Raw genomic sequence first — 89232 nt, forward strand, 5'->3', positions numbered from 1 at the left:
GTTTCTGGATGACGATGGCAACATGACCGGGTCCCTTGTGGTGATTGAAGCGGCCAACCGGGATGAAGCGCTTGCGATCTCCGAGGAAGACCCGTACGCAAAAGCCGGTTTGTTTGAGAGCGTTGAAATCCGGCCCTGGAATTGGGTCGTGAAAAACCCGGAGAATGCATAAGTGCAGTACTGGTTGATCAAATCCGAACCGGACAAGTGGTCTTGGGAGCAGCAAAAAGCCAAGGGCGATGCCGGTGAACAATGGGACGGCATTCGCAATTATCAGGCGCGCAACAACATGCGGGCCATGGAGATTGGCGATAAAGCCTTCTTCTATCACTCCAATATCGGCAAGGAAGTCGTCGGTGTTGTTGAGGTCTGCAGCGAGATCCATCCAGACACCACAACGGATGATCCACGTTGGGAATGCGTGGACTTCAAGGCCGTGTGCGACATGCCGAACCCGGTGACACTGGCACAGGTAAAGGCGGAGCCGCGTTTGGAAAAAATGTCCCTGGTGACCTCCATGCGTCTGTCGGTTCAGCCCGTCACGGAAGAGGAATGGAAGATCGTCTGCGAAATGGGCGGACTGTCCAAGCCAGCCTGATCCGACACCCGGTTTTTGGAAACGCTTTTGGCCCGAATTACCGATCCTGAAAAGTTTATCCGGGAAGAAACCCGGATAAGGCCCGTGCCGCATGCGGAAGAGATCTCTCTTCATGTTGCAGATGAGGCGATGGATCTGTGGCAAAAAACGGAGGAGGAGCTGGGCGAGCTTGGTCTGGCTCCGCCCTTTTGGGCGTTTGCCTGGGCCGGCGGCCAGGGGCTGGCCCGGTATGTTCTCGATCACCCTGAATTGGTGCGTGACAAGCGGGTTTTGGACTTCGCCTGCGGGTCTGGTCTTGTTGCCATTGCGGCAAAAATGGCAGGTGCCGACTCTTGTCAGGGGGTCGACATTGACCCATTTGCCATCGCGGCATCCCGGATTAACGCGGACTTGAATGGCGTCGTTGCTACGTTCGCCGAGGGAGATATCACCCGGTCTTCTGTTCCGGATGTTGAGGTCGTGTTTTGCGGGGACGTGTTTTACGACCGGCACATGGCCGATCAGGTTATGACATTCTTGGACGCGCTGATTGAGGCCGAAATCGAGGTTTATGTCGGTGATCCGGGCCGGTCTTATCTGCCGAAGGAACGGCTCAAGGAACTGGCCGAATACCAAGTGCCTGTTGTCGGTCAGTTGGAGGATAACGAAATAAAGAATACGCGCGTCTACAAGGTGGCGGAAAAACAATCCTGACGTCCGGTTCGAGTACGGACATCCTTGCCAAACCGTTCGCATGTGTGACATTTTCCACCAACTGACAGTCCCTTCCGTTTTGGCCGCACATCATGCGCTGACGCGGACACCCCTTCAAAACTGAAGTTTTTCAAGGAGTTCTTCATGCCCATCGTAAATCGCCTCGCAGATCTGGCTGATGAGATCACAGCGTGGCGCCGCGACTTTCACGAAAATCCGGAAATCCTCTACGAAACGGTCCGCACGTCCGGCAAGGTTGCCGAGCTCTTGGAAAGCTTCGGTCTGGATGAAGTCGTCACTGGCATCGGCAAAACCGGTGTTGTCGGCGTGATCAAGGGCAAGAATGGCGGTGCTGGCAAGACGATCGGACTGCGCGCAGACATGGATGCACTTCCGATCGAGGAAATCACCGGAAAACCCTACGCGTCGAAAGTCCCGGGCAAGATGCATGCGTGCGGCCATGATGGCCACACCGCGATGCTTCTGGGCGCTGCAAAGTATCTCTCAGAAACCCGTAACTTCGACGGCACCGTTGTCGTGATCTTTCAGCCGGCCGAAGAAGGCGGCGCCGGAGCAAAAGCCATGATCGATGATGGTCTGATGACCCGTTGGCCGATCGATGAAGTTTACGGCATGCACAATTTCCCGGGTATGCCGGTTGGCGAGTTCGCGATCCGCAAAGGACCGATCATGGCCGCGACCGATGAGTTCCGAATCGTCATCACCGGGCGGGGTGGTCACGCGGCCAAGCCGCATGAAACCATCGATCCGATCGTAACCGGCACGAACATGGTCAATGCCCTGCAGACGATTGCGAGCCGGAATGCCAACCCACTGGATTCTATCGTTGTATCGGTTACCGTCTTCAACGGCGGGAATGCGTTTAACGTTATCCCTCAGGAAGTCACCTTGCGCGGTACCGTTCGGACCTTGAGCCCACAGATGCGGGATTTGGCAGAAGAGCGCATGAATAAGATCGTGACCTCTGTTGCTGATGCATTTGGTGCCACCGCTGAGCTCACGTTCCTGCGCGGCTATCCGGTTACGGCCAATCACGATGAGCAGACCGACTTTGCAGCTGGCATTGCCGAGACCATCGCCGGAGAAGGCAAGGTCAACCGGTCGATTGACCCGATGATGGGCGGTGAAGACTTCTCCTTCATGCTGGAAGAACGTCCGGGTGCTTTCATCTTTGCAGGCAACGGTGACAGCGCCGGGCTGCACCATCCGGCTTATGATTTCAATGACGAACTCATCCCAGTTGGTTGTTCCTATTGGGTCAAACTGGTTGAAACGGCAATGCCGCGCGCAGCCTGATCATATGTGCTAGAAAACGCCGGAGTTACTCCGGCGTTTTCATTTCGGGTTCCTGCCGTGTCTTTTCTATCTTCCCGTCTGCCGATCATCCCAACTTATGTGCTTGTTGGTGCCATTGTCGGTGTTCTTGTTATTCATCCGCTCAATCTGGTGGTGGTTTGGTGGGAACTGGCGCGTTTTTCAGAAACGGCGCCCCTGCTCATCGAGTTTTTGAACGCCCGTTTGTGGTTTGTGCTTCTGCCGCGTCATTGGGACGTCGCAGTTGCCTACACACTCGTTGGTGCCATCGTGGGTCTGGCCTTCGGTGTTTTCACCCGCAACTATCTGCGGGCCAGTGAGGCCTACAAATCCCTGCGCGAAGAACAAATTGCGCTTGTTCCGCAACTGATTGCGCAGGGTGAGACTGATCGGGTCGAGTTCAAATCATCGCTGCGGTGGGACGTTCAGGAAAACAGGATCAATCGCGGACTAGAAAAGGTGATTGCGAAAACAATCGCCGGGTTCTTCAACGCCAAAGGCGGGCATCTGATTGTTGGTGTCGATGACGACGGCAAACCGCTTGGCCTTGCCAAAGACCTTGCCACCCTGCGGAGCCCCGATCACGATGCCTTTGAGCGAACTGTCAATGATATCGTTTCGAAGAACCTTGGGGGTGATTTATGTCCCTATATTCATACGGTTTTTTCTAGTGTTGGCGGGGAAGATGTTGCGATGATCATCATCCGGCCGGCACCGCGCGCTGTGTACCTCGAAGAAGGCAAATCATCGATCTTCTACGTGCGCAGTGGCAATTCCACGCGCCAGCTCGATGTTCGCGAGGCGCTTAATTACGCAAACACACGATGGTCGTGACAGCGTGAGCCCGGTTGACTTCCTCGTTCCTCAAGACCTGTCGGGTCTGGCAACGCTGCTGCTGGTTGCTTGCAGCTTCCTCACATCTGCTTTGACGGCAGCCGTCGGTTTGGGCGGGGGCATTGCTTTGATTGCGATCATGGCGCTGATCATGCCGCTGAATGCCCTGGTTCCCGTGCACGGCGTTGTCCAATTCGGCTCCAATGCGGGCCGGGCGATGGTCCAGATCAAACATGTCGATTGGCTAATAGCTGTTTGGTTCGCAATTGGAGCTGCGGCAGGGGCGGCGCTGGGAGGCTCCATCGCGGTTCAGTTGCCGGCTGCTATCTTGAAAGCAGGGATCGCCCTGTTTGTCGTTTGGGTGGTTTGGGGCAGACCGCCGAAATTGGGCGGTATGAAAAAACGGGCCATGGCCGGCGCCGGTTTTGCGTCGACGTTCCTGTCCATGTTTTTCGGAGCCGCCGGGCCGATTGGCGGATCGGTGCTGTCTACGCTCGGTCTCACCCGCCATCAATTCGTTGCAAATCAAGCGGTTACGGCCATGATGATGCATGTCTTCAAGATTGCTGCTTTCGGCCTTCTGGGATTTGCATTTGCGCCCTGGCTGGGTCTTATCATAGCGATGATCGCTAGCGGATTTCTTGGAACACTTGCAGGTAGCCAACTGCTTGGGCGGATGAATGAGCAGGCATTCAAAAAGGGATTCCGATGGGTGATGACGGCCCTTGCATTGAACCTGATGCTTCAGGCGTTGGGTGTGTTTTGACGGCGTCTTGAGCCGGCGCGGCGACAATAGAATTGATGGCCTCACGATAAAAATTAACGGCGAGGAAACATCACGTTTCAAAAAACGCACCAGCTTCGAAACTCAAACCGGATAGTGTCAATTTTAACAATCTCAACATATTGGATTGAAACGGTTTTTTGTTGCCGTAACCAATTGATAACCAACAAGTAATTTCGCCGTCTAAGTTACACACATTGGCTGCGCGCCACAGATAAGCTTCAACCGTCAACACCTTGAAAAACAAGGCTTACTTCATGACGGCACAACCGGCGTTCGTCCCATTGCTGAATGGATTTCCAAGTACGCATGCTTTCCTTGAAAGCGCGGAAACGCTCCTCGATTACGCGTTTCAGCCCATAGTTGATGCGCATTCCGGCGACGGATATGGATTTGAAGCGTTGCTGCGCAATGTGGGGCAACTTGGATTTCAAACGCCTTGTGATGTCTTTGATTTCGCAGCAGATGCCGGTGTTTTGGTCGAGTTGGAATGTCTTTTAAGGAAAAAGGCGATCCGTAAGTTTGTCGCAATGCCCAATCGCGGCAAGACCAAACTGTTCCTGAACGTCGATGCCCGCCTGTTGGACGTCGACGGCTTCTTGTTCGACGAGACCCGGCTTCTGCTGGACGAGGGGGATCTGTCCGCCGCGCAGATTATCCTGGAGGTCAGCGAAACAGGGGACGTTAATGAGACGTGCCGGCTGAACGAGTTCACCAAACGCGGGCGCGAACTCGGGTTCGGTTTTGCAATCGACGATTATGGCCGCGGATACGCGCAGCTGAAATCCTTGTATGAGGTTGAGCCTGATATTTTGAAAGTGGACCGGTTTTTCATCCAGTCAATCAACACCGACTCCCGCAAGCGTTTGATGGTGAAAACCGTCGTAGATATCGCCCATGTTCTTGGTATGCGCGTGGTCGCAGAAGGTGTTGAGACCACGCAGGAACTCGCGGTCTGCAAGGCAATCGGCTGCGACTTGATCCAGGGGTATCTGGTGTCGCGGCCGTTCCAGGATCTGGAAGAAGCGGAAATCCGTTATCCGGTTGTGGCCACAGCTGTGAAACGCACGCCAATGATGCCGCGGGACGATGCTGATCTGGTGGCCCGTGAAATCCGGCCGCTGGTGCCGCTTCAGGACAATGCCCGGATGGAGGAAGTCCTTAATCTGTTGCGGGCTGGCCGTGCTAATCCTTTCATTCCGGTGATCAATTCGAGCGGCGAACCCCGTGGTCTGATCCGGGAAAAGGATATCAAAACGTTCGTCTATATGCCGTTCGGTCGGGATCTTCTGCTCAACCCGGTGATGAGCAACAGCCTGGCGGCGTTTACGCACCGGTGCCCGGTGGCCAACGTCAATACGCCGCTTGATCAGCTCGTTGCGATGGTCGCGGATGAAGATGATGAGGCCGGCGGCATTATCATCACGAAAAACGGCAAATACAGCGGCTTCCTGACAACAACATCCTTGCTGAAAATCTCAAATGAAGTCCGGATGCGGGCAGCGGAAAACCAGAACCCGTTGACCAAAATGCCCGGCAACGCGCTGATCATTCAATATGTCCAAAACGATGCCCAAAGTCCGGACATAGAGCGGTCATTTTGCTATCTCGATTTCGATAACTTCAAGCCGTTCAATGATGCCTATGGCTTCACGCTTGGAGACCGGGCACTGCTGTTGTTCTCCGAATTGATGAAGCGCATGGCAACCAGTGAGAACGTGTTTGCCGGCCATATTGGCGGGGACGACTTTTTCATTGGCGCCCGCGGGCGGACGTCGGAAGAAATGCGGCGGATGGTCTATGATCTGCAAGAGGAATTCCGCCATCAGGCAGAGAGCCTCTATGATCCGGCGGACCGGCTTCAGGGGTACATTGAGGCGTCTGACCGCCACGGTATTTCAAGGAAGTTTCCGCTTCTGCGCTGTTCGGCAGCCATTTTGCACCTGCCGGTCGGCCTGAGTGTCGATCGCAAGGACATCCTGGGCCGCCAGATCGCAAGCTTGAAAAGTGAAGCGAAGGGCAATCCGGTTGGCATTGCCGAAGCAACGCTCGGACAACTTTTCCAGCAGCCCGTGCACTGAGGCCTGCTTTTAACTTACGCAGCGCGCTTGACCTTTCCGTAGGCGTTGCTTGAGTTCTTTGCAACATCCCGTGCCTTGCCAGAAAGCGGCAGGCGCGGTAACCCAACGCCATCTGTTTCTATAATCTGCGGGATGGTACGCCAAATGGGCTCTCAAAACTTGCTGCTTTTGCCGGGTGACGGCATCGGCCCGGAAATCATGGTCGAAGTGAAAAAGGTCATTGCCTGGTTTAACGCCAAAGGCGGTATGGCTTTTGAAACCGACGAAGGTCTTGTGGGCGGGTCCGCCTATGATGCGCATGGGCGATCCATTTCCGAAGAAGACATGGCGAAAGCCATGGCGGCTGATGCTGTGATTTTCGGTGCGGTGGGCGGTCCGAAGTGGGACAATGTGGCCTACGAAGTTCGCCCGGAAGCCGGCCTTCTGCGCCTTCGCAAGGACATGGAGCTGTTCGCCAACCTGCGGCCGGCGATCTGTTATCCGGCACTTGCCGATGCCTCCTCGCTCAAGAAGGACGTGATCGAGGGCCTCGACATCCTGATCGTTCGGGAACTGACTGGCGGTGTCTATTTCGGGGAGCCAAAGGAAATCACCGATCTCGGCAACGGCCAGAAACGCGGTGTCGATACGCAGGTGTATGACACCTACGAAATCGAGCGGATTTCCAAGGTCGCATTCGAGCTGGCACGCACCCGGAACAACAAAGTCACGTCCATGGAAAAGCGGAACGTGATGAAGTCCGGCGTTCTCTGGAACGAAGTCGTGACGCAAACACACAAGAACGGCTTTGAAGACGTTACTCTGGAGCACATGCTGGCGGACGCCGGTGGCATGCAGCTTGTGCGCTGGCCGAAGCAGTTCGACGTGATCGTCACCGACAACCTGTTCGGCGATATGCTGTCAGACGTTGCCGCTATGCTGACCGGGTCCTTGGGCATGCTGCCGTCCGCCTCGCTCGGTGCGCCAGATGCTAAGACCGGCAAGCGCAAGGCGCTTTATGAGCCGGTCCACGGCTCTGCTCCGGACATTGCCGGCACGGGTGCGGCCAACCCGATTGCGATGATCGCATCCTTCGGAATGGCTCTGCGCTACTCCTTTGAGGAAGTTGCAGCGGCTGATCTTCTGGACAAGGCCATCGCAAACGCTTTGGACAAAGGCCTGCGCACCAAAGACATCGCAGCTGAAGGCGAAGCCACTGTGTCGACCGTTGAAATGGGCGATGCCATCGTCGCCGAACTGGACGCTCTTAAGGGCTAAGCAAATCCTTGTTTGCACCCAAGGCCGTCACCGGGTATCCCGGTGGCGGCTTTTCCTTTATTTGACCTGAGACTGTTATGATCGAAGATAAAATCGCTCCGTTTCTCGGTACCTGGATCCTTGATTCTGAGGCCAGCGAATTCGAGCAAGGCGATCCGCCCAAAAGTGCGACGCTGAAGATTGAAGACAATTTCGGCATGGCGGTTTTCACCATGAACCAGGTTTCAGCTGATGGAGATGTCACCAACGACAGCTTTGAAGCCGTTCCCGATGGGCCCGAAGTCAAGCTCGGGAAAAGCGGTTTGGTCGATGCCATGCGGCTGGTCTTTGCAAATGACCGCAATCTTGTGTCCGAGGCCCGGCGCGGAGGCCTCACCATCATGAAGGCGGAGCGCGAACTCTCCGAAGATGGGCGTACGCTGACAGTGACACAAACGGTCCACCTCGTCGACGTCGCCAGCTTTACAAACGTATCGGTTTACCGCCGCGCGCAGTAGTTTATGGGAAGCGAATTCGGTGGTCGCTGACTGCAGCTCAGCGCCAAGAGGTTTTTAGGGCAATTTCAAGCTACCCGAATTTATATCGACCTCCCTGACCTCTTTCTGATGCGGCCTTAGAGAAATATGCGGAGGTTGCATAAATTTTGAGAAATGCAACCACAGATTTAATAATGTATTAACCGTACTCACCAACCCTCACGTGTAATTAGGGAGGGTTCCATGTGGGATCGTTTGTCTATTCGTTTTAAGATTCCAGCTGCGATACTGGGCTTTGCACTGGCCGTTGGCGCGGGCATTAGCCTCAGCAGTTATTTTTCTGCATCCAGCGAAATTCAAAAGCTGACAAAGAGCCGGTTGGAAGCGATTGCAACCAACCGTGTCAGCGAGCTGTCAGACTATTTGCACACCATCGAAGCAGATCTGAAGCTCGTGAGTACGCTCCCGTTCGCGCACGATGCTCTGTCAGCCTTTGATAGTGCCTGGCAAGAGATTGGAGGGGATCATACAGAGATCCTGAAGGCTGCCTATATACGCGACAATCCACATCCGCTTGGAGAAAAACATCTCCTTGATACCGCTGGCGGCGAAACCGCCTATGACGCGGCTCACGCGGAGTTTCATCCCTGGTTTCGGGAATTTCTGCTCGAACGCGGCTACTACGATGTTTTCCTGTTCAACCCGGACGGCGACCTGATCTACACGGTCTTCAAGGAAGAAGACTATGCGACCAATTTCAAGGTGGGTGGTCCGTGGTCTGATACGGATCTCGGGCGAGCGTTTCGTGCGGCAAATGATGGTCCTGCGGATGCGATCCACTTCTTTGACTTTGCGCCCTACGGACCGAGCCATGGTGCACCGGCCAGTTTCGTCTCGATGCCGATGATCGAAGATGGCGAGAGAGCGGGCGTTCTCGTCTTCCAAATGCCGATCGACCGGATCAATCAACTGATGAACCGGTCTGCCGGATTGGGGGACAGCGGCGAAACGCTGATTGTCGGGTTGAACGGGTTCCTGCGGAACAATTCCAGGTTCACGGATGAGAACGACATACTTCAAACCCAATTCCAAACCGAAGCGTCTGATGCGGCCTTGAATGGCCAGACGAAAGTCATGATCGGTCCGACGCACCGGGATGGGCGTTTCATTCAAGTCGGCAAGTCTTTTGAGTACCAAGGTGTGACATGGGCGGTTTTGGCAATGCAGCCCGAAGCCGAAGCAATGACGCCATTAACCGACCTCAAGTTCTGGATGGGGATTGCGGGTGTTGTCTTGTTCGTCCTTGCCGGAGTGGGCGGATATCTGCTGGCATTGACCTTCACCCGCCCGCTTGGACAACTGATCGGCAATATTCGAGACCTGATCAACGGACGTCTCGACACCGTGATCGAAAATGATGACCGGGCTGACGAGCTCGGAGACATGAAACGGGCGATGAAGGTGTTTCGGGACAATGCCCTTGAGGTCAAGCGAGGCGAGGCTGCGGCGCAGGAACGCCGTGCGCAGGAAGACGTGCGTAGATCCGAGATGGACAGGCTGGTCAATCGTTTCAAAACTCAGATCTCTGAAATCCAGTCGCAGCTGTCGAAGCAAACGGACGTGATGAGTGCGACGTCGGAAAAACTGGTGGGGATCGCGGAGGCATCTTCAGACTCCGCTGATGGAGCGCTCGCAGCGGCGCGGTTGTCTGACGACAGCGTTCAGTCGTCCGCGTCCGCTGCCGAGGAACTCAGGATTTCCATTCAGGAGATCAATCAACACACAACCCGCGCATTAAGCATCACTCGTGGGGCGGCCGAGACGGCAAAATCAACGGATACCGATGTTAAGGAGCTCGCCGGGACGGCGGAAAAGATCGGCGATGTCATCAATATGATCCGGGATATTGCAGAGCAAACCAACCTTCTTGCGTTAAACGCGACGATAGAAGCCGCGCGTGCTGGTGAGGCCGGGAAAGGTTTTGCCGTTGTGGCGGCTGAGGTGAAAGAACTGTCGACGCAGACCGCAAAGGCAACCGACGAGATTTCATCTCAGGTCGCGGCCGTTCAATCGTCCACCAACCGTGCGGTAGAGGCAATCCAGTCCATCGGACAGCATATGGATACGGTTGAAGAGGTGACCGCGGGAATTGCCTCTGCTGTCGAGGAGCAAGGCGCTGCAACAGGTGAAATCAGCGAGGCGATGGCGCGCGCGGCCCAAAGCAGCCGCAGCGCAACTGAGAACGTCAATGTCCTGCAAAATGCCATTACGGAAACGCGCGGCAGTTCCAATGAAGTCGAAGAACTCAGCCGAGTTTTGGCGGATGTGAGCAGTTCCCTGAGCAGGGCGGTCGATGACTTTTTGAACAGCGACATCTGGGAAAACGATCAGGACAAGGCTGCCTGATCCAGGCAGACCGCAGCAGGTTACGGCGAACTGCTTTGGATGCTTGCAGATGCAGCGTTGGAAATGACAGTTGCCCGTGATAGCGGTGCGAGCCCCGTTCCCGAAGGATAGCGTCTTCATGAAACAGTTTATCAGCGCCGTGTCACTCCTCGTACCGGACTATGACGAAGGGTTGGAATTTTACGGCAACGTGCTCGGTTTCCAGCTGATTGAAGACACGGAGTTGGAGCCGGGCAAGCGCTGGGTCCTGGTTGCCCCTCCTGGAAGCACGGAAACGCGGCTTCTCCTTGCCAAGGTAGATGGGCCGGAGCAGCAGGCAGCCATCGGCAACCAGACCGGCGGGCGGGTGTTCATGTTTCTAACGACCGATGACTTCGATCGGGATTACGCCGCTATGTCGGAGAAGGGGGGCCAGTTTCTGGAGGCCCCGCGGCGCGAACCTTATGGCACAGTGGCGGTGTTTCAGGATCCGTTTGGAAACAAATGGGATCTGATCCAGCCTGCGTGAAACCGGGACACCTAGCCTGCCTGCATTGAGGCAATTGCCCGGCGCATGAATTCCAGAAACTGCGCAATCTCTTCTTCTGTGAAATCGTCCAGCGCAACGGCGTTTTGCGCCATGGCGGCACCGATGGCATCGTCCTTGAGCGCCCGCGCCTTGGGCGTGAGATGGATCCGCTGAACCCGGCCGTCCTCGTCACACGGTTTGCGTATCACGAGACCATCACGCTCCATTCTGGACAAAGTGTTGGCAAGGGTTGCCTGCTCAATGTCGAGCGCGGCGACCAGGTCTTTCTGCGTCTGGCCTTCCTTCTGCCACAGCGCGACAAGTGCCGGGAATTGGCCGGTTGCTAACCCGAGGGGTTTGATCCGCCGTTGAAGGCCGGACGCAAACAGGCGCGCCATATGATTTGCCAGATATCCGGCTGAAGAATTTTTTTCGAATGCCATGTCTTGCATATACGATACATAGCATACTATATAAATAAATATAGCTTGCTATTTAATGGAGATTGCAAATGCTCAGTAAACGAACCACCCGGACTCTCGCGATTGCTGCATCGGCCCTGTCAGTTTCCGCTCAAACGCCAGCGCAGGAGTTGTCACCCAAAGAACCGGTTACGCTCATAAATGCGTTTGAAGTGCCGGCGGACCAGGTTGAGACAACGATTGAAGGCTGGAAATCTGCGCGCGCTTTTCTGGAAACCCAGCCGGGCTACATCGAAACCCAGCTTCACAGATCAATCATGCCGAAAGCGAGGTTCCAGCTTGTGAATGTTGCAAGGTGGGAGAGTGCCAATGACTATGCCGCGGCAATCCAAAAATACCGTGAGAGCGGCGCTGCGGGTGCGCTCAAGGGGACTGTGTTTCATGCAGCACTCTACGTGCCGATCGAACAGGAGGATGGGTCGTGATGGTTGGAGCCGTTTCGAAAACCCGAACCCTTCACTGGTTGATTGCTGTGTTCGTGGCGTTGGCGCTTGCGACGGGCTACATGGCGCAGCAGATACCATCCATGAGCGGTGAGTTCCTAAGGATCCATCTCGCGGTTGGTTTGCTCGCCGGATTGTTGTCCTTGGTGCGTTTAGCCGTCTGGCTGGTTGCAGGAGGACAGGCTTCGACGATTGGGCATCAATCAAAAGGGATACATTGGGCGGCCAAGATGGTTCTCGGCTTTCTGCGCGTTCTGCCCGTGATTCTTCTGGTGAGCGGGGTGGGCATATTGGTTTTGACAGGCGCTGCGCCCGAGATCCTGAGCGGCAACACTCCCGACCCGGACCTTCTAGCCCAGGCTCCGCCGCAATCTTTGCATCATCGAGCGGCCTTCGCACTTTTCGTCTTGATGACAGCTCATATCGCTGCAGCCATTTGGCATATGCTGGCCGAAAAAGGCTGGAAACTGCAAAAAGAGCCTCAAAGCACAAACTCATGAAGATCAGGCTGCCGAAAAGGGCAGCCTTTTCATGTTGATGTGTCTTGCAGTGCTAAGCGTCTCAAAAAAAGTCAGTTTCTGATTTCAGCGGCCTGGCCATGAGGGTGTTCAAAGCTTCGTCAATCGTCATGTCTTCACTGACCATCCGGGCGACGGTGTCACAAATGGGCACCTCGATCTCATGCTTTTGAGCCAATTTGACCGCGACTTGCGCCGAGTATGCCCCTTCAGCCAGCTTGCCGCCGGCGGCGATCAGCTCCGAGGCCATAAAGCCTTCACCGAGTCGCATTCCAAATGAGAAATTGCGCGACTGAGTAGAGGAGCAGGTCAGTACAAGGTCACCCAGACCGGACAGGCCTGTCAGAGTTTCGCCTTGTGCCCCCATCGCGCTGCCAAGCCTGTTCAGTTCCGCAAATCCGCGTGCCGTCAATGCTGCTTGCGCACTGGCGCCAAGTTTTCTACCAGCCACTGCGCCACAAGCGATGGCAAGGACGTTCTTGAGCGCGCCGCCAATTTGTGTTCCGAGGACATCGATCGAGGCATAGGGACGGAAGCAGGGCGATTGCAGCGCTTCGCAAAGGCTCAAAGCTGTTTTTGCCGTGTGTGCGGCAACGGTAACTGCTGTCGGGAGGCCCTTAGCGACATCGTCAGCAAAACTCGGTCCGGACAAGACCCCGGGTTCTATGCCTGGTAGCTCTTCCTTCATCACCTGCGACAAAAGCTTGCCGGTGGTCTGCTCGATGCCCTTTGCACATAATACAACAGGTCCGCGCACAGCGCCGGTCTCTTTGAGAGCGCTCAGGATGGCTCGGGTAGATTGTGCCGGTGTCACAAGCAGAATCGCATCTGCATCGGCGGCATCTTTCAAAGACGAGGTTGCATTCAGATCTTCATCGAACGTGATCCCCGGCAGATATTTCGTGTTCTGCTGCTTGCTCCGGACTTCAGAGACTGTTGCAGGATCCCGCGCCCAGAGGCGCACGGTAGTTCCAGCCCGAGCCGCAGTTAAAGCGAGCGCGGTGCCCCAGGCGCCGCCGCCGATGACACCGATCGACTTAACGGCCCCCATTGATCTGCCCTTCCATGCGCGACCGTAGTGTTTCAAGCTGCGCTCCAAACCCTTCAAAATAACGGGTCTCGGGCGGCGCTTCGTCTGAGAACAAATCGACCCAGAACAGGCGGAACCGGATTGGTGCTCCACCCGCGCTTGGCGTCATTTCAAAATGTTCCCATTCGTCAGCGGGCTTTTCCGGAATCGTGCCGTGAAAATGCCGTCTGCGATGAAGGCCATCGAGAATACCGGGCACATTGTCGATGAAGTGATCCTGGTCGGCGAACGATTCGAGGGCGATATCCAAGGTTAGTCCGGTCTCCTCGGAAAATTCGCGTATTGCCCCTTGAAGATAACTTTCGCCTGGATCGAGCGTGCCGCCGGGCACCTGAAGATCCGGCCGCGGATTGTCGGCTTCTTCGAACACTAAAAGCTCCGGTCCGCAGGTCAGATAGACATAGGCTTTGTGAAAGGTTTTCATCAGGGGTTCCGCTGCGCGCTGTGGTGCCTGCTTCGTATCAGTCCCGCTCGGGCAGAAAAAGACCAAGTTGCATATCTGCCTGATTTGATTGTCTAAAGCCGTCTCCAGGACGAACTTTAAGTTAAAAAATTATTGTAAAACAATAAAAAATGATTGAGTTCAAGATTCGGATCAACTATCAGAACTCCCGCGGCAGGGGTCTTTCGACCCAATTTATTGCTTATCGGAGCCCCCACTGATGAATTTTGGTACTCTTTTCCCACGCCTTTCCGTGACTGCAGTCTTGGTTGTTGGTCTGACGGCCTGCGGTCAAACCGGTTCGAATTACCGGCCGATCGTCGACGGTCCGATTGGGTATACCTACGAAAAGGATCTCGGAGATTGTAAAGCTCTTGCCGAACAGCGGCGTCTCTTCAATGACGAAACCAAGATGGCTGCTTTGGCTGGTGCAGCAATCGGCGGGGTGCTGGGAGCTGTGGAAGACGACGATGGCAAAAACGCTGCCGGGAACGCGGTGGCCGGGGCCTTGGCCGGAGGGGCGATCGGGGCTGGCGGCGGTGCTCTCAACGCGCATGGCGAACGCAAACAGATCGTCATGAACTGCATGCGTGGACGTGGGCACCGGGTTGTCGGTTAACTCCGGGGCCGGTGTGACCGGCTCCCATTTCAACCTGTTTTTTTGCCGAAGAACGGTTGGCAAAGATTGATTGTCAAAGTGATTCCTAACCGGAGATTAACCAGTCTGACCTATCGCTGTTATGTCGAAAACCGCAGCGGCGTTGGTCATGGAACACATCGAAATTGCAGTCGCGACCCTTTTTCGGTCTATCGTGGCGATCGGCGTTCCCAGCGAGCGCATTTTTGTCCTCTATGTTTTCAGTACCCTGGCGATCGTCTATGTCGTATATCGCTTCCGCAAACCCACCGTTGCGTTTCTCAAATTCTGTTTCCCAAAAGACATCTATCTGCACCCGTCTGCAAAGCAGGATTATCTCTATTACTTCTGGATGGCATTGCTGAAGGGTGTTCTCGTTGCTGTTCCCTTGGCTTGGCTTGGAACGAGCATCCATGGGATTTGGGTTGAACCTGCAACGCTGCAAGCGGGCGAAGCAGCGGACCATAGTTTTTGGTCCATTCTTGCCTTTTCCTTTCTGCTCCTGCTGGCCTTCGATTTTGCAGTATTTTTCACGCACTACCTGCAGCACAAGGTCCCGATCCTTTGGGAGTTCCACAAGGTTCATCACTCTGCAGAGGTGTTGACGCCGCTTACAGTTTTCCGGATGTCGCCCGTTGATCTAATCGTTACGGGTGCAGCAGTGGTTATCTGCGAAGCGGGCGCCCGTGCGCTCTGGTTGATGTTTATCGGGCCCGCGCCTGACATCTTCGCAATTCTTGGAATCAACGTAGGGATCTTTCTTTTCTACCTGTTCGGCTACAACTTGCGCCATTCGCACATCTGGCTGTCGTATCCCGCCTGGTTGAGCAGTCATTTGGTCAGCCCGGCCATGCACCAGATCCACCACAGCAGTGAAGTCCGGCATTGGGACAAGAACATGGGGCTGGTCTTCTCCTGGTGGGACTGGCTGTTCGGGACGCTTTATATTCCGAGAGAAAAAGAGACCTTCAAATTCGGAATTGACGGGCATGAGGCCAATCCTTTTCACGCCTCCCACGAGATGTTGTGGAAGCCGTTCATTTGGGCCTGGCGGCGGGTAAGCAGACGAGTGAAACAAGTCTTCTCGGTCATAACAGCTTGCCTCTTGTGCCTTCTCGGACCAACGCAGGACAGTGTGGCTGATGAGAGCTACAGCCCGCCCTCTTTGCATCTTGAGGACCTAACCTGGACCGAGGTCAGGAAAGCTCTGGACGCGGGCTATACGCACGTGATCGTTCCTTCCGGTGGAACTGAGCAAAACGGTCCCCACATGGTGCTTGGGAAGCACAACATCGTAGTTAGGTACACCTCTGGTGCATTGGCATCACAGCTTGGCAAGACGCTGGTTGCCCCTGTTGTGACCTATGTCCCGGAAGGAGATATCGACCCGCCGACAGGGCATATGCGGTTTCCGGGGACCTTGACGATATCGGAAGAGACCTTTGAAGACATCTTGGTGAGTACCGCGCAGAGCCTGCTCCAACACGGGTTCTCAAGGGTCTACTTCATAGGTGACAGCGGTAGCACCCAGCGGGGTCAGAAGGCTGCGGCGGACCGGATGCGCGGTGGTTGGTGGTCGTCCGCCCCGGCCCAGGTGTTTCAGATCAGCGATTACTATTTTGCCGAGGCAAATGGGCAAATCACTGAGCTTCAAGAACAAGGGTTCAGCTTGGAGCAGATCGGGACGCATGCTGGCATAAGGGATACATCCGAAGTGATGGCACTCAAAGTCGATGGCGTTCGCGCTCTCAGCAACGCTGTTACCGGCAAGTTGAATGCAACTGGCGAAACAGGTGTCATCGGAGAACCGTCCCTCGCCAGCGCGGACATCGGTCGGGTCATGCTCGATTTGAAGGTACAGGCCGCCCTCGCGCAGATCCGTGCCTTGCCGGAACCCGGTCTCTAAGGACGTTTAGACTTTTGCGCCTTTTTTTCCGGCTCCCAGGACACCGGCGTTGGATTGATCGAGTGGCCAGCGCGGACGGGGCGGCAGCTTCATGTCATCCACGGGGCCTTCCAGTAGACGTTCTATTCCGGCCCACGCAATCATGGCTGCATTGTCCGTGCACAGCGCCATGGGGGGCGCAATGAAACGGGCGCCAGCCTCGTCAGCAGCGGAGAGCAGGCTGCTGCGGATTTCCTGATTGGCAGCAACGCCACCTGCCACGACGATGCTCGGTATTGTCTCCGGATAACGTGCCCGGAAGAGTTCCAAAGCCGATTTCGTGCGCGCAGCAAGTACGTCTGCGACCGCGCGCTGGAAGGCTGCGCATAAGTCCGCAACAGTCTGATCATCGACCGGTTCCAGCTTTTTTGCCTGCGTGCGAAGAGCGGTTTTTAAGCCGGCAAACGACATATCCAAACCGGGCCGGTCAAGCAGCGGACGCGGCAGTTTGAAACGGGTCACGTCCCCCTTTTTCGCCATTTTTTCAACATGCGGGCCGCCGGGATAGGGCAGGCCGAGAAGTTTTGCGGTCTTGTCGAACGCTTCACCAATCGCATCGTCAATGGTCGTTCCGAGGCGTTCATAATCGCCAACCCCGCGCACGAGCAAAAACTGACTGTGCCCGCCAGAAACAAGAAGTAGCAGAAACGGAAAGTCCAGATCATCGGTCAGGCGCGCAGTGAGCGCATGGCCTTCCAGATGATTCACTCCAATAAGAGGCTTGCCGGCGGCCATGGCAATTGCCTTGGCAGTCATGAAGCCCACGATTACACCGCCAATGAGTCCGGGGCCGGCCGTTGCGGCGACAGCATCAATATCATCCCAGGAACATTTTGATTTCTGGAGCGCTTCGGCAACAATTTTGTCCAGGATCTCGATATGCGCCCTGGCCGCAATTTCCGGCACCACGCCGCCGAATTCCGTATGTTCGTCGAGCTGCGACCGGATAACATTTGATAGAATGTTTTTGTCGAGCGGTCCGCGCACGACGGCAGCTGCGGTTTCATCGCAACTTGTTTCAATGCCCAGAACTGTTAATCGGGTGTCCGCTCGATTTTCATTGACGAAGGTCATTGGTCTTGCCGCAGTTATTTGTGCTAGGTCATATACCAGAAAGAACGAACAGACCCGGCGCGTCTTTAGCCGGGCGTAGCATTTGGACGGTAAACCTTGCAATCAAATCCTTTGCGCATCGGAACACGGGGCAGCGCGCTGGCTCTGGCTCAAGCCCATGAAACCCGCGCCCGGCTGATGGCTGCCCATGACCTTCCAGAGGACGCCTTCGAAATCGTGGTGATCAAGACCTCCGGAGACCAGATCCAGGACCGGCCCTTGTCGGAAGTCGGCGGGAAAGGCCTGTTCACCAAGGAAATTGAGGAGGCCATGCTGGATGGGCGTATTGATCTGGCCGTGCACTCGTCCAAGGACATGCCGACCGTTCTGCCGGACGGTTTGGCTCTGACTGCCTTCCTGCCGCGTGAAGATGTTCGGGATGCATTTTTGTCTCCCAAAGCCAAAACCCTGATGGATTTGCCGCATGGCGCAGTGGTCGGTTCCAGCTCGCTGCGCCGCCAGGCGATGATCAAACGCCTTCGCCCCGATATTGATGTGGTGATGTACCGCGGCAACTTGCAGACCCGTTTGCGCAAGCTCGCAGAGGGCGAAGTGGACGCGACACTGCTGGCCTATGCGGGCTTGCGCCGCCTTGGCCTTGAAGGGGAGGTGACCAGCCTTCTCAAAACCGAGGATTTTCTGCCGGCTGTCGGCCAGGGCGCGATCTGCATCGAAAGCCGTGAAGGCGACGAACGAACGCTTGAAATGCTGCAGGCAATCCATGATCGGGAGACCCAAATCCGTCTTGATGCAGAACGCGCGTTCCTTGCGATTCTGGATGGATCCTGCAGAACCCCGATTGGCGGTCTGGCCCTGTTGAACGGCGACGAGTTGACCTTGACAGGCACAGTTTTGAAACCGGACGGCTCCGAGGTTCATGATGAGGTGCGTTCCGGCCGCGCAGCTGATGCTGTTCAAATCGGCCAGGCCGCTGGTGAAGCCTTGAAAGCCAAGATGGGGCCCGGGTTCCTCTCGAGCCACTGAGCCGATGCGTTTCCTTGTGACCCGTCCGCAACCTGACTGCAAGAGAACTGCCGATCGGTTGCGGGCCTTGGGACATGAGGCAGACGAAATGCCCCTGCTGCAGTTTTGCCCCTGTCCGCCGCCAAGTTTTGATCTTGCCGGTGTTGACGCTTTAGCGCTCACCAGCCGCCGGGCTGTTGATGCGATCACTCATCACGCACAGCTGACACAATTGACGTCTCTGCCTACCTTCACGGTTGGAGACAAAACCGCCGCAGCCTGTCGGGCGGCGGGTTTTGACGACGTTCGCTCCGCTGATTCCGATGTGGCGGGTCTGGCCAACCTGATCTTGTCGTCAGCTGGATCTGACTTGCGCAAGGTCCTTTATCTGTCCGCAGAACAGCGATCCGGCGATCTCGGGGGGCTTCTGGAAAAGGGTGGCTTCACTTGTCAGACCCTTCCCGTTTACCGAATGGAGCCTGTTCCGGAGCTGCCAAAGACTGTCTTTCCAGGGCTGACAAATGAAGACTATGACGGTGTTTTGGTGTTTTCGCGCCGCACTGGCGAAATCCTCGCGAGGCTCCTCACCGCCAATTTGCCAGAACACATTTTTTCCAAATTGCCGGTCTACGCAATTTCCGGCCAAGCAGCAGCAGGTCTCCAGGGCTTTAATGACGTTCATATCGCCAGCGCGCCGCGTGAAGATGCGCTCTTCGATCTGTTGTTAGCAGAGTGTTAACCCGAACCGGGGGAGTCGTTGTTTTGCAACGCGCAAGACTCTTTGCCGCGGTGCTACCGCTTTGCAAAGAGACGTGTATAGTTAAGATCTTGGGACTGGCTGGGTGCGGGAGAGAGATAGATGGCAAGTGACAACAAAACTCCTGGCGGAACATCATCATCCGATGGCAAAGGATCCGGTTCATCCGCAAAATCGGGAAGCTCCGCCTCCAGTTCTGGGTCGTCCGGATCGAAGCGTCCTGTCACAATTGATCTGAAGCCGCAGAAGGTGAGCGATAAATCACCGTCTTCGACAGCATCCGGGACATCCGGATCGTCCAAGCCCGCCGAGTCGAAAACGTCCCCAACGACAAGTTCCTCAACATCTTCAATGCGTCCGTCGAGCGCCGCGTCATCTGCGACTTCGTCTTCGTCGACCGCTTCCAAGCCCGCTGGTTCGGCCGCAAGTAGCGCGTCCTCTCCGTCCGCTTCGAAGCCAACGACACCGGGTACGGACGCTGGAAAGAGCAGTTCGAGCAGCACATCGGCAAGTGCGGCAACAAGCAAACCGTCTTCCAGTTCCAGTAGTTCGGCGCAGAAACCAACATCCGGATCTGCAAGTTTCTCCAATCCGCCCGCAGCTCAGGAAAGCAGCGGCGTTGGCGCGTTCGGTGTTCTGATCGCCGCGGTGATCGGCGGCGTCCTGGTGCTCGGCGGAGGCTTTGGTCTCTATCAGGCCGGCATCGTCAAGCTGACACCTGAGCAGGATCAGGAGATGTCTCGCGCGCTGACCGCAGCAGAACGGAAAATCTCTGATCTGGAAAGTCAGCTGAGCGCGCTTGGAACGACTGTCTCGGGACAAGACGTCAGCGGAGCTCTTTCGGATTTGGAGAGCAAAGTCGCTGCCGTGGAGCAGTCTTTGGCAGAAGCTGCACAGTCTGGTGGAGCTGATGTGTCTGGTGCCGTCGATGCGTTGAAGCAGGACTTTGATGCCTTGAAAGCCGATCTGGCTTCCGGTTCTGCGACGTCTGCAGACGGAACGCCTGTAAATCTGGCGCCGCTGGAAACCCGGCTGAGCAGCCTGGAAGATACGGTGAAAGCCGCAGCACCCGTCGATCTCGCCCCAATCGAGTCCCGACTTGCCGAACTGGAAGGCGGCACAACGGCTGCATCGTCAGAGACGGAAAAACTGTCTGGTTCCGTGACGGACCTTGAAGGTCAGGTCAAAGGTTTTGAGACGCAGCTGACCGAGCTTCAGACGCGTTTGCAGAACACCGAGGCAACAGCAAAAGCTGCGCAAACGGCGGTGTCGACCTCAGATGTGTCCTTGAAGACCCTTGCGGACAGTCAGGCGCGTGCCACGGAAACGCTTTCGAGCCTCTCGGCAGACATTCAGTCCGTCGGTGCTGCCAACAATGCGGCGCTAGAAGACTTGCGGGCCGAACTCGACAGTTTGTCCAAGAGACTGGCACAAGTTGAATCAACCATGGGTGATGCAACAGCGCGGGAAACCGCGGCACGAGCCTTGTCTGTGTCGGCATTGAAGTCGGCGGTGGATTCGGGCCGTCCTTATGAGACAGAGCTTGCAGCTGTCAAAGCAGGCCTCCCGGCAGATATGGACCTGTCCGCGCTTGAAGCACACGCAAAGACCGGTGTGGAGCCAGTGTCTGTCCTGATCGCGCAGTTCCCGAATGTTGCGCGCAGCGTCTACCAGACCTTTGCCGAGCCGGATGAATCCGGTGACGTCCTCCAAAGTTTCCTGGCAAGTGCCCGGTCACTGGTGGCAGTGCGCGGGCCGGGCAAAGCAGACGGCACTGGGCCGGATGCGGTCTTGCGGCGGATGGAAAATGCTGTCTCCAAGGGAGATTTGAGCGCGGCGCTTGCGGCCTCCAAGGATCTGCCGCAAGCGGGTCAGGACGCAGCGGCGGACTGGACAAACCGGGCAGAGGCACGGGTTGAAGTTGATGCGCTGACGGACAAGGCGTCTCAGGAAGTTCTGAGCGCGCTTGCGAAAAACGACAGCTGAGCCGGCGGCCGTTCAACGGCCGGCCGGAATTGAGTTTATTCTGCCGGGATGGTCCGGCGCACTTTGGGAGCGACACCGATGATCCGCGTCCTCATCTTTTTCGCCATGCTGTTTTTGGCTGCCCTCGGGTTTGCCTGGATGGCGGATTTGCCTGGAACGATATCGGTCAGCTGGAACGGCTATGTCTGGGAACAGCCGCCTGTGGTGGTTGCCCTGGTGGTGGGCCTTGTTCTCGTCGCGTTTCTTGTCGTTGTCGGCGTTATCCGCACGATCCTGAAGTCGCCGCAAATCGCTGGCCGTTTCTTCAAGCAGCGCCGGAAGGACAAAGGCTACACGGCCTTGTCGCAAGGGTTGATTGCACTTGGCACGGGCAATGCCAAAATGGCACGCCGCTACGGACTTGATGCAGACAAGCTGCTGAACGAAGAGCCGGCGACAAAACTCCTTCTTGCGCAAACGGCGCAGCTTGCCGGCAAGGACGGCGAAGCGCGGCAGCGGTTTGAAGCCATGCTGGACGATCCCAATACAAAGACGCTCGGGTTGCATGGTCTGTTTGTCGAGGCCGAACGCCAGAAGGAGCCGGTTGCCGCGCGCCATTATGCGGAAGAGGCTGCGAAATCCGCGCCGGGTCTTGAGTGGGCCGGAAAGGCCGTTCTCGGATATCAGGCTGTTGCCCATCATTGGGATGAGGCGCTGAAAACTCTTGAGCGGAACTACACGTCCAAACTCCTGGATAAAAAGGCCTATCGCCGTCAGCGTGCAGTCATCCTCACCGCGCTTGCCCACAAACTGGAAGACAACGATCCGGACCGGGCCTTCTCGCTGGCAAAAGAAGCGCACGGCTTGGCACTGGACTTGGTTCCGGCCGCTGTCATCACATCTCGGCTGGCGACCCGCCGTGGCGATATCCGTAAGGCGTCGAAAGTGATCGAAGCGACTTGGCGGTTGTCGCCGCACCCGGAGTTGGCCGAAACCTATTCCCATGTGCGCACGGGCGATTCAGCTGTTGACAGGCTGAAGCGTGCCAAAAGCCTTGCGGCGCAACGCGCCAACACCGCAGAAGGGGCCATCGCGATCGCCAAGGCTGCATTGGAAGCGCGCGAATTTGAAGAGGCCCGCACACAGCTGAAGAAAGTGCTGCAATCCGAGCCGACCCGTGCGGCCTTCATCCTGATGGCCGAAGTGGAAGAGGCAGAGACCGGCGACAAGGGCCGGGTCCGCGATTGGCTTGCACGGGCGGTCAAGGCGCCGCTCGACAAGGTCTGGATCGCCGACGGCGTGGTGTCTTCTGAATGGCAGGCCGTGTCGCCTGTGACCGGGAAGCTGGATGCGTTCCAATGGTCCTCGCCGGGCAGCCTCAACGAGGAAGATGGTGTTCTGTTGGAAGACAGCCTGTTTGAGGCCCCTGTTCTGCCTGCGGCTGCACCAGCCCAGGCACCTGTTGCAGAGCCTGTCGAGCCGGCGGCGACCGCACCTTCGCAAACCAAAGAGGCGTCCGATGAAAAACCGGAAGAGGATACCGAAGCCAAGGTCGTTGAATTGAAGGCCGAGCCTCAAAGTGAGGAGCCGTCAAAAACGACCAAGGAGGCGGAGCCTGCACCAAACGCTAAGTCCGACGTAAAAGCGACTGCTGCTCCGGTTAAAAAGGAAGGCTATGAGGGGACAACGGACGATGTGAAATTCGCTCCGGCCCTCAAGGACTTGCCGGACGGTCCAACAGCTTCAACTCTGTCTGATAAGGCTTCCGCTCCCGCGGCACCTGAAAAAGATGCCGGTGCAGAGAAAGCCAAAACAGATGAGGCTGAAAAGGTTGTTTCAGACGCCACACCAGACAAACAGGCCGCTGAACCTGCGTCCGGGGTTAATGGCACATCTGAGGACAGCAAGTCTGATGAGAAAAAGGCCAAAGACGAGGACTTAGATCGTCCGATTGAATTTCCTCTCTCGCGCATGCCGGATGATCCGGGCACAGATGATGACGAGGACGCGGACGACAAGAAGAAAGGTTCCCGCCCCCGGTTCTTTAACTAGGCTGGGGAGGGAAGCTTCAATCCGGAAAGTACTGATGACCTGAACGTGTGGTCATCATTTCCTGGACCCGGAAAAGCCCTTGCATCCGGATCGAAGCTCCGGTAATTAGCGGCCCACTCGGGCAGCGACAGTTTTTGAGGACTGCCTTTGAGATCGTCTCTTGGAGTTGTTCAAGAGCCAAGCCGCTGTAGCTCAGTTGGTAGAGCACGTCATTCGTAATGATGGGGTCGTAGGTTCGAGTCCTATCAGCGGCACCACCTTCTCTTATTGCGCTATCGGCCTTCGGCCTACTTGAGCGCTTTCCTAGAACGCTTTTCTCATTTGCACCACTTCTTCAATGGTTATGACAAACTATGAAGAGCGCAGCACCGCGATCAGCGGTCGGCGGCGCATATGAATGCGCCACCACTTGGGCAGTATCCTGACAGCTCAGCGGTAACTCGATGAGTAGAATGTCAGTTCATTCGTGCACGGGTTGGCATCGCTCTGGATGGAGCCATCCGGTTTGACGATCAATTCGATCAAGTTGCTGGTGATCGCCCGGTAGTAGCGGGTGCCGTCTCCATCAAAGGCCGTCAAATGCCATATGACGTAGGCTTTGCCGTTTTCCTTCGGCGTAATCTCGCAAACCGCCAAAGGTGCTGCCGCTTTGACCTTGGAAATGGCATCGTCAGCATGCGCGGCTGCACAAAAGCCGATCGCAAATGCCGCAGCAGCAAAAACGCTCATCCGCGCTGACAGTTGGCTTATCATCCAGTTATCTCCTGAAGTGTTCTCATAAGAGGCTACGCCTCACTCTATGCGGCTCCCTCAGCAGAGTACAGGCTGAGATGATGCCTCGGGGACTGGGTGGTGTTGATGCCACGGGTAATCGGCAGTTAGTTTCCAAAAAGGGAAATCAATTCCAACATTATGTCATTTTACATTACCAAGTGAATTAGTAAAAACTGAATTCGGGAGGAGACATGTCTCCTGTTTAATGGTGGGATAGGCTTCAATAGGGTGAAAATTTGTGTGCCAGCGGCACCTTGCACCCGATAAGCTTGGGCAACCAACAGCGCGAATGAGGCGCGGCCACAGCCGGACTGGTCTATTTCTTGTATTTCCGGCGTAGGAGGAGGAACGATCATGGATTTCAAGGCGGTTTTCGGCGCAGCCCTGTTGGCGCTCGGCGCAACATCAGTGCAGGCTGCAGATCACGAATTCAAGCTGCACCACTTCCTGGGCGAAAAAGCCCCGGCACACTCCAAGATGCTGGTGCCCTGGGCCAAGCAGGTGGAGGAGAATTCCGGCGGCAAGGTCTCCATCGAGATCTATCCGGCGATGACTTTGGGCGGCCGTCCGCCGGAGCTGATCAACCAGGTTCGCGACGGTGTTGTGGACCTTGTCTGGACGGTCAACGGCTATACACCCGGCCTGTTCCCGAGGTCTGAAGTCTTTGAGCTGCCGGGGGTCCACAAGAACGATACCGCAGCGACCAATCTGGCGCTTAAGGAACTCTTCGAGAGTGATCTGAAAGACGACTACAAGGGCGTTGAGGTCATGTTCCTCCATGTGCATGCCGGTCAGGGCATTCATATGCGCGACACGGAAGTGCGGTCAGTCGCAGACCTCAAGGACAAGAAAATCCGGATCCCGACACGCACGGGCGCCTGGGTGATTGAAGCGCTTGGCGCGTCCCCGGTTGCAATGCCGGTGCCGGAACTTCCACCTGCACTGCAGAAGGGTGTGATTGACGGGGCTATGATCCCTTGGGAGATCATTCCGCCGCTGAAGATCCAGGAGCAGACCAATTACCAGATCGAAGGTGCGGACAAGGAACGCTTTGGCACGACGGTGTTCCAGGTGTCCATGAACAAGGACCGCTGGGACAGCTTGCCGGAAGATGTCCAGAAAGCTTTCCGCGATGCATCGGATGCTGCCTGGTCGAAGGAAGTTGGCGATATCTGGGCTGGTGCAGATGATTTTGGCATTGGGCTCGCGGTGAAGGCCGGCAACACGCACATTACCTTGACGCCAGAAGAAACCGCGGAGTTCAACACCGCGCTGGAACCGGTTGTTGGCCGCTGGGTCGAGGAAGTCTCTAGCAAAGGCATCGACGGGTCCGCTTTGGTGGACAAGGCCCGCGCCGCCGTCGCGAACAACGCGTCCAACTGATGCCGACAGATCAACAAACAGGCAATTCCGGGTTCACCGGGATTGCCAGCTGGGTCATCACGGTGTGGGCTCTCCTCGGCGGCGGTGTTCTGTTGGCCGTCGTTGCGGTGAACATGATGTCCATCATCGGATCCATGTTCGGTAAGCCTTTCCCCGGTGACTTTGAACTGACGGAAATGGGCGTCGCGATCGCAGTGTTTGCGTTCCTGCCTTATTGCCAGCTGACAGGCGCCAATGTGTCAGCGGATATTTTCACAGCTGGAGCCTCGAAGCGGTTGATCGCGTTTTTCACACTGCTGGGCTCGCTGGTTGCGCTTGGGTTTGCGTCTCTGCTGATCTGGCGCATGTTCCACGGCATGCTCGACCAAAGAGAATACGGCTATACGACCACGATCTTGCAGATCCCGCACTGGTTGGCGTTTGTTCCGATCCTTGTGTCCCTTGTCTTGCTGGCCCTTGCAGCGCTCGTCACTTTGATGCGTGACACATCAGCCCTGTCGAAAGGATAACGATACATGGCAGACGCTGTTGTTCTCGGCGTGGGCGGGCTCGTCGCGCTGATCATCCTGATTGCGATCCGGATGCCGATTGCCTACGCGATGATCCTGGTTGGCGGCGTCGGCACCATGCTGCTCAACGGTCCGGCGTTGGTCTTCAGCCAGTTGAAGACGTTGGCTTATGGGCAGTTCTCGATCTACGATCTGTCCGTCGTGCCGATGTTTGTTCTGATGGGGGCGATCGCCTCCAAGACGGGTCTCAGTCAGGCGCTGTTCCGGGGGGCAAATGCCTGGCTTGGCTGGCTGCGCGGTGGCACGGCGATGGCGGCAATCGCCGGCTGTGCGGGCTTCGGGGCGGTGTGTGGTTCGTCCCTTGCGACGGCCTCCACCATGGGCAAGGTCGCCTTGCCGGAACTGCGCCGCTACAAGTATTCCGGGGCCCTTGCCACCGGGACACTGGCCGCTGGCGGCGTGCTCGGAATCCTGATCCCGCCCTCTGTTGTCCTGATCATTTATGCGATCATCGTTGAAGCGAACATCGTGACGATGTTCATGGCGGCGTTCCTGCCCGGCCTGCTGGCCGTAGTTTTGTTTCTGCTGACCATCGCGATCTATGTGGCGATCAAGCCGGAGGCGGGCCCGAAAGGCGGGGTGCCGGACCGCCGGGAGTTCATCGAGGCAACGGCTGGAATGATCCCGGTTCTGCTGATCTTTGCGCTGGTGATCGGGGGCATTTATTTCGGCTTTTTCAACCCGACCCCGGCTGCTGCTGCTGGTGTGTTTCTTGTGCTGGTCTTCGGTCTCTTGCAGCGCAAGTTGTCCTGGCCGGACATGCTGGGCGCGCTCAAGGAAACGGCTGCGACCTCGGGCATGATTTATCTGATCATCCTTGGTGCGGAACTTCTGAAAATCTTCATGTCGCGGGTACGCCTGCCGCAGGAAACAGCCGCCTGGATCGCCGGTTCGGGCCTTGAGCCGATGACGGTCCTGATCCTCCTGCTCGTTGCGCTTATCCTGCTCGGTTGCCTGATGGACAGTCTGTCGATGATCCTGCTGGTGATCCCGTTCTTCTGGCCAGTATTGGTTGAGATCAATGGCGGGATCTATCAGGGCGCTGACGGCGCCGGGTTCGGCATGAGCACTGAAGATCTGAAAATCTGGTTCGGGATCCTCGCGCTCATTGTAGTGGAGCTTGGACTGATTACGCCGCCGGTCGGAATGAACGTGTTCGTGATTTCCTCCCTGGCCCGCGACACCCCGATGATCGATACGTTCAAGGGCGTTGCGCCCTTCTTTGGCGCGGAGCTGGTGCGTGTGGTGCTTCTTGTCAGTTTCCCGGCGCTCACGCTGTGGCTGCCGAGTGTGCTCAGTTAGCGCATATTGCGGTCTATTGGCTTAAGGCCTGTCTGGCTTTGCGTTTGAAGCGAAGCGGAGAGCTATCTCGACCGCCGGGCAAATATCTCGGCGGTCATTTCCTTGCAGGCCGGTATGACCGTTGCCGGATCAAGAACGGCGTCCCAGTCGATCCCATTGGGCGCCAGTTCCTTCAAGGTTGATTTGAAGTCAGCCTGTGACGCGGCCTTGGCAACAATGTCCTTGGCCTCTGCTCTCGGAACGCCGTTCTTGGCAAGCGCGAAGCTTGCGGCCTCTGCCATGATTTCCTGATGGTCCTTCAAGGCAGCAGAGATTCGGCCCTGGTTCGGCGACATGCTGTCTGCAAGCGCTTGGGCGTGGCGGAGGGCTGCGCCGGTTGCAATCAGCATTTGGGGCAAGAATGCCCATTCCAGTGGCCAGCGCGCGCCGTCCCGTTCTTCTGCCGGACTGGCCGCTGCCGCAATCCCGCCTGCGGACGTTTGCACGATGGTGTTGAGTGTCAGAATGGCTTCAGCCTGAACCGGATTGGCCTTTTGCGGCATTGTCGAGGATCCTCCGCCTGTTCCCGACGAGACCTCCGCAATGTCTGATCGGCCGAGCAGAAGAAGATCGCCGGCCATCTTGGAAAGACTGGCGGTGACGGCTTGCAGCCAAGCGGACAGAGCGAGGATGTTCGACCGGTTCGTGTGCCAGGATGGCGAAAAATGGAGCTTGAGTTCCTTAGCAAGGGCTTCTGCGATCCGCGGTCCATCTGGGACAATCGCGCTGTTAACGCCGGAAGCCCCGCCGAACTGGATTTTCAGAACTTTCTTGCGAAGATCTGGCAGGTCGGCCTCAGCGTCAATTGGGCCGTGTGCCCATTGAGCAATCCGGTAGCCGAACGTGACAGGTGTCGAAATCTGCGACCGTGTCCGGCCGGCCAGAAGCTGATTGGCGTGCCGGACGCTTTCTGTTTCCAAAGTGTCGATCAGTTTGCCAAGGCGTTCTTCCAGCACATCGAGGCAGCTCTTTGCCTGGAGAACCAGCGCCGTGTCCATCACGTCCTGGCTGGTGGCTCCCCAGTGCAGCCAGCTGCCTGCGTCGTCACCGGCGATCTTTCTCAAAGAAGCCACAAGTGCGGGAACGGGAATTCCAGCAGACCGCGTGCCGCTACTCAAAGCATTCGGCTCAATCTCACTGGTTTTCAGCGCAGAGACGATCGTTGCAGCTGCACCTTCCGGAATGATGCCGAGGGCGCCTTGCACTTTTGCGAGAGCCTGCTCGAACCGGATCATATGAAGGAGATCGGCGTCCTCATCCAGCCGCAAAACCAGATCGGCGTCGGAGTAAAGATCGGAAAAAACAGGGCTGGAAAACAGGGAAACAGGCATGAAAACTGGGCTCAAACGAAGGGAGCTTGATCAAGAAACAACAAAGACTTGCCGTCAAGCGGCTTTGAGCGGAATCTGCAAGATCTCGCGTGCCTTTTGCCAGTCTGCAACCGGCCGCTCGTACTTCTCGCAAAGCTCAACCGCCCGTTTGACCAAAGCGGCATTGGACGGAGCAAGCCTGTCCTTGTCGAGGCGGATGTTGTCTTCCAGTCCAGTGCGCGTATGCCCTCCGGCCGCGATCGACCACTCGTTAATGGTGAGCTGGTGACGGCCGATGCCGGCAGCACACCATTCGGCATCCGAAACGAGCCGCTCGACTGTCTTGATGTAATAGTCGAAGACATCCTTATCGACCGGCATGGCGTTTTTCACACCCATGACGAACTGGACATACAGCCTGCCCGGTATGCGGCCGTCCTTGTTCATCGCCGCCGCCTGATGAATGTGGCTGAGATCGAAGGCCTCGATCTCCGGCTTGATTGTGTAAGTCCGCATTTCTGCAGCCAGCCAATCCACAAGATCCGGCGGGTTTTCGTAAACCCTTGTCGGGAAGTTGTTCGAGCCAACGGAAAGGGAGGCCATGTCCGGCTGAAGCGGCAGCATGCCGCCGCGCGCCTTTCCGGCACCTGAGCGCCCGCCGGTCGAGAACTGGATGATCATGCCGGGGCAGTGTTTTTCAAGGCCTTCCTTCAGCCAGGCAAATTTCTCCGGATCCGAAGACGGGCTTTGATCCTCGTTGCGCACATGGGCGTGGCAAATTGTAGCGCCGGCTTCAAAGGCCTCGTGCGTGCTTTCAACTTGTTCGGCGACTGTGACCGGCACAGCCGGATTGTTTTCTTTTGTCGGCAACGAGCCGGTGATCGCAACACAGATGATGCAAGGTTTGCTCATATCCGCCTCAAATGTCGAAAAAGACGGTTTCGTCTTCGCCTTGCAGCTTGATATCAAACCGGTAGACCGGCGTTCCATCGCTGTCTGTCCGTTCTGCAATCAGCGTTGCCCGGCGGCGCTCCCACTCGATCAGATTGAGCACCGGATCGGCTGCGTTGGCGGATGTCTCATCTGAAAAATAAAGCCGGGTTTGCAACCCCACATTGATCCCGCGGGCGACAATCCAAAGGCTTATGTGCGGGGCCATTTGACGACCGTTCAGATCCGTAACCGCACCCGGCTTGACTGTCTCGAAAGTCCAGTTTCCGGTCTCGAAATCCGGAATGACCCGGCCCCAGCCCCTGAACCCGTCCTCAACTTCACCACGATGCTCTGGATGGGCATAGATGCCGTCTGCATTGGCCTGCCAGGCTTCCAGAAGCACGTCCTTGATCGGGGACCCCATGCCATCAATGACACAGCCTTCAATGCGGATGCGTTCGCCCTTTGCGTTTGGCCCGGCAATGTCATGCCCGAGCTCCTGGGCGTAGATGTCAAAACCGGCGGCTCCCGGCGCAAGGCCGATGTGGACATAAGGGCCCGCCGTCTGGGAGGGGGTTTCTTTCAAGTAATCCAGTGTCTGGTGCATGATCAGTTCCCCTCCGGCCGGTTTTCAAACAGCGTCGACCGGCGCCCACGCAACACGATGTCGAACTTGTAAGCGATGGTATCGAGGGGGATGGTGGCGTTGAGATCCAGCCGTGCGACCAGTTGATCAACCGCGTCCGGATCGGGAATGGCGTTCACGATCGGGCATTTGGCAATCAGCGGGTCGCCTTCAAAGTAGCACTGCGTGATCAGGCGCTGGGCGAAGGCGGAACCGAAGATGGAAATATGGACATGGGCCGGCCGCCAGTTGTTCACCCAATTGCGCCAGGGATATGCGCCAGGCTTCACGGTTCTGAACGCGTAGTACCCGTTCTCGTCCGTTATTGTGCGGCCACAGCCGCCAAAATTCGGGTCGATCGGCGCGAGATAGGTGTCCTTCTTGTGCCGGTAGCGGCCACCGGCATTGGCTTGCCAGATTTCGAGCAGTGTGTTCGGAACCGGCTTTGCATTCTCGTCGAGAACCCGTCCATGAAGGATGATGCGCTCGCCAATCGGGCTTTCGCCCGGTTTTGCGTAGTTCGACAGAAGATCCTTGTCGAGCGGGTCGATGTCGTTGTGTCCAAAGACCGGTCCGGTGATTTCGCTGACTGTCGTTTCCAGGCTGATCATCGAATACTGAGGGGATCTGGAAACGCTTGTCTTGTAGTCCGGCGTCAGCGCGGGCGGCTGCCATTGCCGGTCACGCTGGTAATAGGGGCCTGGTTTCATTGTGGCGTTCCTCCCGGCCGGCGTTATTCGCCCGCCTCCTCCCGTTCCATGTCCGCGTAAGTGTCCTTGGCAATCTTGAGCGCCTGGTTGGCCCGCGGAACTCCAGCATAAATCGCGACATGCTGGAAGGCTTCCAGAACATCCTGTTTGCTTGCACCTGTTCGAGAAGTTGCCCGGATGTGCATGGCAATCTCTTCAAAATTCCCGAGAGCTGCCAAGAGGGCCAGCGTCAGCATGGAGCGCTCGCGCGGGCTGATGCCGTCAGACGCCCAGACTGTTCCCCAGGCGGCCTCGGTGATCAGTGTTTGAAAGGGCGCATCGAGATCCGTCTTGGATGCTTCGGCGCGATCAACATGTGCGTCTCCCAAAACGGCGCGTCGGACATCCAGACCCTGCTCATACCGGTCAGACATGAGCGCTCTCCTTCAAAAAATTCTGCAAATGGGCCGTAAAGACGTCGGCCTGCTCAACACAGGGCAGGTGACCGGCGGCTGCTATCTCGACAAACCGGCTGCCACGGATCAGGTCCGTGGTGGCCTTTACCTGTTCCGGAGGGCTGGCGAGATCCTCAGACCCGGCAATCCCCAAGACCGGGAGCGTCAATTCGGAGGTTGTCGCGGTGAGATCCGTTACGGCCAGAGCGTGACTACAGCCGATATAACCCTCAGCTGGCGTCCGGCTCAGCATGTTGCGCCAGGCAATGCATTCGTCAGAGTGCCGGAAAGGGCCGGAGAACCAACGGTCCAGAACAGCCTCGGCGATACTTTCGACGCCGCCTTCGCGGACAGCGGCAATCCGGGTCTGCCACATATCTTTTGTGCCCATTTTTGCTGCTGTGCAGGCAAGAACAAGACTGGCCATGCGATCCGACTGACGGTGGGCGAGCAGCTGTCCGATCATCCCACCGATGGAAAGACCGACCAGCGAGAATTGCGTTACGCCGATATGGCCGAGCAATTCCTCCAGATCTACGACCAGATCCGTCATGGAATAAACATCAGAGGGGCAGGAGGAGAGGCCGTGGCCGCGCTTGTCGAAGCGGATGTAGCGGAAGCCTTCTTCAGGAAGACGGTCGATGACCTTGTCCCAGAGCCGCAAATCCGTGCCGAGGGAGTTTGCAAACACGACAGGGGAGCCGGCCGGGTCACCATCTTCCCGCCAGTGAATGTCCGCATTTGTGAGCCGTGCGATGTGCATCAGTAGGGCAGTCCCACATAGTTTTCGGCAAACCACTTTTGGGCGGTCGGATTGTAATGCAGAGATTCAATTTCGGCCCGCTGCATTTTCAGATCAAACTCGGATTGGTCCGGAAACCGGTGCAACAAATTCGTGGTCGCCCAGCTGAACCGCTCCGCCTTCCAGACCCGCGCCAGCGCCGTTTCGGAGTAGGTGTCAATGCCTGTGCTGTCCTTGTCGAGGTAGTAGGCTGACAACGCGCGGTGGAGATAGTGAACATCTGACGCAGCAGTGTTGAGGCCCTTTGCCCCAGTCGGAGGCACGATGTGCGCAGCATCGCCGCAGAGGAACAATCGGCCCCAGCGCATCGGCTCGCTGACAAAAGATCGCAGAGGCGCGATTGATTTTTCAATCGACGGCCCAGTGACGAGCTTTTCCGCGATATCCTCCGGAAGCCGTCGTTTCAGTTCTTCCCAGAACGCCTCATCGCTCCAGTCCTCGACCTTATCGCTGAGCTCGCATTGGACGTAATAGCGGGACAGGTTTTCATTGCGCATGGAGCAGAGTGCAAACCCGCGGGTGGAGTTTGCATAAATCAGCTCTTCGTGCACTGGCGGTGTTTCGGACAGGATACCCAGCCAGCCGAATGGAAAGACCTTCTCATAGTCCTTGCGGACGGTTTCCGGGATGGTTTTCCGGCTGACTCCATGAAAGCCGTCGCACCCTGCCACGAAATCGCAGTCGATCCGGTGCTCGCTACCATTCTTCATGTAAGTGACGTATGGTGCGTCCGTCTCGGCATCGTGGATTGCAACGCCGTCTGCTTCGAAGATGGTCTTTGCATCGGACGCCTCGCGGGCGTCATAGAGGTCGCGTGTCACCTCTGTCTGACCGTATACGATGACGCTCTTACCGATGAGGTCCTCGAAGTTGATCGAGAACATCTCGTTTTCATAGGAAATACAGGTGCCAGTATGGACAAAACGCTCCTTGTCCATGCGCTCGGACACGCCGGCTTCGCGCATCAGTTCGACCAGACCCGTTTCCAGAATGCCGGCCCGGATCCGTGCAAGCACATAGTCCTTGGTCTTGCGCTCCAGAACGACCGCGTCGATCCCCTTCAGGTGCAAAAGTTGCCCCAGCAGGAGCCCGGAGGGACCTCCTCCAACAATGACAACTTGAGTACGCATCTAGACCTCCCCGCGTTTTTGAGCATATTGTTTATCTGAAATGGTGAAGTAAAATGACAAATTAGGTCATTTGATTTCCAAAATGGATAAGTAAATGATCGATCGGCGGATAAAATTCCGGCACATCCAATGTTTTGTCGAGATTGCGCAGGAGCGCAGTCTGAAGCTCGCTGCCGACAAGTTAAACCTTACTCAACCGGCCATATCCAAGACCCTCAAGGAATTGGAGGAAACGATTGGTGCGACATTGATGTCCCGCAGCCGCGCGGGCATATCGCTGACGCCGCAAGGCAAGATGTTCCTGCATTTTGCGCAAATTTCCTTAGCCAGCCTCCAGCAGGGCCTGGACGGTGTGGTCAATGCCGGTGAGGAGGCGCGAGCCACGTTGACCGTTGGAGCTTTGCCGAGTGTTTCGGGAAGCTTCTTGCCCGCTGCCATCCGTGAATTCCGGGACCTGGCCCCAACGGTCATGCTGAAGATTCTGGATGGTCCGCATGGATATCTCATCGAGCGGTTGCGGCTGGGTGAAATTGATCTGGTGATTGGCCGCCTCGGACGCCCGGTCACCATGGAAGGAGTTTCGTTCACGCAGCTTTATTCTGAGCGGGTCGAGTTCGTTGTCCGGGCTGGTCATCCGCTCCTGGAGGCGCCGGACATCAAACGCATTGTCGACTGGCCGGTGCTCTATCCGCCGGACGGGTCGGCCATCCGCCCTTTGGTTGAGCGGTATCTGATCGCCAACGGCGTGGCGGAAATTCCGAACCGGATCGAAACCGTGTCCGGCGCATTCGGTCGTATTTATACGCGTCAGTCGGACGCTGTCTGGATCATTTCTTCCGGTGTGGTGCGCAATGAAACGGCTGATGGCGATCTGATCCGCTTGCCCTTCGAAAGCGACATCACAAAAGGGCCGATCGGGTTGATGACCCGCCCCGATGCCCAGCCGAGCCCGGCCGAGCAGGTGTTCCGGCTGGCTGTTCAAACCGCCATTGAAGATTTGGAACTCTCCTCATGAGCAAGACTGCGACGACTTCTGCCAATGGCGATACTTTGCGCTCTAAAAGTGCGCCAGAAGAGAATGTGTCCATCACATCCGGAGGGGCTCTGCTCAGCCGGATGAAGGCGATCGGCATTGACTACATTTTTGCAAATTCCGGGACGGATTTCCCGCCGGTGATTGAAGGTCTTGCCGAGGCTGATGCCAAGAACATCGATCTACCGGAAGCGATTGTCATCCCGCACGAAAGTGCGGCCATGGGCATGGCGCATGGCTATTACCTTGGCACTGGCAAAACGGCGGCAGTAATGGCGCACACGAATGTGGGGCTTGCGAACTGTGCGATAGGCACGATCAACGCATCGATCGAAAACATACCAATGATGCTCTTTTCCGGGAGAACCCCAACAACAGAGCAGGGGCGGTTCGGGTCGCGAACCGTTCCGATCGGCTGGGGGCAGGAAATGCGCGATCAAACCGCTTTGGTCCGTGAAGCCTGCAAATGGGACTATGAGCTGCGGTTTCCCGAGCAGACTGTCGAAACGGTTGACCGGGCGAAAGCGCTTGCCGAGACAACACCGCGCGGTCCGGTCTATGTGAGCTTGCCGCGCGAAGTCCTATGTGAGCTTTGCCCGGTGGACCAATTGGGCTCGCCAGCGATTATGGTCGCGCCGCAGCCGGGTATCGACCAAGCCGCCATTACACGGGCAGTCGAACTTATTTCCCAAGCTGACAATCCAGTGATTTTCGCGCAGCGCGGAGCCGGAGGCCCCGACGGCTTTGCAGCTCTTGCCGGGATGGCGGAGCGATGGGGCATGCCTGTCTGCCAATACTGGGCTGTGCGGCTTGCGATGGATCTCGATCATCCGATGGCTGCCGGCAACGATCCGGCCGTTCTTCTGGAAACCGCAGATGTTGTTCTGGTTATCGACAGTCTGGCTCCCTGGGCGCCGGACAAACACAAGCTAAAGCCCGGATGCAAGGTGATACACCTCGGGCAAGATCCCCTTTTCAGCAAAGTTCCGGTGCGCAATTTCCAATGTGATCTGGCAATCGCATCGGACGTGCAGCCGGGAATCGTCGCTTTGAAGGCAGCTTTGGATGAGCTTGAACTGTCCGAAAAAGCAGCGCCGAGACGAGCCCAATGGGCTGCGCGCAACAAGGCAAACCGGCAAGCCGTTTTGGCATCGGCTGAAGCCGATGGATCGGGGCGCATCACCAAGAATTTGGTCAGTCTGTGCCTGTCCCGCGTATTGGGGGATCAAAAAGCATCGGTGCTTTCAGAACTCGGCTGCCCTCCTGCGCCCATGAGTTTAAACCACTGGCAGGCTTGGTATCAGGAGCCGCATGCTGGCGGGCTCGGCTGGTGTTTCCCGGCGGCCCTTGGCATGAAATTGGGTACTCCGGATCGGACTGTCGTGGCGACCATGGGGGACGGGTCCTACATGTTTTCCAACCCGGTGGTTTGTCATCAGATTGCTGAAGCGCTCGACCTGCCGATCCTTGTGATCGTATTAAACAATGCAGAGTGGGGTGCGGTACGCCAGTCTGTTCTGGATCATTATCCGGAGGGCTACGCGGCTCGAAGCAACAGGATGCCGTTGACCCAACTGTCGCCGATGCCCGACTTTACGCATGTTGCCAAGGCCAGCCGCGCCTTCGCTGCTCGTGTTGAACAGGCGGCAGATCTGGAGTCAGCTCTCAAAGAGGCGCTCAAGCAAATCGAGCAAAACAAAACCCTCGCATTTTTGGATGTTGTTGTGTCGCGGTAGATTTGGCTTGCGTTGGTACTTGCGGTTTTTGATTTAAAACTGATTGTTGGTTCAGGTTAAGGCGTTGTTTGAGTAATGATGCCAGTAACCGAAATTATACGAATGATGTGAAATAACTTTACTTGAACAACTGCATAGTTAGGCCGCTGGCATCTTTTTGCATGGCCGTTTCTGCAATGGGGAAGCCGTGCTGCACAAAATAATACGCGTGATGATCGCGGACGACAGCTCAATCGCTCGGGACATCGTTGCGGAAGGTATTCAGGCCCATCGTGGTGAACGCTATATCGAGATTGAGCAAGCGTCGAATGGCCGGGCGGCCCTCGAGATACTCCAAGCGAAACGCATCGACGTCGCCTTTGTCGACATTCACATGCCAGGCCTGAACGGTCCGGAAGTCGTTTCGGCAATGCGCGATACCCAGTCGAATGACTGTTTGACCGTGGCCATGTCGAGCAGTCTCGATGATAAGGCGGAATCGGTGCTGAAGCGATTTGGCGCCTATCATTTCCTGCAAAAGCCCTTCAGCCCCGCCGAAATCTCCGAGATTATTGCCACCTATCGCATCATGACCCGATCCTATCCGATCCTGGTGGTCGACGATTCTGGAACAATGCGGAAATTGACCCGAAAAGTTTTGGAAAGCAGCCGTTTCGAGTTTGAGGTTTCAGAAGCAGATAGTGCCGATGCGGCGTTGAAAGCGCTTTCTCGCGGCAAATTCGAACTGGTCTTGACCGATTTTCACATGCCGGGTGTAGACGGTCTGGAGCTGGCCGGTTCCATTCGGGATTTGTCCAGCAAGGTTGGTATTTACATGATGTCGACAAACGATACGACGTATCTCGAACGGTCTGCCGCCTTTGTCGGGATCTCCGGTTTCTTGAAAAAGCCCTTCAACGCGGCTGACATCGATATGCTGATGCACGACTACCTGGAAATCGACAAGCCGAAGTTCGGCAAGGTCAGAGACGTGTTCAGTTTCATTGAGCGCGAACGCAAGGCCTCCTGAAGAAACAAAGCCACGGGTCTGTAACCAGATCACTTGTATTGCTGGGATTAAAATCAAATTTTCCCGGTATTATTTGCCGTTTTCCTACAATCATTTTGGATAGTGCTGTGTCTGTCTTGATTACGGACGGTCAAGTTGATTCAATGGAAGAATCAGAACTTCAGCGGATGTGTAGCGATTTCGCCCCGATACCAAGGAGCGCGGCGTGGGCAAAACAGCACGGCTTGAATATCTCCGGCGCATATTACCTTTAGGCTTGGCGGTGCTCGGCATTGCCGGTTGGTTTTACTTCATGACACTGCTCAGCAGCATCATGTGCTTGGTGGCTGCGGCCGCCATCTATCTTGCGCCGCCTCGGCCACAGCCGGCCTCCGGCGCGATCCGGCCAGTGTCCCGCCCATCCGTCCTGACACTCGACCTGATTGGTTTCGGGTTCGGATTGTTTTTTCTGCCGCTCGCGGTTCTTGGTCTCGCATCAGCAACGGGTGCCTTGGCAGCTTTTGCTCTGATTTGTTTGCTCCCGGCCAGTTTGTCTCTTGTTTTCTTCACGGTCGCCGTGCGCCAGGAAACGTCTTGGGTGCGTTTTTTCGGCAACGGTTTCGAGTTCACGCAATTCGGATTGCGGGTGCGTGTGCCTTATACCGATCTTGAAAAGGTCAGCGTGAAGCTGTGGCATGCATCGGGGGCCGTTGCCTGGTTCCAGTCCACGATTGGCTCCAGTGGGCGGAAAAAAGCGGTGCTGCTGAACGGTGAAGAAACAACCAAAACCCTGGTCTTCCGCCGCAACGACGGGTCTACATTTACGATCTCATCTGAGCTCATTCCGGACCTTCAACGTGTTCTGATTGGCATGGACCGCGCTGAAGTGGATTTGCCGGAAGGCATTAGCGAATGGCAACGCAAGAAAATCCGGCGGCGGCGGGAAAAAATGTACCGCGTTGAGGAGCCTGCACCGAAATCCGAGCAACTCGATGTCGCCCGGATTGCAGCTTTGATCGAGCACGCCCGGCGGAACGCGTGAGGCGTCTGATCCTCAGTTCGTCCAGGCCGGTTTTCTCTTTTCGAAAAACGCAGATGTGCCCTCATTGGCGTCCGGGGTTTCCCACGTGTCCGCCAACCTCCGGATGGTGTCGTCGATAACCGCCTCGGTGATGGCAGGGCCAAGAGACCGGGCAAGGGCCTTTGACGCTGCAACGGCTGCCGGAGCAGCGCTCAGGTAGGGCTTGATCTCCTTTTCAATCGCGGTGTCCAGGTCGCCCGCGCTGACAACCTTTGCCACCAGATCCAGATCCCGGGCTTCTTCTGCACCGAAAATGCGCGCTGACATAAACACCCGGCGCGCTTTGCCTTCACCCATCCGGGCCAGGATGTAGGGGCTGATTGTTGCTGGTATCAGGCCAAGCCGAACCTCGGTCAGCCCGAACTTCGCGGTGTCGACGGCAACCACTGTATCGCAGACGCTCATCATGCCAATGCCGCCACCGAAGGCCTGGCCCTGTACGCGCCCAATCACAGGTTTCGACAGTTCATTCAGTGCCTTCAGCATCATGGCGAGTTTACGGGCTTCTGCCATGCGTGTTTCGCGGTCGGCTGACATCTGCTCGCGCATCCAGGCAAGGTCGCCTCCTGCACAAAAACTTTCGCCAGCGCCTGTCAGGATAACAACACGGACCGAACTATCAGACCCGAGTTGGTCTGCAGCGTCCGTAAGTTCGTCGATCATCTTGGCCGAAAGCGAATTATGCTTTTCCGGACGGTTCAGGGTCAGCGTTGTAACGCCGAGGTCATCCGTTTCAATCGAGATCGTCTCAAAACTCATGCGGTGTCACTCCGAAGGGATTTTGCAAATTCGGCGAGTTCGGCCAGTTTCCCAAGTTTCAGCCCTGTCTCAAAACCGCGGCGCTGCATCAGCGCTGCAACGGCCTCTGTTGCAACGTTGCCCTTGGCGCCGGGGGCATAGGGGCAGCCGCCCAGTCCGCCAATGGTGCTGTCGAACGTGCGCAGGCCTTTCTCAAGGCTGACCTCGATGTTCTCCAGCGCCCGGCCCTTGGTATCGTGATAATGCCCGGCGACCTTTTCAGCTGGCACCACGGTGAGAACAGCATCGAGCATCCGGCCGATGGTTTCCGGAGTGCCGGCGCCGATGGTGTCGCCAAGGGAAATCTCGTAGCAGCCAAGCTCGTATAGGATCTTTGCGACTTCGGCGACCTTTTCGGGGGGCGTCGGGCCGTCATAAGGGCAATCGGTGACGCAGGAAACATAGCCGCGCACCGGCATTTCGTCCTGACGGGCTTTTTCCAGCAGCGGCTTGAAACGTTCGATACTTTCTGCGACCGAGCAGTTGATGTTCTTCTTTGAAAAGCCTTCAGATGCCGAGCCGAAGATGGCCACCTCGTCCGCCGAGACCTTAAGTGCGGCCGTGTAGCCTTTGACGTTCGGTGTCAGAACCGAATAGACGACAGCCGGATGGCGATAGATCCCTTCCATGACCTCTTGCGCATCGGCCATTTGTGGCACCCATTTGGGGCTGACAAAGCTGGTGACTTCGATCTTGTGGAAACCGCATTCGGAAAGACGGTCGACAAGCGCAATCTTGTCTTCCGTCGGGACAAACCGCTTTTCGTTCTGAAGCCCGTCGCGCGGACCCATTTCGAAGATAGTCACAAACTCGGACATGAGCGCTTTTTCCTTAATCAATCTCAGCCGCGCGGGCGCGGAGCTCACGCCGGATGACCTTGCCGGTTGTGGTCATCGGCAGAGCGTCAACGAACTCGATTTCGCGCGGATATTCATGGGCGGCGAGCCGTATCTTGACGAAGTCGGCGATCTCCTTGGCCAAGGCGTCGGACGGTTCGACATCCTGCTTCAGGATGATGTAGGCCTTGACGATCTCGGTGCGCTGGGCATCGGGTTTGCCGATGACACCGGCCATTGCAACGGCGGGATGCTTGATCAGGCAGTCTTCGATCTCGCCGGGCCCGATCCGGTAGCCGGAGGAGGTGATGACATCATCGTCCCGGCCCACGAAACGGATCCAGCCGTCCTCATCCATCTCGCCCGTGTCGCCCGTCAGCAGCCAGTCACCGGCGAATTTCTTCTGCGTGGCGGCCTCGTTGTTCCAGTATTTTAAGAACATGACTGGATCGGGCTGTTTAACGGCGATATTGCCGAAGGTTCCGGATGGCAGAACCTCACCGGCATCATTGACAATGGCCAGCTCGTGCCCGGGCACAGCCTTGCCCATGATGCCGGGACGTGCGTCCATGATTTCAGAGCAGCTTGAAACGATCATGTTGCATTCGGTCTGGCCGTAGAACTCGTTGATTGTCCGGCCGAAGGTTTTGCGGCCCCAGTCGATGAGCTCGGCACCGAGGGTTTCGCCGCCGGAGGCGACAGTTCGCAAATTCAACTGCCAGCGGTCTTCCGGGGCATCGAGCTGGCGCATCATCTTCAACGCCGTTGGTGGGATGAAAGCGTTGCGGATATTTTGGTCTTGTAGCAGCTGGAAGGCCGCTTCCGCCGTGAACTTCTTGAAACGGCAGGCCACGACCGGGACACCGAGATAAAGCGCCGGCATCAGCACGTCCAGCAGGCCGCCAATCCAGGCCCAGTCCGCAGGTGTCCAGATGCGGTCCTCTGGCTGACCGAGAAAGTCATGACTCATCTCAACCCCGGGAAGGTGTCCGAGCAAAACCCGGTGCCCGTGGAGTGCGCCCTTTGGCTGCCCGGTCGTACCTGAGGTGTAGATGATGATGGCCGGGTCATCTGGCTGCGTGTCGACGGGTTCGAAGGTCTCTTCGTGACCTTCCATTGAGGCCCAAAGATCATCAGCGCCATGGTGCGCGCCATCTGCACAAAAGACGGTTGTCAGTTCGGGCAAGCTGCCGTGGACTTTTTCAAGCTTCGCCGCACCGCTTTCATCCGTAATGACGGCCTTGGCACCAGAATCCTTGAGCCGGTATTCCAGGGCTTCTTCGCCGAAGAGGACGAACAGCGGGATGGAAATCCCGCCGAGTTTCAGCGCTGCGATATGAGCAAAGGCTGTTTCCGGGCGCTGCGGCATCAAGATGCCGATCCGGTCACCCTGCTGAATGCCCCGGCTCTTCAGGAGGTTGGCCAGCTGATTGGAAAGCCGTTTCAACGCGCCATAGGAATAGCTGTGAGCGGGTTGGCCTTCTTCAGCATAAACCAGAGCTTCGCGGCGCGGTTCCTTGTCGGCCCAGGCGTCACAAATCGCGACACCGATGTTGAACCGTTCCGGGATCGGCCACGAAAACCTCTCGGTCAGCTCCTTGTAGGTTTTTGCCTCAGGCAGCAGCATCGGCTTCCTCCGCAAGAACCAGAAGGATCGTTCCGTCGGTCACCTGTTCGCCCTCATTGACCATCACTTCACCAATGACCCCATCGCGCGGGGCTTTCAGCGTGTGTTCCATTTTCATGGCTTCCAGAATGATCAAGGGCTGATCCTTGGTGACCGCATCGCCGGCCTTGGCGTTTAGCATTTTGACAAGGCCTGGCATTGGGGCAATCAGCTGATCGCCCGCACCGGCAGCTTCCTCATCAGAGCTCAGCGCGTCCGGCAGTCCAACCGTGAAGGCATGGCCGGACATGAAGACCGTAAGTCCCTTGCCATCGTGAACCACGGAACCGGAAGCCCGGTGGCCGTTGCTGTCATACGTGATGGTGCTGCCATCCACCTGCACCAGGGTGAAATCCTTCGGGCCGCTGCTGAGATGCACGGTGAACTTGTTTTGGCCCTGGGCGTGAACCTCAACATCCCTGCGCTCACCGGCAATTTCGAGAAGCGCGAACTGACGTGAGGCACTCCAGATTCGCCATCCAGCGAGTGTTTCGAACGGATCGTTGCCCTCTGCTGGACTGGTAAGGCCAAGCGCGGTCAGCGCGGCAAGCGCGATTGCGTCTTCCGGAATCTCCGGTTCGGCGATCAGGCTTTCCAGATCGCGGTCGATCAGGCCGGTGTCGACATCGCCCTTGGCAAAGCCTTCGTGGCGGCAAAGCGCTGCCAGGAACCCGGCGTTGGTGACACACCCGGCAACCTCGGTGGCCTCCAGGCTGGCGAGCAACTTGCCAAGCGCGGCATCACGGGACGGGCCGTGCACGATCACCTTCGCGATCATTGGATCATAGAAGGGGGAAATCTCGTCTCCTGCTCGGACACCACTGTCGACGCGGGCCTGGGTTTCTGGAAGAACGAGGTGCTCCAATGTGCCAATCGCAGGCAAGAAGCCTTTCGGTGCATCTTCCGCATAAAGGCGGGCCTCAAAAGCCCAACCGTTGATCGAAAGATCTTCTTGCGACTTTGGCAGGGGCTCTCCGGAGGCAACACGCAGCTGCCACTCGACGAGGTCCTGTCCGGTGATCAGCTCTGTTACCGGGTGCTCAACTTGCAGACGGGTGTTCATCTCCATGAAATAGAAGCGGTCGGCGCGCAGACCTTCGGAGACGTCAACGATGAATTCGATGGTGCCGGCACCGGAATAGTTGATCGCCTTGGCCGCCTTAACGGCCGCCTCACCCATGGCCGTGCGCATCTCTTCCGGCATACCGGGGGCCGGAGCCTCCTCAATGACCTTTTGGTGGCGCCTTTGCAGCGAGCAGTCGCGCTCAAACAGATGCACGGCATTGCCATGATTGTCGCCGAAGACCTGGATTTCGATGTGCCGCGGCTTGGCGACATATTTCTCAATGAGGACCCGGCCATCACCAAAGCTTGCCTCGCCTTCGCGCTGGGCGGACTTGAGCGCGGAGATAAAGTCTTCCGCCCGTTCAACCTTGCGCATACCTTTGCCGCCGCCACCGGCGCGGGCCTTGATCAGGACCGGATAGCCGATCTTGCCGGCCTGGATTTGCAGAAAGCCCGGATCCTGGGTCTCCCGGTGGTAGCCCGGCACGACCGGAACGCCGGCCTTTTCCATCAGTGCCTTGGCGGCGTCCTTCAGGCCCATGGCGCGGATGGCATCCGCGCTCGGACCGATGAATATGATCCCGGCTGCGTCCAGGGCGTCCACGAAGTCCGGGTTTTCCGACAGGAAGCCGTATCCCGGGTGGACCGCCTCTGCGCCGCTTTGTTTGCAGACCTCGATGATCTTGGCGATCTGCAGATAGCTCTCGGAGACCGGAGCCGGACCGATGCGGTACGCTTCGTCGGCCATTGCAACATGTTTGGCGTTTGCATCGGCGTCGGAATAGACGGCTACGGTTTTAACGCCGAGTTCGCGGGCTGTTTCCATGACCCGGCAGGCGATTTCACCACGGTTGGCAATGAGGATTTTCTTAAACATTGTCAGATGCCTTCCGTCTTAAGGTCTTCAACCACTTTGAATCGTTCGCACACGAGCATCATTTCCGGATCAAAGCCGCCATTGCGCTCGAAATAGCTCTGGTGGTCTTTTTGCCAGCCTTCGAGTGTGTCGTTCTCACCTTCTGCAAGTGCAAAGTCCGCCAACACATCGCAAAAACGGGTTTGGGTCAGTTCGAGCGTTTCAACGACGAGGGCCGGAGACCCGTCCCAGTTGAGAACGATATCCGTGCGTCCGACTTCGGGCATCGCTTCGCCGCCGTCTGCAAAGTCGCGCAAAGCACCGCACGTCGCGGTCTTTTTACCTGCGCGGACCAAGCCGATCAGAAAACTGCTGAGTTCGGGTCCGTCGCCGAACTTGAAGGTTTCTGCCCCCGGATATTTCTTTTTGAGTTCTTCCAAGGTCATCACATCACATCCGGAACAGGCCAAATTTGGTGTCTTCGATCGGGGCGTTCAGGGACGCCGACAAAGAAAGACCCAGAATGTCGCGGGTTTTACGCGGATCGATGATGCCGTCATCCCAAAGCCGGGCTGAGGCATAGAGCGGGTGACCCTGTTCCTCGAACTGGTTGATGATCGGCTGTTTGAATTCGGCTTCGTCTTCCTTGGACCAGCTGCCGCCCTTGCGCTCGATACCGTCGCGGCGAACAGTTGCCAGAACGCCGGCGGCCTGTTCCCCGCCCATGACAGAGATGCGCGAGTTCGGCCAGGTCCACAGGAAACGCGGCGAATAGGCCCGGCCACACATGCCGTAGTTGCCGGCACCAAAAGACCCGCCGACCAGCATCGTGATTTTCGGTACCTTCGTCGTGGCAACGGCGGTTACCAGCTTGGCACCGTCCTTCGCGATCCCGCCACTTTCGTATTTCTGGCCGACCATAAAGCCAGTGATGTTCTGCAGGAACACCAGAGGGACCTTACGCTGGGAGCAGAGTTCGACGAAATGCGCGCCCTTGACCGCGCTTTCGGAGAAGAGAACGCCGTTGTTGGCGATGATGCCGACCGGCATGCCGTGAATATGGGCAAAGCCGCAGACCAGCGTGGTGCCATAACGGGCTTTGAACTCGTCGAACCTTGAGCCGTCAACCACGCGGGCAATGACTTCGCGAATGTCGTAGGGGGTCTTCAAATCCGCCGGGACGACGCCGAGAATTTCCTCCGGATCATAGAGCGGATCTTCGGGCGTCTGCAGCGCAAGCTGCGAGGCCTTGGTACGGTTCAGGCTGGCGATGGACCGGCGAGCAATGGCAAGCGCATGCGCGTCATCACGCGCAAGGTGATCGGCAACGCCGGACAGGCGGGTATGGACGTCACCGCCGCCAAGGTCCTCCGCGGAGACTTCTTCCCCGGTGGCCGCTTTCACCAGTGGCGGACCGGCAAGGAAAATGGTGCCCTGGTTCTTGACGATGATGGTTTCGTCCGACATGGCCGGAACATAGGCGCCGCCCGCCGTGCAGGAGCCCATCACGACCGCGATCTGGGCAATGCCTTTCGCCGACATGTTGGCCTGGTTGTAGAAGATCCGGCCAAAGTGGTCACGGTCCGGGAACACCTCGTCCTGGTTGGGCAGGTTGGCACCGCCGCTGTCGACCAGATAGACGCATGGCAGGTTGTTCTGCTCGGCGATTTCCTGGGCGCGCAGGTGCTTCTTCACGGACAGTGGATAGTAGGTGCCGCCTTTGACCGTTGCGTCATTGGCCAGGATCATGACGTCCTGTCCCTCGACCCGGCCAATACCCGCAATCATACCGGCCGACGGTGCTGCGCCATCATACATGTCGTGGGCGGCCAGCATGCCGACTTCCAGAAACGGCGAGCCCGGATCCAGCAAACGCGAGACACGTTCGCGCGGCAGGATCTTGCCGCGGGAGACATGGCGCTCACGGGCGGTTTCTCCGCCGCCGTCCAGTGCTGTTTGTGCAGCGGCCTTGATTTGCGCCATGGCGTCTTCATGCGCGGCCTTGTTGGCGGTGAACTCGGCGCTCTTGGGCGATAGGCTCGATTTGAGGATGCTCATGCCATCCGGTCTCCGGTGTCTGGATTGCCAGGATTATCGTTCGTTTCTGGGGCGATGCTTTTGCGCACCATGTTCAGGTAAAGCGTTTCGATCTCTTCTTTCGACAGATCGCCGCCGGGTCGGTACCAAGCCGGAATACCGGTCAACATGGCGATGATCGCGCGGGTCGTAACTTTGGCGTTGTCGATGTGATAGCGGCCGCTTGCTGCGCCTTCGCTCAAGATCTCTGTCAGAATGGTTTCATAGCGCCGGCGCTCGGCCTCGACGATCGCGAAGTTCTCGGCATCAAGGCTGCGCAATTCCATATAGGCGATGAAGACTTCATCTGCGCGTTCCAGGTGATACCGGATGTGAAATCGCACAAAGCGTTCGATCGGGTCGGTTTCATCCGGGAAATCTGCAGTGTCCCAAGCCGCCAGCAAGTCGGCCATGTGGCTCAGCATCAAGTCTTTCAATATGTGCTGCTTGGTGGGGAAGTGATTGTAGAGCGCACCCGGCTGAACGCCGACCTGGGTTGCGATGTCCCGCATGGATACGGCTGCGTATCCTGACGCCGCAAAGAGCCGCAGGGCCGCTTTTCGAACCTTTTCTGCAGTTTCCAGGCCGCGTTGCCGCGGCTGCGGGCGTGCTGATAGCGCCATGACGTCTCCTCCACTTGCGTCATATTAATGAACGTTCATTCATTTAGCAAGTGGATTCCGAGGTATGGACTTTGAGGGAGCGCATTGCGACGGTTCATCGACTGACGCTAGTGTCAAACTCCTGTCATGGATTTCGGGCTCTCAGTGCAGGTGAGACGCGTTTATATTATGCATAAGGAACAGTCGGATGAGTGAGGACGCCAAGACCTGGGTGGAAAACGAGTGGGCCGACAGCATGGATGAAGAACTCGAGATGGAAATCGATGATTTCCTGATCGCCAAGGATCTTCAGTACATTGCTGATAAGAAGCACAAATCCCCCCTCGACCGGAAAACCTATTTCCACGAGCTGTTGATGCTCCAGGCAGAGCTGGTGAAGCTGCAAGACTGGGTTCAGCATACCGGCGAAAAGATCGTCGTCATATTCGAAGGCCGGGATGCTGCTGGCAAAGGCGGTGTGATCAAGCGGATCATGCAGCGCCTTAACCCGCGGGTTGCCCGTGTTGTTGCCTTGCCGGCGCCGTCAGACCGCGAAAAGAGCCAGTGGTATTTTCAGCGTTATGTGCCGCATCTGCCGGCGGCTGGTGAGATGGTGCTGTTCGATCGCTCCTGGTACAACCGGTCAGGCGTTGAACGCGTGATGGGGTTCGCGTCAGAAGATCAGGTCGAGGAATTTTTCAACGACGTTCCGGAATTTGAGCGCATGCTGGTCCGATCCGGCATCCGGCTGATCAAATACTGGTTCTCCATCACCGATGAAGAGCAGCAGCTGCGCTTTCTGATGCGCATTCATGATCCGTTGAAGCAGTGGAAGCTGTCGCCGATGGATCTGGAATCCCGCGTGCGTTGGGAAGACTATACCAAGGCCAAGGAAGAGACGTTCGAGCGGACCAACATTCCCGAAGCGCCGTGGTTCATCGTGGAAGGGAACGACAAGAAGCAGGCCCGCCTCAACTGCATCAGCCATCTCTTGTCGATGTTACCGTACGAAGACGTACCGCATGATCCGATTACCCTGCCGGAACGCCGGTTTAATCCGGACTACGAGCGTAAAGTGCTGCCGGAACACCTTTACGTGCCTGATAAATACTGATTGTTTTGGTAGAAGAAATTGGCAATCCCGGCCATTGGCCGGGATTTTTGTTTGAGTTGCAGGAGATAAACATGAGCGGCACGAAGCAAATCCGGTGGGGCGTTCTGTCAACGGCAAAAATTGGCCGGGAGAAGGTCATTCCTGGGATAAAATCGTCCCAGACCGGATATGTTGCTGCTATTGCTTCCCGCGGCCTCGAGCGTGCCCAAGATGCGGCCGATCAGCTAGGAATTCCCAAAGCCTATGGGACCTACGAGGACCTTCTGGCCGATCCGGATATCGATGCGATCTACAATCCGCTGCCGAACCATTTGCATGTGCCTTTGACCCTGCAGGCGGCAGCTGCCGGAAAACATGTCCTGTGCGAGAAGCCGATTGCGCTCAACGCGGACGAGGCACGTCAGCTTCTGCGTGCGCAGGAAGATCGACTAATTGCGGAAGCCTTTATGGTACGCGCCCATCCGCAATGGATCAGAGCCTGTGATCTGGTCCGGTCTGGAGAATTGGGCGAGTTGAAAGCGATCCAGGGGTTCTTCAGCTATTTCAACGCGGACCCGGCGAACATCCGAAACAATGCCGAAATCGGCGGTGGCGCGCTGCTCGATATCGGGTGCTACACGATGCTGGCCGGCCGGTATTTCTTTGACGCTGAGCCGCAACGTGTTGTTGCGCTGATCGACCGGGATCCGGAATTCGGAACTGACCGGACAACGAGTGCCATGCTGGACTTCGGGCAGGGCCGTCATTTGAGTTTCACCGTGTCCACCCAATTGACGCCGCACCAGCGTTTCCAGCTTGTTGGAACGAAGAAGCGGCTCGAACTTCTTATTCCCGTCAACGCGCCGCAAGGGGGGGCAACCGAATTGAGGCTCGATGACGGGTCAAAGCTCGGAGATGGGTCCGCGGTGACCGAGAACATCGCGCCTTGCGATCAGTATGCCGAAATGGCAGATGTCTTCGGCCGTGCCATTCTTGGTGAAGTACCCCTTTCTTTTGGGGTGGAGGACGCAATCCAGAACATGGCAGTTCTGGATGCGTTGTTTCAATCCGCAAAGGACGGTGGTTGGGTGTCTCTCAGCCAGAGCACCTAAGCCAAAGGCTCGAAGTGATATCCGCCGCTGCCGGTTGCTGTCAGTGTGCCGAAGTCCGGGGCCTCAAGATGGGTTGCCGCGAAAGGGATCTGCTCGGCGGCGAGTTCGGCAAATAGAGTATTCCGGGTTGCTGCCGCTGTCTCAGGCGCGCTGTCCAACGCATAGTGGACGTCAGGATTAGCAAACTGCAGAACGCCGGACACCAGGGCATCCCCCAGCAGCATCACCTGTTTGCCGCCACTTGAGATCCTGACGACCTGATGGCCGGGCGTGTGTCCGGGGGCACTCGTGACATGAATTCCATTTTCCAGGTCCGCATCCCCGTCATGAAGTTTGATTTGGGAGGCGATTGGGCGTGCCAAGGACTGGATCAGTTGGACGATGGGTCTTTTGTCCTCCGGTACGGCCTCCACCAGGTTTTCGTCGGTCCAGAACGCCCACTCGCTGTTTTGAAGGTGGACAGTTGCATTAGGAAACAAGCTTTGACCGTCCGCAACCAGGCCGCCGATGTGGTCGGCATGCATGTGAGTCAGAATGATGTCTGTGATGTCGTTGGCCGCGCTTATTAGGGAAGACCCCGATGCCGTGATGAATCCGGTCTCGGGAAAACGCGCTTTTAGCCAAGTTCCGGACCCGGCATCCACGAGGACTTTTTTGGGTCCAGTTTCGATCAGCCAGCATGTTGCGCCAAATCGGGTGGTCGGACTGACCGCCTGGATCTCTTCATCGCTTGCATTGGAGAAATAGGCGGCAGGAATATCGAGGTGGCCATCTGTAAGTGGCGTGATGGCGATGTCGCCGACGTTCAGAGGGCTTGTGGTGCTAGCATTAGACATGAGGGCTCCATGAATTTCCATTGTCCTCGAACATAGAATAGGCGCCGATGGGTGCGATTGGCGCAAATGACAAATCTTGTGCTAGATACGCCAGATGGTGGCACGCTCCTACAGTTTGGCGATTTTGGCTTATCCGGGATGTCTTCAATCGGCCGTCCTGGGGCTTCAGGATGTGCTTGGGTATGCCGCAAGTATTTCGGAGCATTCGGTTGCCGTTGAAACGATCTCGACCTTTGTGCCGGGAGGCCGTTCGTTCGACGCACTGATCCTGCCGCCCTCTGCGGCGGAAGTGCGTGCAGCCGATGTGCCGGAATTGCCAGGATACACGGCTTACCAGCACGGGAAGGGTGCGGTTGTCTGTTCAGCCTGCACCGGGGTTACCTTTGTCGCAGAAGCCGGAATTGCTGCCGGACGGCCGGTAACCACGCATTGGGGGCTGGAGCAGAGACTGTCCAAGCGCTACCCCGACATGTCCTTCAATACCGATCAATTGTTGATCGAATACAGCGACCTCATCACGGCCGGTGGTTTGATGGCCTGGGTTGATCTTGGTCTGGTGGTCATCGAACGGTTTCTCGGGTACATCGTTGCCGCACGCACGGCTGGCTATTTCATCGTCGACATGCGCCGCCGGGACCAGCGCCGGTTCAGGCGTTTCTCACCGCATCTACGGCATGGCGATGCGGCTATCTTAAAATCACAACACCTGATCGACGCGCGATATGCAGATGTCCTGAGCGTTAAGGAAATTGCCAGCGCTTCCGGGCTGCCGGATCGCACGTTTTTGCGCCGGTTCAAGGCTGCGACAGGGATGACGCCCAATGGATACTTGCAAGAGTTGCGTATAGAGCGGGCAAGGGGTTTGCTAATCGAAACGGGCCGGACTGTATCGGAAATTTGCTTTGCCGTCGGTTATCAGGATCCACCGTCTTTCAGTCGGCTCTTCACAAAACTGACGGGGCTCACTCCAAACGCCTTTCGCAAACATTTTGCCCGCCATGATGGGCAACAAAAAACCCCGCCGATTGGCGGGGTTCTGCAACGTTTCTGACAGGTCGCTTACTTAATCGGAGCCAAGACCATAACCATTTGGCGGCCTTCCAGCTTCGGATGGGATTCCACCTTGGCAATCTCCGAGGTCTCATCACGAACCTTGTGCAAAAGCTTCATGCCGAGATCCTGGTGCGCCATTTCGCGGCCCCTGAAACGGAGCGTGACCTTCACCTTGTCGCCGTCGTTGAAGAAGCGCAGCATGTTTTTCATCTTCACCTCATAATCATGGGTGTCGATGTTCGGACGCATCTTGATCTCCTTGATCTCGACGGTCTTCTGCTTTTTGCGGGCTTCTGCAGCTTTCTTCTGTGCCTGATATTTGTATCGGCCGTAGTCCAGAATTTTGCAGACCGGCGGATTGGCATTCGGCTGGATTTCTACAAGATCCAGACCGGCATCCATGGCGATATCCATCGCCTCTTCGGTCGATATTACGCCGCGGTTGGCGCCTTCGTGGTCAATAAGCTGGACTTCGCGAACGCGAATTTCTTGGTTTGTGCGCGGGCCTTCCTTAGTGGGAGGCGGGGCGCGGAACGGACGGCGAATGGTCGCAAACTCCTCTGCGGTTTCAGTTTAATTGGCTTTCAAGCCGTTGTTTATACGCAAGCGGCCCCGGAACGTTCGCTCCAAGGGTCTCGCCGCGTCTTCTCGAACGCCAAGCCCCAAGCTCGTGCCAAACGCCCAAAAAGTCAACCAAAAACACCGATCTTGGGCCTTTGACAGATCTTTTTTGAGCGGCGTGCGACCTTGTTACATTTTCAATCTTGCTCGACGCTGTAAATCAGTGGCGTCTTGCAATTGGATGGTCCGGGCGCCAATTTGACCCTCCATTGCCGAAGCAGGAGATCCGATTGAACGGAACGTTGTTCATCTGGCAGCTCATCAAAATCATCGTGGGCTTTGTCATAGCCGTTATCGCCTGCGGATTGTTTTTGTCCTGGGGGCTGTTTCAGCCTGGATCTCCGCAGGCCGATCCCGCTGCGTTTGCGGCCATGATCGGAACGGCGTTTGTCACTGCGAGCGTCCTGGGCGCTGTTGCGTTCGTCCCTGCAGTTTGTGTCATCCTGGTTTCCGAAATCGCGCGGTTGTCAGGGATTGTTTTTCATGTTGCAAGCGCCGGTGCCATCGCCTTTCTACTCTGGACTCTTGATGGGACAACGGACGCTGGGTTAAGGCCCGGTAGTCCAGTCGTGCTGGCAGCCGGCTTCGTATCCGGGGCTGTTTACTGGATCATTGCAGGACGGACCGCCGGGAGCTGGCTTCCGCGGACAAAAGGTCTACCGCATGACGAGAAAGCAACGGACGAAGACTTATAGTTCTCCGTCCTCCAAAGCATCTTTGGCGGCCTGGTAATGGTCCGGCCGAATATGGGCCCGGATCATCGAAATCGCTGCCATCAGCACCGTTGCATCATCTCCAAACCCGACGCCCAGGATGAAATCCGGCACCACGTCGAGCGGTAAAACAAAATAGGCCAAAGCAGCAAGCAAGGTCCCGCGCACCTTTGTCGGCGTGGCAGGATCAAGCGCGCAATAGTACCCGGCGACAACATCTTCCATAAACGGAACTTGGCGCGCCGCCTTCCGGGCTGTTTTTAACAGTTTCTGACGGACCGTTTCATTTTGTTCCTCTTCCGGTCCGAGAATTTCCGGGTCGAATCCCAGATCTTCAAATGGGGATGAGGAGGTCATTTCAACGTAATTCCTGTTCGCGGCATACAAATGATATGGGCATGTGAGCCAGAATTACAAATAAAGTTTACCAAGCGTTCCTGGCATCTTTGTGTGATTATTGTCACTTTCATCAGTGATGAGAAGCGTAATGTTTAGGCTGAGGGGCGTTTCTTTAACGGGAGGATCGTTATGAGATCATATTTTCAATCTTCTGCGATGGCTTTGTGTCTCGTCTTGCCATTAGCGGTTTCGGCAAATGCCGGTGAAACCCCATCCCCGGACGGTGCGAAGGTCTATTTCATCAATTTGAAGGACGGTGACAGTGTCAAAGGCCCGGTCTTTATCCAGTTCGGCTTGACCGGAATGGGCGTGGCGCCGGCCGGTATTGAAAAAGAAAAAACCGGCCATCACCATTTGATTATCGATGAAACGATTGAAGGCGAAGAACTCAACGAAGCCATCCCGGCCGATGACAATCACAAACACTTTGGTGGCGGGCAGACCGAAACCACAGTTGAGTTGGCGCCCGGCGAACACACGCTGCAGCTGGTTTTGGGCGACTGGAGTCACATCCCACACAACCCGCCAGTAATGTCCGAGCGGATCACGATCACGGTTGAATAGAAAAAGGGCGCCGATTGGCGCCCTATTGTTTGATCATGCGTTGCCGCGGGTTTCCAGCAATCGGCGGGCGATAACTTGTGCCTGGATCTCGGCTGCACCTTCAAAGATGTTCAGGATCCTTGCATCGCACAGCACGCGGGAGATGGCGTATTCAAGAGCGAAGCCATTACCGCCATGGATCTGCAGTGCGTTGTCCGCAGCGGCCCACGCGACACGGGCCCCAAGCAGTTTGGCCATGCCAGCTTCCAGGTCGCAGCGCTTGCCGGAATCTTTCTGCCAGGAGGAGAAATACGTCAGCTGACGGGCAATCATGGTCTCGGTCGCCATGAGTGCGAGCTTGTCGGAAACGCGCGGGAAACTAATCAACGCCTTGCCGAACTGAACGCGATCCTCTGCGTAGCGCAGTCCGATATCCAGTGCGGATTGCGCAACACCAATGGCGCGGGCAGCGGTCTGGATTCGGGCGCCCTCAAATGTCTGCATCAGCTGTTTGAAACCTTCGCCTTCAACCTGACCCAGCAGGTTTTCCGACTTTACTTCGAAATCATCGAAGGCGATCTCGTATTCCTTCATGCCGCGATAGCCAAGAACCTCGATCTCGCCGCCGGTCATGCCGTCTGCCGGGAATGGATCTTCATCCGTTCCGCGCGGCTTTTCGGCAATAAACATCGACAAGCCCTTGTATCCGGGTTCAGACGGATTGGTTCGGGCCAAGAGGGTCATGATGTCTGCGCGCACCGGATGGGTGATCCAGGTCTTGTTGCCCGATATCTTCCAGGTGTCGCCGTCCTTCACCGCCCGTGTCTTGAGCGAGGCAAGGTCTGAGCCGGTATTCGGTTCGGTAAAGACGGCGGTCGGCAGGATTTCGCCGGAGGCGATTTTCGGAAGCCAATACTCTTTCTGCTCCTGGGTGCCGCCACACAGGATGAGTTCAGCGGCGATTTCCGACCGAGTACCAAGCGAGCCGACGCCGATGTAAGCGCGCGAGAGCTCCTCGGAAACAACACACATTGCTTCTTTACCGAGGCCGAGACCGCCATATTCCTCTGGGATCGTCAGACCGAAAACGCCGAGTTCCGACATCTGGCTGACGACTTCGAGCGGAATGTATTCGTTTTTCAAATGCCACTCATGAGCATTGGGCACGACAGTGTCTTCAGCAAACTTCCGCATTTCGTTGCGGATCTGCTCCATGGTTTCATCGAGACCGCCATCGCCGAAAGTCGACTGTCCTGCCTGAGCCCGGATCAGCTCCGTGAGACCTTCGCGAACTTCAATGGTGTTGCCTGTCGCAATGACGGCATCCATGTCTGCGGTCCGGAACGAGCGGGCCTCGTCATCGGAAATGCCAAGATCGGCAAGGCGGACGAATTCCCCCTGGTTCATCGGGATGCCGCCGAAAATCTGCGCCACGTATTCCGCAAAGCCGAGCTGAACGATCTTGTCTTCCAGATCGCCGTAGCGACCGCTCTCGTACAACCGCTGTGCATAGGCATCAAGCTGGCGGAGCGCTTCGACATATGTTGCAAGCCATGCCAGCCCGTGTGTTGCGCGTTGTTCTTCTTCCATCCGGCTGGAAGAAATCCGCCCGTCCACCGTGACGAGCTCGCGCACACGCTGCGCTGCGAGATCAAGGAGACCGTCCAATTTATGGACGATCGCGTTGGTTCGCTCAGATAGAGTCGGCTGCATTTCTGCGGCCTTCATGGCTGCGGTGGACATTGGTATCTCCGTTTTCATTTGTTGCGCGCGCGCGCGTTTTCTTGAAGCTATGTTGCGTCGCACACCGTGCTTTGTCGAGCCAAATCTTGTTGGTCTTTCGAAGGGGGCTGTCATAACGAGGGCACAGACTTGACGACAGCTCCCGGCCAAGCAACATGAAACCTATGAGTCTTTACCTTTTTGCCAAGGCGTCTTTTGCTGTGCTGAAAGATGCAATCGGTCATTTTTCACGTGATGACGGCTTTGCAATGGCCAGCCATGTGGCGTTGTCCGGCCTGCTCGCGATTTTCCCTTTGCTGATCTTCATTGCGTCACTTGCGGGTTTTTTTGGAATGGTCGGTGCGGCAGACACGGTGTCTGAACTTGTGTTCGACGCCTGGCCGAAAACTGTTGCGGCCCCTGTGGTCCGTGAAATCGAAAATGTACTGACGGTACCCCGCAGTGACTTACTCACCTTTGGTGCGGTGGCCGCATTGTGGTTTGCATCCAATGGGGTCGAGGCGCTTAGAACGGCGCTGAACCGGGCCTACCGGCAGGTTGAAAAGCGGTCCTTTATCCTGTTGCGCATTCAATCGCTGGCTCTTGTGATCCTGGGCGCGGTGATCCTGCTGGCCTATACGTTTCTTGTCGTTCTTGCGCCGCTTGGGATCGAGGCTCTCAGAGGATTTGTGCCTCAGGTCGAAACATTTCTGTTGTCGATCAACATTGCCCGCTACACGCTGGCCGGGTCATTGTTGATTGTCGGGCTTTTCATGACGCACTGGTTGCTGCCCTCTGGAAAGCGGTCGTTTTCAGACATCTGGCCGGGCGTGATTGCCACGCTGCTCTTGTGGATCGTTTCAGGCAGTGCCTTCGGGGCGTATCTCGCCCGGTTTGCCAATTATGTCTCAACATATGGCGGCCTGGCGGGGATCATGACCGCGCTTATTTTCCTATATATCTGCTCGCTCGCCTTCATCTTGGGCGGCGAGCTCAATGCCGCGATCGCGCGGCAACGTGCCTTCCGCGATCGTCAATTGGGTCGGCAGCAGCAGGCTTAGGTCCGTTTAGGAGCCGCGCGGATCATCAAGACCGCGCCGACCACCAAAGCCATGCCAGCGATCTGGATCATTGAGAGGGTTTCTCCAAACAGGAAGTAGCTCTCAATGGCTGTTGCGACCGGCACGAGGTAAAACAGGCTCGCCACTTGCGAAACCGCGCCTTGGCGGATGAGCAGCATCAACAACATGATCGCGCCGATCGACAGCACCAAAACAAGCCAGGCAAGCGCTACGATCAACTCGCCCGACCACGTGATTTGCCAAGTCTCGAAAAGGCTGAGTGGTGTTGTGACCAAAAGGGCGCCGACATATTGCCAGAAGGTCGCTGCCAGAAGATCGGTGTTGGGTACGAAGCGCTTTTGATAAACCGTGCCAACACTGATTGCGATAACAGAAAAGAAGACAACACTGATCGTAACGAGTGTGATGCCAGACCCGGCTAGATCAAACCTGGGTCCAAGCACAAGACCGAGGCCGCTCAGGCCAATCGCCATACTGATCCAGTGTTTGCGACTGATCACTTCTCCGATCATACCAACTGCAAAAATCGCGGTTAGAACCGGCTGCAATCCGACGATAATGGCTGAAGCTCCAGCAGGCATGCCTTGCTTGATGGCCCAGAAAACGCCGCCCAGGTAGATTCCGTGGACCAGCATGCCGGTCACGATGCAGTGGCCAATTGCCTTTTTGTCATTCGGCCAGGATTTCACCCAAAACAGACCGAGAATGAACAAAATGGGCAGGACCGCAGCGAACCGGACCGTCAGGAAAGCCATTGGTTCGATGTACGGCGCGCCCAGCTTTGAACCGATAAAACCGGTCGACCATAGAAGAACAAAAAGCGCAGGGGCAATTTTGGCCAGATATGCCAAGTCAATCTCCGGGGGTGGTTCGCCAAACCAGCAAAGTGGTCGATGAGGGGAAATGAAAAAGAATGATTTTCAGATTAACCGGAAATTGGCAATTTTAGCTAACTCTGAGGAAACACTATTTCTCTCAGGGGACATAAGCCAGTGGCAATCGGTGCGCAATCAACTTTTGGAGTTTTGTCCAAACTCTCGGTCAAAGTGCGGGTTATGGCGCTCAGCCTCGTGACAGTCGTTGGCCTCGTCATTATCGGCGGGGTCTATTTCTGGAGCCAGGGCGAGCTGAATTCGGCTTTTAGCAGGATGAACCAAAGCGCCGATCTGGCCGAAGAAGTGGCAGCGCTCTCTGAGACGGCAGCACGGCTGCAGATTATTGAAAATCAATATTTTGCAGCGCCCTCTGCCGAAGCGTTTCAAAGATTCACTACCGAAATGGTTGTCGCGACGGATTTGGTTGCCAAGCTGGAAAACAATCCTGCCGCGGCGAGCTACGCCGCCCAGGTTGCCGATGTGAAGGATACGTTAGAGGGCACAAGCGGCGCGTTCGAGATGCTGGACAGCGTCCGGCAGCAAATCGGATATACGAACCAGGACGGGCAGCTTGCACGCCTCGATTCGCTCACTGGTGCAGTGAAAGATCGTTTGTTTGAAGAAATGAAGTTTGGCGGTGGCCCGGACTTTGAAAAGCTGGCGCGCGCTATTCTCGCCGTGCAGCTCGCGGAAAAAGAATTCACCCTCAACAGCACGCCCGAAGCAATTGGTGTTTTCGATGAGCAGTTTGCTGCGTTCGAGAAACTGCTCAAGAGGGTCTACATTCAAGATGCGATCAAGAAAGAGCTCGCCGATAACATGACGGCGTATCAGGAGACGTTTGCCCAGTATACGGCAGCGGTTGAGCAAGAGACGAGCAGCACCGCCCTCCTGGAAAACCTTTTTCAACTGGTGCCACCACACATCGACGCTCTGAATGCCGCTGCAAAAGACCTGCAGGCGCAGGCTGCCACTCAACTCGAGACAGCCCGGTCGATCGCAACATATGCAATTGGCGGGACCATTCTTGGTTTGCTGATCTTGTTGCCCGCAATCGCATTTTTGGTTGGTCAATCGGTAGCCGGACCGTTGGCGCATCTCCAGAAAGCCATGGAAGCTCTGGCGGGTGGTCAGACAGACATCGCCTTGCCGGAAGCAAAGGGTAAAACTGAACTTGCTGCCATTGCCCGAACGGTTTTGGTCTTCCGGGACAATGCGGTCGAGAGATCGCAGCTTGCAGCAGCCCAGGAACAGGAAAACAAGGCCCGTGAAGAACGTGTCGCCCGTCTGGAAGACATTATCGGCCGGTTTGAAGGCACGGTAACTGACGCGCTCGGAAGTTTGGACCGGGCCAATGACGAATTGCGCCAGACCTCCCAATCAATGGAACAGGCGGCCGACGATGTGGCGGACCAATCGTCTGGTGCAACGGGTGCGGTGAGAACAGCTGCGGAAAATGTCACATCGGCTGCCCAGTCTGCGGACGAATTGGCAGCCTCGATTGCCGAGATCTCAAATCAGGCAACCCGGTCTACGGAAGTTGCTCAGCAAGCCGTTTTAAGTGCCTCCACAACGGTTTCGACCATGCAGGAGCTCTCCAGCGCGGCAGAACGGATCGGCGAAGTCATGAGCCTGATCCGGGATATTGCAAGTCAAACCAATCTGCTCGCTCTGAACGCGACCATCGAAGCCGCGCGTGCCGGTGAAGCCGGTAAGGGCTTTGCGGTTGTTGCTGCCGAGGTCAAGCAATTGGCTGATCAGACATCGAAAGCGACGGAAGAGATCGCGATCCAGATTGAAGCCATCCAGGGATCGTCCGGTCACGCTGTGCAGGCCATTGAGGATGTCAGCAAAATTATCTCCGACATGGAAAACCTGGCATCGTCGGTTGCAGATTCCGTTCAGCATCAGGATCAGGCGGTCCGAGAGATTTCCGACAACGTTTCTAGTGCGTCTCAGCGGTCTGATGAAGCAGCCGATCGTATGACGAGCGTTGGATCCGCTGCAGAACTTGCCCGAACCAATGGTGCTGAGGTCGATAAACTGGCGCAATCCCTGTCTCAGCAGGGCGGGCTGATCCGTCAGGAAATCGCGACATTCCTGCAAGGTGTTCGCAGCGCCTAACGCATAGGCGAGAAGTTTCAAAAGCCGCTTTGCCAACCGGGACTTAATGCCCCGCTGGCGGGCGGCTTTTCTTCGTGCTAGGGACGAGTCTGATTGCACGAAGAAGGTGAAACGGGATGCAGGAAGAGATCGTCATAGTCGGGGCTGGTCAAGCTGGTGCCCAAGTCGCTCAATCGCTTCGTCAAGGTGGTTTTGAAGGCGCGTTGCGGCTCATCGGCGACGAGGCTCATCCACCTTATCAACGCCCGCCACTATCCAAAAAATTCCTGGCTGGTGAAATTGGCGCCGAAGGGCTTTGGCTCCGGCCGCCAGCGTTCTACACGACCAACACCATCGACCACATCCCAAATACAAGTGTCGTTGGGATTGACCGGTCGGCAAAACGTGTTCAGCTGGAAAACGGCGACACCATATCTTACGGAAAACTGGTCCTTGCGACGGGAACCAAAGCGCGTCTCCTTCCAATCAAAGGCTCTGAAAAAGACGGCGTGGTCACATTGCGCTCCATTGGCGATGTTGATGCGATCCGTTACCGTTTGTCGAAGAGCCAGAACCTCGTCATCATCGGTGCCGGTTACATCGGTCTGGAGGTCGCTGCAGTGGCCCGCGCGCTCGGCAAGGATGTCTGCGTGATTGAAGCTCAGGACCGGCCGATGAAGCGGGTAGTGAGCGAAACTGTGTCGGGCTTTTTCGCGAAACTGCATTCCGATAATGGCGTTCAACTGCGTTTGAACACAGGCATTGAAGCGCTTGAGGGTGGAGAGGCGGTCGAATCCATCAAGCTGAGCAATGGAGACAGTGTCCCGGCCGACCTTGTGCTTGTCGCCGTTGGCGCCGAGCCAAATGATCAACTGGCCGCAGATGCGGGGCTGGATACAGACAACGGTGTTCTTGTTGATGGTGCAGCTCAGACAAGCGATCCGGACATCTATGCCGTTGGCGATTGCACCCGGTTTTATTCTGGGCGGTATTCACGCTCTGTGCGGATGGAAAGCGTCCAAAATGCGATTGATCAGGCCAAAATCGCGGCCCAGGCGTTGCTGGGGCAGGAGGTCGATTATGATCCCTTGCCGTGGTTCTGGTCGGATCAGTATGAAATCAAGCTGCAGATCGCGGGCCTGTCGGAAGGGTATGACAAGACAATCGTTGTCGGCGACCCAGCCGCTAAAAAGTTCTACGTTGCGTATCTGAAAGAAAATGCACTTATTGCGGTCGACAGCATCAATTCACCGCGCTCGCACATGATGGCGCGGCGGGTGATCGGCGAGATCTGGCGGGACGACCTGCTCCCGGACGCATAGACGATCAGCTATTGAATACAGGAGCGTTAGCGTTGAAAACCGATAACGCTCCTGCAAGACCCCTCAGCATGTCGGCTGGCCGAGCGCCTTATTCTGCAGCCGCGTTTTGAAGAATGAGGCGGGTGGTGTCTTTTGGTATTTCCAGATGCACCATGTGACCAACGCGCTCAAAGATGTGCGTGGCAACAATGCCAGGCAGCTTGTGCGCCTGCCGTGTCGGTAGAACACGGTCCTGAGTTCCCCAAAGCACCTTGATCGGCATTGGAAGCGCTGCCATGTCGTCCCGCGGCAAAGTCTTTTGCACGGAGCCGTCGATGATTTCGTCGGCGATCGCCGACAGAGTTGCCGCGCCTCCTGGCCGGGCCCGGCTTTCTGCAGCGGTTTTTGCGAGGAATTTGGGAAGCTTGAATTCCCAGCCGAAGAACTGCTCGAGAAGAACTTCCATTTCCGCTGTCTCAGAGGCAACCGCATAGCGCCGCAAAAGCCGATGATTGATTTCCGGCCCAAATCCACCGGGCGCCAAAAGCGTAAGACTGGCAACCAGCTCCGGTGCACGCAGGGCAACCAATGCGGCAACGGCGCCACCCATAGAATGGCCAACCAGATGCACGCGTTTCAATTCCAGCGCTTCAAGGGATTGTGTGACAGCTTTTGCCGAAATCCCAGCGTGACCAACCTTGGGCCAATCCAGTGCTTCGCCGTGACCGGGCAGATCAAACGCCAGAGAGCGTTTGCGGCTGGCAAGACCAGTTTGAATGTTCACCCAGGTTTGGCGGTCTCCGCCAAAGCCGTGCAGCAAGATGACAGGCGCGCCGTCATCTCCGGTCTCGCAGACTTGTTCGCGAAAGGGCAGGGTCGTGCGGGGATTTGGGCGAAGGTCTGTCATGGGTATCCGTTTGGTATCAAGAAATTGAGATCAGGAGTGTGGTGCGCCGGGAACGGGCAGAGGTTCAAGTGAAAAAAGCGGTTGGCGGTCGGTAAAGCCGTCCAGCTCATAGGCTCCAGCATTTTGTGCGCGATCGCCCGCAAATTCAGCGATTTCACTGGTCATGAGAACGTCGGACTTGATCCGCTTGGTCAGATGTTCAATCCGCGCGGCGGCGTGAACCGTTTGACCAATAACCGAGAAGGTCAGCCGGTTTGCAACGCCGATATTGCCGAACATGACACGGCCGGTCGAAAGAGCGATGCCTGCGTTCATTGTGTGATCGGTAGAGACGGTTTTGTTGATGTCATGGAGCCGCCGCCGGGTCTCATCCGCCGCCGCAATGGCCCTTTGGACCGCTTCTGAGAGTGATCCCTTTTGTGTTGGGAAGACACCCAGAACCGCATCGCCGATAAAGTCGAGGACTTCGCCGCCCTGCTGGAGAACCGCGCCAGCAGTTGCTTCAAAATATGTATTCAGCCACTTGAGATAATCTTCGGGACCCAGGGCATCTGCAATTGCCGTGGAATTGCGCATGTCACTGTAATAGATCACCGCATCGATGGTCTCGCCATCTCCATGGCGGATTTGTCCATTCAGTACTTTGGTTCCTGCGATGCTGCCGAGGTATGTTTCGGCGATGATTTTTGTGATGTGGCCTTGAAGCACGGCCCTTGCGGCTAGGGCGAGCCGTTTCTGGATATAGTGTATCGCGTTGAGGGCATCTTCAGAAAACCCGTCTTCTTCCCGAGTTGCCCAGCTTAGGATGATCCCGGTGTTTGGATACTCACCTTTGATCGCAGGTATCTCCATGTGGGTCGGTATAACCAGGTAATCCGTGTAACCCTCCGAGGCCAGACGGTTCAGGAGCGGAAATTCAGTTTGTGCATTGGCATTGGTCAATCGCCGGCGAAGCATCGGCTCTTCATTGATCAAAACGGCTCGAATGGGGCTTTGCAGCCAGTCTTCCGTATCTTCTTCGGAGTGCTCGATCTTTTCATGGTAGACCTCGCCGCCGTTTTCCCAAAAGGCGATTTCCGCTTCAATCATGGGGTGAAGCGTCGACCAGACAAGAATTGCGCGATCGACTGGAACGTGGCATTGGCGCAAGCGTTCACACATTTCTGCAAAAAGGGTGGTCATATCCGGGTCGCCGAGTGCCTCGCCGATCAGCCAATCCTCGATGTCATCTATTTCCATCATGTCGATCATGCGGGGAGGTTAGACCCTTTTCTCGATTGTGCCATCAGGCTTTCTAATCGGTGCGTTCATCGTCTACAGATGTGGCGACGCTTCCCGGCGGTACAATGATCCAATTGATCGTGAGGTCCGGAAAGGTGCCATAAGAGTGGAACGGCAGCGTGTGTCGGCCCCGGCGGCTGGCGTTTGGATAGAGCTCCATAATCCGGCCAGCAGGTCCTGAGTTCTCGCCGCGCCAAAGGATCATCACGCCCTTTTTCTGAACATCATCTAAGTCGATCCAGGGGCTCAATGTTGTGTTGTGCTCCAAGAACATTGAAGGTCTCGATGCGGCGTGAAGGGTTACATTGGCTGTCGTCCACTCATCTCCGGCGACATACGCCAGTTCAGTACCTGTTTCCTTTTCCCAGACATCAGAGAGGAATTCCGCGGCTGCCTTGCCTGGATAATGAATGCGGGATTGTTTGGTCTTCCAAAGAGGCTCCAGAACAGCTTGCCCAAAGAGGACGCCCAGAAAAATGGCCTGGATGACGAGAGCGCCTGTAAATGCGCGTCTGGGCGCAGACCAAAAAGCCGGAAGATGAAAATATCGAACTGCCACCAACCCGGACAGGACAAAGAGTGGCGTGCCCCACATATGTTTGAATTCACTGCCTGTTACAGCAGACGCCATTAGCACTACGGCAAGCGGTACAAAAGCGAACCAGACAAGGAATCTGTCGGCTTCAAGCGTAAGTTCAGATCCGCGGGTGAAGGACCATGATGTCTTTGCTGTTTTCAACTTTTGCCAGCTAAGGCCAAGCAACGCGACTATGAAAAGCCCGGCGTGATTGGCGACCTGTGCCAAAAGGAAGTTTATCGGATTGTAAACGTGGTCGAACAATGAACCTGCTGCATTGCTTCGGCCGATGGCATAACGGAAGGTCAAAAAGTCAGTTTCATAAAGCCAGTATAAATGGGGCCCTACCAGAAGAAGGAACGAAATTGAGCAAATCCATGGCCCGGAGGTTGCGAGATACCTGCGCCCGTCAGTGTAAACAAGGGCGTATAGTCCAATTGTGCCGATCAACAGGAAGACAAAGTATTTGGTGTAGAAGCCAATTGCGGCGACTGCCCCCAACAGGATCCAGTATCGGACTGCGCCTGAATTCAACGCGCGCAAGAAGAAAAAAAACATTCCTGCCCAGACCGGGATCTGGAGGATATTCGGGTTGAACTCGGGTACGGGGAGGGTGAAATAAAACGTTACGCTGGTAAGCACGATTGCCCAGAACCGTTGTTGTTCTGAAAAGCCAAGCTCTTTTCCTATCAACCAGACGAAACAGTATCCGATGCCAATGCTTATTGCGCTCAGCCAATAGGCTCCATAGGCGTGTCCACCGGTCAGGTGATAGCTCAGTTCGAGCAGCCAGGCCTGCATAGGCGGGTGTTTGGTATAGCCGAGTTGAATGTCTCTGCCCCACGCAAATCCTTCAACGACATCCAGCGGCGGATTGGGGAAGCTCAAGGTTGGAACCAGTGCATAAAGAAGGCATAGAAGCCCTCCATACAGAAGCGCAGCGCGGCTGGCGTTCATCAATTACTCCAGTCCAATCACGGATCAACTTCGGTGTGCGAAAAAGCCCAGAAGCGGGTGCCAATAAATGTAAGGGACGGAACAATTGCGATCGAAACCATCAAACCGAGCAGATCCGGCCAGGGCGTAAGGTTCAGCCAAAGAGCCAATACGCTAGAGTTGAGCGTGAAGCCTGATGCCGCGATCAATAAGAATCTCAGCATTGCCTTCAATGCGGTCTTTTCTTGGCGGAGGTGCGAGAAACTCCAGTAAAAGTGGCCTGAAAAGGAAACGCCAAACGCAACCAGAAAGCCGGCGAAATTTGCCAGCATTGGCGGAAGCAGTCCGCTTTCCAGGAGAAAGCCGGCCACAGTGGCATGGATGAGCGTTGCAACAACGCCGACCACCGCAAATTTCCCGGCAGCATTGGCTTCCGTTTTCAGTGTTTGACGTTTGCGGTCAGTGATCATGTTCATCTTGCTTATGGGTTTGCTGAGGAGTGCTCTCAATGACATCCTGCAGTAGGTACACCGGCCGTTGCTTCGATTCATTAAATAGCCGGGTCACGTACTCACCGATCATTCCGATTGAGAGCAACTGGATTCCTGAGAAGAGCAGCACTGCAACCATGATGGAGGTGTAACCTGGAACGTCGATGCCGAAAATGATTCCCCTGATCGTGAGATAGATGGCATAGGCGAAGGCGAGGATTGACACCAGAGCGCCGCCGTAAAACCACATCCTCAAGGGCATCGTTGTAAAGCCCGTGATGCCGTCGAGCGCGAAGTTCCAGAGTTTCCAGTAGTTGAACTTGCCGTCGCCTGCCTTCCGCGGGGGGCGTTCATAAGGAACAGCCATGGCGGGAAAACCCACCCAGGCGAACAGACCTTTCATAAATCGGTTTCGTTCCGGTAACTGAAGCAGCGCATCAATTACCGCCCTGTCAATCAGGCGGAAATCACCGGCGTTCGGAGGCATGTCAATGTTCGAAAGCTTGTTGAAGACCTTGTAGAACATGCCTGCAGTCGATCGCTTCATCAGTGTGTCTGATGTTCGATCCACCCGCAGGCCATAAACCACATCATAGCCGGCCCGCCAGCCATCAATCATTTGGTGGATCAATTCGGGTGGGTCTTGAAGATCTGCATCAATGATGACGCCGATGTCGCCTTTGGCGGCCTCCAAACCGGCAGAAAGGGCCGCCTCCTTGCCGAAGTTCCGAGAGAGGCCGAGCAGCCGTCCGGGTAAGCCGTTGGCAAGCCTATCCGTCAGTATGTCAGCCGTGGCATCCTGGCTGCCGTCGTCGATAAAAACATATTCGTATTGCAGCCCTGTTTCCTCAAGAACGCGTTTGGTCTCCTCCAGAAAGTGACCGATAACGTCTTCTTCGTTGTAGACCGGCACTATGACGCTGATCATAGGACTTTCCGTTCGGAGTTCTTTCCGGCGGGATACGTAGATTTTTGGGGCTTGTTTTGGCTGCATTGATACGGTGGCTTTTTGGATCTTCGCGGCAACCTGCCGGAAAAGACCGAGAAACGCCAGCCTTTAGAAAACTGCGGAAGCAAAATAGTGCTTTAGCATTTGCTTTGGTGGTTCAGAGCAAAAAAAGCCGGCGCTCATTTTGAGCGCCGGCTTTTGCTATTCGTTAGAACCGCGTATGATTAGACAAGCGCTCCGTGACAGTGCTTGTATTTCTTGCCGGACCCGCACGGACAGGCTTCGTTACGGCCAACTTTTCCCCAAGTCGCAGGATTGTTTGGATCGCGCTCGCGGCTTGTTTGGGGTTGAGCGTTCGGCTGCGCCATTTCGTCTTCACCGGTCATCGGGTTGATGTGATGCTCATGCATCTCCGGCATCTGCGGCATTTCCGGTGGCTGTTCGGTTACCAGCTCAACGCGAAGCAGCTGAGCTGTCGTGATTTGGCGCAGTTGTGCCAGCATCGATTCAAACAGGGTGAAGGATTCGGTCTTGTATTCCTGCAAAGGATCGCGTTGACCGTATCCGCGGAACCCGACAACGGAGCGCAGATGGTCAAGGTTGGCCAGGTGCTCCCGCCACAGATTATCAAGCGTTTGAAGCAGAATTGCCTTTTCGACCCGGCGCATGACTTCGGGCGTGTACTTGGCGACTTTTTGGGCCATGGCCTCGTCAGCCGTCCGTGTCAGCCGTTCCTTGACCTCTTCATCCGCGATACCTTCTTCGGCCGCCCAGTCCTTGATCGGCAAGTCAAGATTCAGGTACTTGCGGACTTCTTCCTGAAGTCCTTCGGTATCCCATTGTTCCGGATAAGCGCGCTCTGGAATGTGGCTTGCGACCAGATCGTCGATTACGTCGTGCCGCATGTCCGTCACAGCATCCTGGATCGCGTCGCTGTCCATCAGGTCGATACGTTGATCGAAGACGACCTTGCGCTGGTCGTTCATCACGTCGTCGAATTTCAGGAGGTTTTTACGGATATCGAAGTTTCGCGCCTCGACCTTTTGCTGCGCCTTCTCAAGAGCTTTGTTAATCCACGGATGGATGATTGCTTCGCCTTCTTCCAGGCCCAGCTTCTGCAGCATTGAGTCCATGCGCTCGGAGCCGAAAATCCGCATCAGATCATCGTCAAGCGATAGGAAGAACTTGGAATGGCCCGGATCGCCCTGACGGCCGGAACGACCACGCAGCTGGTTATCGATACGGCGGCTTTCATGCCGTTCGGTGCCGATCACGTAGAGGCCGCCGGCTTTGAGTGCTTCTTGTTTGAGCTCCTCGACTTCGGCCCGGATGGCAGCTTCCTTCGCGGTTCGTTCTTCCCCTTCCGGCATCTCGCCAAGGGTCATTTCGATCTGCATATCGGCGTTGCCGCCGAGCTGAATATCCGTACCACGGCCGGCCATGTTGGTTGCGATCGTGACAGCGCCTGGCAAACCAGCCTGAGCAACAATAAACGCTTCCTGCTCGTGATAGCGCGCGTTCAAAACGGCAAAGACCTTGGACTTGCCACCGTCCTTCTTCTGCGCGGCGGCAAAGGCGACCGGATTGCTCAAATCGATCTGCTTGTAGCCATGTTGCTTCAAAAGCTCGGCCAGGATTTCCGACTTCTCGATGGAGGTCGTGCCCACCAGGATCGGCTGCCGGCGTTCCTTGCACTCATCAATCAACTTGACGATCGCGTTGAATTTTTCCTGGAAGGTCCGGTAAACCTCATCATCGTCATCGATCCGCTGAACGGAAACGTTTGTCGGAATTTCAACGACTTCCAGCTTATAGATGTCGGCAAATTCGTCCGCTTCCGTTGAAGCTGTACCGGTCATGCCGGCAAGCTTGCCGTACATGCGGAAATAGTTCTGGAACGTGATCGATGCGAGTGTTTGGTTTTCAGGCTGAATGCGAACCTTCTCGCGCGCTTCCAGGGCCTGATGGAGACCTTCGGAGAACCGGCGGCCCGGCATCATGCGCCCGGTAAACTCATCGATGATCACAACTTCGCCATTTCGGACAATGTAGTCTTTGTCCCGCTGGAAGAGTTTGTGAGCTTTCAGAGCTTGTTGGAGATGGTGAACGATTGAGACGTTCTCCACATCATACAGCGAATCGCCTTTCAGAAGATCGGCTTCCGCCAAAAGCCCTTCGAGTTTCTCGTTGCCAGCCTCGGTGAATGTCGCTGATCGCGCCTTTTCATCGAGCTCGTAATCCTCCTCTGTGAGGTTCGGAATAAAGGCGTCAACGGTGTTGTAGAACTCAGAGCGGTCTTCCAGGGGACCGGAGATGATCAATGGTGTCCGGGCTTCATCGATCAGAATTGAATCGACCTCGTCGACGATTGCATAGGCATGTCCACGTTGCACCATTGAGGCGCGGTCATGTTTCATGTTGTCGCGAAGATAATCGAAGCCGAATTCGTTGTTCGTTCCGTATGTAACGTCAGCGGCATAGGCTGCGCGGCGCTCTTCATCCGACAGGCCATGTGTGATGCAGCCAACAGACAGTCCCAAGAACTTGTAAACCTGCCCCATCCACTCGCTGTCGCGCTGGGCCAGGTAGTCGTTCACGGTAACGACGTGCACACCTTCCCCCAACAAGGCGTTCAGGTAGACAGGTGCCGTCGCCACAAGGGTCTTACCTTCACCCGTTCGCATTTCCGCGATTTGACCGGAGTTCAGCACCATGCCGCCGATCAGTTGGACATCATAATGACGCTGACCGAGCGCCCGTTTGGCTGCTTCGCGCACCGTTGCGAAAGCCGGAGCAAGGATGTCGTCCAAAGGCGCGCCGTTTTTCAGTTGTTCGCGGAATTTCTCCGTCTGGGCGCGAAGGTCCTCGTCCGACAAAGCCTGGATCTCAGTTTCCAGAGCGTTGATTTGCTCAACTCTCGCCCGGAATGACTTCACTTTCCGGTCATTTGAAGATCCGAATAACTTACGTGCTATTGCGCCGAGGCCAGCCATGTGGCGGTCCTTCCTTTACGGTCGGTGTCACTGGCAATCTGACACCTGCCCATGAAATCGTCTCAATTTGTTGTACACGTTGCACACGTAGCGCAGCGCGCTGGCCAACTCATGTGGCCGAAAAGATGCCATCCCAGCCTCGCAGCAGGGCCGCCCGAGAGATAAGAGGGGGGTGAATGCTTGTCAACGCTGCTGGAATAGGCAATGTACCCGAGCCCTCGTGTTCCGAGGGATAAAAGAGATATGTTCCCATAGGTAAAGGTTTTCTCATGCTCCGAAATTCGATGCGCAGGCCAGTCAAGGCTCTTGCCGTTTCCTTCATGGCGCTGACGCTCGGATCGGCTTCTTTGTCGGCGGCCGAACCGGAAGATGTCGTTGCCAAGGTTGGCGATGCGGTCATCACGGAAGCCGATATTGCGTTTGCTGCCCAGGATTTGGGTCAAGAGCTCCAACGTTTCCCACCGGCACAATGGCGCCAGTTGCTGCTCGACGTCATGATCGACATGGAGTTGCTGGCTCTGGCTGCGAAGAATGATGGCCTCGATCAGGATCCGGATTTCAAGAAACAGCTTGAGTTTCTTGAGCTGCGCGCCCTGCGCAACGCTTATCTCGGCCAGAAGATTAACGGTTCTATCTCTGATGACGACGTGAAGGCCGCTTACGATAAGGAATTCGCGGATTTCGAAGGTCCTGAAGAGATCAATGCCCGTCATATTCTGGTCGAGGACAAAGCAGAAGCAGAGGCACTCATCACTGAGCTTGATGGCGGTGCTGACTTCGCTGAGCTCGCCAAGGAAAAATCCACAGGACCTTCGGGGCCGAACGGTGGTGATCTTGGCTTTTTTGCAAAAGGCCAAATGGTGCCGCCATTTGAGGAGGCAGCCTTTGCATTGGAGCCAGGTACTTACACCAAAGAGCCGGTTGAAACCCAGTTTGGATGGCACGTCATCAAAGTGGAGGACAAGCGCCGGCAGGAAAAGCCTGCTTTGGAAACGGTTGAAGCAAACCTCCGCCAGCAGCTTGCGCGAGAGCGGTACGAAGCGCGTATGATTGAGCTGAAAGACGAATATGCTGTCGAGATCTTGGATGAACAACTCGCCAATGCAGAGGGCGAGAAGCCCGCGGCTGAGTAAACAGCGCTGTGAGTGAGGAATACCCGGTGGCCACGAGGCCGCCGGGTTTTTGTTTGCCTGCGAGATCGTGTTCCTGAAAAGGCTTGCAGACCCGCTTGCCTCTGGCTAGGGACAACAACAGCTGTTTCACGCATCCCGGAGCCGATCCTATGTCGACAACCGTTTCACCACTTGCACCCAAATCCTATCCGGAAATGCCGGACATCGAGGGTGTCACTTTTGCGACAGCCGGCGCTGGGATCAAGTATTCCGGCCGGACGGACGTTTTGCTCGTGTCGCTGTCTGAAGGGACTGCAGTTGCAGGCGTTTTCACAAAGTCTAAATGTTCATCCGCTCCAGTTGACTGGTGCAAAGGGATCCTGAGTGAAGGGCACGCCCGGGCCCTTTTGGTCAATTCAGGAAATGCCAATGCGTTCACCGGGAAAAAGGGTAAGGCCGCGGTTGCCAAATCTGCTGAGATTATTTCCAGCGCTATGTCCTGTCCTGAGAATGAAATATATCTGGCGTCGACCGGGGTGATCGGGGAACCGCTTCCAGCTGAGAAGTTTGCAGGGGTTGCAGATGACTTGGTGGCATCGCAGGGGCAGTCAAGCTGGTTGGAAGCGGCCAAGGCCATAATGACAACGGATACCTATCCGAAACTTGCGACAGCTACCGTAGAGCTCGATGGCGAGACGGTAACGATCAACGGCATCGCTAAGGGGGCGGGCATGATCGCACCGGATATGGCGACGATGCTGTCATTTATTTTCACTGATGCGCTCATAGCGCCTGGTGTCCTTCAGACAATTCTCGGCCAAAACACAGAAACGTCCTTCAATGCCATTACGGTCGACAGTGACACATCGACCTCTGACACCGTGCTGTTCTTTGCGACCGGTGCTGCGGAAAAACGTGGCGTGGAGGCTGTTTCCGAGATTGATGATCCCAGGACCGAGGTGATCCGGGCAGCACTTGCAGACGTGATGACGGATCTGGCGCACCAAATCGTCAAAGACGGTGAAGGCGCGCGCAAGTTTGTTCAAATTTCTGTTGAAGGCGCGGAGAGCGACCAGTCGGCAAAGCGGATTGCCCTTTCGATTGCCAATTCCCCACTCGTGAAAACCGCCGTTGCTGGTGAAGACGCCAATTGGGGGCGAGTAGTTATGGCTGTTGGCAAAGCAGGGGAACCGGCCGATCGCGACCGGCTGGCGATTTGGTTTGGCGATGTTCGTGTCGCTATAGAGGGGGAGCGCGATCCGGATTACAGCGAAGAGGCTGCCTCCGCCGTGATGAAAGAAGAAACGATTCCTATCCGGGTAGATCTCGGCATCGGAGCAGGTGAAGCGGTTGTTTGGACATGTGATCTGACGAAGCAATATGTAGAAATAAACGGCGACTATAGAAGTTGATCGTCGATTAATTAAATTGCGACGGATTTATCATACCCCGCGAAAACTGTTTCAAAATCGGACAAAGAATAATGACCAAGATCGTACTTGTTGCTGCTTGTGCGCTTGTCGATGTTGATGGACGTGTGCTGCTTGCGCAGCGTCCTGAAGGTAAATCGATGGCGGGTTTGTGGGAGTTTCCGGGCGGAAAGGTCGAAACTGGTGAGCGCCCAGAGGAGACTTTGATCCGTGAGCTCGGCGAAGAACTCGGGGTCGAGGTTAATGAAGCGTGTCTTGCCCCTTTGACTTTCGCGAGCCATGCTTATGAGGACTTTCATCTTCTCATGCCACTTTACATCTGCCGAAGATGGGAAGGCACTCCCCGCGGCCGGGAAAATCAGGCACTTAAGTGGGTCCGTGCCGTGAGGTTACGGGACTACCCGATGCCAGCAGCGGATGAACCACTCATTCCGCACATAATGGATGCGGTCTAAAACCGATCAATGTTGGGATGAGCGAAATGTATTCCGTGACTAAGCAGTTCCTATTCCAACACCTTCAGCGCCTTATTCATGATCGCAGCGGTGCCACCATGGTTGAATATGGCTTGCTTGTCGCTACGCTTAGCATCGCAATCCTATTGACTATTGGTAGCATAGGAGGAACGGTCCGAGATGACGTTTTTCAAGTTATCTCCGATGTCATGCTGACGGGCGCAAACGAAGCCGCGCAAAACTAAAAACCGGGAAATTACTGATTTTCAATCCCGTTTCAATCCAACTTCTTCTGTTCCCAAAGCATCGGCCAGCCGGGTTTTAGCTGACCCTGGTTTGAGCGGTTTTTGCTGGCTCGAATGTGGTGCCCACCCGAGCAAGGTGACCATGTTGAAGGTTGCACGGACCCGCCCATCTGGATCTGCATAATCCTGGGAATACAACTCAGCAGCCCTTAAAAACACCGTCTTTGGTAGAGGTGTTCTACTGCGTTCCCTCAGGATGTTCGTCGCGCCCATCGCCTTCAAGTCAGCCATCAAATCAAACATGGAATTGTAGCGGACGGTTAGAGGATCCATGTCAGTGACTGGCAAGGCAAAACCGGCACGCTGCATAAGTCCGCCCAAATCTCTGGTATCTGCGAAAGGCAGCACACGCGCAGCAGCGCCGCCCCTAAGCTCCAGTTCTGCTCGGGTCAGGCAATCTCGCAATTCCGTCAGTGTGCCCGCACCGGCGAGCGTTGCCAAAAACAATCCGTCAGGCCGCAATGCCCTTCGGATTTGAATAAGGGTTCCTGGCAGGTCGTTCACAAATTGCAATGAAAGTGCGGACACGATGAGATCGGTGGACTGATCTTTTAGAGGCAGCACCGCATCATCTGCGACAAAGGCCGGAGCGGTCAGGTGCGGGTCTGGTTGCCATAGATCCGCTCTGTAAAGAGTTCCGACTTTGCCAGTCGCTCCAAGCAATGACTCGACATTCCCGCAGTGGCCGCCCAGATCAATCGCCGTATCGAAAGTCCTGGTGATCGTAGATAGCCGTTCTTCGAGATCTTCTACGACGGCCTTCAACAAAAAATCTGAACCGAGCTTAGCGTTCTTTAGCGCCGCTTTGCGCCTCATCCGCAGCAATTTACGGTCAAACAATTCGGGTTGCGCGCTCACGGTTTTTGCCTTCCTGTACTTTCTTGCCGTCGACATAGGTCAATTGCAAAGATGCGTCAAAACCATCTGCCAGTCTCAGAAGTTTGATTGCGCCTTGTGTTGCTGTGGGTCTCGTGCACACTCTTTGAGTGTATGGGGTGCGTATGACATTCAAATCCTTTGTGACTTTGCCAGCGATGACAGCCGGGGGTTACCTTCTTGATGCCTTATTGCCGAGGCGCTGCCCCTGTTGTGAGTGCGGAGTTGCCAGCGGTCTCGGCTTGTGTGGCAGCTGCTGGCAACAAGTCCGATTTTTAGAACGGCCCTGGTGTCAGAGAATGGGAACACCGTTCACCCACGATGTCGGCGAAAATGCACTGAGCCCGCGAGCCATTGCCGACCCGCCTGAATTCTACCGTTTGAGAGCTGTCGCCTTCTACACAGGGCCGGTAAAGGATCTGGTATTAGCGCTAAAGTTTGCACGGCGCAGAGAATTGGCGGAGGCTATGGGCACATGGATGGCGCGTTCAGGTACAGAATTTTTGGGTGATAGCCTGGTCATCCCAGTGCCGCTCCATTGGACGCGCCTTTGGCAGCGCCGGTTCAATCAGGCCGCGGATCTTGCACGTGTTGTTGCGAACATCTCAGGCGCAGACTACGCCCCGTTCATATTAAAGCGGACGAGGCGGACACAGCAACAAGTCGGGCTGCCTGCAAAGGCGCGCAAGCGCAACGTGCGGCGGGCCTTTCAAGTGCCGGACAATCAACTGCAAAAGCTCACTGGGCGAAGTGTGGTTCTTGTCGACGATGTTTACACGACCGGGTCCACAGTCACCGCGTGTACCAAAGTTTTGAAATCAGCAGGTGCAAGTACCGTCGATGTCCTGACTTTTGCCTTGGCAGAGCCTGCCAATCACGAAGACGTTGACCGTCCTGATTAAGCAAGCCACCCGAAAATCTTGAGTTTTCGGGCTATCAAACGCATATACCGCTGCAAGCAACTTCCATTGCGCACTATGGAGACGATCCACTGTGCGAGAAAAGGAAATCAGGAATGTCCGACGTCACGATTTACACACGGCAACTCTGCGGGTTCTGTACTGCTGCGAAGCGCCTTCTGGAAAAGAAGGGTGTTTCGTTCACCGAGCATGACGCGACCTTTGACCCAAAACTGCGCCAGGAGATGGTGCAAAAGGCCAATGGCCGGTCCACATTCCCGCAGATTTTCATCGGTTCAAAACACGTTGGTGGGTGCGATGATTTGCATGACCTTGAACGTGCAGGCAAACTGGATCGGTTGCTCGCTTCCTAACGTAAAAGGAGCAGTCACTGATTTCCTTTTGAGGATGAACGAATGGCCACCTTCAAAGCGGCGTGTATTCAACTGCGCAGCGGTAAATCCATTGAGCAAAATGCAAGTGTTGCGGAACAGTTGATCCGGCAAGCGGCCGAGGCTGGAGCGATCTACATCCAGACACCGGAAATGTCGAATGTTCTGGTCCGCAGCCGCGATGAGCTGATGGAGCGGATCGGGTCTGGCGTTGAAGACCCGTTCTTGAAGATGGCGCAAACTGTGGCCTCCGAGCTTAATGTGTCTCTTCATCTCGGATCTTTGGCGGTCTTGAAAGACAGTGGCAAAGTCGCCAACCGGGCTTTTTTCATTGGCACAGATGGCGCAATTCAAGCGTCCTATGACAAGATACACATGTTCGATGTCGATCTGCCAAATGGCGAGAGCTGGCGCGAGTCGGCAACTTATGACCCGGGTCAGGAAACGATATTGACGGATGCGCCCTTTGGACGAGTTGGCATGGCTGTGTGTTACGATGTTCGCTTCCCAGCCGTCTTTCGTGAACAAGCACGGCGCGGTGCGGAGATCCTGACCGCACCGGCAGCTTTCACTCGGCAGACTGGTGAAGCACACTGGCATGTGCTACAGCGCGCCCGCGCAATCGAAAACGGCGCCTACATGATCTCCGCGGCTCAAGGCGGTGTCCATGAAGACGGCCGTGAGACCTACGGCCACAGCCTGATGGTCGACCCCTGGGGAGAGGTCATTGCCGAGCTGGATCATGATGAGCCGGATTTCATCGTTGCGGCTATTGAGACTGAGAATGTTGCCAAGGCAAGGGCGCGCATTCCCGCCATCGCAAACGAGCGGGCATTCGCGTCTCGTATTGCCGATGGTTTGAAGGAGATACCTGCGTGATTAAATACACGCTTGTTTGCGATGCACCGCACAGGTTTGAAGGCTGGTTCCGTAATTCGGAAGACTTTGACATGCAATGCGGCCGTGGCCTTGTGACATGCCCGGTCTGCAACAGCACAGATGTCAAGAAGGGTTTGATGGCGCCTGCTGTGTCGACGTCGCGAAAGAAGGACGCCATGGCGGTTCCTGATATCACTGCAACTGCGCCGCCTCCTCCTACCGCCGCGCCAGCATCCAGCCCACAGGTTCCAGCTTCTGCCAGTGACGTCAAACCGCAAGCTTCTGCGCTCATGCCCAATGATGTGCGTCAGAAAGAGATTGTAGAGGCATTGCGGCTGGTGCGTGCCAAAATGACAGAAAATTCTGAAAATGTTGGATCTTCTTTTGCCTCTGAAGCCCGCAAGATCCACTACGGCGAAGCGGAAGAACGAAATATCTACGGTGAAACCTCACCGAAAGAAGCGATGGACCTTATCGACGAAGGAATTTCCGTTCTTCCTCTGCCTGAGTTGCCTGACGACAAGAATTGACAAAGCTGCCGGTCGAAAAACACCGTGGCCGTCAAAGGTGGAGAGGCAGCTGTCGCACTGAACCTCTCCGAATCCTGTTCATGACGTTGCAGCTGTCTTCCGGCGTGCTTTCGGTTTCTCGACTTCCTGCATGCTTTCTTCGACCGCCTTGCTGAGTTCGCTCACGGTCTCCATCGCTGTTTCGTTCAATTCTTCCGCGGCTGCAGCGTTCTCGGTGAAGCTCTCGCGCATCAAAGCGGCTTGCTTCTCAAAGTGCGCCTGATACTCGTTGGTCATTTTTGAATAGAAAGCCTGCAGTGTGGCAAAGGTTTCCTCTGGTGCCGTGCACTGGCTGAGTGATTTCGCACACTCAAAATCTTCGTGAAGCCGGTGGTTTACAAAATCCATATGGTCTTCGAATGCTTTTCCGACATGTGTCCACATGGTTTCTCCCATTTTCTGGAAACTGGCGACGGCCTTGGCTTCCATACGGTCTTCGCGTTCGGCAAACGCCCAGTTGGAAAACGCGGGCATTGGCCATTCCGGCATCTTGCCGGTGATATCGAAACTTGTCGTACTACGTTTGGTTGGCATTGGACCCTCCGCTTGAAAATGGCTGTTCCGCGAACGCCGCCGGGGGAAGTTTTTTAAGCCGGCGTCAGTTCCGGTTCGTGGACACTGCAATCTTCGCAGCGCCAAAACATTTTCTGACCTTACGGCAGATATGCGGCCTAACTTTGATGCAGGTCAATTTTCCACTGCGGCATTTTGGAAACTAAGCAAAGGCCGGAACCGGTTCTCAGGCATCGTTTAAGAAGTTGCGCAGTGCGCCGGTCACTTCATCCGGTGTTTCCAACGTGGAAAGATGTCCGCTACCTTCGATAATGGCCAGGCCGCTGTTCGGAATGAGCGAGTTTATTTCTTGCGCTAGCTCAGGAGGCGTCAGGGTATCGCCATCTCCGACCAGAACGAGCGAAGGACAGGATATCTCATGAAGCCGTGGCCGTGCATCGGGTCGATGGATCAGCGCTGTCTGTTGGCGAATAAAGGCTTCTGGACCAGTGTCTGATGCCATCTCGACGACGATTTGTTTGAGATCGTGGTCGTCATGCCGTCTCTCGTGGACAAATCCGGGAAAGAGCAGTTCAGGAACCTTTTCAAAGCTCCGTTCCCTGGTCAGTCTGATCAGGAACTCGCGCCGCTCTGTTTGTTCCGGAGTGTCAGCACGCGCATTCGTATCCAGTAACGCGAGCTTGCTAACCCGCTCCGGTGCCTCGCGCATGATTTCCATGGCGATATAACCGCCCATGGACAGGCCAATCAGAGAGAACCGCTCTGGCGCTTGTCTCAAGATGTCGGCCGCGATCGCTTCAATCCTGTCATACTCGCGGTGATTGGCAACCATGATCGGACGGTCCGCAAACGCAACAATTTGTGGTGCGTACAGGGCTTCGGTGCACAGTAGACCCGGGACAAACAGAATCGGATCGCTCATCAGGACGCCTTGGGCCGTTCGGCGAGCAGCATGTAGTTGACATCCATGTCGCGCGAACGGGCCCAGGTGTCGGTGATTGGGTTAAAACTCACACCGGACCGGTCAATGATGGTCAGGCCTGCTGCGTTGAGAGGAGATTCGATTTCGGACGGTTTGACCAGTTTTTCGTAGGAATGGGTGCCCTTCGGCAGCCAACGCAAAACGTACTCCGCCCCCACAATCGCCAGAGCATAAGCCTTTAAAGTCCGGTTGATTGTCGCAACGAACATGAGGCCACCTGGGCGGACCATCTTGCTCGTCGCGTTCAAGAAAAGCGGGACATCGGCGACGTGTTCAACGACTTCCATATTCAGAACGACGTCGAATGTTTCGTCGGCCTCGGCCAACGCTTCCGCTGTTTCGGCGCGGTAGTCGATATCCAAGCCCGAGGATTGCATGTGGAGTTTGGCAACCTCAATGTTGGTTTCAGACGCATCTGCGCCGACGACATCGGCTCCGAGCCGGGCCATCGGTTCGCTCAAGAGGCCTCCGCCACATCCGATGTCCAGAAACCTTAGGCCCTTAAACGCGTCCGGAGAGTTTGGATCTCGGTCGAATTGACGGCAGACCTCCTGTTTGATGTAGGACAGCCGTACCGGGTTGAATTTGTGCAGTGGTTTGAACTTGCCGGTCGGATCCCACCATTGATCGGCCAACGCTGAAAACCGGGCGACTTCATCACTGTCGATCGTTCCGTTGGTTTTTTGTGCCATACTTGTCATCTGAAGACCCTTCATCGGAATGCCGGCGCGCGTCACTCCGTGTATTTCAAAAGTGTGCTCTGTCGTTCCAAGGTCGCAGCCTATTTGTCAAGCCAACCTGTTGCAGCATCGCGACGCACCATGTATGCATGTCCGCCGATCCAACAGGCGCGACCGGCGCCCCGGGAAGTCATAACTAGAATACGAGTGGTATGGCCCGACTGGTTTTAAAATTTGGCGGGACATCGGTTGCTGACCTCGATCGCATCCGCAATGTCGCACGCCACGTCAAACGGGAAGTGGACGCAGGTCACCAGGTCGCTGTTGTTGTTTCAGCAATGTCCGGGCAGACCAACAAGCTGGTTCAGTTCTGCCGTGACGCTTCACCGCTGCATGATGCCCGCGAGTATGACGCGGTCGTTGCTTCAGGCGAACAGGTGACTTCTGGCCTCCTGGCCATTGTCCTGCAGGACATGGGCGTCAATGCGCGCTCTTGGCAGGGGTGGCAGGTGCCGATCAAGACGGACGAAAATCACGGTGCCGCGCGCATTCGTGAGATCGATGGTGCGTTCTTGACCGAGCGGCTTGAGCAAGGACAGGTGGCTGTTCTCGCCGGCTTTCAGGGCATTTCGCCCGACAATCGGATTTCGACGCTTGGCCGGGGCGGTTCCGACACCAGCGCGGTTGCGATCGCAGCGGCCATCAAGGCTGACCGGTGTGATATCTATACAGATGTTGACGGGGTCTACACCACCGACCCGCGGATCGTCCCGCAGGCACAACGCCTTGACCGCGTCTCGTTTGAAGAAATGCTCGAAATGGCGTCTCTTGGAGCGAAGGTTCTTCAGGTGCGGTCGGTTGAAATGGCCATGGTGCACGGCGTTCGCACCTTTGTGCGGTCAAGCTTTGATGACCCGGATGCGCCGCAGACTGGCCAGGACGGCCTTCCGGTAGGTACTCTTATTTGCGACGAGGATGAACTCGTGGAACAGCAGGTTGTCACCGGCATTGCATATGCCAAGGACGAAGCTCAGATCTCTATCCGTGACGTTGCGGACAAGCCGGGGGTCGCTCAATCCGTTTTCGGCCCATTGGCGGATGCCAGCATCAATGTGGACATGATCGTTCAGAACATCTCTCCCGATGGCAAGACGACTGACATCACGTTCACGGTTCCTGAAGCGGATTTCGCTCGGGCGAAAAAAGTTTTGGAAGACAATCGCGATGAGATCGGTTTCCAAAACCTCGAGGGCGCAGCTGATGTGGTTAAAGTGTCCGTCATCGGCATTGGAATGCGGTCTCATGCCGGCGTTGCTGCCCAGTGCTTTAGCGGTTTGGCGAGCAAGGGCATCAACATCCGTGCGATCACGACCTCGGAAATCAAGATTTCCGTTCTTATCGATTCTGCCTATGCGGAACTTGCAGTCCGGACTCTCCATTCGCTATACGGTCTGGACGGATAAAAATCCGTGAGTCTGGTTTCGGCGTAGTCGAGACCGGGTTTTTGCTTAGCGGGATTACTCGGGGGCGGAATGCGCAGCAACCTAGCAGGACCGCGCCTATTGCTCCGCCGGCTCCGGGAAGTCATGGCGGAGCCCATCAAGGCGCAGGAGCGTCTCGACAAGATCGTTGTTCTGATCGCGTCGAACGTCGTCGCCGAAGTGTGTTCCGTTTATATTCTGCGTGCCGATGGGGTTCTTGAACTTTACGCCACTGAGGGCTTGAAGCGCGAAGCTGTTCACAATGCTTCATTGCGCGTTGGGGAAGGCCTGGTTGGTCTGATTGCGGCAGAGGCCCGTCCCCTTAATCTCCCAAATGCAAGTGCGCATCCCGGCTTCGCCTATTTGCCGGAAACCGGGGAAGAGGCTTATAACTCCTTCCTCGGCGTGCCGATCTTGCGGGCAGGGCGGACGCTTGGGGTTCTCGTTGTCCAGAACCAGTCTCACCGCACCTATCTCGAAGACGAGGTCGAAGCCCTTCAGACCACAGCCATGGTCATCGCGGAGATGGTTGCGGCCGGAGAGCTTGAGGCGATTTCACAGAAGGCAACCGGGTTGGATATGTCCCGGCCGATCGCCTCGTCAGGCGTTGGTTTGGCCGAAGGTGTTGGGTTGGGGCACGTGGTTCTTCATGAGCCGAGAGTTGTTGTCACCAATCTCATCTCAGAAGATGCAGACAAGGAAAAGCAACGGCTTGACGGTGCAATCAATCGTCTGAGGCTATCGATTGACGACCTTTTGGCCAGCGGTGAAATCGCTGCGACCGGCGAGCATCGCGAAGTGCTGGAAGCCTATCGCATGTTTGCCTACGACCGCGGCTGGATCCGGAAGATTGAAGAAGCGATCAAAAACGGTCTGACGGCGGAAGCCGCCGTTGAAAAGGTGCAGAGCGACACGCGTGCCCGGATGTTGCGGCAGACAGACCCGTACCTGCGCGAGCGCCTGCATGATCTTGACGATCTTGCGCATCGGTTGATCCGCGAATTGATGGGCCGCGAGCACGGCCCCGGGATCGACGAGCTGCCGCAGGATGCCATCATCATCGGCCGGAACATGGGCGCTGCCGAGCTATTGGATTATGGCCGCGACCGGATCAGGGGACTCGTTCTTGAAGAAGGTGGTCCAACCAGCCACGTGACAATTGTCGCAAGAGCGCTCGGCATTCCAGCTGTCGGTTTGGTCGACGATATTGTCAGCCTCGCCGATGGCGGCGATGCAATTATCGTTGACGGGGACACGGGCGAGGTTCATCTGCGCCCGGCTGCGGATCTTGAAAATGCGTATGCAGAAAAAGTCCGCTTCCGCGCCCGGCGACAGGCTCAATACCGGCGGTTGCGCAACAAACCGTCGGTCACCAAAGACGGCGTTGAAGTCGCCCTTCAAATGAATGCGGGCCTCCTGGTGGATCTGCCGCATCTGGAAGAGGCCGGTGCAGCCGGAATTGGGCTGTTTCGGACAGAACTCCAATTCATGGTGGCCTCGTCGTTTCCCAGGATGCGGGATCAGCAAGCCCAATATACTCAAATTCTGGATGCATCCGGCGGCAAGCCGGTCACGTTCCGATCGCTGGATATTGGCGGCGACAAGGTTCTCCCGTATCTCCGGTCTATTTTGGAGGAAAACCCGGCGATGGGCTGGCGTGCCCTGCGGCTCGGGCTCGACCGGCCCGGCCTGCTACGCACGCAGATCCGGGCCCTGCTGCACGCGGCGGCTGGGCGCGATTTGAAACTGATGTTTCCAATGGTTGTGGAAGTCGATGAATTCCTTCAGGCCCGCGGATTGGTCGAGAAAGAACTGAAACACCTGCGCCGTCACGGGCACCCGGTGCCGGAAACCATCCGTCTTGGAGTGATGGTAGAAGTGCCATCCCTTCTGTTCCAGCTTGAAGAACTGCTGGGCCATGTGGACTTTATTTCCGTCGGCTCCAACGATCTGTTCCAGTTCTTTTGCGCGGTAGACCGCGGCAACACTCGCGTTGCAGATCGTTTTGATCCCTTAAGCCCTCCATTCCTGAGGGCCTTGAAACAAATTGTGGATGCGGCAGATAAAGCGCATGTACCGGTGACACTGTGCGGCGAAATGGCTGGTAATCCGTTAGCGGCCATGGCACTGATCGGGCTCGGATATCGAAACTTGTCGATGTCGCCCGCATCCCTGGGGCCTGTCAAAGCCATGCTTCGGACTTTGGATGCCGGCAGATTGAGCGCGCGGCTGCTGTCAAGAATGGAGCCTGGGCATCGCGATAGCGATATACGGGCATTTTTGACCCGCTTTGCCGAAGAAATGGATGTTGCGCTTTAGCAGCTTGCCGAACCTAGCCACCCCATTTTGGGAATTCAGGAGACACAGCGCGTATGCTGGCGCGTCACAAACTCGATAACCTGCTCGACCGCTTTGCCGAACTTGAACACATGATGTCCGCCAATCCAGACCCGGCATCTTATGTGAAACTGTCCCGTGAATATGCGGGGCTTGAGCCTTTGGTCCTAAAGATCCGGGCCTTGGTCAAGGCAGAGGAAGACCTGAAGGGTGCTGAAGATCTGATCGAAGATCCGGCTACCGATCCTGAGATGCGGGAACTTGCGGAACTTGAACGGGACGAACTCTCCGAGAACCTTGAGCTTTTGACGCAGGATGTCCGCATCGGTTTGCTACCCAAGGATGAAGCCGACACCAACGATGCGATTTTGGAAGTCCGTGCTGGTACCGGAGGGGATGAGGCCGCGCTTTTTGCCGGTGATTTGTTCCGGATGTATCAGCGCTACGCCGAATTGCGCGGATGGAAAGTTGAAATTCTCTCCGCCAGTGAAGGTGAGGTTGGGGGCTTCAAGGAAGTCATTGCTTCCGTTTCCGGGGAAAATGTTTTTGCCCGGCTGAAATTCGAATCTGGGGTTCACCGCGTTCAACGGGTGCCTGCAACCGAATCCGGCGGGCGGATTCACACCTCCGCTGCTACTGTTGCGGTTCTTCCTCAAGCGGAAAACGTTGATATCGATGTTCAGGATAGCGATTTAAGGATCGATACCTTCCGGGCGTCCGGTGCGGGCGGCCAGCACGTCAACACGACGGATTCTGCGGTCCGCATAACGCACATCCCGACCGGGATCGTTGTCGCGGTTCAGGACGAACGTTCGCAGCACAAAAACAAGGCGCGGGCGATGCAGCTACTGCGCGCCCGGATCTATGATGAGGAGCGGGAGCGGGCTGCGAGCGAGCGCACCGAGGCGCGCCGTTTGCAAGTTGGGTCCGGGGACCGTTCAGAGCGCATCCGCACCTACAATTTCCCGCAAGGCCGGGTCACCGATCACCGGATTGGATTGACGCTCTATAAGCTTGATCAGATCATCGCCGGAGAAAGCCTTGATGAGGTGATCGAAGCCTTGATCCTGGATTACCAGGCAAACCTTTTGGCGTCGGAAGAAGCCTGATTCAAGAAGGCAGCTCATGAAAACCGGGGCGCTTTATCGCCAGATCCGCGATCAGTTCCGTAGCGGCAAACTGGAAACACCGGAACTGGATGCGAAACTCTTGGTCAGCGCCGCTTTGCGGATATCTGTCTCAGAGTTGTTGCTCAGCGAAAGCGAGGAGGTCCCGGATGCAGCAGCTGGTATCGCGTTGGAGTACGCAACGCAGCGGCTGAACGGAAAACCGGTTGGCCGGATACTTGGAGAACGTGAGTTCTACGGCCGGACCTTCCGGCTAAATCATGCGACCCTTGAGCCGCGTCCGGACACGGAAACCCTGATTGAAACTGTCCTGAAGGACTGTGATCCGGTCCGGCCGCTGACAATGTGTGACATTGGGACGGGAACAGGGGCCATCGCTGTGACCTTACTTGCCGAGTTGTCGAAAGCGATCATGGTTGCGGTCGACATCACAGAAGCTGCGCTGGGCTGTGCAGCGAGCAATGCCGATAATCATGGGGTTGGTGACCGCTTTCTTCCCATTCGTGGTGACTATGCAGCCGCGTTGCAGCACGGATTTGACTGGGTGATAAGCAATCCCCCCTACATCCGCACGCCGGTTTTGAGTGAACTTTCCAAGGATGTGCTGCAGCACGATCCGATTCTTGCCTTGGATGGCGGCGCAGACGGCCTGCAAGCCTATCGGCAGATCGTTTCGCAGGCGGCTTCCATTTTGGTGCCGGGTGGGCGAATAGCTTTGGAAATAGGCTATGATCAGGGCGAAGAGTTGAAAAACCAGCTGCGTCATCATGGCTTTGAGGCAATTGATATCATTCAGGATCTTGGTGGGCGTGACCGGGTTGCAACAGCTCGCCGGGTTTAATGATCATGATTTAATCTTGCTGCGAAAAAGCACTTGGAAATCGTAGCGGAACGGGGTACGTTCGGCTTGCCGAGACCGGAGATGTGATAAGCGTTTAAGCGGGGCATACGCATCCGGCAACTTCACAAAATGTGCTGACTTGCGCAGTGAATGTAGTTGTCAATCGGGCTAACCGGTTTTTGGACTGTCGGAGAAAAAGACATGGGCACTGGCTTTCAGCCGGGCTTCTAGCGTCTGACTTTTCATTGACAGCTGCAGGCCATCACGGGTTGGTTTCGGCGCGTATTTCGTATCGGTTTAAAGATATTCCGATGTTTGGTCGGCCATGGGCTGACCGCCGTTCCTTAAGAGAAAACGGCAGGATGAGACCAGGAAATCAAAGCAATAAGCGTATGCGCGGACGGGGCCGCAAGGGACCTAATCCGCTAACCCGGACTTATGAGTCCAACGGTCCTGATGTGAAAATCCGCGGCACAGCGATGCATATTGCGGAGAAGTATCAGCAGCTTGCCCGCGATGCACAGGCATCGGGCGACCGGGTGATGTCCGAGAATTACAATCAGCATGCTGAGCACTATCTCCGTATTGTAGCGGCTGCACAGCCGCCGCAGCAGAACACGCAGCACACTGCGCGTCATGAGGCGGACGACAACCAGGATCAGGCAGCCGTAAACGGCTCTGGCGGATCCCAAGGCAGTGACCAGCCGTCCAAGCCATCCGCAGACAACACCGTTGTTGATGGAGATGCTCCGCAGCCGTTTATCGACAACATGCCGGTGATTGACCAAGAAGGTCAGGTGAACGGGGCAGCTCAGGCGTCTGATGAAGTCGGCGAAGCTGAAGAGAAGCCGCGCCGCCGGACCCGGACGCCACGGACCCGTACCCCGCGCAAAGCTGCATCAGAGGCTGGGTCCGAAAATGAAGCGCAAGCTGGTGCCGGCGCTCCTGAAGCTGCGGATGAAGGCGAAGAGCAACCAAAACCGCGGCGCCGGACAACCCGGACACGCCGTGCCAAAGCAACGGAAGATACTCCTTCCGAAACGGCTGCGGCCGGTGAATGACGCCAGCGTCAAACAAGCTCTGAATGATAAGAAACGGCGTCCATATGGGCGCCGTTTTTATTTTGGCCGGCAATCGGGCGGTAATTTGGTGCAGGGGCCTTTTGTGGTGAAAATGCAACACTATATTGGGTAGGCAGTGCTTTACGAGGCTGCGCAGATGCCCGCCAAGGGGTCTGAAACTCAAAAACGTTCCCCACGCTTCGGGTGGTGCGGACGGGAAGGGGATTGCACATGAACTTTGAAAAATATACCGAACGGGCCCGCGGATTCGTTCAATCTGCCCAGACATTTGCATTGGGCCGTGGCCACCAGCAGTTTACTCCGGAACATGTTCTGAAGGTCCTTCTGGATGATCCGGAAGGTATGGCGAGCGGTTTGATCAGCCGGGCTGGCGGCGATGCAAAAGCGCTCAGGGGCGATCTTGAAGGCATTCTCGATAAAATGCCGAAAGTCTCCGGTGGCTCTGGTCAACTTTACATGCACCAGGCAACCGCGCGGCTGTTTGATCAGGCAGAAAAGATAGCTGACAAGGCCGGCGACAGTTTCGTGACTGTTGAGCGTCTGTTGCTAGCTCTGGTCATGGATGCAGACAGCGAAGCTGGCAAGTTGTTCAAGCGTCACGGCATCACGCCGAATGCCTTGAATGAAGCTGTCAATCAGTTACGCCAAGGCCGCACGGCTGACAGTGCGACGGCAGAAAACCAGTATGAAGCTTTGAAAAAATATGCCCGGGACCTGACCGAGGTGGCGCGGGACGGAAAACTTGATCCGGTGATTGGCCGCGACGAGGAAATCCGCCGCACAATTCAGGTCTTGTCACGGCGGACGAAAAACAACCCCGTTTTGATCGGTGAACCGGGCGTCGGCAAAACCGCGATTGCGGAAGGTTTGGCGCTTCGGATCGTCAACGGCGATGTTCCTGAGTCCTTGAAGGACAAACAGTTGCTGGCACTCGACATGGGCGCCCTGATCGCCGGTGCGAAGTACCGCGGCGAGTTTGAGGAGCGTTTGAAGTCCGTCTTGTCTGAGGTTGAGGCCGCAGCGGGTGGGATTGTTCTCTTCATCGACGAAATGCACACGCTTGTGGGTGCCGGCAAGGCGGATGGTGCTATGGATGCATCGAACCTCCTGAAACCTGCGCTCGCACGCGGTGAGCTGCACTGTGTCGGGGCAACGACGCTCGATGAGTACCGCAAACACGTTGAAAAGGATGCAGCGCTTGCCCGCCGTTTCCAGCCGGTTTTCGTAACTGAACCGACAGTAGAGGACACGGTTTCGATCCTGCGCGGGATCAAAGAGAAGTATGAATTGCACCACGGTGTACGCATCACCGACTCGGCAATCGTTTCGGCGGCATTTCTGTCAAACCGTTATATCACGGATCGGTTTTTGCCGGACAAGGCAATTGATCTCGTCGATGAGGCGGCAAGCCGCTTGCGCATGCAGGTGGATTCCAAACCGGAAGAACTCGACGAATTGGACCGTCGGATTATCCAGCTCAAGATCGAACGGGAAGCCCTCAAAACAGAAAGCGATGAAGCGGCCCAAGACCGTCTAGGGAAACTCGAAAGAGAACTGACGGATCTGGAAGAGCAATCTCAAACGTTGACCAGCCGCTGGCTTGGCGAAAAGGAAAAACTGAACCTTGAGCAAAAGATCAAGGAGCAGTTGGAGCAAGCCAGGATTGATCTGGAGATCGCACAGCGTCAAGGCGATTTGGCGAAGGCTGGGGAGCTGGCTTACGGGGTTGTTCCGGATCTTGAACGCAAACTGGCTGATGCAGAAGCGTCCGAGGACAGTGACGCAATGGTCGATGAAGCGGTCACGCCGTCGCATATCGCCCAGGTCGTATCCAAATGGACGGGCATCCCGGTCGATAAAATGCTGGAAGGCGAGCGCGAAAAGCTGCTCCGGATGGAAGACGTTCTTGCAGGCCGAGTGATTGGTCAGAGCGAAGCGATCCATGCGGTGTCGACCGCCGTGCGGCGGGCACGCGCCGGGCTTCAGGATCCGAACCGGCCGATCGGGTCGTTCATGTTCCTTGGACCTACGGGGGTTGGTAAAACCGAACTCACCAAGGCTTTGGCCAGCTTTCTGTTCGACGATGACAGTGCAATGGTGCGCATCGATATGTCGGAATATATGGAGAAACACTCTGTTGCCCGGTTGATCGGCGCCCCTCCCGGCTACGTCGGATACGAGGAAGGTGGTGCCCTCACCGAAGCGGTTCGTCGGCGCCCGTATCAGGTCGTGCTTTTTGATGAAATCGAAAAAGCGCACTCCGATGTCTTTAACGTGCTGCTGCAGGTTCTCGATGATGGCCGCTTGACGGATGGTCAGGGCCGGACTGTGGACTTCAGGAATACGCTGATCATCATGACCTCGAACCTTGGATCAGAGTTCCTGGTCAACCAGCCTGAAGGCGAAGACAGCGACGCGGTTCGCACTGAGGTGATGTCTGTGGTCCGCGGGCATTTCCGCCCGGAATTCCTGAACCGGCTTGATGAGATTGTTCTCTTCCATCGGCTGCAGCGGTCTCAGATGTCGGCGATCGTCAAAATTCAGCTTGAGCGCTTGCGCGGTCTTTTGACTGACAGGAAGATTACGCTCAATCTGGACGATGGGGCCCTCGGCTGGTTGGCTCAAAAAGGGTACGATCCTGCTTACGGTGCGCGCCCGCTGAAGCGGGTGATCCAAAAGGATGTCCAGGATCCGTTGGCGGAGAAACTGCTCGCCGGCGATGTCCTGGATGGGCAAACAGTAAATGTATCCGCCGGCACGGACCGCCTGCTGTTTCAGGTGGCAGGCGCTGACAGTCAGGCCGCATAACCGAAGCGTAGCTTGAGATAAGATAAAGCCCGCGGAGCAGTTGCTTCGCGGGCTTTTCAATTTCTCAGATCTCTGCTCTTTGCGCAGGCCGTCTTAATTCAATGATGCGATCCGGGAAGGCTTGCGGGCTCTGTCGAGCAAGGTGTCGATCCGGTAGCGCTCCGCCTCAAAGGCTGTGCGCAGTTCGCCGTCCAAGGTCCTCCCCTTAGGCAATTTGATCCGCATTGGGTCCATAAAGCGGCCGTTGACAAGTACTTCGTAGTGCAGATGCGGACCGGTCGACAGGCCTGTGGAGCCGACATATCCGATAACGGTGCCTTGGTTGACCCTGGCCCCCTCTCGGATCCCTTTGGCGAACCCGGTCAAGTGACTGTAGGTGGTTACATAGCCGTTCGTATGCTGCAGCTCGATACGCCGCCCATACCCGGAGCTCCAACCGGCTTTTTTGATTGTCCCATTGCCAGCCGCAAAAATCGGCGTGCCACGTGGCGCTGCCCAATCAACACCACGGTGCATCTTCGTGTATCTGTGAATTGGGTGGCGGCGCATGCCAAAGCCAGACCTGAATTTGCCGCCGTTCAACGGTTTCCGGATCAGGAACTTCTTCGCGCTCTGGCCAGAGTCGTCATAAAAGTCGATGACATTGTCATCCGGCGTCCGGTAGCGGTAAAACTCGCGGCTTGTGTTTCCGGTTTTCAAAGACGCATAAAGGATTTTCGGCGGGCCGCCAGCTTCGCTTTCGGTAAAGAACAGTTCAAGTGCGTCACCAGGCTGGACGCGGGCATTGAAATCGACATCAAAGGAGAACATCCGGATGAGATCGTCGATGATTGCTTCCGGCATGTCCTGTTCGAGGGCTGTCTGGTAGAGGCTGTCGTAAATTGCGGGCGTCGGACCACCGTAGGAAATACGGTCGGCCTCTTCAAACGCATTCGCCAAAAACGTGTCGGGTTCTTTGGCTTCGATGTAGGATCCGCTGTCGGAGCGGGCCACAGTCGCCTGATGTTCAGTATCGGTATACAGACTGATCCGTTCCGGACGCATCCGCTCCAGATTTTCCGGATCCGGTGCATACGCGATCCGCAGCCGTTGACCATCCTCGATTTCCGTAAAGCCGAAAACATCTCGGAATGCATTATTGATGATCGCGGCTTCCGTATCAGTGGCCTCGTGTTCCAGCAACAGATCAGCGAGGTTTTGGCCCGAACTCAATGGGATGATTTTTTCATCCATGCCGGCAAACCGGATTTCTTCCTCCCGTTTGGAGACGAAGGAGACGTTTTCCGGTGTGATGCGCACGGCAAACCGTTCGAGATCGGGCTGAAGCGCAAGGTTGAAGTCAAAACGGCCCGGATCAACCAGAGTCTTTGCGGCCATCTCAACCGTGTCGATCGACATTGTGCGTGCGATTTCGCGCACGGAGAGTTCAATCTCGGTTTCAGTGGGAGTCGCATCCAAGGCAATCAAGCCGCTTTGTGATGGGAACGCGGTCAGACTGATGCTGACTTCACTTTCAAGTTTTGCCCCATAGCTGGAGTCGGCCAAGAGTAAAGTTTCAGCTCCAGGCGCCCCGCCTTCGTCGTTCAAATCCTGATTGTCTGCAAACATCGCCATCGGATTGAAATCGGGGATGAGTTGGGCGAGATCCGGATCGGACCGGGTAGCAAGGCTGGCACTTACGAAAATATGAGGTTGCACCCGGATATTTTCGCGCTCCCCAACTCGGGTTACTACATTTACGTCAAGCACCTGTTTGTTGGAATACTCGGTTGCGGTTCGAAGCACCCGGTCGCCCTTCGACCCACGCCCGCCAGTCTCGAGATAACCGTTGGCGCCGAGTTCAATCGATGGTGTGGCTGCAACACTGTACTGTCCGTCCAATGCGGCCGTAAGCGCGCCGCCCATCAAGACCAAAGACGTCACGCCTGTTAGAACAGTTCCGGTCAACCACCTGAAAGAGACTTGCCGACGGTCCGGCAATCCCTGCCCTGCCTCATAGGAACGCAGGGGAGGTTCATTCCCGAGGTCGATTTGCGATCGTTGATGGTTATGGAAGGGCCCAAGATGCATGTGTAACCGGTCCGGTCCTTTCATTCGCTCAATGAAGCGGTTCTGCAAATATAAAGCGGTATGCGTCCTGCAGGTTAACAGCTGAAGACGCTAAATGCCGGTTTTCGGCAAAAACGTCAAACATTCATCTTCAGAGATTAGCCTGCTTGCCCAAGAAATAAGGGCCTATGTCTGAAATCCGGCATAAATATGTTACTAGAAGACCGGCAGTTGTGACTAGAAACCGGAGCCCCCAAATTAGGCTAATACAATCGAACTGGTCCGACAATATATATAAATGCCTCAGGAGCCGGGCTTTGGCCGAGTGTGAGAGCAGGCTTCGATACATACATATGAAGCGAGCTAGAAGGGCCCGTTATCTTTCATAAGATACTGTAAAAAATAACAATTCCAGCATTTCTGTTTTTTGTGAATCTTTTTTGACAAACTGTGTTGACTCCAACTGGGGCGATGCGTATAACCGCCTCCATCGACGGCGGCGCTGCTGACGCGGCGCACTTCACCGTCGGTTCTACCGAAAGATTTGAACCAAACGCCTCAACAAGGCCTCGGCTCTGCGTCTTCCGGTGTCGGCAATTTAAGCCGCATTCGCTCAGGTGAATGGTTCATTGACAATTTGATATTTGAAGGAAGGGAAGCGTAGGCGGCGTTGGTCTTGCGGTGCTTGGGTCTTTAGGGGC

Annotated in this window: 84 protein-coding genes and 1 tRNA gene (1 of these 85 only partly in view); 49 read left to right on the top strand and 36 right to left on the bottom strand. The window is 56.1% G+C overall.

What is annotated here, in order from left to right:
- From RBB44_RS21305 to RBB44_RS21355, 11 genes are all read left to right on the top strand, one after another.
- Positions 1-172, top strand: partial view of a YciI-like protein gene (locus RBB44_RS21305; RefSeq protein WP_306149658.1) — the 3' portion only. Its footprint begins 119 nt before the window's first position; the window shows 172 of its 291 coding nt (coding positions 120-291); the start codon falls outside the window, past its left edge; it ends in the stop codon at positions 170-172.
- Entirely contained in the window at positions 173-598 is a 426-nt protein-coding gene (locus RBB44_RS21310) for an EVE domain-containing protein (protein WP_306149657.1), read from the top strand.
- A 27-nt stretch (positions 599-625) separates the two neighbouring features.
- Entirely contained in the window at positions 626-1291 is a 666-nt protein-coding gene (locus tag RBB44_RS21315; protein WP_306149656.1) for a methyltransferase, read from the top strand.
- A gap of 144 nt (positions 1292-1435) precedes the next feature.
- The gene (locus tag RBB44_RS21320; protein ID WP_133952267.1) at positions 1436-2608 is read left to right on the top strand and encodes a M20 aminoacylase family protein; all 1173 of its coding nucleotides are present in this window, start codon (positions 1436-1438) and stop codon (positions 2606-2608) included.
- Positions 2609-2665: 57 nt separating this feature from the next.
- Positions 2666-3460 carry a helix-turn-helix domain-containing protein gene (locus RBB44_RS21325; RefSeq protein ID WP_306149655.1) on the top strand — a complete coding sequence of 265 codons (795 nt, stop codon included), beginning with the start codon at positions 2666-2668 and terminating at the stop codon, positions 3458-3460.
- Positions 3461-3464: 4 nt separating this feature from the next.
- Positions 3465-4226, top strand: a complete 762-nt coding sequence (locus RBB44_RS21330) for a sulfite exporter TauE/SafE family protein (protein WP_306149654.1) — start codon at positions 3465-3467, stop codon at positions 4224-4226.
- Positions 4227-4501: 275 nt separating this feature from the next.
- Positions 4502-6325, top strand: a complete 1824-nt coding sequence (locus RBB44_RS21335; RefSeq protein ID WP_209180006.1) for a GGDEF domain-containing protein — start codon at positions 4502-4504, stop codon at positions 6323-6325.
- A 144-nt stretch (positions 6326-6469) separates the two neighbouring features.
- Positions 6470-7582 (top strand): 3-isopropylmalate dehydrogenase, encoded by a 1113-nt coding sequence (gene leuB / locus RBB44_RS21340; RefSeq protein WP_306149653.1) that lies wholly within the window; start codon positions 6470-6472, stop codon positions 7580-7582.
- 77 nt (positions 7583-7659) lie between these two features.
- Positions 7660-8079 carry a hypothetical protein gene (locus RBB44_RS21345; protein ID WP_209176154.1) on the top strand — a complete coding sequence of 140 codons (420 nt, stop codon included), beginning with the start codon at positions 7660-7662 and terminating at the stop codon, positions 8077-8079.
- A 222-nt stretch (positions 8080-8301) separates the two neighbouring features.
- Entirely contained in the window at positions 8302-10464 is a 2163-nt protein-coding gene (locus RBB44_RS21350; RefSeq protein WP_306149652.1) for a methyl-accepting chemotaxis protein, read from the top strand.
- 118 nt (positions 10465-10582) lie between these two features.
- Positions 10583-10972: a VOC family protein gene (locus RBB44_RS21355; RefSeq protein WP_306149651.1), complete on the top strand. Its 390-nt coding sequence runs from the start codon at positions 10583-10585 to the stop codon at positions 10970-10972.
- An 11-nt stretch (positions 10973-10983) separates the two neighbouring features.
- On the opposite strand, the gene RBB44_RS21360 is transcribed toward RBB44_RS21355, so the two are convergent.
- Positions 10984-11415, bottom strand: coding sequence for a MarR family winged helix-turn-helix transcriptional regulator (locus RBB44_RS21360; RefSeq protein ID WP_371932308.1), 432 nt, complete (start codon positions 11413-11415; stop codon positions 10984-10986).
- 68 nt (positions 11416-11483) lie between these two features.
- Here RBB44_RS21360 and RBB44_RS21365 point away from each other — a divergent pair, with 68 nt between their 5' ends.
- Together RBB44_RS21365 and RBB44_RS21370 are read left to right on the top strand one after the other, a co-directional pair.
- Positions 11484-11879, top strand: a complete 396-nt coding sequence (locus RBB44_RS21365; RefSeq protein ID WP_306149649.1) for an antibiotic biosynthesis monooxygenase — start codon at positions 11484-11486, stop codon at positions 11877-11879.
- A complete protein-coding gene (locus RBB44_RS21370; protein ID WP_306149782.1) occupies positions 11879-12397 on the top strand; it encodes a cytochrome b in 519 nt (172 codons plus the stop codon). The genes RBB44_RS21365 and RBB44_RS21370 overlap by 1 nt, the downstream gene beginning before the upstream one ends.
- A 61-nt stretch (positions 12398-12458) precedes the next feature.
- Here the strand turns inward: RBB44_RS21370 and RBB44_RS21375 are convergent, their stop codons facing one another.
- Both RBB44_RS21375 and RBB44_RS21380 read right to left on the bottom strand, forming a co-directional pair.
- The gene (locus RBB44_RS21375; RefSeq protein ID WP_133952245.1) at positions 12459-13466 is read right to left on the bottom strand and encodes an NAD(P)H-dependent glycerol-3-phosphate dehydrogenase; all 1008 of its coding nucleotides are present in this window, start codon (positions 13464-13466) and stop codon (positions 12459-12461) included.
- The gene (locus tag RBB44_RS21380; protein ID WP_306149648.1) at positions 13453-13929 is read right to left on the bottom strand and encodes an NUDIX domain-containing protein; all 477 of its coding nucleotides are present in this window, start codon (positions 13927-13929) and stop codon (positions 13453-13455) included. Before RBB44_RS21380 ends, RBB44_RS21375 begins: the two co-directional genes overlap by 14 nt.
- A gap of 238 nt (positions 13930-14167) precedes the next feature.
- Here RBB44_RS21380 and RBB44_RS21385 point away from each other — a divergent pair, with 238 nt between their 5' ends.
- Positions 14168-14566 carry a hypothetical protein gene (locus RBB44_RS21385; protein WP_306149647.1) on the top strand — a complete coding sequence of 133 codons (399 nt, stop codon included), beginning with the start codon at positions 14168-14170 and terminating at the stop codon, positions 14564-14566.
- 148 nt (positions 14567-14714) lie between these two features.
- Positions 14715-16490 (top strand): creatininase family protein, encoded by a 1776-nt coding sequence (locus RBB44_RS21390; RefSeq protein WP_306149646.1) that lies wholly within the window; start codon positions 14715-14717, stop codon positions 16488-16490.
- 6 nt (positions 16491-16496) lie between these two features.
- On the opposite strand, the gene tsaD is transcribed toward RBB44_RS21390, so the two are convergent.
- On the bottom strand, positions 16497-17603 hold the full coding sequence (gene tsaD / locus RBB44_RS21395; RefSeq protein WP_306149645.1) for a tRNA (adenosine(37)-N6)-threonylcarbamoyltransferase complex transferase subunit TsaD: 1107 nt from the start codon (positions 17601-17603) through the stop codon (positions 16497-16499).
- Between the two features lie 96 nt (positions 17604-17699).
- Here tsaD and hemC point away from each other — a divergent pair, with 96 nt between their 5' ends.
- Both hemC and RBB44_RS21405 read left to right on the top strand, forming a co-directional pair.
- Positions 17700-18626, top strand: a complete 927-nt coding sequence (gene hemC, locus RBB44_RS21400) for a hydroxymethylbilane synthase (RefSeq protein WP_306149644.1) — start codon at positions 17700-17702, stop codon at positions 18624-18626.
- A 4-nt stretch (positions 18627-18630) separates the two neighbouring features.
- Complete coding sequence (locus RBB44_RS21405) at positions 18631-19344, top strand: uroporphyrinogen-III synthase (RefSeq protein ID WP_306149643.1); 714 nt, start codon at positions 18631-18633, stop codon at positions 19342-19344.
- 53 nt (positions 19345-19397) lie between these two features.
- Here RBB44_RS21405 and RBB44_RS21410 read toward each other — a convergent pair whose 3' ends face one another.
- The gene (locus RBB44_RS21410; protein ID WP_306149642.1) at positions 19398-19952 is read right to left on the bottom strand and encodes a hypothetical protein; all 555 of its coding nucleotides are present in this window, start codon (positions 19950-19952) and stop codon (positions 19398-19400) included.
- A 58-nt stretch (positions 19953-20010) separates the two neighbouring features.
- Here RBB44_RS21410 and RBB44_RS21415 point away from each other — a divergent pair, with 58 nt between their 5' ends.
- From RBB44_RS21415 to RBB44_RS21425, 3 genes are all read left to right on the top strand, one after another.
- Positions 20011-21348, top strand: coding sequence for a COG4223 family protein (locus RBB44_RS21415; protein WP_306149641.1), 1338 nt, complete (start codon positions 20011-20013; stop codon positions 21346-21348).
- 78 nt (positions 21349-21426) lie between these two features.
- A complete protein-coding gene (locus RBB44_RS21420) occupies positions 21427-23379 on the top strand; it encodes a heme biosynthesis protein HemY (protein WP_306149640.1) in 1953 nt (650 codons plus the stop codon).
- Between the two features lie 181 nt (positions 23380-23560).
- Positions 23561-23636: transfer RNA gene (locus tag RBB44_RS21425), tRNA-Thr, on the top strand.
- A 172-nt stretch (positions 23637-23808) separates the two neighbouring features.
- Here RBB44_RS21425 and RBB44_RS21430 read toward each other — a convergent pair.
- A complete protein-coding gene (locus tag RBB44_RS21430; protein ID WP_306149639.1) occupies positions 23809-24132 on the bottom strand; it encodes a hypothetical protein in 324 nt (107 codons plus the stop codon).
- 375 nt (positions 24133-24507) lie between these two features.
- Here RBB44_RS21430 and RBB44_RS21435 point away from each other — a divergent pair, with 375 nt between their 5' ends.
- From RBB44_RS21435 to RBB44_RS21445, 3 genes are read left to right on the top strand one after another with little or no spacing between them, the layout of a single operon-like run.
- Positions 24508-25536, top strand: coding sequence for a TRAP transporter substrate-binding protein (locus RBB44_RS21435; protein WP_306149638.1), 1029 nt, complete (start codon positions 24508-24510; stop codon positions 25534-25536).
- Entirely contained in the window at positions 25536-26045 is a 510-nt protein-coding gene (locus RBB44_RS21440) for a TRAP transporter small permease (protein WP_306149637.1), read from the top strand. The genes RBB44_RS21435 and RBB44_RS21440 overlap by 1 nt, the downstream gene beginning before the upstream one ends.
- Positions 26046-26051: 6 nt before the next feature.
- Entirely contained in the window at positions 26052-27407 is a 1356-nt protein-coding gene (locus RBB44_RS21445) for a TRAP transporter large permease (RefSeq protein ID WP_306149636.1), read from the top strand.
- A gap of 62 nt (positions 27408-27469) precedes the next feature.
- On the opposite strand, the gene RBB44_RS21450 is transcribed toward RBB44_RS21445, so the two are convergent.
- The 7 genes from RBB44_RS21450 to pobA are packed head-to-tail and all read right to left on the bottom strand — an operon-like array spanning position 27470 to position 33390.
- Positions 27470-28777, bottom strand: a complete 1308-nt coding sequence (locus RBB44_RS21450; protein ID WP_306149635.1) for a lyase family protein — start codon at positions 28775-28777, stop codon at positions 27470-27472.
- Between the two features lie 54 nt (positions 28778-28831).
- On the bottom strand, positions 28832-29668 hold the full coding sequence (locus RBB44_RS21455; RefSeq protein WP_306149634.1) for a 3-keto-5-aminohexanoate cleavage protein: 837 nt from the start codon (positions 29666-29668) through the stop codon (positions 28832-28834).
- Positions 29669-29675: 7 nt separating this feature from the next.
- Positions 29676-30296 carry a protocatechuate 3,4-dioxygenase subunit alpha gene (gene pcaG / locus RBB44_RS21460; RefSeq protein ID WP_306149633.1) on the bottom strand — a complete coding sequence of 207 codons (621 nt, stop codon included), beginning with the start codon at positions 30294-30296 and terminating at the stop codon, positions 29676-29678.
- A gap of 2 nt (positions 30297-30298) precedes the next feature.
- Positions 30299-31024: a protocatechuate 3,4-dioxygenase subunit beta gene (gene pcaH, locus RBB44_RS21465; RefSeq protein WP_306149632.1), complete on the bottom strand. Its 726-nt coding sequence runs from the start codon at positions 31022-31024 to the stop codon at positions 30299-30301.
- A gap of 23 nt (positions 31025-31047) precedes the next feature.
- A complete protein-coding gene (gene pcaC, locus RBB44_RS21470; RefSeq protein WP_133952209.1) occupies positions 31048-31437 on the bottom strand; it encodes a 4-carboxymuconolactone decarboxylase in 390 nt (129 codons plus the stop codon).
- Positions 31430-32221, bottom strand: a complete 792-nt coding sequence (gene pcaD, locus RBB44_RS21475; protein ID WP_306149631.1) for a 3-oxoadipate enol-lactonase — start codon at positions 32219-32221, stop codon at positions 31430-31432. The genes pcaC and pcaD overlap by 8 nt, the downstream gene beginning before the upstream one ends.
- Positions 32221-33390, bottom strand: coding sequence for a 4-hydroxybenzoate 3-monooxygenase (pobA, locus tag RBB44_RS21480; protein WP_306149630.1), 1170 nt, complete (start codon positions 33388-33390; stop codon positions 32221-32223). The genes pcaD and pobA overlap by 1 nt, the downstream gene beginning before the upstream one ends.
- Positions 33391-33484: 94 nt before the next feature.
- Here pobA and pcaQ point away from each other — a divergent pair, with 94 nt between their 5' ends.
- The 4 genes from pcaQ to RBB44_RS21500 all read left to right on the top strand — a co-directional run bounded on the left by pcaQ (position 33485) and on the right by RBB44_RS21500 (position 38189).
- Positions 33485-34405, top strand: a complete 921-nt coding sequence (gene pcaQ / locus RBB44_RS21485) for a pca operon transcription factor PcaQ (RefSeq protein WP_306149629.1) — start codon at positions 33485-33487, stop codon at positions 34403-34405.
- A complete protein-coding gene (locus RBB44_RS21490) occupies positions 34402-36159 on the top strand; it encodes a thiamine pyrophosphate-requiring protein (protein WP_306149628.1) in 1758 nt (585 codons plus the stop codon). Before pcaQ ends, RBB44_RS21490 begins: the two co-directional genes overlap by 4 nt.
- A 187-nt stretch (positions 36160-36346) precedes the next feature.
- Complete coding sequence (locus RBB44_RS21495) at positions 36347-37168, top strand: response regulator (RefSeq protein ID WP_133952199.1); 822 nt, start codon at positions 36347-36349, stop codon at positions 37166-37168.
- A 205-nt stretch (positions 37169-37373) separates the two neighbouring features.
- Positions 37374-38189, top strand: a complete 816-nt coding sequence (locus RBB44_RS21500; protein ID WP_306149627.1) for a hypothetical protein — start codon at positions 37374-37376, stop codon at positions 38187-38189.
- 12 nt (positions 38190-38201) lie between these two features.
- On the opposite strand, the gene RBB44_RS21505 is transcribed toward RBB44_RS21500, so the two are convergent.
- From RBB44_RS21505 to RBB44_RS21535, 7 genes are read right to left on the bottom strand one after another with little or no spacing between them, the layout of a single operon-like run.
- Positions 38202-38987, bottom strand: a complete 786-nt coding sequence (locus RBB44_RS21505; protein ID WP_306149626.1) for a crotonase/enoyl-CoA hydratase family protein — start codon at positions 38985-38987, stop codon at positions 38202-38204.
- Positions 38984-39844: a hydroxymethylglutaryl-CoA lyase gene (locus RBB44_RS21510; RefSeq protein ID WP_306149625.1), complete on the bottom strand. Its 861-nt coding sequence runs from the start codon at positions 39842-39844 to the stop codon at positions 38984-38986. The genes RBB44_RS21505 and RBB44_RS21510 overlap by 4 nt, the downstream gene beginning before the upstream one ends.
- A 13-nt stretch (positions 39845-39857) precedes the next feature.
- Positions 39858-41489, bottom strand: a complete 1632-nt coding sequence (locus RBB44_RS21515) for an acyl-CoA synthetase (protein ID WP_306149624.1) — start codon at positions 41487-41489, stop codon at positions 39858-39860.
- The gene (locus RBB44_RS21520) at positions 41476-43470 is read right to left on the bottom strand and encodes an acetyl/propionyl/methylcrotonyl-CoA carboxylase subunit alpha (protein WP_306149623.1); all 1995 of its coding nucleotides are present in this window, start codon (positions 43468-43470) and stop codon (positions 41476-41478) included. The genes RBB44_RS21515 and RBB44_RS21520 overlap by 14 nt, the downstream gene beginning before the upstream one ends.
- 2 nt (positions 43471-43472) lie before the next feature.
- Positions 43473-43895: an ASCH domain-containing protein gene (locus tag RBB44_RS21525; protein WP_306149622.1), complete on the bottom strand. Its 423-nt coding sequence runs from the start codon at positions 43893-43895 to the stop codon at positions 43473-43475.
- A 4-nt stretch (positions 43896-43899) separates the two neighbouring features.
- Positions 43900-45507 (bottom strand): carboxyl transferase domain-containing protein, encoded by a 1608-nt coding sequence (locus RBB44_RS21530; RefSeq protein WP_306149621.1) that lies wholly within the window; start codon positions 45505-45507, stop codon positions 43900-43902.
- A complete protein-coding gene (locus RBB44_RS21535) occupies positions 45504-46148 on the bottom strand; it encodes a TetR/AcrR family transcriptional regulator (protein WP_306149620.1) in 645 nt (214 codons plus the stop codon). The genes RBB44_RS21530 and RBB44_RS21535 overlap by 4 nt, the downstream gene beginning before the upstream one ends.
- Positions 46149-46335: 187 nt before the next feature.
- Between RBB44_RS21535 and ppk2 the strand changes: the two genes are divergently transcribed.
- Both ppk2 and RBB44_RS21545 read left to right on the top strand, forming a co-directional pair.
- Positions 46336-47241, top strand: a complete 906-nt coding sequence (ppk2, locus tag RBB44_RS21540) for a polyphosphate kinase 2 (protein ID WP_306149619.1) — start codon at positions 46336-46338, stop codon at positions 47239-47241.
- A gap of 71 nt (positions 47242-47312) precedes the next feature.
- Entirely contained in the window at positions 47313-48332 is a 1020-nt protein-coding gene (locus tag RBB44_RS21545; RefSeq protein WP_306149618.1) for a Gfo/Idh/MocA family protein, read from the top strand.
- On the opposite strand, the gene RBB44_RS21550 is transcribed toward RBB44_RS21545, so the two are convergent.
- A complete protein-coding gene (locus RBB44_RS21550; protein ID WP_306149617.1) occupies positions 48329-49168 on the bottom strand; it encodes an MBL fold metallo-hydrolase in 840 nt (279 codons plus the stop codon). The two genes, RBB44_RS21545 and RBB44_RS21550, sit on opposite strands and share 4 nt — an antisense overlap.
- 94 nt (positions 49169-49262) lie before the next feature.
- On the opposite strand from RBB44_RS21550, the gene RBB44_RS21555 reads away from it, so the two are divergent.
- The gene (locus RBB44_RS21555; protein ID WP_306149616.1) at positions 49263-50219 is read left to right on the top strand and encodes a GlxA family transcriptional regulator; all 957 of its coding nucleotides are present in this window, start codon (positions 49263-49265) and stop codon (positions 50217-50219) included.
- 8 nt (positions 50220-50227) lie between these two features.
- Here RBB44_RS21555 and infC read toward each other — a convergent pair whose 3' ends face one another.
- Complete coding sequence (gene infC / locus RBB44_RS21560; RefSeq protein WP_133952177.1) at positions 50228-50767, bottom strand: translation initiation factor IF-3; 540 nt, start codon at positions 50765-50767, stop codon at positions 50228-50230.
- Positions 50768-51072: 305 nt separating this feature from the next.
- Here infC and RBB44_RS21565 point away from each other — a divergent pair, with 305 nt between their 5' ends.
- Positions 51073-51537 (top strand): translation initiation factor IF-3, encoded by a 465-nt coding sequence (locus tag RBB44_RS21565; protein ID WP_306149615.1) that lies wholly within the window; start codon positions 51073-51075, stop codon positions 51535-51537.
- Here RBB44_RS21565 and RBB44_RS21570 read toward each other — a convergent pair.
- The gene (locus RBB44_RS21570) at positions 51532-51912 is read right to left on the bottom strand and encodes a YkvA family protein (protein ID WP_306149614.1); all 381 of its coding nucleotides are present in this window, start codon (positions 51910-51912) and stop codon (positions 51532-51534) included. The two genes, RBB44_RS21565 and RBB44_RS21570, sit on opposite strands and share 6 nt — an antisense overlap.
- 198 nt (positions 51913-52110) lie before the next feature.
- On the opposite strand from RBB44_RS21570, the gene RBB44_RS21575 reads away from it, so the two are divergent.
- Positions 52111-52518 (top strand): DUF4399 domain-containing protein, encoded by a 408-nt coding sequence (locus tag RBB44_RS21575; RefSeq protein WP_306149781.1) that lies wholly within the window; start codon positions 52111-52113, stop codon positions 52516-52518.
- A gap of 33 nt (positions 52519-52551) precedes the next feature.
- On the opposite strand, the gene RBB44_RS21580 is transcribed toward RBB44_RS21575, so the two are convergent.
- A complete protein-coding gene (locus tag RBB44_RS21580) occupies positions 52552-54225 on the bottom strand; it encodes an acyl-CoA dehydrogenase family protein (RefSeq protein ID WP_371932312.1) in 1674 nt (557 codons plus the stop codon).
- 170 nt (positions 54226-54395) lie between these two features.
- Here RBB44_RS21580 and RBB44_RS21585 point away from each other — a divergent pair, with 170 nt between their 5' ends.
- On the top strand, positions 54396-55280 hold the full coding sequence (locus RBB44_RS21585) for a YihY/virulence factor BrkB family protein (protein WP_209176111.1): 885 nt from the start codon (positions 54396-54398) through the stop codon (positions 55278-55280).
- Here RBB44_RS21585 and RBB44_RS21590 read toward each other — a convergent pair.
- A complete protein-coding gene (locus RBB44_RS21590) occupies positions 55277-56152 on the bottom strand; it encodes a DMT family transporter (protein ID WP_306149612.1) in 876 nt (291 codons plus the stop codon). The genes RBB44_RS21585 and RBB44_RS21590 overlap by 4 nt on opposite strands.
- Before the next feature lie 141 nt (positions 56153-56293).
- On the opposite strand from RBB44_RS21590, the gene RBB44_RS21595 reads away from it, so the two are divergent.
- Complete coding sequence (locus RBB44_RS21595; RefSeq protein WP_209176110.1) at positions 56294-58300, top strand: methyl-accepting chemotaxis protein; 2007 nt, start codon at positions 56294-56296, stop codon at positions 58298-58300.
- Positions 58301-58416: 116 nt separating this feature from the next.
- A complete protein-coding gene (locus RBB44_RS21600) occupies positions 58417-59601 on the top strand; it encodes an NAD(P)/FAD-dependent oxidoreductase (protein ID WP_306149611.1) in 1185 nt (394 codons plus the stop codon).
- A gap of 88 nt (positions 59602-59689) precedes the next feature.
- Here the strand turns inward: RBB44_RS21600 and RBB44_RS21605 are convergent, their stop codons facing one another.
- The 6 genes from RBB44_RS21605 to secA all read right to left on the bottom strand — a co-directional run bounded on the left by RBB44_RS21605 (position 59690) and on the right by secA (position 67714).
- Entirely contained in the window at positions 59690-60487 is a 798-nt protein-coding gene (locus tag RBB44_RS21605; RefSeq protein WP_306149610.1) for an alpha/beta fold hydrolase, read from the bottom strand.
- A gap of 30 nt (positions 60488-60517) precedes the next feature.
- On the bottom strand, positions 60518-61729 hold the full coding sequence (locus RBB44_RS21610) for an adenylate/guanylate cyclase domain-containing protein (protein ID WP_306156154.1): 1212 nt from the start codon (positions 61727-61729) through the stop codon (positions 60518-60520).
- A gap of 52 nt (positions 61730-61781) precedes the next feature.
- Positions 61782-63302, bottom strand: coding sequence for a glycosyltransferase family 39 protein (locus RBB44_RS21615; RefSeq protein WP_306149608.1), 1521 nt, complete (start codon positions 63300-63302; stop codon positions 61782-61784).
- 17 nt (positions 63303-63319) lie between these two features.
- Entirely contained in the window at positions 63320-63751 is a 432-nt protein-coding gene (locus tag RBB44_RS21620; RefSeq protein WP_306149607.1) for a GtrA family protein, read from the bottom strand.
- Positions 63741-64700: a glycosyltransferase family 2 protein gene (locus RBB44_RS21625; RefSeq protein ID WP_306149606.1), complete on the bottom strand. Its 960-nt coding sequence runs from the start codon at positions 64698-64700 to the stop codon at positions 63741-63743. Before RBB44_RS21625 ends, RBB44_RS21620 begins: the two co-directional genes overlap by 11 nt.
- Before the next feature lie 245 nt (positions 64701-64945).
- On the bottom strand, positions 64946-67714 hold the full coding sequence (secA, locus tag RBB44_RS21630; protein WP_306149605.1) for a preprotein translocase subunit SecA: 2769 nt from the start codon (positions 67712-67714) through the stop codon (positions 64946-64948).
- Positions 67715-67983: 269 nt separating this feature from the next.
- Here secA and RBB44_RS21635 point away from each other — a divergent pair, with 269 nt between their 5' ends.
- The 4 genes from RBB44_RS21635 to RBB44_RS21650 all read left to right on the top strand — a co-directional run bounded on the left by RBB44_RS21635 (position 67984) and on the right by RBB44_RS21650 (position 70956).
- A complete protein-coding gene (locus RBB44_RS21635; protein WP_306149604.1) occupies positions 67984-68847 on the top strand; it encodes a peptidylprolyl isomerase in 864 nt (287 codons plus the stop codon).
- A 149-nt stretch (positions 68848-68996) separates the two neighbouring features.
- Complete coding sequence (gene argJ / locus RBB44_RS21640; protein ID WP_306149603.1) at positions 68997-70238, top strand: bifunctional glutamate N-acetyltransferase/amino-acid acetyltransferase ArgJ; 1242 nt, start codon at positions 68997-68999, stop codon at positions 70236-70238.
- A gap of 71 nt (positions 70239-70309) precedes the next feature.
- Positions 70310-70711, top strand: a complete 402-nt coding sequence (locus tag RBB44_RS21645) for a (deoxy)nucleoside triphosphate pyrophosphohydrolase (protein WP_306149602.1) — start codon at positions 70310-70312, stop codon at positions 70709-70711.
- 26 nt (positions 70712-70737) lie between these two features.
- On the top strand, positions 70738-70956 hold the full coding sequence (locus tag RBB44_RS21650; RefSeq protein WP_306149601.1) for a Flp family type IVb pilin: 219 nt from the start codon (positions 70738-70740) through the stop codon (positions 70954-70956).
- Positions 70957-70977: 21 nt separating this feature from the next.
- On the opposite strand, the gene RBB44_RS21655 is transcribed toward RBB44_RS21650, so the two are convergent.
- Positions 70978-71874 carry a methyltransferase domain-containing protein gene (locus RBB44_RS21655; RefSeq protein WP_371932305.1) on the bottom strand — a complete coding sequence of 299 codons (897 nt, stop codon included), beginning with the start codon at positions 71872-71874 and terminating at the stop codon, positions 70978-70980.
- 176 nt (positions 71875-72050) lie between these two features.
- On the opposite strand from RBB44_RS21655, the gene RBB44_RS21660 reads away from it, so the two are divergent.
- From RBB44_RS21660 to RBB44_RS21675, 4 genes are all read left to right on the top strand, one after another.
- A complete protein-coding gene (locus RBB44_RS21660; protein WP_306149779.1) occupies positions 72051-72794 on the top strand; it encodes a ComF family protein in 744 nt (247 codons plus the stop codon).
- A 113-nt stretch (positions 72795-72907) separates the two neighbouring features.
- A complete protein-coding gene (gene grxC / locus RBB44_RS21665; RefSeq protein ID WP_306149600.1) occupies positions 72908-73165 on the top strand; it encodes a glutaredoxin 3 in 258 nt (85 codons plus the stop codon).
- Between the two features lie 42 nt (positions 73166-73207).
- Complete coding sequence (locus RBB44_RS21670) at positions 73208-74062, top strand: carbon-nitrogen hydrolase family protein (protein WP_306149599.1); 855 nt, start codon at positions 73208-73210, stop codon at positions 74060-74062.
- Positions 74059-74592, top strand: coding sequence for a DUF1178 family protein (locus RBB44_RS21675; protein ID WP_306149598.1), 534 nt, complete (start codon positions 74059-74061; stop codon positions 74590-74592). Before RBB44_RS21670 ends, RBB44_RS21675 begins: the two co-directional genes overlap by 4 nt.
- A 78-nt stretch (positions 74593-74670) precedes the next feature.
- Here the strand turns inward: RBB44_RS21675 and RBB44_RS21680 are convergent, their stop codons facing one another.
- The 3 genes from RBB44_RS21680 to ubiG form a co-directional block, all read right to left on the bottom strand.
- Entirely contained in the window at positions 74671-75165 is a 495-nt protein-coding gene (locus RBB44_RS21680) for a phasin family protein (RefSeq protein ID WP_306149597.1), read from the bottom strand.
- Between the two features lie 205 nt (positions 75166-75370).
- The gene (locus RBB44_RS21685; RefSeq protein WP_371932303.1) at positions 75371-76066 is read right to left on the bottom strand and encodes an alpha/beta fold hydrolase; all 696 of its coding nucleotides are present in this window, start codon (positions 76064-76066) and stop codon (positions 75371-75373) included.
- Positions 76066-76818 carry a bifunctional 2-polyprenyl-6-hydroxyphenol methylase/3-demethylubiquinol 3-O-methyltransferase UbiG gene (gene ubiG / locus RBB44_RS21690; RefSeq protein WP_306149596.1) on the bottom strand — a complete coding sequence of 251 codons (753 nt, stop codon included), beginning with the start codon at positions 76816-76818 and terminating at the stop codon, positions 76066-76068. The genes RBB44_RS21685 and ubiG overlap by 1 nt, the downstream gene beginning before the upstream one ends.
- Positions 76819-77018: 200 nt before the next feature.
- On the opposite strand from ubiG, the gene RBB44_RS21695 reads away from it, so the two are divergent.
- From RBB44_RS21695 to clpB, 6 genes are all read left to right on the top strand, one after another.
- Positions 77019-78269 carry an aspartate kinase gene (locus RBB44_RS21695; RefSeq protein ID WP_008196107.1) on the top strand — a complete coding sequence of 417 codons (1251 nt, stop codon included), beginning with the start codon at positions 77019-77021 and terminating at the stop codon, positions 78267-78269.
- Positions 78270-78338: 69 nt separating this feature from the next.
- Positions 78339-80606: a phosphoenolpyruvate--protein phosphotransferase gene (gene ptsP, locus RBB44_RS21700; RefSeq protein WP_133952134.1), complete on the top strand. Its 2268-nt coding sequence runs from the start codon at positions 78339-78341 to the stop codon at positions 80604-80606.
- A gap of 53 nt (positions 80607-80659) precedes the next feature.
- Entirely contained in the window at positions 80660-81733 is a 1074-nt protein-coding gene (prfA, locus tag RBB44_RS21705) for a peptide chain release factor 1 (RefSeq protein WP_306149595.1), read from the top strand.
- A gap of 16 nt (positions 81734-81749) precedes the next feature.
- Positions 81750-82592: a peptide chain release factor N(5)-glutamine methyltransferase gene (gene prmC, locus RBB44_RS21710; RefSeq protein WP_306149594.1), complete on the top strand. Its 843-nt coding sequence runs from the start codon at positions 81750-81752 to the stop codon at positions 82590-82592.
- Positions 82593-82954: 362 nt separating this feature from the next.
- Positions 82955-83653 (top strand): DUF4167 domain-containing protein, encoded by a 699-nt coding sequence (locus RBB44_RS21715; protein ID WP_306149593.1) that lies wholly within the window; start codon positions 82955-82957, stop codon positions 83651-83653.
- A gap of 231 nt (positions 83654-83884) precedes the next feature.
- Positions 83885-86482 (top strand): ATP-dependent chaperone ClpB, encoded by a 2598-nt coding sequence (gene clpB, locus RBB44_RS21720; protein WP_306149592.1) that lies wholly within the window; start codon positions 83885-83887, stop codon positions 86480-86482.
- A 93-nt stretch (positions 86483-86575) separates the two neighbouring features.
- Here the strand turns inward: clpB and RBB44_RS21725 are convergent, their stop codons facing one another.
- A complete protein-coding gene (locus tag RBB44_RS21725) occupies positions 86576-88552 on the bottom strand; it encodes a M23 family metallopeptidase (protein WP_306149591.1) in 1977 nt (658 codons plus the stop codon).
- Positions 88553-89232: the final 680 nt, after the last annotated feature.

The organism is Roseibium sp. MMSF_3247 (genome assembly GCF_030733765.1).
Lineage (GTDB): Bacteria > Pseudomonadota > Alphaproteobacteria > Rhizobiales > Stappiaceae > Roseibium.

Bases quoted from the DNA above. Each gene is read 5' to 3' on its own strand.
- RBB44_RS21490 (WP_306149628.1), top strand. From the start codon at position 34,402: ATGAGCAAGACTGCGACGACTTCTGCCAATGGCGATACTTTGCGCTCT.
- pcaC (WP_133952209.1), bottom strand. From the start codon at position 31,437: ATGTCTGACCGGTATGAGCAGGGTCTGGATGTCCGACGCGCCGTTTTG.
- RBB44_RS21725 (WP_306149591.1), bottom strand. From the start codon at position 88,552: ATGCATCTTGGGCCCTTCCATAACCATCAACGATCGCAAATCGACCTC.
- RBB44_RS21450 (WP_306149635.1), bottom strand. From the start codon at position 28,777: ATGCCTGTTTCCCTGTTTTCCAGCCCTGTTTTTTCCGATCTTTACTCC.
- RBB44_RS21360 (WP_371932308.1), bottom strand. From the start codon at position 11,415: ATGGCATTCGAAAAAAATTCTTCAGCCGGATATCTGGCAAATCATATG.
- RBB44_RS21715 (WP_306149593.1), top strand. From the start codon at position 82,955: ATGAGACCAGGAAATCAAAGCAATAAGCGTATGCGCGGACGGGGCCGC.
- RBB44_RS21520 (WP_306149623.1), bottom strand. From the start codon at position 43,470: ATGTTTAAGAAAATCCTCATTGCCAACCGTGGTGAAATCGCCTGCCGG.
- RBB44_RS21650 (WP_306149601.1), top strand. From the start codon at position 70,738: ATGTATTCCGTGACTAAGCAGTTCCTATTCCAACACCTTCAGCGCCTT.
- RBB44_RS21670 (WP_306149599.1), top strand. From the start codon at position 73,208: ATGGCCACCTTCAAAGCGGCGTGTATTCAACTGCGCAGCGGTAAATCC.
- RBB44_RS21510 (WP_306149625.1), bottom strand. From the start codon at position 39,844: ATGTCCGAGTTTGTGACTATCTTCGAAATGGGTCCGCGCGACGGGCTT.
- ppk2 (WP_306149619.1), top strand. From the start codon at position 46,336: ATGAGTGAGGACGCCAAGACCTGGGTGGAAAACGAGTGGGCCGACAGC.
- argJ (WP_306149603.1), top strand. From the start codon at position 68,997: ATGTCGACAACCGTTTCACCACTTGCACCCAAATCCTATCCGGAAATG.
- RBB44_RS21685 (WP_371932303.1), bottom strand. From the start codon at position 76,066: ATGAGCGATCCGATTCTGTTTGTCCCGGGTCTACTGTGCACCGAAGCC.
- RBB44_RS21610 (WP_306156154.1), bottom strand. From the start codon at position 61,729: ATGATGGAAATAGATGACATCGAGGATTGGCTGATCGGCGAGGCACTC.
- RBB44_RS21535 (WP_306149620.1), bottom strand. From the start codon at position 46,148: ATGGCGCTATCAGCACGCCCGCAGCCGCGGCAACGCGGCCTGGAAACT.
- RBB44_RS21550 (WP_306149617.1), bottom strand. From the start codon at position 49,168: ATGTCTAATGCTAGCACCACAAGCCCTCTGAACGTCGGCGACATCGCC.
- RBB44_RS21355 (WP_306149651.1), top strand. From the start codon at position 10,583: ATGAAACAGTTTATCAGCGCCGTGTCACTCCTCGTACCGGACTATGAC.
- RBB44_RS21580 (WP_371932312.1), bottom strand. From the start codon at position 54,225: ATGAAGGCCGCAGAAATGCAGCCGACTCTATCTGAGCGAACCAACGCG.
- RBB44_RS21370 (WP_306149782.1), top strand. From the start codon at position 11,879: ATGGTTGGAGCCGTTTCGAAAACCCGAACCCTTCACTGGTTGATTGCT.
- RBB44_RS21575 (WP_306149781.1), top strand. From the start codon at position 52,111: ATGGCTTTGTGTCTCGTCTTGCCATTAGCGGTTTCGGCAAATGCCGGT.
- RBB44_RS21545 (WP_306149618.1), top strand. From the start codon at position 47,313: ATGAGCGGCACGAAGCAAATCCGGTGGGGCGTTCTGTCAACGGCAAAA.
- RBB44_RS21505 (WP_306149626.1), bottom strand. From the start codon at position 38,987: ATGAGTTTTGAGACGATCTCGATTGAAACGGATGACCTCGGCGTTACA.
- ptsP (WP_133952134.1), top strand. From the start codon at position 78,339: ATGCGCAGCAACCTAGCAGGACCGCGCCTATTGCTCCGCCGGCTCCGG.
- RBB44_RS21435 (WP_306149638.1), top strand. From the start codon at position 24,508: ATGGATTTCAAGGCGGTTTTCGGCGCAGCCCTGTTGGCGCTCGGCGCA.
- pcaG (WP_306149633.1), bottom strand. From the start codon at position 30,296: ATGCACCAGACACTGGATTACTTGAAAGAAACCCCCTCCCAGACGGCG.
- RBB44_RS21335 (WP_209180006.1), top strand. From the start codon at position 4,502: ATGACGGCACAACCGGCGTTCGTCCCATTGCTGAATGGATTTCCAAGT.
- RBB44_RS21380 (WP_306149648.1), bottom strand. From the start codon at position 13,929: ATGAAAACCTTTCACAAAGCCTATGTCTATCTGACCTGCGGACCGGAG.
- prfA (WP_306149595.1), top strand. From the start codon at position 80,660: ATGCTGGCGCGTCACAAACTCGATAACCTGCTCGACCGCTTTGCCGAA.
- RBB44_RS21440 (WP_306149637.1), top strand. From the start codon at position 25,536: ATGCCGACAGATCAACAAACAGGCAATTCCGGGTTCACCGGGATTGCC.
- prmC (WP_306149594.1), top strand. From the start codon at position 81,750: ATGAAAACCGGGGCGCTTTATCGCCAGATCCGCGATCAGTTCCGTAGC.
- leuB (WP_306149653.1), top strand. From the start codon at position 6,470: ATGGGCTCTCAAAACTTGCTGCTTTTGCCGGGTGACGGCATCGGCCCG.
- RBB44_RS21345 (WP_209176154.1), top strand. From the start codon at position 7,660: ATGATCGAAGATAAAATCGCTCCGTTTCTCGGTACCTGGATCCTTGAT.
- pcaQ (WP_306149629.1), top strand. From the start codon at position 33,485: ATGATCGATCGGCGGATAAAATTCCGGCACATCCAATGTTTTGTCGAG.
- secA (WP_306149605.1), bottom strand. From the start codon at position 67,714: ATGGCTGGCCTCGGCGCAATAGCACGTAAGTTATTCGGATCTTCAAAT.
- RBB44_RS21635 (WP_306149604.1), top strand. From the start codon at position 67,984: ATGCTCCGAAATTCGATGCGCAGGCCAGTCAAGGCTCTTGCCGTTTCC.
- RBB44_RS21555 (WP_306149616.1), top strand. From the start codon at position 49,263: ATGGTGGCACGCTCCTACAGTTTGGCGATTTTGGCTTATCCGGGATGT.
- RBB44_RS21365 (WP_306149649.1), top strand. From the start codon at position 11,484: ATGCTCAGTAAACGAACCACCCGGACTCTCGCGATTGCTGCATCGGCC.
- RBB44_RS21530 (WP_306149621.1), bottom strand. From the start codon at position 45,507: ATGAGCATCCTCAAATCGAGCCTATCGCCCAAGAGCGCCGAGTTCACC.
- RBB44_RS21585 (WP_209176111.1), top strand. From the start codon at position 54,396: ATGAAACCTATGAGTCTTTACCTTTTTGCCAAGGCGTCTTTTGCTGTG.
- RBB44_RS21445 (WP_306149636.1), top strand. From the start codon at position 26,052: ATGGCAGACGCTGTTGTTCTCGGCGTGGGCGGGCTCGTCGCGCTGATC.
- grxC (WP_306149600.1), top strand. From the start codon at position 72,908: ATGTCCGACGTCACGATTTACACACGGCAACTCTGCGGGTTCTGTACT.
- RBB44_RS21600 (WP_306149611.1), top strand. From the start codon at position 58,417: ATGCAGGAAGAGATCGTCATAGTCGGGGCTGGTCAAGCTGGTGCCCAA.
- RBB44_RS21625 (WP_306149606.1), bottom strand. From the start codon at position 64,700: ATGATCAGCGTCATAGTGCCGGTCTACAACGAAGAAGACGTTATCGGT.
- RBB44_RS21375 (WP_133952245.1), bottom strand. From the start codon at position 13,466: ATGGGGGCCGTTAAGTCGATCGGTGTCATCGGCGGCGGCGCCTGGGGC.
- RBB44_RS21695 (WP_008196107.1), top strand. From the start codon at position 77,019: ATGGCCCGACTGGTTTTAAAATTTGGCGGGACATCGGTTGCTGACCTC.
- tsaD (WP_306149645.1), bottom strand. From the start codon at position 17,603: ATGACCTTCGTCAATGAAAATCGAGCGGACACCCGATTAACAGTTCTG.
- RBB44_RS21570 (WP_306149614.1), bottom strand. From the start codon at position 51,912: ATGACCTCCTCATCCCCATTTGAAGATCTGGGATTCGACCCGGAAATT.
- pobA (WP_306149630.1), bottom strand. From the start codon at position 33,390: ATGCGTACTCAAGTTGTCATTGTTGGAGGAGGTCCCTCCGGGCTCCTG.
- pcaD (WP_306149631.1), bottom strand. From the start codon at position 32,221: ATGCACATCGCACGGCTCACAAATGCGGACATTCACTGGCGGGAAGAT.
- RBB44_RS21320 (WP_133952267.1), top strand. From the start codon at position 1,436: ATGCCCATCGTAAATCGCCTCGCAGATCTGGCTGATGAGATCACAGCG.
- RBB44_RS21515 (WP_306149624.1), bottom strand. From the start codon at position 41,489: ATGCTGCTGCCTGAGGCAAAAACCTACAAGGAGCTGACCGAGAGGTTT.
- RBB44_RS21390 (WP_306149646.1), top strand. From the start codon at position 14,715: ATGGAACACATCGAAATTGCAGTCGCGACCCTTTTTCGGTCTATCGTG.
- RBB44_RS21405 (WP_306149643.1), top strand. From the start codon at position 18,631: ATGCGTTTCCTTGTGACCCGTCCGCAACCTGACTGCAAGAGAACTGCC.
- RBB44_RS21350 (WP_306149652.1), top strand. From the start codon at position 8,302: ATGTGGGATCGTTTGTCTATTCGTTTTAAGATTCCAGCTGCGATACTG.
- RBB44_RS21615 (WP_306149608.1), bottom strand. From the start codon at position 63,302: ATGAACGCCAGCCGCGCTGCGCTTCTGTATGGAGGGCTTCTATGCCTT.
- RBB44_RS21430 (WP_306149639.1), bottom strand. From the start codon at position 24,132: ATGATAAGCCAACTGTCAGCGCGGATGAGCGTTTTTGCTGCTGCGGCA.
- RBB44_RS21605 (WP_306149610.1), bottom strand. From the start codon at position 60,487: ATGACAGACCTTCGCCCAAATCCCCGCACGACCCTGCCCTTTCGCGAA.
- ubiG (WP_306149596.1), bottom strand. From the start codon at position 76,818: ATGGCACAAAAAACCAACGGAACGATCGACAGTGATGAAGTCGCCCGG.
- RBB44_RS21660 (WP_306149779.1), top strand. From the start codon at position 72,051: ATGACAGCCGGGGGTTACCTTCTTGATGCCTTATTGCCGAGGCGCTGC.
- RBB44_RS21420 (WP_306149640.1), top strand. From the start codon at position 21,427: ATGATCCGCGTCCTCATCTTTTTCGCCATGCTGTTTTTGGCTGCCCTC.
- RBB44_RS21645 (WP_306149602.1), top strand. From the start codon at position 70,310: ATGACCAAGATCGTACTTGTTGCTGCTTGTGCGCTTGTCGATGTTGAT.
- clpB (WP_306149592.1), top strand. From the start codon at position 83,885: ATGAACTTTGAAAAATATACCGAACGGGCCCGCGGATTCGTTCAATCT.
- RBB44_RS21385 (WP_306149647.1), top strand. From the start codon at position 14,168: ATGAATTTTGGTACTCTTTTCCCACGCCTTTCCGTGACTGCAGTCTTG.
- RBB44_RS21680 (WP_306149597.1), bottom strand. From the start codon at position 75,165: ATGCCAACCAAACGTAGTACGACAAGTTTCGATATCACCGGCAAGATG.
- RBB44_RS21525 (WP_306149622.1), bottom strand. From the start codon at position 43,895: ATGACCTTGGAAGAACTCAAAAAGAAATATCCGGGGGCAGAAACCTTC.
- pcaH (WP_306149632.1), bottom strand. From the start codon at position 31,024: ATGAAACCAGGCCCCTATTACCAGCGTGACCGGCAATGGCAGCCGCCC.
- RBB44_RS21620 (WP_306149607.1), bottom strand. From the start codon at position 63,751: ATGATCACTGACCGCAAACGTCAAACACTGAAAACGGAAGCCAATGCT.
- RBB44_RS21455 (WP_306149634.1), bottom strand. From the start codon at position 29,668: ATGAGCAAACCTTGCATCATCTGTGTTGCGATCACCGGCTCGTTGCCG.